The sequence below is a fragment of the Mycobacteriales bacterium genome, assembly GCA_040902655.1.
Classification (GTDB): domain Bacteria; phylum Actinomycetota; class Actinomycetes; order Mycobacteriales; family SCTD01; genus SCTD01.
Map to the genome: position 1 here is coordinate 34219 of JBBDWV010000026.1, position 97110 is coordinate 131328.

The window sequence follows — 97110 nt, forward strand, 5'->3', positions numbered from 1 at the left end:
GTGCGGACCGCCGAGTCGGGGCTGTGAGCCGGCGGTCGGGGCTGTGAGCCGGCGGCTCGTCGTCGAGGCGGACGGCGGCTCCCGGGGCAACCCCGGTCCGGCCGGCTACGGCGCCGTGGTGCGCGACGCGGTCACCGGTGAGGTGCTCGCCGAGCGGGCCGCCGGCCTCGGCACGGCCACCAACAACGTCGCGGAGTACGGCGGGCTGATCGCGGGGCTGACCGCTGCCCTCGAGCTCGACCCTGCCGAGGTCGAGGTGCGGATGGACTCCAAGCTCGTCGTGGAGCAGATGAGCGGTCGCTGGCAGGTCAAGCACCCGTCGATGAAGCCCCTTGCCCGCGAGGCGGCTTCGCTCGTGCAGCGGCTGCCGCGGGTCCGCTTCTCCTGGATCCCGCGGGCGCAGAACTCCCACGCAGACCGGCTCGCGAACGAGGCGATGGACGCCGCCGCCCGCGGCGAGGTGTGGCGGGTCGGCGGCGACAGCGGCCCGGCCGATGCCGCCGACGCGTGGCTGGCCGAGCACGAGCCGACCGCCTCCCTCGCCGCGACCGGCCCGGCGCCGAACCGGCTGCACGGCTGGATGGATCCCGCGGCGCCCCCCACCACGACGCTGCTGCTGCGGCACGGCGAGACAGCCCTGTCGGTCGACAAGCGCTTCTCCGGCATTGGTGATGCGCCGTTGACCGGGACCGGCCGGGCGCAGGCCGCGGCGGCCGCCGCGCGGCTGGCCGGCAGTGGAGCCGTCGCGGTCGTGAGCAGCCCGCTGCAGCGGGCCCGCTCGACCGCCGAGCTGGTCGCCGCGGCGCTCGGTGTCGAGGTCGCCGTGGAGCCGGGCCTGCGGGAGACCGACTTCGGCGACTGGGAGGGCCACACCTTCGCCGAGGTCCAGGCGAAGTGGCCGCGGGAGCTGGCCGCCTGGCTGGCCGACACCGCGGTCCCGCCGCCGTTCGGGGAGAGTTTCGACCAGACCGCGACGCGTGTCCGGCAGGCCCGCGACCGGGTGCTGGCGGCGTACGGCGGGCGGACGGTCGTGCTGGTCAGTCACGTCACACCGATCAAGACGCTGCTCCGCCTCGCGCTGGACGCACCGCCGGCCGCGCTCTACCGGATGCACCTGGACCTGGCGAGCGTGTCGCAGGTGCAGTGGTTCGCCGACGGGCCGGCCGTGGTGCGCTCGATGAACGACACGGGTCACCTGGCGCAGTGACCTGCCCCTGACCGCTCCCTCGTTCGCGGCTTCTCGTTCTCGGTGCTCTCGTTCTCGGTGCTCTCGTTTTCGGTGCCGCCAGCGGCGCCGTTCGGCGCGCCGGTTGCACCGAGAACCGCGGAAGGATCAGGCACTGGCCTATCCTCGAGGAGGGGCGAGTCGGCCGGACGGTCGCGGCAGGGAGACCTGTCGAGGAAAGTCCGGGCTCCACAGGGCAGGGTGATCGGTAACACCGACCCGGGGTGACCCGCGGGACAGTGCCACAGAAAACAGACCGCCAGTGTCCGCACTGGTAAGGGTGAAACGGTGGGGTAAGAGCCCACCAGCGCCCGGGGTGACCCGGGCGGCTCGGCAAACCCCACCCGGAGCAAGGTCAAGAGGGAGTCCTCCGGGACTCCTGCGCAGGCGCTCGAGGGCGGCCCGCCCGATGCCTGCGGGTAGACCGCACGAGGCCACCGGCAACGGTGGTCCCAGATGGATGACCGTCGGCGTCACTTCGGTGGCGACCACAGAACCCGGCTTACAGGTCGACTCGTCCCGCCTACTTATCCACAGGTCGCCGTACGTGCCCGACACGCCTGCTGACCTGCAGTAATCACGTTTTGTAGTTGACCGGCAACATCTCCTGTTGACCCCCTGTGGCCGGACTCTCACGGCCCAGAGACGGCCCAGGCGATCTTGAACCGGGCTCCGCTGGGGGCCTCTCGTGGACTCGCCGAGACGGGCCGGGACCGGATGCGCGGGCCGACGTCGGACAGGAGTGCGAGACTGGCGCGGCGATGACGGACGTGGCGCTGCTCGAGCGCGAGATGTACGCCGAGGCCGAGGCGGCCCGGCTGCTCAACGTTGCCCAGAGCACGCTGCACTACTGGCTCGAGGGCAAGACCGGGCGAGGCGGCAAGGTGCACCGCCCCGTGATCCGTCAGGAGCCCAAGGGCACCGGCGCCGCGGTCACCTGGGCGGAGTTCGTGGAGGCCGGCTTGCTGCGTCAGTACCGCCGCGAGCTCAAGGTTCCGCTGCCCGAGCTCCGTGCCTTCATCGGCCTGCTTCGCGAGCGGTTCGACGTTCCCTACCCACTGGCCGACCGGCGCCCGTACGCCAGCGGCAAAGCGCTGGTGCTGGAAGCGCAGGAGCAGGCCGGCTTGCCTGGCGAGCTGTGGCTTGTCACGGTGGCCGGCGGACAACTGCTGCTCACACCACCGTCGGAGTCGTTCCTGCGGCGCGTCCGCTGGGAGGGCGAGGTCGCCACCGGGTGGCGGCCGCACGAGGACCAGGACTCTGTCGTTCTCATCGACCCGGCCGTCCGGTTCGGCCGACCTGCCGTCGGGGGCATCAGCACCGAGGTGATCTGGGAGCACTCAGAGGACGGCGAGGATGACGACGAGATTGCCGAGGTCTACGGCCTGACGCCGCGCGATGTCGCCTGGGCGCTGGCATACGAGAAGCCACGACGGGCTGAGGCGAGGCAGCGCATCGCGTGAGCGCCGCCAAGCCGGCGGTCGTGCGCTTCTACCTCGACGCCGACGTCCTCGGCCTGCCATGTCGTCGCCGCGCTCCGCAACGACGTGACGTACCCAGGAGACCCAGGCGCGATCATCAAGAGGCGACAGCGCCCTCCTTGCCCCGTCACGGACCCGGCCACAAGGGACGACGTCTGGATCCCGGAGGTCGCCTCACGCGGCTGGCTCATCCTCACGCGGGACAGCCGCATTCAGCAGCACCCCGCCGAGATCGCCGCAGTGAAGTCCAACAACGCCCGGATGGTCGCCCTGTCCGGGGACGAGGCGCGAGGGACGTGGCAGCAGCTCGAAGTCCTCATGCGCCACTGGCGCGCGATCGAAGCGCTGGCGACGCGACCCGGCCCCTTCGTCTACACCGCCAAACGGGGCTCGCTCAAGTCAGTTGATCTTGGCTGAACCGACAATGTCTCCCCAGTCAAGGAGGCCGACGAAGCGTCGCCGGTTCAGGACGGGGACGCGGTCAGGCTCGGTGTTGTACCCAGCGACGCTGGCCGCTGCGCTGCGTCGTAGCTCAGACCTACCCCGGCTACGCCCCGCGATAGGCCGGCCGCAGCAGCCTCGCCAAGTGCTTGCACCCTGGCGAGTGCGATCACATCAGTCGGCGCCGCCGACGGCGCCCGAACGGCTGGCTTCTCGCGGCGCACGTCTCATGGAACGGCGCCTACCCGCGGCGGGTGGCGTGGGCGTGGCGTGCACGCTCAAGCCGTCTCCGCCGCTGCATGGGCACGCAGAAGTTCGTCGCGGGCGCGGGCTACGCGGGAACGGATCGTGCCGACGGGGACACCGCACGCCTCGGCGGCTTCGGCGTAGGTGAGCCCGAGGAGCTGGGTGAGCACGAACGCGGCGCGCCGGTCAGGATCAAGCGCGGCGCGGGGCGAGCGCCGCTCGCGCCGGTTGACGTACCGAGCACTACTCGACCAGTTGGTCAACCGGCGGACCCTCGCCGTATGACGCAGGTCAACGTGGCCGAGGCCAAGGCGAAGCTGTCCGACCTCCTGGAGCGGGCCGCGGCTGGCGAGGACATGGTCGTCGCTGCTCGGCACGACGTCGTGCTGTGGTGGCTGGCGCAGGAACCGCTGGCGGAGGCCGGTGACGTCGCTCCTGACGGACGGCTCGTGCGAGGCACACGTCAGTCAGAACAGCGACTCCTGGTCGGTCCGCCGGCCGACGCGGTCCCGAACGGACTGGTCAGCATCGTCGGCGGCCAGCCGTGCGGCGCGCTCGGGATCCCCACGCTCGATCAGCCGGTCCAGGGCAGCCACCCGGACGGCCTTCGCGGGCCAGCCGAGCGCCGTCTCGAGCAGCTGCTCGCCCTCGTCCGCAGGCAGGGTCTCCAGCTCGTCGACCATCCCCCGGACGGTCTCGCCAGCGGCGCGAGCCGGCAGCTCGTTCAGCAGCGCGAACAGGTCGGGGGCCGAGAGCAGCGAGCGCCGGACGGCCCGCGCTGCGGCCCACCGGCGCAGCGGGGGAGGGATGTACCGGAGCGCGACGAGCTGCCCGTCGGCGGCCGGCGTGTCGTCGTCGGGGCCGTCGTCCAGCCTGTCCGGACCAGGCAGCTCCACACTGATCCCGCCGGTGAACACGTCCTCGGCCCGGTAGACCAGCCACTCATCTGCGAGCAGCTCGAGAGCCAGTGCGTCGAGGTCCTCGTCCGTCAACAATCCCGTACGGACCAGGCCGTGCACCAGTTTGCCGGACAGCCGCTCCCAGCGTCGGTCGGTGAGCAGCAGCCGGGCGGTGTCCAGCGCACCTGGAGCTGTGCCGTGGTGGGTGCGCAGCAGCAGCTCGGCGTCCACGCAGCTGCTGCGGCGCGGTCCGGCCGACAGCAGCAGGCGCCGCAGCTCGTCGACCGAGCCGGCGGACAACAGGCCGACACCGTCTTCGCCCAGGTCGCCGGCCAGCTCGGCCAGGTCGCGCGGTCCGCTGTCACCGGTCACGTGTCGATCCTCCTGTGCTCGTCACCAGTCGGTGTGCGCCAGCTGCCGGGCGAGGTCGCCACCTGCCGCAGCTGCAGCCGGCTCAGCGTACGGGTGCGCACCACCTCCTCCGTCAGGGCGGAATCGGCGCATCGCAGGTAGCAGCCGGCGGCGCCGATCCGCACCCGGCCGTGCTGTCGCTCCACGTCGCGGATGAGGTAGTCGAGCGTCTGTGGCACGCCGTGCCGGGCCGTCGTCGACGACCGGTCCAGCAGGTCGGTTCGGCGCAGCAGCGGTGAGGCGGCCACGAGGTTGGACCGTCGCCTCGCCATGTGCTACCACTAGCACATGACGACGGTCGGTGTCCGAGAGCTCCGGCAGCGGGCCAGCGAGTTGCTGCGCCAGGTCGCGCAGGGCGAGACGATCGAGATCACCGACCGCGGACGCCCGGTGGCGCTGCTCGGCCCGTTGGCGGCCGGGGACGAGCTGACGCGGCTGCGCGCGGCGGGCCAGGTCAGCGCGGCCGAGGGGGACCTGACCGACCTGCCTGAGCCCCTCGAGTTGGAGCCCGGCCAGGAGACGCCCTCACAGGTGCTGGCCGGGCTGCGCCGAGATGACCGCTGAACGCGCGGTCTACCTGGACCCCTCTGCGCTCGTGAAGCTGGCGGTGGCCGAGCCGGAGTCCGCCGCGCTGCGGGCGTATTTGCGTCGGCGCCGGCCGCTGGTGTCCAGCGCGCTGTCGCGAACGGAGGTCGGCCGGGCGCTGCTGCCGCTCGGCCCGCGCGCCGTGCAGCGCGGTGCGCAGGTGCTGCGTCGCCTCGAGCTCGTCCGGATGAGCGACCGGACCCTCGAGCTGGCTGGCACGCTGCTGCCGCCGGAGCTGCGGTCGCTGGACGCCGTTCACCTCGCGACGGCACACCAGCTCGGCGCGTCCCTCAGTCGCCTGGTCACCTACGACGAGCGCATGGCCGGGGCAGCCGGCGCCCTGGGCTGGACCGTGCACGCTCCGGGCCGCTGACCCGACACGTTCCGCGTACGCGGGCAGGCACCCACGTCCACTGACTGCAGCGTGCGGCGGACGCGGTGGATAGCGCTTGTCGGGAACCCGCCCTGTGGACGAACGCTGAAACTGTCGGACCCGTTTAGCAGCGTGCGTGGCCCGTGACGAGGAGGCCCCGATGTGCCAATTGTGCGACCTGCCCGACCTGACCCCCGAGGAGTACGACGACCGCATCCGCGCGCTGGTCGACCAGCATCGGTTCGCCGTCCAATCCGTGGGCGGTTCGCGCTGCCGCGCGGAGTTCAGCTACACCGTCGGCCTGACGGCGCACGGGCTGCCCGAGCTGGTCGTGATCGGCGTGCGCGTGGCCGACGCCGCCCGGTTGCTCCAGCACTGGGGCGACTACCTGCTCGACAAAAGCCTGGTGCTTCCCGGCGAGACCCTCGAGTGCGGGCCGTGGTTGATGGAGGCGGTTGAGGTCGAGCGGCGCTGTGCCCGACGCGTGGTCGTGCTGCTCCTTGTGAGACGGGTGGTATACGAGTCGCGCGCCGTCCGCCGCTGAGCGCGGCGGAGCTATTTCGCTGATGCGACGCCATCCGCGTCAGGCGGTGAACGCCTCCCACCGCGCTGCCAGCGCATCGCGATCCGGCCGGTCCTGCCGCCGGGCCGGCAGGTGCAGGTGCCGCCCGTGCATCTCCTGCAAGCCGTACCGCAGCATCGGGCCATCTACCTCGGACAGCACGTCGTCACGCAACTGCACCGTGTAGTCCGGCTTGACGCCGAGGATCTTCCGGTCGTACGCCGCGTGGTGGATCTTGCACAGTGACAGGCCATTCGAGACCACCGGCTGGCCGGACTCCGCATCGCCGAGGATGTGCGCCGCGTCGAGCAGATCCGCATGCCGCAGCCGGCATACCGCACACGCAGTGTCATACGCCCGGATGACGCGGGCACGGAAGACCGGCTGGTGCAGGCGTAGGTTCACAAGGCCGCTCGGCATACCGCCGCTGGTCCTCGGTGACGGCGTCCGGGGTGAGGAAGCGCAGGGACTCGTCGACCGCGAGTTTCACGAAGCGACCAACTGGGTCGTCGTCCACGACGTAGACCGGGCAGCGCGGAACGAAGACGCCCGTGGCGATCCCCTGTAGCAGGATGACGGGCAGTTGGAGCCGCGCTGCCTCACGCAGCTTCCTGTTGTCGCCTGCGTCGGGTGCCTGGTCCCGGTAGGCGTAGCGCAGCAGCCCGTCAGCCGGGTCCAGGTCGTCGTCGTAGCGACCCTGCGGCTGGCTGAGGATCGACAGGGTGGCGGCCAATTCGCGCGGGTTTCGGATGCCGCGGCTCTGGTCGATCAGCTTGAGCGGCTGACCGCCATAGCGGAATCCCTCCAGCTCGGCACGCGTGATTACGCCACCCGACGCCTCGCTGCGCTCCACGACGTACGACATCGCGGTTCGGCGGACATCGAGCTCGTCGAGCGGCACGCTGCTGTGTAGCAGCTCGCGCCGGCTCAAGTCAGGGGTGCGGCGGTGCCGAGGGGGAGCGGATGGACGAAGGCCTGACGGTCAAGCCGTGGAAGCGCTACGGGAAGAACCGCGACTACGTCGTGGACGGGGGCGGCCGGAGCCTGGGCTTCCGCGACAACGCCAACGACTCCGTGCACGTGGTGGTCGAGGAAGACCGGCCTGCGGTCCTACGTGCCCTCGGCATTGCGTTGCCGGGGCAGCGGCCAGCGCAGGAAGACTACGCCGTCACGATCGATCGATTCGCCGTCGACCTCGGTGACAATGCGGCCGGGGCCGGGGCCAAGGCCCTTGCGCAGGAACACCGCGAGCAGGCACCGGTACGAACCCTGCTAGCACGCGTGCTCGGCGTGCACACCGACGAGCGGGCTTGGCGGGTCGGTGCCAAGGGAGAGGAGACGGTCGGCCGCGAGCTCGAGCGGCTCGGGGAGGCCTGGACGGTCGTGCACGACGTGCCCGTAGGAGAGCGTGGCGCCAACATCGATCACGTGGTCGTCGGTCCGGCCGGCGTCTTCACCGTCAACAGCAAGTGGCACGCCGGCAAGGGCATTTGGGTCGGCGGCGACGTGGTCATGGTCGACGGCCACCGGCAGCCCTACGTCCGCAACGCGCGGCACGAGGCGCGGCGGGCGAGCCGGTTGCTGTCCGCGGCCTACGGTGCGCCGGTGCCCGTGCTGGGGATCGTCGCCATCCTCGCGCAGGGGTGGACCGTCCGGGAGCAGCCCCGCGACGGCGAGGTCCTCGTGACGACGCCGCGGACGGCGCGGAAGCACCTGCAGAAGCTACCGGCGCGATACGCGGTGCACGAGGTGGACCGGCTGGCCCTGTGGGCGCGGCGCAGCACGACCTGGCAGCCCTGAGCTCGGACGCAGAAGGCGGCAGCGGAAGCCGAATCATGCGGCGGCGGTGGACAAGCTCGCCACCTTCTGATCGGTCAGGCGGGCTCGGTTCGCACGAGGAATAGCCCCTCGTCGAAGCCGCCGTGACGCTCGCGCTTCTCGTCGGCCAGGTGCGCGATCTCCGCCATCGGCAGGCCCAGGTCGCGCGCGAGCGCGCGCACCACCTCGAGCACGTCCGCCAGCTCCTTCGGCAGCTCCTGCTCTGACGCCGCAGCTGCCTCCGACGCCTCCTCCACAAGCTTTGCCAGCAGGGCCGGCCGCAGCTGCTCGCGGGTGAGCACCTCGACGATCGGTGTCTTGCCGTCCGCGGTGATCACGTGCGGGATCTTGTCCCTGACCAACTTGCGGAACTCCGTCACGTCGCCTCCAGCATCGGCAGCACGTCGAGCAGCCGCGCGCGGTCGAGCACGGTGTAGACGCCGGGCTCCTGCCACAGGGCACTGCCTTCGGGCAGATGCGCGTACAGACCGCGGGCGACCTGCCTCGACCGGCTCAGCTGCAGCGGCCACGCTGCGGCGTGTGCCACCTGGGTCAGAACCTTCTCCGGCCGACCGGCCCAGCGGGCCAGCAGCTCCAAATCGGCGTAGTGGTCACGCTTGCCGTTGTTGCAGCGTCGGTCGGCCAGTACCAGGTTGCCGAGCGCGTCGTTCGGTAGCCGCGACCACGGCACGAAGTGGTCGACCTTCACCTCGCCGGCGGGAAGCTGACGGCGGCAGTAGAAGCACAAGCCCGCCTGTGCTTGCCGCAGCCCAGGTTCCACAGCACGGAGCGCGATCCGGTCGGTGCCGAACAGGAAATTGCGCAGGTGCTCCGCCGGCAGCTGCTCATTGCTGAAGGTCGCCACCGCACGTGTCCAGTGCAGCTCCACCAGCGGGCGCAGCAGGCCGCCGAGGCTGACCAGCCAGTCGCCGACGTTCGGCTTCAGCACCACGTCCAGCGGCCGCGTACGCAGCTGCCGCGTAGTGACGCTCTCGTGGAAGGGCGCGTCGTCGTACAGGAAGCGCGGGTAGTCGGCGGCGCCGCTGGCGGAGTACCCGGACGGCCGCTGGAGCTTCCCGAGCGGCATCTGCACGAGGTTGAGCTCGATGACCGAGATCGTCTGGGCATAGGCCGCGGGGAGCGCTCGCTCTGCTGCCGCTGGGCTGTGCGCGCCGGCTGCTGCGGCCATCTCGCGCAGCGCACGCACTGCATCGACGGTGACCGCCTTCGGCCGGCTGGACTGCTTGAGCAGCGGTGCTCCGTCACGACGGGCGTACGGGCGGACCTGCGGCCAGTAGAACTCCAGCACCCGCACGGCCAGGTCGCGGCCGGGAACACTGGCGGGAGCCTGACCTTGATCGTCGGCGGTCATCGCGCAGCAGTCGATCAGGGCGAGGAGAACGCGAGCTTGTACGTCGCCGTGCGCCGGCCCTCGTCGAGGATCGCCAGGAGGAGCTGGGCCCAGGCCGCGGCGTTTCCCGCACTCGAGTCGCCGTCCAAGCCGCTCCCTTCATGCCGTCCTCAGTCCGACGTCGGGCTGCAACTGCCGCGGGGATGTTGGGATCATCCCACGCGCGGCACCTCGGCGAACCGCCCGTATTGGTCCTACAGGTGCACGACGATGCGGGTCACGGTCTTGCGCGGCTCCGCGTCGCGACGAGGCCGCACATTCAGGCGCAGCGGTCAGCACGCGACGAGGTCGGCGCTTGCCTGGCGCGGCTACCGGATGTGGTGGGTGAGCCGATTGACATCTTCCGCAGTCGCCACCGCGGATGAGATGCCGGTTGAGGCGCCTTCAACGTTATCCGTATTGCCCATTCCGGCAGCTCGGGAGATGTCGGTCGACCAGCGGGAGCAGGCGTAGGTAGAACACGCACGCGACCGCAGCCGCTCCACGCCGCTATCCCGGTAAGCGGCCGAGCAGCGCCCTCAGAAACCCCTGGCGCGCTGGTCGCGGATGATGCGGACGACGTTGAGCGGGTTCGCCTTGCGCCAGGCCCCGAGAGCGGCGTGCTGCTCGGCGGCGGTCGCCGGCTCGACGCCGGTGCGCTGCTGGTGCCAGCTGAGGGCGTCGGCGGCGTACCAGACGTTGGCGCACGGCCGGGCGGCGCGGATGGCGGCGATCGCCTCGACCGGGTCCCAGCCCTGGGCGAGCAGGATTGCGAAACCGAGCGACGGGCCGCGGTTGATGCCCATGTGGCAGTGGGCGAGCACGACGGCCTCGGGTCCGGCCGACTCGATCCAGCTGACCGCCTGCTCGAACCAGTCGTACGGGACGGTCTGGCCGGCGTCGTCCATGCCGTGGTGCAGGTAGCCGATGTCCGGCGCCGACTGGGCGAAGACGTCCAGGTCCGACCACTCCAGGCGGACGTCCACAATGTGGGTGATGCCGAGCGAGCAGATCTCCGCGAACTGCATCGCGGCGAGCTCGTCGTCGTAGGCGCTGATGTCGCCGCCGATGGCGAGCGCGGCGGTGACGAAGTGGAGGTTGGCGAACTCGGCTGCCGGAAGGGTGTGCAAGGGGTGCTCCGATCTGTATGCTCACAGCAGAGTCGCACACACTGCAGATTTATGTAAAAGGAAGATTCCATGGGTCGAGAGCTGGGGCGGTTCCTGGAGCACCGGCGGCGGGAGCTCGGGCTGTCGCGGCGTGACCTGGCGGAGCAGTCGGGGCTGTCCTACCCGTACGTCTCGCAGCTCGAGACCGGGGACCGCGAGCCGGCGCTGAAGGCGATGCGGGCGCTGGCGCCGGTGCTGGAGGTGCGACCCGAGGAGCTGGCGGCGCTGGTTGCCGGCGGGGACTGGGCGACGACGGGCACGAGCTCGTACGCCTCGGCGCCGGAGCTGATGAGCGTCGGCTCCATGTCGGACTCGCCGTCGTACAACAGGGACAAGGTGCTGCTGTCGCTGGAGCGGCGGTTGCGGGACGTGCCGCCGCTGGAGCGGATCGCGCTGCTGAACCAGATGATTGCGGCGGCGGTGGAGGAGCTGGCGGGGGAGCGAGAAGGGTCGTAGGGACGGCAGCCTCCGCGAGCGTCTCGAGCTGGCTGAAAGGAGCAGCCGCCTCCGGGCGGCTGTGGACACCAGGCCGTGCTCCACACCTCAGGCAGGGCTGAGTCCCTTGGAGTGGTGTAACTCCGGCTCTTGATCTTGACCTCGTTCGTGTCGGTCACGGACGTTGAGGGGCCACCGCGTGAGGCTGTGTGAGTAACCGACCAAAGTTGCTCACAGACAAGGACTTCACGCGATGGCCCTAGACGATTCTGCCCTGCTCGAGATGATCGAGATGCTCCGCACCGCCGACGGCGGCGAACTCATGCGCCGGCTGCTCGGCGGGATGCTCCAAGCCGTTGTTGACGCCGAGGCGACCGCGCACATCGGTGCCGGCGTGCATGAGCGCAGCGACGCTCGCACGACCCAACGCAACGGCACCCGCGACAAGCTCGTCACGACCGCCGCGGGCGACCTGACGGTCAAGATCCCGAAGGTCCGGACCGGGTCGTTCTTCCCGGCGCTGCTGGCTCCTCGCCGGCGCATCGACGTCGCGCTGCACGCGGTGGTGATGCAGGCCTACGTCGAGGGCGTCAGCACCCGCCGCGTCGATGACCTGGTGATCGCGATGGGCGGCACCGGGATCAGCAAGAGCGAGGTGAGCCGGATCTGCGCGCAACTCGACAGCGAGGTCGCGATCTGGCGCACCCGCCCGTTGGACCACATCGCGTTCCCCTACGTGTTCCTGGACGCCACCTACTGCAAGGTCCGCCTGAGCGGCCGGGTCGTGTCCCAGGCCGTCGTGATCGCAACCGGCGTAAGTGCCGACGGCCGAAGGGAAGTGCTGGGTTGCGCGACCGGCGACAGCGAGACCGAAGCGTTCTGGACGGAGTTCCTGCGCGACCTGCGTGACCGCGGCCTGACCGGCGTCCAGCTCGTGATCAGCGACGCCCACAGCGGCCTGGTCAAGGCCATCGGGACGGCCCTGCAGGGCGTGAGCTGGCAGCGCTGCCGTGTGCACTTCATGCGCAACGTGCTGGCCAAGGTCAGCAAGGGCCACGACGAGATGGTCGCCGCGACGATCCGCACGATCTTCGCCCAGCCCGGCCAGGCCGAGGTCCGCGCGCACGTGGACCGCGTCGCCGACATGCTCACCAGCCAGTTCCCCGCCGTCGCCCAGATGCTCCTGGACGCCAAAGCCGACCTGACCGCCTTCGCGGACTTCCCGCACGCCCACTGGCGCAAGATCTGGAGCACCAACCCCATATCGAGCGCCTCAACCGAGAGGTCAAGCGCCGCACCGACGTCGTCGGGATCTTCCCCAACCCCGACGCACGGCTCTCCGCCTGTCCAGCTGCGTGCTCATCGAGGCCCACGACGAGTGGCAAGACAACGACCGCCGCTACCTGTCCGAGGAGTCCATGGCCCTGCTCAACCCACCCGCACCCACCATCCTGGAGCCCAAGACGACCACCCCGGACACGACCCCCCGCAAGGAGATCGCCGCTACGGCATAGTTGCTCTCACTCGCACAGCACCAACGCGACGAGCTACACCACTCCCAGGGACGCGACCTCAGGCAGGCTGGCCGCAGCGGCCGCTCGGCTCTGTCGCACCGCGTGCGGATGCCTCCTACCCTTGCCGTCGTCGCCGCAGCCATCGATGCAGAACGAGATCCCGCTCGCCGCGCCGAGCTCGACGAGCTCGCCGTCCGCCTCCTCCTGCTCGGCATCCTGGACCGGCAGGTCGCCCTGCTGCGAGCGCGCTTGTGCCGGCTGACGCTGGACGAGCGCAGTCTCGGAGGTGACGATGACCGTCGTGACGCTGCTGCAGCATGACGGGGACTGGACCGTGGAGGACCTGCGCGGGCTCCCGGACGACGGCTTGCAGTACGAGCTGGCCGACGGGGTGCTCCTCGTGAGCCCCTCGCCGCGGCCGGCGCACCAGCGCGCGCTGGGACAGCTGTTCCTCCAGCTCAGTGCGGCGTGTCCACCCGAGCTCGAGGTTTTCGTCGCGCCCCTGGACTTCCAGCCGATGCCTCGACGCAGCCTTCAGCCGGACCTGCTGGTCGTGCGTAAGGAAGATGTGGGGCCGCTCGTGATCGAGCGACCACTGCAGCTGGCAGTAGAGATCCTGTCGCCCCCGACCCGCGCGAAGGACCTGCTGGTCAAACGCGTCCTCTACGAGGACAGCGAAGTCGCGTCGATGTGGGTGGTGGATCTGGACGTGCCGTCCATCACTGGGTGGGTCCTGCGCGACGGGAGGTGGAGCGAGGAACGCCATGCGCGCGGTGAGGAGGTCTTCTACGCCGACCTGCCGTTCCCGGTTGCGGTGCGACCCGTGGACCTGTTGTAGCGCTGACTCCGCGAGACCGGACGGTTCACCTCGAACTCGAGACACCTCGGCCGGCACCGAGTTCGCGCGAGCCGATCGTGCTCGCCCGTTTCGCCCCTCGTGCGTTCAGATCGGCCGGACCCGCACCCGTGCAGCGTTCTCCACCTGCCCGACAAGCCGGGTGAGGTCTGCGACGTCAGAGGTGTAGACGCTGACCCGGCGTGTACACGCTTGGCTCTCAGCTGCTTCAGCAACGGTCGCAGCCACGGCTGTCGCCGTCGCAGCGGCAGCGAGGGCGACGCAGCGGTCCGCTCTGGTCCCGTCGAGCGCAACGTCCTGGACGTTGAAGCGGCCGAGCGTGGCCGTCGGAGCTGCCTGGCGAGCGACCAGCGCCTCGACCCGCACCGCGGTCGGTGTCACGACTCGCACGCTGGCGCCGCGCCGGCTCTCGTACTTCACCGCCGCGACCTTCTCGAGCATCACGCGGTGCTTGGCGTGGTGTCGATCCGCCAGCGCCTGCAGTGCCTCGTTGTCCAGCACCAGAGTCGCGGGCCAGCCCCCGCCTGCCACCGCGGCTACGCCTGAACGCGCCGGCGCCGCGGCCCTGTCGCCTTCGGGTCGACGCGGTGCGTCTGCATGCTCAAGGCCCACACCAGCACGTCATCAGCGGTGGCATCAGGCTTGACCGTGATGATGTCGTCCGCGGCCGCGCGAATCAGATCCGGTGAATCGGCCAGCGCGTCATGCCGCAGCTCGGCGACGGCCACGGACACGCCGCCGAGGTCCGGCGTCAGCTGAGGGTGCTCGGAGAGGTGAGCGTCCAGCGCGGCGCCGAGCGCGAACGCCTCCAGGTCGTCGCGGAGGGCACGGTTGGCCCCCTCGTTGGCGTTCGGAGCCCATCCCATCGCCACGGCGGCCTGCACCGCCGCGTCAAGGGATCGAGGTCGCCGCACGGATGTCACCTTGGATCCCTCCTCCTCGGCGCGCAGCGCCTGAAGAAGATCATCGAGCTGTTTCACGGGGACCTCCTGGGCCGTAGTACTCAATGTACTACGACATGTCGGCCTGCGGTCGCCGGGCGAACCGGCCGTCGATCAGCTGGCAGCGCGACAGCGGCACGGTGTTGTAGCGGTGAGCTGGCCGAGCAGGACGGCCCGCTCGGCGAGGGTCCTCCCTGAGACGCCGAGGGAGCGGGCGACGCGTTGCAGCCGCTCGGCGACCGCGAGCATCACCTCCGACTCGCGGCAGTGCACGCAGACAGCCGCGGGTGCGGACGTGCCCAGGGCATCGGCCTCGCGGCGCAGGATCTCGGCCTGGCTGCGTAGCAGTGCGCGTCGCACGCTGCCGCCGGCCGAGTGCGGGAGGGCGAGCGACAGCGACAGCGGGGGAGGCACCCGCGTCGTAGGACCAGGACACAGCCACCTGCAGACCTGGCTCCTGCCGGCGCCGGGCAGTCGGACGTGAGCGACGATCATCCCAACCGACATCCGGGCGCTGGTTCGGCAGCTGACCGAACAGCTCGCGCCGTCCACCGCTGCGCATGTGTACGGGCTACTTTCGACGACCCTGGGCCGCGGTCGAGGACGGCTACTAGCGAGGAATGATCGCTACCATCGAGACTGGCGTCCACAGCTTGTAGCAGCACCGCGAGTGTCGAGAGCTGCGAGCTGATCCCCGATCGGGATCACAAGGCGACTCAGCCGAGTCGAACGACCAGCTCCGGTTCGGTAGCGGAGCGGACGTCGTCGACGCTGACGCCCGTGGCCGTCTCGCGCAGCACGAGCCCGCCCCGCTCGACGTCGATCACGGCGAGGTCGGTGATGATCCGTTGCACGCAGTGCAGTCCGGTCAGCGGCAGCGAGCACTCGCGCACGATCTTGCGGGCGCCGTCCTTGGCTGTGTGCTCCATCATCACCAGCACCCGCTTGGCGCCGTGCACCAGATCCATCGCCCCGCCCATCCCCTTGACCATCTTCCCAGGGACCATCCAGTTCGCCAGGTCGCCGGCCTGCGAGACCTGCATCGCGCCCAGGACGGCGACGTCGACGTGTCCGCCGCGGATCATCGAGAAAGAGCTCGCGCTGTCAAAGTACGACGCCCCGGGCAGGACCGTGACGGTCTCCTTCCCGGCGTTGATCAGGTCCGGGTCGACCCGCTTTTCGGCTGGGTAGGGCCCGACGCCCAACACGCCGTTCTCGGACTGCAGAACCACGTGCACCCCGACCGGGACGTAGTTCGGGACCAGCGTCGGCAACCCGATCCCGAGGTTGACGTAGGCCCCGTCCGGCAGTTCCTGGGCGACCCGCGCCGCCAGCTCCTCACGCGTCAGCACGCGCCACCGTCCTCTTCTCGATCCGCTTCTCGACACCGGGCACGTGCACGACCCGCTGGACGAAAATCCCCGGCGTGTGCACCAGCGCCGGATCCAGCTCGTCCGGGTCGACCAGCTCCTCCACCTCGGCGATCGTCACCCGACCGGCCGCGGCGCAAAGCGGGTTGAAGTTCTGCGCCGACTTCTCATAGACCAGGTTGCCGTGCCGGTCACCGTACCGGGCGTGCACCAGGGCGAAGTCGGTCCGGATCGCCCGCTCCAGCACGAACTCCAGCCCGTCGAACTCGCGCACCTCCTTGGGCTCGGAGGCCTGCGCGATTCCACCCGAGCCGTCGTAGCGCAGCGGCAGACCGCCGTCGGCGACCTGCGTGCCGACCCCGGCCGGGGTGAAGAACGCCGGAATGCCGGCGCCGCCAGCGCGCAATCGCTCCGCCAGCGTCCCCTGCGGCACCAGCTCGACCTCCAGCTCGCCGGCCAGGAACTGCCGCTCGAACTCCTTGTTCTCCCCAACGTAGGACCCGGTCGTGCGCCGGATCCGGCCGGCCGACAGCAGCATCCCTAGACCCCACTGGTCGACTCCACAGTTGTTACTCACCGTCTCCAGCTGATCGGCACCGGACTCCAGCAACGCCTCGATCAACACTGACGGGATCCCGCACAACCCGAAGCCGCCCACGGCCAAGGACGACCCGCTCCCGACGTCCGCCACAGCCTCAGCTGCATTCGGCACGACCTTGTCCACTACCTGCTCCTCTTCATCGGGGTGCTGCGCTCAGGACTTCCTGGGGAACAGGCTCTTGCCCACGATGTGCTTCATCACTTCGATGGAGCCGCCGCCGATCCGGGTCATGCGCGCGTCCACGAAGGCGCGGGCGATCGGGTATTCCGTCACGTAGCCGTAGCCGCCGAACAGCTGGACGCACTCGTCCATGACCCGTCCCTGCAGCTGCGTGGTCGTCATCTTGGCCATGGCCGCATCGAGCGAGTCCAGTCCTCCGGCGACGTGCAGCTCGAGGCAGCGGTCCACCAGGACGCGCTGCGCCAGCACGTCGGCGTGCAGCTGCGCGAGGGTGAACTGGGTGTTCTGGAAATCGGCCAGCGTCTGCCCGAACATCTCCCGCTCGCGTACATAGGTGACCGTCCAGGCCAGCGCGGCCTCGCACGAGGACACCGCGCGCACGGCCTGCACAAGTCGCTCCTGCGCGAGCTCCTCCATCAGGTGGTAGAAGCCGCGACCCGCACCGCCTAGCAGGTTGGTCGTCGGGACGCGGACGTCGGAGAAGAAGAGTTCTGCCGTGTCCTGCGCCTTGCAGCCGATCTTGTCCAGGCTGCGCCCGCGGGTGAAGCCCGGCCGATCGGTCTCGACGAGCAGCAGACTGACGCCCTTGGCGCCGGGCACCTCCTCGGTGCGGCAGGCGAGCACGAGCAGGTCTGCGGTGTGCCCGTTCGTGATCCATGTCTTCTGGCCGTTGACGACATAGTCGTCCCCGTCGCGGACGGCGGAGGTGCGCAGGTTCTGCAGGTCGCTGCCTCCCGAGGGCTCCGACATGCAGACCGCCGCGACGACCTCTCCGGACACCATCCCGGGCAGCCAGTGCTGCTTCTGCTCCTCGCTGCCGAAGTGCACGAGGTACGGCGCCACGATGTCGGACTGCAGGTAGAAGGTGGGAGCTACGGCGCCGACCCGGGCCATCTCCTCGGTCACGACCGCGCTGTACAGGAAGTCGCTGCTGCCGCCGCCGTACTCCTCGGGCACCATCGGGCACAGGATCCCGACTGCTCCGGCCTTGAGCCACACGTCCCGCGGGACCATTCCAGCCTTCTCCCACTCCGCGTAGTGCGGGGAGATCTCGGCCGCGATGAAGCGTCGGACGGTGTCGCGGAACATCTCGTGCTCGGCGGAGAACAGGCTCCTAGGGATCACATCGTCCTTCCGGGCCAGCGCGAAATTGGTAGAACTCTTCCGTTACTCGAATCTCGCATTGCCATCGGCTGGCTGTCAACTCGCGCCTGCTTGGGCTCAGCCACGTCAAGGGGACCTTGACGTGACTGCCGCGCCCATGTCACTGTTCGACTATTGGAAGATTTGTTCAGTACCTTGGAAGGCACGTGACGCCGGTACTCCTGCGGAGGACCGCGCTCAGCAGGCGTCCCAGACGCCGGGAAGGCACGCCCTTGAGCACAGCAGCAGTGGCACTGGTCGGGGTCGGACAGACCCGCCTGCAACGGGACGTCGCGCATCAGAGCCTGGAAGAGATGGTCTTCGACGCCTCTCGCGCCGCCCTCGCCGACGCGGGCCTCACGATCGCCGACATCGATGCGGTGATGCTCTCCACGACGGATCAGGTCGAGGGCCGGGTGATCGAGAGCATGGTCACCAACGGCGCGGCCGGCGGTGTCGGACGAGACGTCACCACCATCACGTCCGCCGGCGAGCACGCCCTCATCTACGGCTACCTGCGATTGCGGGCGGGGCAGTCGCGACGCGTGCTGGTCGTGGTCTGGAGCAAGGAGTCCGAGAGCATGGACTCCGCCCACGCAGATCTGCTGGGCGCCGAGCCCTTCCTGCTGCGGCCGCTCGGGATGACGTCCGTCGTGGCAGCCGGGCTGCAGGCAAGTGCCTACGCCGCGCGCCACGGGCTGGAGGAGGCGGTCGTGCAGGGCGTGCGTGAGGCCAGCGCACGCCAGACCGCTCGTGTGCACCCGGACCTGGGCTCCACGACGGACGGGCATGTCGCGGCGTGGCCGCTCACCGACGCCGATCTGCCGCAGGGCTGCGACGCGGCGTGTGCCGCCGTGCTCGTGGTCGCCGACGAGGTTACCGCCGAGCACGTGCCGGCCTGGATCTCCGGCGTCGGCTGGGTGACCGAGCGCTACGACCTGGGCGGGCGGGACCTGACCCGCTTCGAGGCGCTCGAGGCGGCGACCGAAATGGCCCTGGGAGCTGGCGGTTCCGCTGCCTCGGCCGATGTCGTCGAGGTGCAGCAGATCAGCTCGGTGGGGCTGCTTGCCGCGCTCGAGGCGCTCGGCCTGGCCCCGGACGGCAAGGGCGCCGATGTGGTGACGCGCAGCGCCCCGGTCGTGAACCCCTCGGGCGGCAACCTGTTCGCGAACCCCGGCAACGCCGCAGGTGTGCTCAGGCTGCTCGCGGCGGCCCAGCAGGTGCGGGGCCGGGCGGGTGAGGTGCAGGTCACCCCCCAGCCGACCAGCGCCGTCGGTGCGGCCCTCCACGGGCTGGCCGGCCAGGGCGCCGCAGTCGTGGCGTTCACCTCCGAGCAGGGAGCGGCAGCCTGATGGGCAACGTCGGGATCGTGGGAGTCGGGCAGACCGCCTTCCAGAAGACGCGCACGGACGTCACCTACCCCGAGCTCGTCCGCGAGGGCGCGATGCTCGCCCTCGACGACGCGGGTCTGACGATGGACGACGTCGAGGCGGTCGTGGTCCCGCTCGCGCCCGATGCGCTCATCGGCATCGGCAACGGCGAGCGCTGGTGCATCGATGCGCTCGGGGCGCAGGGCAAGCCCTTCATGCGGGTGAACACCGGTGGCGCCACCGGCCTCACCGCCGTCCAGGCCGGCTACATGCAGGTCGCCTCGGGCATGTTCGACGTCGTGCTGGTGACCGGCGCCGACCGGGTTTCGGAGTCCAACTCCGCGCAATCGGTGCTCAACAAGATGTGGGACGTCGCCTACGAGCGGCCGTTCCCGCTGAACACGATCACCATGCTGGCCCTGTCCGCTCAGCGCTACAACGCGATGTACGGCGCGGACGAGCGGGACATGGCGCGCGTCACGGTGAAGAACCGCCGGCATGCATCACTGAACCCCAAGGCCCATCTGCGCAAGACCATCACTGAGGACGAGGTGCTCGGCACCCGGATGATCTCGTGGCCGCTGAAGCTCGCCGACCTGTGCCCGTCCTCGACAGGCGCCGCCGCTGTGGTCCTGGTCAGCGAGCGATATGCCCGCCGGCTGGACAAGCCGGTCGCCTGGGTGCGGGGTATCGGCCAGAGTAGCGAGACGTTCTGGATGGGTGACCGGGTGGGACCAGCGAACGTCGGCGACCACGCCGATGCCGACGCGCTCGGCGACGCGATCCAGAGCGCTTACGACCAGGCGGGCATCAACGACCCTTGCTCGCAGATCGACGTCGCCGAGTTGTACGCGCCGTTCTCGAGCGTTGAGCTTCATGCCATCGAGGCCGCCGGCCTCTGCGGCAAGGGCGAGTCCTTCGGCCGCATCGCCGCGGGGGAGTTCGCACTCGGCGCAGAGGGGCCCGTCGTGAACCCTTCCGGCGGCACGCTGGCGACCAACCCGATCGCCGTCACCGGACTTGTCAGGGCGGCTGAGGTCGCTTTGCAGGTGACCGGACGGGCAGATGCCCACCAGGTGCCCGGCGCCTCGGTGGGTCTGGCCACCGCCATCGGTGGCGACCACCAGTTCTACGCATCCCTGGTCCTGGCCAACCACCTCGAGGAGATCGCCCGATGACCGTCACTACGCCGCAGACCACGTCCGAGCCGGTGTTCTTCGAGCAGACCTGGGACCTGTCCTACCGGCACGCCCTGGGCGAGACCGTCGGTAGCTTCCTGCAGGGCGTCAAGGACAAGAAGCTCCTCGGGCGTCGGTGCCCGGTGTGCACGCGAGTGTTGTTCCCGGCCCGGTCCTTCTGCGACCGCGATCACGTCGCCACCGAGGAGTACGTGGAGGTCGGCCACACCGGTGTACTGGAGATGTTCACCATCGTGTACGAGGCCTTCCCCGGCATGCGGGTGGCACCGCCGTACGTGCTGGCGTACGCGCTGCTCGACGGGGCGGACACCGCCGTCGTGGGCTACGTGAAGGGTATGGACCTCTCGGACGTCAAAGCTGCCTCCGGCCGGCTGACCGTCGGGACCCCGCTGGTCGTGCGCTTCCAGGAAAAGCCGGAGGGCGCGGTCACAGACTTCTGGTTCGAGCTGGCCGATTCGGGCGAGGAGACTGCCGGCGCCGCGCCCGACCTCGGATGAGCTGCAGCGCACGCGTCGCGGTCATCGGCGCCGGGGCAGCCGGTCTCAGCTCTGCGCGGCACCTGCTGGAGGCCGGGCACGAGGTGACCGTGTTCGAGTTGGGCTCCTACGTCGGCGGCCTTTGGGTCTACGACAACGACAACGGGCTCAGCGCGGCGTACGCCTCGCTGCACATCAACTCCGAGCCTCGGGTCACCCACTTCCGCGGCCTGCCGTTCGAGGACACGTCGTCGCTGTTTCCCTCGCACCGGGAGGTCAGCGACTACCTCGACCGGGTGGCGGACGTGTGCGGGATCCGCCCGCACATCCGCTTCAACTGCCGCGTCGTCGACGTGTCACCGCTCGGTGGAGCGCCCGAGGCGGGCTGGGCGGTGCGCCTCCAGGACGGGAGGACGGAGGAGTTCGACGCCGTCGTCGTCAGCTCCGGTCATCAGGGCGTGCCGGCGCACCCGGAGTGGGCCGCGCAGTTCGCGGGCGAATACCTGCACTCGCACGACTACCGCGAGCCCGAGCCGTTCCGCGGCAAAACCGTGCTGGTCGTCGGCGTCGGCAACAGCGGGCTCGACATCGCAGCGGACCTGGCGCCGGTGGCGGCCCGCACGTACAGCGCCGCTCGCTCACCGGTCCTCATCATGCCGAGGATGATGTTCGGCGTGCCGACGGCGCGCGTGCTGGCCAAGGTCATGAAGCCCTGGATGCCGTGGGTCGTGCAGCGCCAGGTCCTGCGGACGATCAGCCGCATCTTCAACGGCCCCATGGAGAAATGGGGCTTTCGCACCCCGGTGACGCGCACCCACCCGGCGAGTAGCGCCACCTACATGTCCTACGTCGCCTACCGCAAGATCCTGGTCAAGCCGGGCGTCATGGGGGTCTCGGGACGGACGGTGACCTTCAGCGACGGCGACAGCATCGACGTCGACGTGGTGATCGGTGCGACGGGCTACGAGGTGGACCTGCCGTTCCTGTCGCCAGAGATCTCACCCGTCGTGGGTCGACGGCTGGAGGCCTACCGGCGCATCGTGCACCCGGACTGGCCGGGCCTATACTTCGTCGGCTTCTTCAACGTCAGTGGAGGGGCGAACATCTCCATGATGGACGTGCAGACGCAGTGGCTGGCCCGGCTCGTGAGCGGGGAGGCCGAGCTGCCCTCGCGCGATGAGATGCTGGCCGACATCGCTGCTGAGCAGGCCTTCCTGTCCAGCCACTACCCAGGGGCGGCGCGGTACGGACTGGAGCTGGATCCCGTGCGCTACCGCAAGCAGATGGCCCGCGAGCTCGAGTCCTCTGCACGGGCGGGTGTCTGAAGTGTCCTTGCGCGCAGCCGCGGCCGTCGTCGGGATCGGCGAGACCGAATACACGCGCCGGAGCGCGAAGACCTCGATGGAACTGCAGTTCGAGGCGTCGCTCACGGCTGTGGCCGACGCCGGACTGACGCCCCGGGACATCGACGGCGTCATCCCCGTCGGGATCACCGGAGCGCCGGCCGAGCAGTATGTCGCCAACTTCGGGATCGAGGACCTGCGCTTCTCGGCGCTCATCCCGCACGGTGGGGCCAGCGGCATCGGAGCACTGCAGGCCGCAGCCGCCGCGATCGCGACCGGCGTGTGCGAGACCGTGCTCGTCGCGGCCGGGCGCAATGTCAGCTCCGGCGCCAGGGCAGGCGTCCGCATCCACTCGATGCCGCAGTTCCACCTCGTCACCGAGTTCGAGCGGCCCATCGGCGCCACAGCACCGGCGCAGCTCTACGCGCCGATGGCCCGCCGCCACATGGAGCTGTACGGCACGACCAGCGCGCAGTTCGGCGAGATCGCCGTGACCATGCGCGAACACGCGCTGCTGCACGGCAACGCGGTGATGACAAAGCCGATCACGCTGGAGGACCACCAGCAGTCACGGATGATCGCCGATCCGTTCCGCCTGCTCGACTGCAGCCTGGAGAGCGACGGTGGAGCCGCCTTCGTGGTCACCTCGGCCGAGCGCGCGAGGGACCTCCGCCAGCCCAGCGTCGAGCTGCAGGGGGTAGCCATGGGGCACCCGCACTCGCCGAGCTCCATCACGCAGCGCGACGACATGACGAGGATCGGCATCGCCAAGGCGGCGCCGGTTGCCTTCGGGATGGCCGGGCTCGGTCCCGAAGACATGGACGTCGCCGAGATCTACGACTGCTTCACCTACGTGGTGCTTTGCCAGCTGGAGGACCTGGGGTTCTGCGCCAAGGGCGAGGGCGGCCGCTTCGTCGAGGGCGGTCGGCTGCGGCTGGACGGCGCGCTGCCCACCAATACCCACGGGGGGCTGCTGTCGCAGGGGCACATGCTGGGGATGAACCACATCGTGGAACTCGTCCGACAGCTGCGTGGGCAGGCCGGGCGAGCGCAGGTGGCGGGTGCCGAAGTGGGTCTGGCCACCGGCTACGGCGACATGGGCGACGGCGGACTGGCCGTCATGGCACGGGGACGCGGATGAGCGACGGAGGGCCGGTGGCCGGACTGGCAGCGGACTACTGGAGGGGCGCCGAGCGGGGGGAGCTCGTGCTCCAGCAGTGCTTGCACTGCGGGCTGGTGCGGCACTACCCGCAGGTGCTGTGCCCGCGGTGCACGTCCTTCGAGGTCGGGCCGCTGGTCGCGACTGGACGCGGGACGGTGCACAGCTGGACCGTCGCGCACCATCCCTACGACCCGGTATTCGCAGACGAGGTGCCGTACGTCCTGCTCACGGTCGACATGGAGGAGGGCGTGCGCGTGCTGGGGCGCTTCCCGGAGGCTGACGGGCTGTGTCTGGGCCTGCCCGTGCAGCTGGGCTTCACGCGCGACGGCACCGCTCAGCCGCGCCCGGTCTTCTCCCGCCGCGTCGCTGACGCCGGCGCAGCAGCGGGAGACTGAGCACCATGCCGACACCCAAGGTCCTGGTGGACGTCCACGACGGGTTGATGGTGATCACTCTCAACCGGCCCGAGGTGAAGAACGCCATCGACCGCGATGTGTCGTACGGCGTCTGCGCCGCCGTGGACGAGCTCGACGCGCGGGATGACCTGCGCGTCGGGATCCTCACCGGCGCCGGCGGGACCTTCTGCTCGGGAATGGACCTGGTGGCTTTCCTGCGCGGAGAGTCCCCGCGGGTGAAGGGCCGGGGGATCCTGGGCATCGCGCGCACGCCACCGGACAAGCCGCTCATCGCCGCGGTCGAGGGGTACGCGCTGGCCGGGGGGTTCGAGGCCGTCCTGGCCTGCGACCTGGTGGTCGCCTCGAGCGAGGCGCAGTTCGGCCTGCCAGAGGCCCGTCGCGGCCTGGCGGCCGCGGCGGGCGGGCTGATCCGGCTGCCCCGCCTGGTCCCGCAGCGCGTGGCGATGGAGCTCGCCCTGACGGGCGCCCCGGTCGATGCTGGGCGGCTGCACCACTTCGGCCTGGTGAACCGGATCGTCGCGCCGGGGCAGGCGCTGGCCGAGAGCAGACTGCTGGCCGAGCAGATCATCGCGAACGCGCCGCTGTCGGTCGCGGCCAGCAAGCGCGTGATCCTGGCTCAGCGCGACTGGTCAGCGCAGGACAGCTTCGACCGCCAGGACGAGATCACCGCTGAGGTCCTGGCGTCCGAGGACGCGCGCGAAGGGGCCGCCGCCTTCGCCGAGAAGCGGCCGGCCCGCTGGACCGGTCGCTGACCGCTCGCCCGAGCCTCCGGGCCCGGCTCAGGCGGCGACCGCTTGCAGCGCGTCGGCGCGGGCGACCAACTCGGCGCGGTGGGGGAGCAGACTTTTGACCGCCCCCAGTCCGGCGACGCCGACGAGGGTGCCGTCGAGGTGGTAGCCGACGACGAGCTCGTGGTCCGGCCCCTCGTGCAGCACCCGCGTGTCGTGCAGCCCTGAGGCGGGGTTCCCGAAGGCCTGCAGCCGAAGGTCGTACTGGTCGGTCCAGAACGAGGGGATCGGCACGAAGGGCTTGTCGGGCGCAGAGCCGTAGCCCATTTCGGCGACGAGCGAGTGGGCGGCCCGCTTGGCCGTCTCGGGGACCATGTTCCAGTGCTCGATCCGACGGGGCCGGTCGCCGTAGAGGGGATGGGGGAAGCGGGCGACGTCGCCGACGGCCACCACCCGGTCCCCCCCTACAGCCCGCAGGGAATTGTCACACAGGACCCCGTCCTCGAGGTCGAGCCCGTTCCCCGCGAGCCAGTCAACGTTGGGTTTCGACCCGACGGCCTCGACGACCACGTCGGCGGCGAGCACGTCGCCCGACCCGAGCACGACGCCCTCGACGCGATCCTCGCCCCGGAGGCCAACGACGGCCTGCTCGGTACGGATCTGCACGCCGTGCCGGGCGTGGCGCCGCGCGACAACGTCGGCCAACTCGCCGCCGAGGTGCTGCTCGAGCGGGCGCCGCTGAGGGATGACCAGCGTGACGTCGGACCCTCGGACTGAAGCGGACGCAGCCACCTCGCAGCCAAGGAAGCCGCCGCCGACGACCACGACTCGGGCCCCCGGCGATAGGACACGGCGCAGGGCGCGCGAGTCACCCGCGGTGCGCAGGACATACCGGCCGGCGGCGGGCCCCGGAGCGGCCAGCCGGCGGGGACGCAGACCGGTGGCCACGACCAGGCCGTCGAACGGAATTTGCTCGCCGTCGGCGAGGTCGAGCTGGCCGTCGCCGATCGCTGCGCCAACGACCGCGCGACCCAGCCGCCACTGGATCCGGTCCCAACTGGGCTTGCGCCGGAAGAGCTCGAGTTCGTAGGCCTCCGCCTGCGTGAGCGCCTGCTTGGACAGGGCGGGCCGGTTGTACGGCTGCTCCGGCTCCTCACCGATGACGGTGACGGTGCCCGGGAAGCCTGCCGCCAGCAGCGACTCCGCCGCCCGGAGCCCCGAGAGAGACCCGCCGACGACGACGAGCTGGTCGACCACGGCTACTCCTCGAGGGAAATGGCCTGGACGGGGCAGGCATCGATGGACGCCTCGACGTCGTCGAGCAGGTCAGGACCCGGGTCGGCGTCGTACTCCAGGCCCTCCTCGGCCAGCGTGAAGACCTTCGGGGCCGCCAGGGTGCACTGGCCGTGCTCCTTGCAGAGCTCTCGATCGACAACGACTCTCATGTGTCCTGGTCCTCCGTCATCGTGCGGATCGGCGTGTACAGCGGAACACCCGGTGTCACGACGCGAGATCGGTCAGGACCTCGAGCACCGCCTCCACGTGCTGGTGCACCACGTCGCGGCCCTCCAGGACGAGCCCGTGGGCCGGGGCGATGCGGCCGACGTCGTACTCGTCGAATAGCGCCCGCACCCCGTCGAGCAAGGTTGTCGTTTTGGCGTGGCGCAGCCATTCGAACTTCGAGGTGAGGTGACCGGCGACCTGCGTCGGGTCCTGTTGCGCAGGCATCGCCGCGGTCAGCCGGCGTGGGCCGTCCGCCAGCTCGTTCAGGGTGTGCGTGAAGGAGTCCGACGTGAACAGGGTCGCGGTGGCGGCGTCGTAAGCCCACCAGGTCGCCAGCAGCCGGAGGCTGGGCGGGATCACCTGGAGGTCCCGGGCCGGACCAACCGGCATCCGGAAACCGGCTGGCATGCGCTCGAGCTGGATGCGCTCCCGCCGGTCGCCGAACTGCACCTCCCCGGCTGCCTCGAAGGAGTCGAACGGGTTCGGGCCGCCCCCGGCATAAAGGCGGTCCACCGGGAATGCACGGGCGATGGCGCCGATGCCGCCGGTCGTGTCCGGCTCCGCTCGCGTGACGAAGATGCTTACCGGTGAGCCGGCAGGGAGCAGCTGCTGCAGCTGCTCGACCACGACGTCGCCGAGCACCGCCGGTCCGGGGTCTACGACCAGGCAGTGACCGTCGTCGAGCAGCACGTAGCAGTTCGACGGCTGCCACCCGCGGGCCTCCGGAGGTACCCAGCTGATCCGTCCGTCCAGCGCGATGCTGCTGCCCAGGAGGTAGAGCGCGTCGGGCACCAGCTCCACCAGCGCCGCCGCGGTCTCGGTCGAGGCCTCCGTCTGGGTAGGGCTCATCGGAGCCGTCCTCTCTTCCAGCTGCCGGGGCTCGTTGTCACGGGTCGTCGGGTGGTGGTCACAGCTCGACGACGAAGCGCACGGGGGACCCGTCCGAGCCGTCGATCCTCAGCGGGAAGGCGAAGGCCCGGCCGCGGCGTCCGACGACGAGTTCAAGGTCCTTGAGGTGTTCGGCGATCAGGACGCCGGCGCCGAGAAGCGTGTGATGGACGGGGAAGTCGAACCCCTCCGGCCGCAGGTGCTCAGGCCGGTCGGGGGACGGGACGTCGATAGCCACCATCTTCAGCTGCTGGTCCACCAGCCAATGGGCGGCGTCGTGGCTCAGCCAGGGGTGCCGGCGGTAGGTCTCGCGATCGGTCGAGAAGTACTGCGACCAGCCGGTGCGCAGCAAGAGGATGTCGCCGGGCTGCAGACCTGGATCGGCAGTCCGGAGCTCGTCGGCGGTGATCTCGTGATCAGGGCCGCACGCCACGGCCATGCCGATCGCCGGTCCGCTGACGCGGTCGAGGGACAGCTCCTCGATGCTCTCGGCTCCCGGGATGAAGTGCGCGGGCGCGTCGAGGTGAGTGCCGGAGTGGACGGCGCAGTCCAGGTGCGTGACGTTCACGCCGTGGCTGTCCAGAGACTTCAGCCGGGTCACCCGGATCGGGGGGAGGGTCGTGAGCCCGAACATGCCGTCGGTGAAGTGGTGCGTCAGGTCCACGAGCTGCACGCGGGTCTCCTTCCTCGGGTCGTTGCGCCGGCTCAGCCGACGAACGCCTTGCGATGGGCGGCCTTGAGGACCGGCATGATCACGTTGAGGTCGTCTACGACGCTGCCGTGCGCCGGGGCGAGCAGCCGCGTGGGGTACTTCTCGAGCAGCGCGTCGAACCGGTCGAAGTACTGGTCGATCCGCACGAACCGGCTCCAGAACAGCGACGACTTCGTCAGGTGGGTGGCCAGGTCCAGGTCCGGCGGGTGGTCGAGCTCACTGGCAAGTAGCGCGCACTCCCCGACCCGGTGCAGCGGCTCGTCGACGTCGCGCGACGGCTGCGGCAGGTGCCCGTAACCGAGCGCGTCGACCGGGAAGAGCACCTGCTGCTTCTTCTCGTAGCCCCAGACGGTGGAGGGCAGGTCGCGGATCACGGCCTCGAGGACGACGAACACGAAGCCGCCGCCCAGGTCGATCTCCGTGCCGTGGGGGACCGCCGTCATGCGGTCAGCGAAGTTCGGGAAGTAGAGGTGGTAGTCGCGCAGGTCGCCCAGCACCTGCGCCTCCGGGTAGGTCGTGAGGACCCGGTCGAGGCTGCCGGCGTGCGGGATTTCGGGGTGGGAGGGGACGATGTAGTCCAGCGCCCGGCCCTGCAGGACATGCGCCAGGTCGGCCTCGATCTTGTCCCACGCACCGGCCGGGCCGGTGTCGAACAGCAGGGTCCGGTCCTCGCCCAGGACGAGGTAGGCGGAGGTGTGAAAGTGCACCGGCTCATCGAAGGCCGAGCTCTCGAGGCAGGAGCCGAGCCACCAGACGCCGCTGGCCAGCTCGCGGGGCAAGCCCGCGCCGCCGGTGGACGGAACCGCTTCTGTCTGGGTCGCGCTCATGCCGGATCTCCAGGTGGATTGGACGTCGGTGCCGGACTGTCCATTGGTCCCGTGCTCACTGCGGGACGGGCGGTTGAAACTGGGTGGGTGCGTCGAGGCCACCGGGTCCGGTCGCGCCGGGGAACTCGCTCCAGTGCCGGGAGCTGCGGGTGCTGGACAGTCGCAGCTTCTCGATCGCGTTGAGGCCGAGGATCTGGGCGCGGACCTCGCGCGAGACGCCTTGGAAGCCCATTGCCGTGCTGTAGTCGCCGTCCCAGTGCGGGTAGTCGGTCGCGAACTCGAGCGTCGTGGGCCCGAGCCACTCGATGACGCGCGCCATGTACTTCATGTCGCGCGGCTCCTCGTAGGGCTGGCGCGTGAACGAGACGTGCTCGCGGACGTAGTCCGACGGCTTCCGCTCGAGCGCCGGCACCTCGGAGCGCAGGGACTGCCAGTGCTTGTCCAGCCGCCACAGCAGCGGCAGGCACCAGGCGTAGCCTCCCTCGACGAAGGTGAAGCGAAGGTCGGGGAAGCGACCGAAGACGCCCTCCTCCAGCAGGCTGACCAGGTGAGCGGCGTAGAGCATGGAGAACTGCGCGTGGTTCTCCAGGAAAGTCCGCGGCGCGCCCGACGACGTGAGCAGCGCCGGGCCTGGGCGCTGGAGCGTGACGTGCGTGCACACGACCAGCCCGGCCCGCGACGCCGCCTCGTAGACCGGCCAGAAGGTCCGGTGCCCGAGCGGGATACCGAGGTAGGGGTTGAGCATGACCTGCACGAAGTGCGGGTGGCCGGCCCACTTCTCGATCTCGCGCACCGCGAGGTCGGGGTCCGAGCTGACGCGGATCGTGCCCTTGTAGCGCTCGTGGCCGTTGTACTCGCCGAGCCACGAGCTGGCCAGCCAGGTGTTGTTGGCGGCAGACATCGCCGCCTCGTGCTCAGGGTTGGCGGCGGACTTGTCGGTGAGCGGGATGATGACCGCCAGGTCCACACCTGCCTCGTCGAACAGCTGCCGGCCGGTCAGCCCTGGATCGGAGCCGGCGGGGCCGCCGTCGCTGCCGAAGGCGTCCAGCCGCCGTCCCTCGTTGGGAGGCGCGAAGATGACCGACGCCCCGAGGATGCCGCCACCGTAGAGAAGGTCCTTGAAGTGGGCCCACTCGGACGGGAGGCTGTCGGCTAGCTCCACGGCGCTGCGCGGGTTCACGTGGATGTCGCTGTCGACGACCTTGACAGGAACCGTCTCCGACGCGCTGGTGCCGGAGGGGGCGGCCGCTGGCGCGTGCGTGGTCGAGGACAGGCTCGTCATCGGTCTCCTCCGGTGGGCAGGCCGCGGTAGAGGTCGTGAGCATTTTCGAGCAGGACCCGGCGGCGCAGGTGCTCGTCAGCGGACGGAAGCAAACCGTCGACCGGCAGGAAGTCCCAGGCGGGGTAGCCACTTCCGTAAAGGAGAACCCTCTCTGCGTCGGACATGACGGCCCACTCGTCGACCAGCGCGTCGTCGGTCGGTCCCTCGTTGAGGCGGGACACGAAGCGCACGTTGTCCAGCAGGTACTCGGACGGGAGCCGCGACATCCAGGGCATGTCCGGCCGCATCGGCCGGTAGTCCTTGTCCATCCGCCACATCATCGTGGCGGCGAAGTCCCAGCCGCCGTCGCCGAAGACCACGCGGAACTCGGGCAGGTCGTCGAAGACGCCCTCGACCATGAGGCTGGCAAGGTGATTGACCAGCGTCAGCGGCTGGTAGGAGGCGAAGCCCAGGAAGGTGCGGAAGTAGCCGCTGGCGGAAGGGGCGAACTCGACACCGGTCTCGGCATCGGCCCGGATCATGACGGGCAGTCCGCGCTCGGCGGCAGCCCGCCAGATCGGCCAGAAGCTGCGCTTGCCGTACGGCTGGAGCGACTGCAGCGGGACGCTGACCTGGACGAACCGCGGATCGTCGGCCCAGCGCTCGATCTCGCGGACCGCTGCCTCCGCGTCGCCCGGTGCCACCCGGATGGAACCGCGGTAGCGCTGATCCGCACCGGGACGGTCGAGCCAGGTGCTGGCCAGCCACTCGTTGGTCGCCGAGCAGATGGCCGTGAGCAGGTCGATGTCGGGGAGCAGCCCCAGGGTCAGCGGGTTGAGCACCGCCATGGTGACCGGGGAGTCCACGAACAGGTGCCGCTCGAGCAGCTCGGGGTCCGACCCGGGCGGGCCGTCACCGTCGTAGGCCTCGCGCAGGTAGTCGCCCAGCACGTTTGGGTAGTAGTAGCGCTCGCCGGAGGGCAGCCGCCGGTCACCCCAGACCCGAGGGAGGTACGCGCGCAGGTCGGCCTGCTCGCGCGGCCGGACCTGGACCGAGGCGTCGACGACGTCGTGGCGGACGGTGCGACCGGAGCCGGCCCGGTCGTGCAGCGAGGTCCGGGCGAGGTCGGCCAACCGTCCGCCGGTGAGCTCGGTGGCGCCGCGCGGCGGTGTTCCGGTGGGGGCGCTCATCGGGCGACCTCCGCGGCCGCCCGAGCGGCAGGCCGGACCGGCAGGCTCACGACGATCTTCCCGTCCTGTTCGTGCGCCGGGTAGGTGAGGACCTTGATGGCGGGCTGCGCCACCGTCTCGCCCTCCGGCAGCCGGAACTCCCACCCGTGCCACGGGCAGCGCAGGATCTTGCCGTCGGCCTCCCAGCGGCGCTGCCCGGGACCGTCCGAGACGACCATGCCCGTGAGCACGCCGCGGCACAGCGGCGCACCTGCGTGCGGACACAGGTTGCGCACCGCGACGTACTCGCCGTCGATGTTGTAGATCCCGAACTCGAGCTTGCCGATCGTCACGATCGAACTGCCGCCGGGGGGAACCTCCTGCGCGTCACACACCACGTGCTCGGTCATGCGGTCATCCCGTCCGTCGTGTCGGCCGGCAACGCGCGAGCCCGCGTCCTCTGCAGACAGGTTCTCTCATGCGCGTCAGGCGCTCTTCGGGAACTGGAAACTTATTCCTAGTTCCAGGATACTCGGTCACCCGGCACGGTCAAGAGCCGGCAACGGCGCGATGACGGTCACCGACCAGCCACGTGGCCGGACAGGAACCCGGCCACGACGTCCGGGCTGACCTTGCAGTCGAGCACGAGCGGGCCCACGCGCCCGGTGGCCAGCAGCGGAGCCAGGGCCTCGAGGTCGGCCACGGTCCGCACCGTGGCCGCCTCGAGCGCGAACGCCTCGGCCAAGGCGGCAAAGTCGGTGTCGGGGAACATGGCCTGCTTGCCCGAGAACCCGCGCAGCTCGAGGAAGTGGCGCTCGGCCCCGTAGGCAGCATCATTCATGATCACCACGATGAGCGGCAGGTCCAGGCGCGCCAGGGTCTCCAGCTCACCGAGCGACATCAGCATTGCCCCGTCGCCGATGAACAGGACGGTGCAGGTGTCCGGTCGCGCGATCGTCGCGCCCATGGCCGTTCCGAACCCCAGGCCGATCGTAGAGAAGTCGGAACTGAGCTTGAAGCGGTCCGGCGACGGCACCCTCATGTGTGGCGGGATGAAGCCGAAGAAGTTGCCGTTGTCGGTTACGACGGCCCGGTCGTCGGGCAGCAGCCGGTCGAGCTCCAGGATCAGGGTCCGCGGATCGATCGCCCACCGGGTGCTCGCCGCCTCGAAGTCGGCGGCCGGATCGAAGCGGGCGAGCAGCTCAATGTTCTCGGCGCTGTGCAACGGCTTGTCCTCCGGGCTGCGCTCCGGCAGCGCGGCGAGGAGCTGCTCGCAGACCACGCGCGCGTCGCCCACCACCGCCACGTCGGCCCAGTAGAAGCGCCCGATACTTGCGCGGTCGCTGTCCACGTGCACCACCGGTGCGGTGGGCAGCCCGCTGCCGTCGCTGGTGCTCTTGAGGTTCAGGCTCGCACCGAAGGTCAGGACGCAGTCCGCCTCGTCCATCAGGCGTCGTCCAGCCGTATGCGACCACGATCCGATCAGGCCGGCGTTGAGCGGGTGCCCCGCGAACATGCCGATGCCGCGCAGGGAGGTCGACAGGACGGCGCCGATCCTGTCGGCCAGCTCGACCAGCGCCGACGTGGCGCCCGCAGACCAGGCCCCTGCCCCGGCGACAATCATCGGCCGACGGCTCCGGGAGATCATGGCGACAGCCGCGTCGATGGACTGCTGGCGCGCCGGGAGCGGTGCGGGGGACGGACCAGGTCCGGTGGCCGTGCTGGCTGGCAGCTCCACGGGAGCCTCGAACAGGTCGCGCGGGATCGTCAGCAGGACCGTGTGCCCGCGCATCGCCGCACCTGCCGCGTCCAGCACGGCGTGCGGGAGCGACCGGGCGGTCTGCGGCGTGAACGTCGGGAAGCCGCAGCCCGCACCTACGACGGCGATGTCGAGCGCCTTGCCGTCTGGCAGCAGGACGCTGTTCGCCGGCGGGTGCACCCACTCGTCCCCCGTGATGGCGAGGACAGGAGTGGCGTCGCCCCGGGCCGCGTTGGCCAGGGCGGTGAGCGCGTTCGTGGTGCCGGGCCCCCGGCTGATGACGCACACGCCGAGAGCACCGGTTGTGCTCGCGTAGCCGGCCGCCATGGCCACGGCGGCGTTCTCGTGCCGGGCGTCGTGGTACCGGACGCCGCGGTCCACGAGCGCCGACACGAGCCGCACCGTGTCGTCGCCCATGAGCCCGAAGACGTCGTGGACACCCAGGTCGACCAGCAGCGCGGCCGTGGCCTCGTACGCGGGCTGGAACCCGGTCGGCGCAGCGGCCGACTTGGTGTGGGGCACGGGCATGTCCTTCATCTAATCGAATCGTGCTTCGAAATTTGTATCGTCATGTCATCACGCGCAGCGGCACCAGTCAACCCGCGTCACGGCGCGGGGGTGCGCAGAGCCGGCCGGGGTCAGGGGCCTTGACTTTCGTGCAGGCCACTGTGACCCTGCTCACCGCATGGCTTCGCAGTTTGGGATACGAATTCGAAAGTAGGCCGCTCCGGAAGCGACCGCCGCGTCTCAGGATCCCGGTCTCGGACTCATGAGCCCGCAGCTGCGACACCCTCGTACACGGCAACTACGCCGTCGACCGAAAGAGAGCGTTTCTGATGAGATCGACTATCACGTCGCGCGGAGCTCGTGCTGCTGCCGGCGCCTGCGCCCTCACCCTCACGCTGGTCGCCTGCGGCAGCGAGTCCGACACCGCCGGCGGCGACGGGAAGACGATCGCGGGGGGCGAGGAGACCACCAGCCTGTCGTTCGGCGTGACCAACCCGGACCTGCCCGGCTCCGCCTACTACGCCGCTGTGCCGACCTACCTCGAGTACTGGACCGACGAGGGGCTGGACGTCACGTTCGACGCCTACAACGGCACCGGCGAGGTCATGACCGCGGTCGCCACGGGCAAGACGGACGTCGGCTCCGGCGGCACGATGGGCGCCATGGCCGCCGTCGTCAACGGCGGCGCCGACCTGAAGGTCTTCTACAGCTACATCCCCAACAACCCGTACTGGCCAGTCGTGATGCCCGACAGCGACATCGACTCGCTCGACGACCTGGTGGGAAAGACGGTCGGCACGTTCAGCCTGGCCGGTGATGGCGCCGGACTGCTCAAGGGCGTCATGGAAGCCGAGGGCCTCGACCCGAACTCGGTCGACATCGTCGCCGTGGGAGTCGGGGCGGAGGCATACGAGACGCTCAAGTCGGGTCGCATCGCGGCCTACATCGGCTATGACTCGGTCTACGGCCAGATCGAGGCCCTTGGTCACGAGATCCGGAGGATCGACTCCCCCATCGACGACTTCGGCTGGCTGGGCGGCATCGCCGCACCGGCGACAATGATCAAGGGGCAGCGGGAGACCCTGGTGACGTTCGGCCGTGGGCTTGCGAAGGCCGCGGTCTTCACCAAGGCCAACCCAGAGTGCGCGCTCAAGATCCAGTGGGAGGTCTACCCCGAGTCCAAGCCGGCCGGCGTGGCCGACGACCAGGCCGTGAAGGACGGCGTGGAGTCGTTGATGTCGCGGCTCAAGAGCCAGTTCCCCGTCGACGAACAGTGGGGCCGTGTCGCGGAGCGGACGGTGCAGGAACGCATCGACATCGCGGTGGAGAGCGGCGAGCTCGCCAAGCCCCTGCCGGTAGAGGAGATCTGGGACCCCTCGCTGCTCGACGACATGAACGACTTCGACGTCGCAGAGATCGAGAAGGCTGCCGCAGACTGCAGAATGGTAGAGGGCTGATGGTCGGGGGCGTTCTGCAGATCAGGAGACCCATGACTGCCAAGAGGAATCCTCTCGGCGACGGCGGACATCCCCTGCCCACCGACTCCGCGGTGCGCCTGCGGGTCACGGACGTGGATAAGTCCTACGGCGACGACGAGAGCTCCAAGCTCGCCGTGAAGGGTGTCTCCTTCGACGTCCGCGCCGGTGAGTTCGTGTCCCTCGTCGGCCCCAGCGGCTGCGGCAAGAGCACGATGCTCAAGGCGTGCGCCGGCCTCCTGCCCATCACGTCCGGGACGATCGACTACGACGGGACGGGCGGCCCTGCGCTGCCCGGCAGGTACGGGATGGTCTTCCAGACCTCCACCCTGCTGCCGTGGTGGACCGTGCTGCAGAACGTCCTCCTGCCAGCCCGGGTCCTGCACCTGGAGATGAAGCCCGCGACGAGGCGGGCCCGCGAGTTGCTCGAGCTCGTGGGGCTCGGCGGCACGGAGGACAAGTACCCGGGGGAGCTCTCGGGCGGCATGCAGCAGCGCGCCTCGCTGGCCCGCGCGTTGCTGCACGAGCCGGACCTCGTCTTCATGGACGAGCCCTTCGGCGCCCTCGACGCGATCACCCGCGACAGCATGAACACGCTGCTGCAACAGATCGCCCGGGAACTCAGGCAGACGATCCTGTTCGTTACGCACTCCATCCAGGAGGCTGTGTGGCTCTCGGACCGCGTCCTGGTCATGTCGAGCGGTCCCGGCCGGATCATCGAGGATGTCGAGGTCGACTTTCCGAGGCCGCGCAACCTCGCGCTGCTCGCCAACGAGCGCTTCCGGACGTTGGAGGTCCAGCTCAAGGAGGAGCTCAACGCGACACTGATGAGCGACTCCGGGAGGGGCCGACCATGACCCAGTCGCAGTTGATGAGTCAGCGGTCCGAGGAGACTGCGGTGGGCGCGGCTCCGCCAGCCCGGCGCGCGCGCCGGATGCGCCCGGAGGTGGTCAAGCAGCGCCTCGGCACCGTGGTGCTCGCACTGGCGATCCTGATCGCGGCGCAGATCGCCTCACGGAACGGCTGGGTATCGGACCTGATCATCCCGGCTCCCACCGACGTCTACGCCGCCTTCGTCGACCAGTGGCAGACACCGGGCTTCCGCGAGGACGTTCGCTCGACGGTCAGTGCCACGGTGATCGGCTTTCTGCTGGCCGCGGCGGCGTCGTTCCTCGTGGCCGCCGTTCTGGTGCTGATCAAGGGGCTCGAGGGGGTGGTGATGCCGCTGATCATCGCCGTCGAGACGATGCCGAAGATCGCAATCGCGCCGATCATCATCCTGTGGTTGGGCTTCGGTCAGCTCGGCAAGACGGTCATCGTCGCGCTCGTCACCTTCTTTCCCATCCTGATCAACACGCTCCAGGGTCTGAAGGTTACTAACCGGGACGAGTACGATCTGCTGCGGTCCCTCGGGGCCAGTCGCATGCAGCTGTTCCGGTACGTCCGGCTGCCCCGCTCTTTGCCCTACGTCTTCGCGGGGCTGCGGGTGGGCTCGGTGTTCGCGCTCATCGGGGCGATCGTGGCCGAGTTCGTGGGGTCGCGGAACGGTCTGGGCGCCCTGATCATCCTGGCCCGTTCGCAGTTCAACGTACCGGCGGTCTGGGCGCTGCTGTTCAACCTCATGGTGATGGGCGTGATCATCTACGCCGCGACGTCGTGGATGGAGCGCAAGCTGTTGTTCTGGTCCAAGGACGTCTCGCTGACCGGGTGAGCGCCTGGCTGGAGCAGGAGTGACATGAGCAACTCGAAGCAGTACCGGCACCGCGTCATGGTGCCGCCGCGTCAGGGCACACGACCCGCGGGGCTGGACCCGGGACTGCTCATGCCGTTCCGTTCGACAACGGTGGCCGAGATCTCCGACCTGGTCGGCCGGCCGTACACGATGGACGGCGGAGTCCGGCCGCTGGTCCGCACGCAGGGCGTCACTGTCGGGTTCGCCCTGACGGCCAAGGCCTGGCCAGGGGACAACCTCGCCATCCACGGCGGACTGTCGCTGGCCGAGCGGGACGACGTGCTGGTCGTCGACTGGCACGGCTACCGGGGTGGCGGCGGGTCGGGCTCCCAGGCGCTCGTCCTGCCGGGCGCCCGCGGGCTGGCCGGCGTCGTCGTCGATGGGTGCTGGCGCGACCTGGTCGAGGTAGAGGCAGTCGGGATCCCCGTGTTCGGCCGCGGGGAGGCCTCCTTCGCGCCGGCGAAGCGCGAGCCGGGTGAGATCAACGTTCCGGTCAGCTGCGGCGGCGTGGTCGTCGAGCCGGGTGACGTCGTCGTCGCCGGGGCCGGCGGCGTCGTCGTGGTGCCGCACCGGCACGTGCAGGAGGTCGGTGCGGCGCTCCAGGAACACGCGGCCGCCGTCCCGCCGCCGGGAGCGGTGCCGCTGACGGACAAGCAGAAGTCGTCAGCCCTGCGTGCTGCCTACCTCGAGGCCTTCGACGCCCGAGCCGGCATCCGCGTGTGACGGCGCTCGCCACGTTCGAGTACAGGTGGCGCACGCCGGAGACGCTCCTGAGCGTCGAGGACTACCGGGCCGCGGCGCGGCGGCGGCTGCCACACATGGTCTGGGAGTACGTGGACGGCGGTGCCGACGACCTGGTCACCCTGCAGGAAAACCGGGCCGCGTTCGCGCGGTGGTCGCTCGTGCCGCGCGTGCTGCGTGCGGTGGGCCAGCCCGACCTGCGGACCACGGTTGCCGGCGTCGACCTGGAGCTGCCGGTGCTGCTCGCCCCCACCGGCTTCTCCGGCCTGGCGCACTGGCGCGGGGACGTCGCCGCGGCCCGCGCAGCGGAGCGGCACGGGACCCGGCACGTGCTCAGCACGTCGGCGTCGTGGTCAATCGAGGAGCTGGCCCGGGCGACCTCGGCGCGGCACTTCTTCCAGCTCTACCCGAAGAGCGGCGTGCTCACGAGGGACCTGCTGCGCCGGGCCTGGGACGCCGGCACGCGGGTGATGCTCGTGACCGTCGACGTCCCCGTCATCGGCAACCGCGAGGGCGAGCGCCGGCGAGGCATGGGTCAGCCGCCGGTGTTCACACCGGTGCGCGGTCTGGACGCGCTGCGGCACCCGATCTGGCTCTACGGGCTGCTTCGGCACGGCCGGGTCGGCGCTCGCAACCTGGTCGAGGACCGCGGGATGCGAGCTGCCGCGGAGTCGGTCGCGATGCAGTCCCGTGAGCTCATGCAGTCCACGCTCACCTGGGACGACTTGTTCTGGCTGCGGCAGCAGTGGAAGGGCGCGCTGCTCGTGAAGGGCGTCCTGGCGCCGGAGGACGCAGTGCACGCCGCGGATCTGGGCGTCGACGGAGTCGTGGTGTCCAACCACGGCGGCCGTCAGCTGGACGTGGCCCAGGCGTCGCTCGACGCACTGCCCGGAGTGGTCGCCGCGGTCGGTGACCGGCTGGAGGTGCTGCTGGACGGCGGCGTTCGCCGCGGCACCGACGTGGTGACGGCCCTGGCGCTGGGGGCACGCGCCGTACTCGTCGGTCGGCCCTACCTGTACGGCCTGGCCGTCGGGGGAGAGGCGGGGGTGTCGGGCGTGCTGGACGTCCTGAAGACGGAGCTGGAGCGGGCGCTCGCGCTGCTCGGCGTGCACAGCGCTGCAGGTCTCGACCGGACCGTGCTGACCCGCCGCAACGCCCGCTGAGCCGGGGCGCCCCGTTCAGAGCCGGGTGGCCCCTGCCTCGACCAGCCGTGCCACCTCGGCCGCATCCATCCCGAGCCCGGCCAGCACGTCGGCGGTGTGCTCGCCGAGCCGGGGGGGCAGCGCGCGCACGCTCGGTGGGGTCTGCGACATGATGGTGGCCGGGGACGGCACCCGCAGTAGTTGGTGGTCCACGGGGTCCTCACGGATCTGCCAGAACCCGGTGCTGACCAGGTGCTCGTCGCGGGTCAGGTCTTCGAGCGAGTTGACCACCGCGAACGGGATGTCCTCGCCGCCCAGCAGGGCGGTCCACTCGGCGTTGGTCCGCAGCGCCAGCTGTGCAGCGATCTCAGCCCAGACCACCGACACCGCCTGCTGCCGGGCTGCGAAGGTCGCGAAGCGCTCGTCCTTCATCACGTCGTCGCGGCCGATGAGGTGGAAGAAGCGCGACCACTGGGCGTCGGAGTACGGCAGGAACGACAGGTAGCCGTCCAGGGTCGAGAAGGGACGCCGGGAGGCCGTGCTGACCGACTCGTACCCCATGGGCGCCAGCGGGGGCTCGAAGGCGTGGCCCCATAAGTGCTCGTGCATGTTGAAGGCAGCCATGCTCTCGAACATCGGCACCACCACGGACTGGCCGTCACCGGTGCGCGCGCGGTGCAGGAGGGCCGAGGAGACGGCGAAGGCGGCCTGCACCGCCGTGACCTTGTCGGCGAAGATCGCCGGCATGTAGCGCGGGACGCCGGTCACGACCGACTGCAGCACGGCCAGCCCGGAGAGGGCCTGGACGATGTCGTCGTACGCAGGCTTGCCGCCGTACGGACCCGCGTCGGCAAACCCGGTCAGGTGGCAGTGGACAAGATCCGGTCGGCGGGCGGTCAGCTGCTCGTACAGGAGGCCCAGCCGCTCGGCGGCGCTGGTGCGCACCGAGTGCAGGAAGACGTCGCTACGCTCCACGAGGCGGCCGAGGACCTCGCGCCCCTCCGGGACCTTGAGGTCGAGCACGATGCTGCGCTTGTTGCGGTTGTTGCTGAGGAAGAACGAGCCCATCCCCTCCTCCCGGCACGGGCCGATGGCTCGGGTCAGGTCGCCCTCCGGAGGTTCGACCTTGATCACGTCGGCTCCCATGTCACCGAGCAGCTGAGCGGTCAGCGGCCCGAGGACGATGGAGGCGCACTCGAGGACCGTGATGCCCTGAAGCGGACCTGGACGGTCGGTGGCGGGACCTGCGGCTGGCACGTGACTCTCCATTCCTGGATGTGCGGCCGGCCGGACACCGCAGCCTTCGAGAATCCGATAGACATTACCGATTCTCGGACTGTAGTGAGGCGGAGACGGCCCGGCAAGGAACGTGGTGCGGCTGCCGACAGGACTGCGGACTCAGCGGACTTCGTCGTGCCCGAGCCTGCCGAGGTTCTTCTCGACGGACGCGGCCGTGGCGGTGGTCTGCAGGAGCCAGGCCTCCTCCGTCGTGGGCTCCCAATGCGCGGCCAGCGCGGAGAGGTGGATCGCCGCCACCACCTTGTCCTGGGTATCCCGCACCGGCACGGCGACGCCGATGATCCCGGTCACCGCCTCCTGGCGGCTGACCGAGTAGCCCTGGACCCGGATCTCCTGCAGCTCCTGCTCGAGCTCCTCGACCTCGACGAGCGTGGTGGGTGTCAGCCGCTGCCGGTCGCGGCTCATCATCTTCTCGCGGAGCTCGTCGTGGTGGGCGGCAAACAGCTTGCCCACGGAAGTCGCATGCAACAGCAGCGACTGCCCCAGCTGGATGTCCAGCTTGATCGGGCGGTGGCCGGCAACCCGGTCGGTGTAGACGATCCGATCGCCGAAGCGCTCGGCGAGATAGACGTCCTCGCCCAGCAGCTGGGCCAGATCCTGGAGGTGACGGCGGGCGACGGCCCTGAGGTTCAGGCCCTCCATGATCCGGATGCCGTAACGCACGGCCCGCCCGCCGATGGAGTAGCGCAGATCGGACGTGACCAGCACGGCTTCGACCTTGACCAGCCGCTGCAGCAGGTTGTGCGTGCTGCTCAGGGGCAGCCCGAGCTGCTGGCTGATCTCAGTGACCGTCAACCCGGCGGGGTGTGGGGCGAGCAGCTCCAACACGCCGAAAATCCGGGAGAAGCGGTCCTTCGCGTCGTCGTCCGTCGAGGTGAACATGGTCTCGGGCCTTCCGGTGGTGCGGTGCCGGTGGTGCGGTGCCGGTGGCACGCCCGGCCACGGGCGGCGATCCTAGTGAGCGCCGCCGTAGCCGCGGGCGGGGTGCGACCGGCCTCGCTCTACTCCTTGACGGACGAACCGTAGTGCGGAACATTTCGTCTATCCGAAGTAACCTACAAGTTCCAGAAGACGGCGGCAAGAGGGCCGCCCTTCCGCACGTCCCCGGCGGCCCGTCGGGTGCGGGAGGCATGCTCCCCGAAGGAGGCGACAGGTGACAGCGCTGCAGGACGAGCGTCCCACCAGTACGACGCTGCACGCGCTGCTGCAGGAAAAGGCGGCGCGCGCGCCGCAGCAGGAAGCCCTGCGGACGACGAGTTCGTCGAGGACCTATGCGCAGTGGCTCGAGGGCTGCGAGCGAGTGGCTGGGGGCTTGGCCGCTGCGGGTGCGCGTGCCGGTGGCGTCGTGGCTCTGCTCGCCGACAATCGCTCCGAGTGGCTCGAGACCGCGTTCGGCGCAGCGGCGCTGGGCGCGACGCTGGCCCCGATGAACACGTGGGTGAGGGCGTGGGACCTTGACTACCTGCTCGGCCACGCCCGGCCGGACGTCCTCGTCATGGTCGACCGCCTCGGCAAGCAGGACTTCCTGGCTGCGCTCCGCGAGCTGGTACCGGAGCTGTGGGAGGCCGCGCCCGGGACGTGGCGCAGCTCGCGCTACCCCTTTCTGCGGGCCGTCGTCGTCGTGGGCGACCAGGTACCGCCGGGTGCCCTTCCGTACGCCGAGTTGCTCGCGCACGAGCCGCTGACGACCAGGTCACCCGCGGGTCCGGACGACGTGGCGATGGTGCTTTACACCTCCGGCTCCACCGCGCGACCCAAGGCCGTTCCGCTGGTGCACCGGGACCTGATCGAGAACGGCTTCGAGATCGGCGAGCGGCAGGGACTCACGCCGCGGGACCGCGTCTTCCTGGCTTCCCCGCTGTTCTGGGCCTACGGCGGAGCGAATGCGCTGATGGCCACCCTCACGCACGGCGCCGCGCTGATCCTCCAGTCGACGTTCGAGGCGACCGAAGCATTGGCGCTGCTGCAGGAGCAGCGGTGCACCGCTCTGTACACGCTGCCGGCCGTGACGCACGCGCTGCTGGACGAGCCGTCCTTCGCGGCCGACCGGCTCCCTGCGCTGCGACGCGGTCTGACCCTGGGACCGCCGAGTGAAATCACTCTCGTGGCAGACGCTCTCGGAGCCGACCTCATCTGCAACATCTACGGATCGACGGAGGTCTACGGCAACTGCTGTGTCACGCCGTACGACGCACCCCTGGAGCAGCGTAGGACGTCGCAGGGACCTCCGTTGCCGGGCGTAGAGGTCCGCGTGGTCGATCCTGACAGCGGGGCCGTGCTCCCGCCAGACGAGCTGGGGGAGATCCTCGTAAGGGGGCGCCTGAGCCCAGGCTACCTCGACGCCGAGGGCAGGGCGGAACCGCTCACCGACGCCGACGGCTTCTTCCACACCGGAGACCTGGGGGTGCTGTCGGCAGCCGGCTGGCTCTCCTTCGCCTCGCGCAGCACCGAGATGATCAAGAGTTCCGGCATCAACGTCTCGCCCAGTGAGGTGGAGGACTTCCTGATGTCGCATCCAGACGTCGTGGAGGCCGCGGTCGTGGGGGCCGAGGACCCGGTGCGCGGCCAACAAGTCGTCGCGTTCGTCCGGTTGTGGCCGAACAGCGACACGACCGCCGCGTCGATCCAGACCTGGTGCCGCGAGACGATCGCTGGGTACAAGGCACCGCGCGTCGTGCTCGCGGTGGACGAGCTCCCCACGACGAGCACCGGCAAGCTCGCCCGCCGGGACCTGGTGGCCCTCGCCAACCGGGCGCTCCAGCCGGGCCCGGAGCAGGAGGCGGTGCGATGACCGGCAGCAACTGGGGACGTTGGGGGCCGGAGGACGAAGCCGGGGCCCTCAATCTCATCGGCAGCGAGCAAGTGCTCCGCGCGACCGCGCTCGTCCGGGAGGGGCGGGTCGTGCGACTCGGGCAGCCGCTCGACCCGCTGGTGCCCGGCGCACCGCACCGCAAGCGGGTCGAGCGGTTCATGACGCGCGACGGCGGTGATTACGCCGCGGGGGCGCGGCGGCCGCACGGCTTCCAATTCGCCGAGGAGGTCTGGTCCTTCGCCGCGCACAGCGGGACGCACATGGACGCCCTGGCCCACGTCTGGTGTGAGGACCGCCTGTACAACGGCTACCCCTCGTCCGGCGTGCGCAGCACGACCGGCGCCCAGCGCTGCGGCGCCGCCGAGCTGCGACCGGTGGTCACCCGCGGGCTGCTGCTGGACGTGGCCGCCGGCCGAGGCCACGCCCTCGTGGCAGGTGAGGCGGTGACGGCCAGCGAGCTACAGGCCGCGGCCGACTGCGCGCAGGTGCAGCCGGAGCCGGGTGATGCCATCCTCGTCCGCACCGGCTGGCTCGCGGCCTGCGGCGACGACCTCACTACCTACTTCGCGGCTGAGCCCGGCATCGACAGGGGAGCGGCCCAGTGGCTGGCCGACGCGGACGTAGCCGTCGTCGGGAGCGACAACTACGCGGTAGAGGTGCAGCCCTCGGCTCCAGGCACCTCTTTCCCAGCGCACCAGCTGCTCCTGCGCGACCACGGCGTGCCGCTCATCGAGAACCTTCTGCTCGACGAGTTGGCCCGCGCAGGCGCGACCGCCTTCCTGCTCGTCGCGGCACCGCTGCAGCTGGTGGGCGGCACCGCTGGCCCGCTGAGTCCCGTCGCGGTGCTGTGACGGTCCAGCGTTCCCGGGAGGAGGTGGTGATCGGACCACTCGAGGGGCTGCGAGTGTTGGAGATGGCCGGTGCGGGGCCTGCGCCCTTTTGCGGGATGCTGCTCAGCGACCTCGGCGCCGATGTCGTCCGTATAGACCGGCCAGCGTCGTTGATTCCACACCCCCCGGATCCCATGGAGCAGGCGGCCGGCGGTGTCCTGGCGCGCGGCCGGCGGTCGGTGGCACTCGACCTCAAGGCCCCGGCCGGCGTGGCGACCGCCCTCGAGCTGGTGGGGCGTGCCGACGTCCTGGTGGAGGGCTTCCGCCCGGGCGTGATGGAGCGACTCGGGCTGGGGCCCGACGTCTGCCTCACCCGCCGGCCGCAGCTCGTCTACGGACGGATGACGGGGTGGGGCCAGCAGGGCCCTCTCTCGCGGGCCGCCGGACACGACCTGAACTACATCGCCCTTTCCGGCGCGCTGGCGCCCGTAGGTCGTCGCGGACAGGCGCCCCTGCCGCCGCTGAACCTCGTGGGTGACTTCGGCGGAGGGGGGCTGCTGCTGGCCTTCGGAGTGCTGGCCGCTGTGCACAACGTTGGCCGTTCCGGCCGCGGACAGGTGGTTGACGCGGCGATGGTGGATGGATCCGCGCTGCTGATGACGATGATGTACGAACTGCTCGGGCGGGGCGCCTGGGTGGAGCAGCGCGAGTCCAACCTGAACGACGGCGGTGCGCCCTTCTACCGCGTGTACGAGGCCGCCGACGGGCGGCACGTCGGCGTCGGTGCGATGGAAGCGAAGTTCTACCGAGAGCTGCTGCGCGGGCTGGGCCTGCACGAGGCGGACCTGCCGGACCAGTGGGACAGGGTCCAGTGGCCGGTGCTGACGCAGGTCTTCGCGGACGCCTTCCGCAGGCGGACCCGGGACGCATGGGTCGAGGTGTTCGACGGGGTTGACGCCTGCGTCACGCCGGTCCTGACGATGAGCGAGGCCTCGGCACATCCCCACAACCGGTCCCGCGGGACCTTTACGAAGGTCGCGGGGGTCACCCAGCCAGCGCCGGCTCCGCGCTTCAGCCGGACGCCCGCTTCGGACGCTCCGACCGGCCCGGCCTCCCCGGGCCAGCACACGGCCGAAGTGCTCCGGGAGTGGGGAGTAGACGTCCCGGCTCCCGAGGTCCGGTGACCGGGCCGAGCGGCATGCCGCCGGGGGTGGCGCCGGCACCGGCCGCTGACCGGTCCACCTGGGCGCCGCTGCGGATGCGCACCTACCGCTTAGTCTGGTTTGCCCAGATGGCTGCACTGACGGGCACGTGGATGCACATGGTCGGTGCGCAGTGGCTGCTGGTGCAGCAGTCCGACAGCGCCTTCCTGGTGGCCTTGGTGCAGGCGGCGACTGCCCTGCCCATGGTCGTCCTGGCCCTGCCTGCGGGCGTCCTGGCGGACGTCGTTGACCGCCGACGGCTCCTCGTGTGCGCGCTCGCCGGGCAGGCGACCGTCGCGGTGACCCTGACGCTCGTGACGTGGGCAGATCAGGCCACTGCGGTCCTGCTGCTGTCACTGACCTTCCTGCTCGCCGCGGGAGCCGCGCTGGCGCTGCCGGCGTGGCAGTCCCTGCTTTTCGACCTGGTCCCCAGGGACGCGATTCCGGCCGTCGCCGCCCTGAACGGGGTCAACGCCAACATCGCCCGGGCGGTGGGACCTGCTGTTGCGGGGCTGCTCATCTCCGCCTCGGGGGCCGAGTGGGTGTTCGCCGCCAACGCGCTCTCCTTCTCTTTGGTGGTCGCGGTGCTCGTCCGTCTGCGGCCCGGGCCGATCCCGGAAACCTCGCAGGTGCCCGAGGCACTGCTCTCGGCCCTGTGGGCAGGCACGCGCTACCTGCGTCACTCTGCCGTCGTGCGTCGAGCACTGCTGCGCACGGGGCTCTTCATCTTCCCAGCCGTGGGCCTGTGGGCGCTGCTGCCGGTGCTCGCGACAGGCGCGCTGCAGCTGGGGGCAACTGGGTACGGCGTGCTGCTGAGCGTCTTGGGCGCCGGCGCGATCGCCGGCGCGTTCCTGCGCCGCCCGCTCGAGGAGCGGTTGGCGCAGGAGACGCTGCTCGGATGTGCGACGGCTACCTACACCGGTTTCTCGATGGTGGTCGCCCTGACCGACCAGCCGCTGCTCGCCGGGTCCGCGCTGTTCGTCACCGGTGGCGCTTGGCTCGTAGCGTTCGCTGTCCTCTCCGGCGTCATCCAGCTGGCGCTGCCTAGCTGGGTGCGCGCTCGCGGGGTCTCGGGCTACCTGCTGGTCGTGATGCTCGGCCAGGCAGCGGGATCGGCCGTGTGGGGCGGCGTGGCGGACAAGACCGGCGTGCAGGCGGCGCTGATGGCCGCAGCGGGGACGCTGGCGCTCGTCGGCGTACTCGCGCTACGACTCCCGCTCATCGCCGACGCACCGGACACCAGTCCCTCCCAGCACTGGCCCGAGCCGCAGCTGTCCTTCGTACCTGCGCCGGACGATGGGCCGGTCCTCGTGACATCCGTCTACTCGGTGGCGCCGGAGCAAGCCGCGGCGTTCATCGCCGCGATGCGTGACGTTGAGAGGTCACGTCGGCGCACCGGGGCGACGTGGTGGGTCCTGTCGCAGGACGGCGCTGACCGGGAGCGCTTCGTCGAGATCTACAGCGTGGCGTCGTGGGGAGAGCACCTCCGCCAGCACTCCGGGCGGGCCACGATGGCCGACCGGGCAGCCGAAGACAGGGCAAAGAGCTTCACAGACGGGCGCGGCGTGGTCGCGACGCACTTGTTCAGTTGTGGGATGCAGCCGGTGCCACGAGGTATCCAGGAGCCTTCGTTCTGAACGACGGAAGCAGGCTGCTGCGGTTGCCCTGTGCGCCCTGTGCGCGTCGCTACGGCGACACCCATGTGCGCTGAGTACTCCGGAGTGACCGCGCAGGCGGAGGGCTTCTGCCTGCTTTGCTCTGGACGCGACCCCATCGACGTTGACCCCGTTCAGGCGCTGCGCGAAGTTGGGCGGACGGACCCATGGCCGCGGCTCGGGCGGCCCGGCTGCAAAATCAGGGTCAGAGGTGTAGACGCTGACCCGGCGTGTACACGCTTGGCTCTCAGCTGCTTCAGCAACGGTCGCAGCCACGGCTGTCGCCGTCGCAGCGGCAGCGAGGGCGACGCAGCGGTCCGCTCTGGTCCCGTCGAGCGCAACGTCCTGGACGTTGAAGCGGCCGAGCGTGGCCGTCGGAGCTGCCTGGCGAGCGACCAGCGCCTCGACCCGCACCGCGGTCGGTGTCACGACTCGCACGCTGGCGCCGCGCCGGCTCTCGTACTTCACCGCCGCGACCTTCTCGAGCATCACGCGGTGCTTGGCGTGGTGTCGATCCGCCAGCGCCTGCAGTGCCTCGTTGTCCAGCACCAGAGTCGCGGGCCAGCCCCCGCCTGCCACCGCGGCTACGCCTGAACGCGCCGGCGCCGCGGCCCTGTCGCCTTCGGGTCGACGCGGTGCGTCTGCATGCTCAAGGCCCACACCAGCACGTCATCAGCGGTGGCATCAGGCTTGACCGTGATGATGTCGTCCGCGGCCGCGCGAATCAGATCCGGTGAATCGGCCAGCGCGTCATGCCGCAGCTCGGCGACGGCCACGGACACGCCGCCGAGGTCCGGCGTCAGCTGAGGGTGCTCGGAGAGGTGAGCGTCCAGCGCGGCGCCGAGCGCGAACGCCTCCAGGTCGTCGCGGAGGGCACGGTTGGCCCCCTCGTTGGCGTTCGGAGCCCATCCCATCGCCACGGCGGCCTGCACCGCCGCGTCAAGGGATCGAGGTCGCCGCACGGATGTCACCTTGGATCCCTCCTCCTCGGCGCGCAGCGCCTGAAGAAGATCATCGAGCTGTTTCACGGGGACCTCCTGGGGCGTAGTACGCACTGTACTACCCTGGTGCAGACCAGCGGCCGCTGTCCGGGGGAGCCGGCCGTCGATCAGCTGGCAGCGCGACAGCGGCACGGTGTTGTAGCGGCGAGCTGACCCGTGTCCATCACGAGATGGCGCGCTCGTCTGCTGGGCACCCTTCCATCGTGGCACCAGCGCCGGCACCTGCGGCGGAGCCGACGAGGCCGAGCTTCCGCGCGGTGGTGAAGACGTTCGCAGCCAGGAGTATCAGCGCGACCGAGCGGCGCTCGTCCACCGACCGGTCGAGTGCCGGGAACCTGTCGGCGTCCTTGCGCAGCAGGGTCGCCTCGGACCGCATCAGTGCGCGCACGAGTGCGTCGCGCTGCTCGGGTGACAACAGCGGCGGAGAAGCCGTCTCCTCCGCGTCTTCTGCACCAACACGGTCAAGCGCGTTCAGCGCGTCGAGGAGCACCTCGACCGGCTCGCCGTGCACTGTCCTGCGTCGTCGGCGTGCCACGTCAGCGACCCCACCGATCGAGCTGGACGACGTCGCTGTCGTACGGCCGCTCGTACGGCACGTACCTGTCGTACCTCGGTGCCGGCAGCTGCACGCGGTCGGCGGCGGCCGTCAGCAGCAGGCAGAGGTAGTCCGGCAGCTGCTCGCCCAGCAGGTCCGCCCGCCGGGCCAGCTCCTCGTGCACGCACGTGGACACGGGCACCTCGACGATGCTCGCAGTCCGTCGGGGATCCCGCTCGCCGGCGTCCTGCGGGCGCAGGTCCTCCGGCAGGGGGAGCAGCTCGCGCAGCGGAGGCAGCGGCGTCAGGAACAGCGCCGGCTCCTCGACGAGGGCGCTCAGAACCGTCTGGGTGAGGGACGGCCGGTGCTCGTACGACCAGGGGTCGCGGCGCCGGGCCCGCGCGTGCCGGCCGAGCACCTCGCGGACGTCGCGTACCCGCTCGGATGCCCCGTCGACCACGTCGTGCACTGCCTCGATGTGCAGCGCCGCGCCGTCCCATCGCAACCCCAGCAGCTCGCCGGCCGACACGTCGGGCAACCATCCAGGCGGCCCGGTCCAGCTCTCGACCGCACTGGAGCCAGGCCTCATCTCACCTCCCGTGGCCAGCGGCAGGCCGGACAGGGCAGCGAGCGGGTCGAGGTCTCGGTAGGTCCAGAGCACGCCGTCGCTCATCGACCGGCGCCGCGTCGTGAAGACTTGGCCGCGCAGGAGCCGGGCAGCGGCGTCGTAGCGACCGTCCGGGCGGATGACGTACTGGGAGGAGGACGACAGCGAGGCGCTGAGCGAAGAGGGGCTCTTGGCCCGGCTGAGACCCTGCTGGACGGCGAGCGCGTGGAGCTCGGCGAGCGTCAGTGGTCCCTGCTCGAGCAGGAAGTCGGCGGCGGCGGAGGCGAAGGCGCGTGTCATGCGGGCAGGTTCACAGCCAACCCGGACGCGCTGCTCACGCTGTCCACAATCCACAGGTTCCTCGAGCCACCTGCTGGGGTGGCAGTGCTGAGTGGGAGCCCTGCACATGCGCTGTTTCCGTGAGCGCGGGCATGCTTCCGGAGCGGGGTGACATCGGCAGCTACGACGCCGGCCGAACAGATATCCCGGCGGCGGTGGAGGAGCTGTGGATCGCTGACCGCGTTCCACAGATCGTGCACTGAGGCTGGGAGGCTGGCCCTGCTGCGGTGACGGTGTCACCATGGCCAGATGGGAGACCCCATGTCCGTCGCACCTCTGCGCCGCGCAGGTCCGTGGAGCTTCGACGACCTCGACCAGCTCCCCGATGACGGCTGGCGCTACGAAGTCGTGGATGGCGCCCTGCTCATGACGCCGCCACCGACGGACCACCACCAGGCCGTCAGCCGGCGGCTGTTCCGCCAGCTCGATCGGCAAGCGACGCCGGAGTGGGAGCCGGTCTACGAGGTCGCCTTCCGGGTACGCACCGACGGCCGCGTGCCAGACCTCGCTGTCGTACGGGCCGGGCTCGCGGTCCGCCCGCGACAGGTGGCCTATGCGGCCTCGGACTTCGGGCTGCTGATCGAGATCGTCAGCCCGACCAGTACGGGCATGGACCGGGTGCTCAAGCCCGCGGAGTACGCCGCGGCCGGCGTGCCCTACTACTGGCGGGTCGAGACGGAACCGACCCTCGAGATCGTGGCGTACGAGCTGGTGGACGGCGCCTACCGCGAGACCGGTCGGCTGAGCGCCGGCTCCGGCGGCCTGTCGGCTCCCTACCCGGTCGTCATCGACGTCGCGGAGCTCTCGGGCCCGTAGCGGTCACGTCTCAGGACGTCTTGCTAGGCGTTCCGTCACGTGCGCCCCGCAGTGAACCCGCCGTGCCGCCGTCAGCAACGCGCTCACCTCAGGGATCAACTCGAAGGACGCGATCTGTCTCGAACTCACCCGGCGCACCGGCAAGGCCGACGACCACCGATCGGATGGTCGGGTACGGCGCGTTGACCGTCAGCGCGCCGTCTCCATGAGCCGGAGCAGCTCCATCGGCACCGGGAACACGATCGTCGAGTTCTGCTCGGCGCCGAGCTCGAGCATCGACGCCAGCGTGCGCAGCTGCATCGCCGCGGGGTGCTCCTCGAACACCTGCGCCGCGACACCCAGGTTGGCGGCCGCCTCCTTCTCGCCGAGGGCGTGGATGACCTTGGCCCGGCGGTCGCGCTCCGCCTCCGCCTGCCGCGCCATCGCCCGACGCATGCCCTCCGGGAGGATGACGTCCTTGACCTCCACGATCGTCACCTTGACGCCCCAGGGGTTCGTCACGTCGTCGATGATCTGCTGCAGCCGCTGGTTGATCTCGTCGCGCTTGGTGAGCAGGTCGTCGAGGCTGGTCTGGCCCAGGATGCTGCGCAGCGTCGTCTGGGCGACCTGTTGCGTGCCGAAGCGGTAGTCGTCGATGGCCATCACCGACCGGATCGCGTCCACGACGTTGAAGTAGGCCACCGCGTTCACGTGGACCGTGACGTTGTCCTGCGTGATGACGTCCTGCGGGGGGATGTCGTAGGTCTGCGTCCGGAGGTTGACCCGCACCAGCTGGTCGACGATCGGAATGATCATGATGAAGCCGGGCCCCTTGAGCGGCTGGATCCGCCCGAGCCGGAAGATGACCCCGCGCTCGTACTCCGGCAGGATCTTGATGGCGGCCGAGAGCACGACCGCGACCAGGAGCACGACCAGCCCGATGCCGATGAGTGTGCTGTCGTTCATGTCTGCTGCTCCTTTGCCTGCAGGGGATCCACCACGAGCACGAGCTCGTCCAGCTCCCGCACCCGCACGTCGTCGCCGACCGCGAGTGGGGGCCCGGTACTGCGGACCGTCCACCACGCGCCCTCCGCGAACGCGCGCCCGGTTCCGCCGTCTGGGTCCACCGAGCGCACCGTCAGGGTCTGGCCGGTGAGCAGGTCCGCGCTGCTGCTCGCCGCGGGCTGCCGCCGCGTGCGCACCACCAGCCGACCGGCCAGGACTGCCGCCGCGGCGGCGAGCACGGCGGTCGGCAGAACGGCCATCAGGTCGACCGAGACCCCCTCGGCGTCGTCGAACAGGAACATCGCCGCCAGGACGAGCACCACCGCCCCGCCGAACGCGAAGCCGCCCACCCCCGGCGCGAAGAGCTCGGCCACGAGCAGGGCGGCCGCCACCGCGAGCAGCAGGAGCCCGACGACATTCACCGGAAGCACCGACAGGCTGAACAGCGCGAGCAGCAAGGCGATCGCGCCGGTGGCGCCGGCCACGCCAACTCCTGGGGACGCCAGCTCGTAGATCAGGCCCAGCGTGCCGAGGGTCAACAGCAGGAAGGCGATGTTCGGGTCGGCCAGCGCCTGCAGGATCCGGCGGATCGTTCCCATGTCGTGCCGGACCACCTCCGCGCCGGCGGTGCGCACCGTCACCTCCTGCTGCGGAGCGACCGTGGTCCGCAGCCCGTCCGCCGTCGCCAGTGCGACCTCGAGCGACGGCGCGACCGCATCCACGATCTCCAGCTCGACGGCCTGCTCGACGGCCAGGGAGCGTCCGTCGCGGACCATGTCGACGGCGGCGTCCGCGTTCCGTCCACGCAGCTGGGCCAGTGCCTCGGCCTGCGCCGCGATGTCGTTGACGATCTTGTCGGAGACCTCCTCGCCCTCCATGCCGACGGGCGTCGCCGCACCGATCGAGGTCCCGGGCGCCATCACGGCGACGTGCGCCGACAGCGTGATGATCGCCCCCGCCGAGGCGGCCCGAGCACCCTGCGGGCTGACATAGACGACGACGGGGATCGGGCTGGCCAGCACGTCCTCCACGATGTTCCGCGTCGAGGTGACCAGCCCTCCTGGGGTGTCGAGCTCGAGAACGTAGGCGTCGAAGCCGTCGCTGCTCGCCCGCGCGAGGCCGCTGTGGACCTGGTCAGCCACCACCGGGGTGATCGCCGTCCGCACCTCGGTCACGAGCACGCGCGGTCCGGGGGAGGGCTCCTCGCCGCCGGCCACCGCGGGCGTGCCGAGCAACGCGCACAGGGCGGTGAGCAGGGCACTGACCACGAGTGCGCGGCGGGCTCCGGGGGCGTCCCGGCAGGATCGGGCGGAGGTCGACGTCATCCACCTGGGCCGGACACCACGGTATCGGCATACCTCTGGCCGCTGCTCCGGGTCGGTCCAGGCAGTCATCGCGCACCTCGTGAGGTTCCCCTGATTCACGGTACGGGAAGAGGGACCGCCGAACCAGGCCGTGGCGGCATCGGCGTGGACATCGACGCGCCCCGTCGTCCACGCCGGGCGCGGCGAGTCGACGACGGGCTCCGGCTGGTGCTGAGCCTGGGTCGAGGTGTCGCTTGCGGCCTACACCGTCAGGTCACACGCGGTCGCGCAGCTCGGTCGTCGCCTCGAACGCCATGTCGTAGTCGTTGTCGCACGTCGCACACCGCCATGCCGTTCTCCTCTCGGCTGTGCCTTGCTGGAGTCGATCGTGTCGCGCACGCCGCTTCAGATCCGCTCGGGGACGCGCAGATGTGCCAGCGCCAACTCCATCTCCGCGACGTCGTGGATCTCGGCCGCGATTCTCCGCGTCGCCTCCTCCCGCAGCCGCCTGGCTTCCGATCGGCTGCGCTCCATCGCCTCGCGGCTCTCGTAGGTCACGGCGGAGGTGGCGCGGCCGGTCTCGCGGTTGATCAGCAGGCTGGCGCTGCAGAAGCCCGGGATCATCTCGAGCTGCGGGAACAGCGTCGAGCGGAAGACATCCACCTGGTGGTCGATCTCGTGGCGGTGGACCTTCAACCAGGTGACCCGTGAGCACGCTCCGGCTCCGGAGATGCTCTCGCGGTGGAGCAGCGCGATCTCCCACTCCTCCACCTCCGCCGCCCCGCCGAGCTGCTCGGCCGCCCGATCCCTGAGATCCGTGACCTGGTCCCGCGAGCGGATCAGTGCCCGCTCGCTGTCCCAGGCGCTGGTGACGATGGACGTTCCGTATGCGCGGTCGACCAGCATCGACAGCCCGACCCCGCCCTCCATCTCCTGCAGGACAGGCATCACCGCGTCCCGCACCATGGCGATCGCGTCGTCCAATGCCTCGGCATCGCCGCGAACTGTGGTGGACCTGGCGTACACGGCCCCCACTCCCTCCGGTCCGGGGCGGCACTCCGGTGGCGCCGCCAACGGGTACAGACTGCTCCTCGGCGGCGGGACGGGCAATCCCCATGGGTTGCGGCGACCGCCCGGGTCACCGGGTGGCAGGGGGCTTGCGCGGCGGCACGATCGACGTCGACGTCGGCGGCGGCTGGTGCGCTGCGTGCTTCAGAGCCCGCTTCTGCTTCATCGTCTTGCCGGGCTTCTTGCTCTCGTGACCAGGGCGCGACTTGGCGTGCATGACCCGCTCCTTCCCCTGCTCACCGGCCGGCGTGCCGGTCCGACGTCCTCACCCTTTACCTTCCTCCTCGGTCACAGCCGGCGCAACGGCCAGCGCGCGTGACAGCTCCGCCAGCACTCGCACGAACGCCTCCCGCGGCGCTGCTTCTGCTGGAGCTCGACGGGTGCCTCGTGCTGGTCTGAGCTGTCCACAGCCTGCTGGCAGACCTTCCGCGGCTGACGTCGCCACGCTGACAGTGGCAGCATGGGCTGCGGCCGAGGAGGCGCGCGATGGACACGACCCAACTCGAGCACGCTGGCGCCTGGCGCTTCGACCAGCTCGACGGGCTGCCCGACGACGGCCGCCGTTACGAGGTGGTCGACGGGCTGCTCGTCGTGAGCCCGCCGCCCACCGGCTGGCACCAGCTCGTCGTCGGCGAGCTGCTGGTGCAGCTGGCGAGGCAGTGCCCGCCGCAGTGGCGCGTGCTGCACGAGCTGGGGCTGCAGCTCGGTACCGATGGACGGGTGCCCGACCTTGCGGTTCTCGACGCCGCCGCGCCGTTGCACACGCCCTTCTTCGCGCCGCAGCACTTCGGGCTGGTCGTGGAGGTCGTCAGCCCGTCCAGTTGCAAGACCGACCGCTTCGCCAAGCCGGGGGAGTACGCCGAAGCCGGGATCCCGCTGTTCTGGCGCGTGGAGACCGACCCCCGCGTCGTGCTGGTGGCCTACGCCCTGTCGGCTGCGTCGTACGAGCAGGTGGCCGTCATCACCGACGCCGGACAGGTGCCCACCCCCTGGGGCGACGCGCACATCGACCTGAGCGGCCTGCGCCCTGGCTCTTCCTCGTAGGTGGCGTGAACGCCCGCCGTTACTGGACGTGCGGCCGGAGGAGCTGGCGGCGCTGGTCGCCAGTGGCTGGGTGAAGACGGGCACGAGCTCGCACGCTGGCCCCGCCTCTCTGGTGGTCGCGGACGCTCGACTGGGTCATGGGTGACGTCCTACATCGGAGATGCCCCTGCGCGTACCGGCGAATGCGGGTCGGCTCCTGGAGAGCCTCGAGCAGGCCCACCGCAGCACGGCGTGAGGAGCACGAGCTGTCGGAGTCGTGAGAGTCGTCTTCTGCGGGCCAGGCGAAACCCAGGCGACCGACGGCGCAAGGCCCCGTACGGTCGGGGCCGCCATGACCCTCCTCGAGCGCGACGCCGCCGCACCGACGGCGCAGCGGGAGCTCCCGCCGGCGCGCCAGGTGGGGCTCGCCCGCCTGCGCAGCGTGCCGACGGCGTGGGCGCTCGGCGCCGCCGGCGTCGCCGCGCTCGGCCAGACCGGCGGAACCGTCATCGCCGGACGGCTGGCCGAGTCGCCGACGGCGATGCTCGTCGCCGTGCTCGCGCTCGCGGTGGTGGGCGCTGCGCTGCTGGACACCGCGGCACGCGCGGTCTGGTGGTCGGCCGTCGACCGGGCGGAGGGCCGGCTGCGGGGCGACCTGCTGGAGGCGGCGCTGCAGCAGCCGCTGTCTGTGCTGTCCGAGCAGGCCGTCGGCGAGGTGCTCGACCGGGTGGACGACGACACCCACGAGCTCGGCAACCTGCTGCGCCGCATCGGCTGGGACCTCGTGCGCACGCTGCTGCGCGCCGGGCCGATGTGGGTGATCGCCGGTGTGACGTGGTGGCCGGCCTGGCTGCTCTTCCCGCTCGCCGGCGGCGTGACGGTCCTCGTCGTCCGGCCGCTGACGGCCGAGGTGGCCGAGCGCAAGCTCGCCGAGGAGATCGCCTGGACCGAGCAGGCCGCTGCGATGGAGGAGGGGGTGGCGGCCCGCGACGACGTCCGCTCCTCGCTGGGGCAGCCGTTCGTGCTCCGCCGCTGTGCGGAGCTGTCCGCCGAGGTGCATCGGCGGGTCGCCGCGACCACCCGCACGGCCAGCCGCATCGCCCGCCGGGCCGGGCTGCTGCTGCACGGGCTGCTCGCCCTCACCGCCTGCGCCGGCGTCCTGCTCGTGATCGGCGGCCGCCTCACGACGGCCGAGCTGGTCACGCTGTTCCTGGTCACCACGATGTTCGTCGGCAACCTCGACCAGATCAGCCGGCACCTGCCCGAGCTGCAGGCGGGGCTCGGGGCGCTCACCCGCATCCGCATGCTGCTGGCCGCCGAGCCGGAGCCGACCGGCGGCGAGCCGGTCCCCGCCGGCGCGCTGGACGTCGTGATCGACGGACTCCGGTTCTCCTACGCCGAGGGCGCCTTCGCGCTGCGCGACGTCGACCTGCAGCTGCCGGCTGGGCAGACCCTGGCGCTGGTCGGCCGTACCGGCTCCGGCAAGTCGACACTGGCCGCGCTCGTCTCGCGCGCGGTCGAGCCGCCGTGCGGCGCGATCCGGATCGGCGGAGTCGACGTCCGCGACCTCGACCTGCAGTCTCTGCGAGCAGCCGTCGGCGTCGTCGCCCAGCGCACCGACGTGCTGGCCGGGACACTGCTGGACAACCTCACGCTGTTCGCCGACGTGCCGCGCGCCGACGTCGTCGCGGCCGTCGCGGAGCTCGGGCTGGACGAGTGGGTCGCCGGCCTTCCGGACGGGCTGGACACCCTGCTGGGGCCGGGCGGCGCGACGCTTTCGGCGGGGGAGGAGCAGCTGGTCGCGTTCGCCCGGCTGCTGGTCCGCGACGTGCAGCTGGTGGTGCTCGACGAGGCGACGGCGCGGATGGACCCGGTGACCGAGTCGCGGGTCGTATGCGCCTCCGACCGGCTGCTCGCCGGCCGCACCGGAATCGTCATCGCGCACCGGCTGAGCACGACGGCGCGCGCCGACCGGGTCGCCGTGCTCGACGGCGGCCGGGTGGTGCAGAGCGGCCCGCGGGCACGGCTCGCCGGGGAGCCGGGTGCCTTCCGCGACCTGCTGACCGCTGCCGGCCAGGGGGTGGAGCTCGAGACGCCGGCCGGTCCGCCGACCGTCGGCACCGCCCGACGGGCCGGCACCGCGCGCGCCGCGCAGCAGGTGGCCAGCGGGCCGAGCCTGACCCGGCACACGCTGGCCATGCTGCGGATGCACCCGCAGTGGGGACTCGCCGGTGGCCTGCTCTTCCTGCTCGGTTCGGTGGTCGGCGCCTACGGCGCCGTCACCGGCTACGTCTGGGGAAGCGTCGTCGAGCAGCTTCAGCGGGGTGAGCGGCCGTTCCTGCAGACGGCCATTCTGACCCTCTCGCTGCTGGCCGCGCCGGTCCTGCTGGCACTCGCGTTCCGCGTCTACCCGCAGTGGTGGATCGCCGTGCTGCTCAGGGTGCGGCTCGCGGTGCTGCGCGGCCAGACGATGCAGCACCGGCTGCCGCGGACGCCGCCGGGGGAGGTCGTCGGCCGCGCGCTCGACGCCGACCGCTTCGTCCGTTACGCCGACCGCTGGGTCGACCTGCTCAACGGCCTCGCGGTCGTCGTCTTCACCGGGCTGATCGCCCGGAGCGTCCTCGCCGGCGCCGTGCGGCTGGCCGTGATGGTGCTGGCCGCGGCGTCGCCGGCCGCCGGGTCGCCGGCGGCCGGGCGCTCCGCCATGGCGTCCTCCACCGCGCGGGCACGGTTCGGCCGGTCGCTGGTGTCCGCGCTCGAGTCCGCGCGGACCGTCAAGCTCGCGGCCGCCACGCCGTACGTGCACCGGCACCTGAGCCGCGTCGACCGGGGCCGCGTGGACGCCGCGGTGAAGGAGCACCGGGTGCAGGCGCTGCTGGACGGGCTGCCGATCGTGCTCGTGCAGTGCGGTGTCGTCGCCGGCTGGCTGGTGTTCCTGCTCGGCAGCTGGGGCCTGTCGACGGCGCTGCTGGTCACCACCGCCGTCAGCGGCTTCGACTGGTTCGGCCGGGTCGCCGGCGCGGTCATCACCGAGGCGCCCGGCACCCGGGCGTGGGCCGCGGAGACGTCCCGCCTGGCCGGCGGTGTCAACCTCGTGGCGCTGCCACCTGCCGTCGACCTGGTGCGCGGGACTGCTCCGCTGCCGGAGGCGCCGCCGTACGAGCCGCTCGAGCGGCTGGAGCTGCAGGACCTGACCGCGGTCCACGACGACGGCACCCTCGGCGTGCAGGCGGTCTCGCTGGCCGTGGAGCGCGGCGAGCTGGTGCTGCTGCTCGGTCGGACCGGGTCGGGCAAGTCGAGCCTGCTGGCGGCGCTCGCGGGGCTGGTCGACCACACCGGCAGCCTGCGGTGGAACGGCCGAGAGGTCGGCGACCCGCAGCGCTTCCTGCGCCCGGGACAGGTGGCGTACGTCGCGCAGGTGCCGCGGGTGCTGTCCGGCTCGTTCGCCGGCAACCTGGCGCTCGACCACGCGCGCGACCCGCGGCTGGCGGTCGAGGACGCGCGGCTGGGTCGCGACGTCGCCGAGGCCGGCGGGCTGGAGGCGATCGTCGGGCACCGCGGCGTGCGGCTGTCCGGTGGGCAGGTGCAGCGCCTGGCGCTGGCCCGCGCCCTCGCCACCGGCGCGGAGCTGGTGCTCGCCGACGACGTGTCGAGCGCGCTGGACGCACGCACCGAGGTCGAGCTGTGGCAGGCGCTGCGCGCACGCGGCACCACGGTGCTCGGCTCGACCTCCAAGCGGGCGGCCCTGCGTGCCGCGGACCGGGTGGTCGTGTTGGAGGCCGGGCACGTCGTGGCGGCGGGGCCGTGGTCGGAGTTGGCTCCGAACTGGGACCACCTGGCCGGTTAGGAAAATCCTGAAGAAGGGGTTGATCTCGGGCCGCCTGGAGGCGGTCATGTCGCTTGGTGAAGGTCAGACGGAATTTCTCTGCTTCGACGCCGAACTGCGGCAGTCCGCGGCCCGAGACGGGTTCCTGCGGGCGGCTCGAGTCTCGCGGCGTCCACAGAATCCGGCCGACGGTACCTGCACGTGGCGAGACGGAGCGACCCTTTGCGTCTGCTGGACCGCGCGACCTCGAACGGGGAAGATGTGACTCATGCGTGTTCTGCCACGTGACCACCCGTGGACCGTGGCCGACCTCGAGCTGCTGCCCGACGACGGGCTGCGCTACGAGCTCGTCGACGGCACGCTGCTCGTGAGCGCGGCCCCGAGCAAGCAGCACCAGCGCGTGATCGGGAACCTGCACCTGCTGCTGCGTGCAGCCTGTCCCGCGGAGCTGGAGGTCTTCCTCGCGCCGACCGATTACCAGCCGACCTCGACGCGCTCACTGCAGCCGGATCTGCTGGTGGTCCGGCGCGATGACCCGGGAGCCAAGGCGGTGACCGGCCCGTTGGCGCTGGCCATCGAGGTGCTGTCGCCCTCCAGCCGCAGCGTCGACCTGGTCCTGAAGCGCGAGCTCTACGAGCAGGCCGGCGTGGGCTGCTACTGGGCGGTGGACCCGGACGAGCTCACGCTGCGCGCCTGGAGGCTCCAGCAGGGGCGCCTGGTCGAGCAGCCGGTCCAGCTGGACGGCGCCACCGATGTACCAGGGCCGTTCTTGGTCCGCTTCGTCGGCGGCGATCTCGCACGTTGACGTTCCCGCTGGGAACGTCACGTCCGGCGCACGAGTGTTCACCCGCCTGTTCGCCCGCGAGCCCGGCACCGACCTGATCGACAGACCCGTCCGGGTCAGGGGTGGGCGGCCGGGAGCAGCTGCTCGCACATCGTGGTGCCGAGCCACTGCCGGTACCGCTGGTGCGACCAACGGCGCCCGTGGACGAGCCGGCGGTAGTGCTGACTGGAGGCCAACAGCCAGAGCAGGTCGCGGCTGGTGTCCCGGTCGTGCCGCAGCGGTCCCTTGCCGAGGAGGTCGTCGACGACGACGGTCACCCCGGCATGGCGCTGTGTCTCGTTCGCCTGCCACAGGTCCCGCAGGTCCCGGTGGGCTCCGGCGGTTTGGTGCAGCACCTCCTCCAGCTGGGCGTACCGCTTCGCGATCTGCGCGACGCCGTCGGCGTACCTGCCAAGGACGCCGGCCGGCTCCGGGTCGGCCAGCAGTGCGACGAACCAGGCGCGCTCCCGGACCGGCACGGGCTCGTCGTCCCCGGCCAGAGCGCGGTCGCGTAGCTGTGCGAGCAGCGCGGTCTTGGTGCCGAGGGAGAACACGGTGGGACGGGACACCCCCGCCTGCGTGGCGATCTGGTCGACCGAGGTCAGGGCGAAGCCCTGCGCGACGAACAGCTCTTCGGCCGCTGCCAGCACGGCCTCCCGGGTGGCCCGCGCGGAGGCTTCGCGGACCGGCGACCGGTACGCGCGTCGGCTGTTGACAGCATCCATGAGATGAGCATACTCACCGTACATCGAACGTACTAGCAGTATGACGAAAGGGATGAGCATGACGGAACTGAGCGGCTATCACCTCGGCGATGGCGAAGGGGCGGCGTGGTGGTTCCTGGACACCTTGATGACGGTGAAGGCGGGATCGGCCGAGACGGGCGGCGCCTTCACGCTCATCGACTGCCGGGCCCCGGCCGGGTTCGGGCCACCGCTGCACGTGCACCACGGCGAGGACGAGGGTTTCTACATCCTGGACGGGCAGCTGGACGTGCAGTGCGGCAAGCAGAGGTGGACCGCGGGCGAGGGCGCGTTCGTCCTGCTGCCGCGTGGAGTGCCGCACGCCTTCGCCGTCACGGGTGGTCGAGACTGCCGACTGCTGCAGATCACCTCCCCGGCACAGTTCGACAATTTCGTGGCCGAGGCGGGTCGACCAGCGACGTCGCTGACGCTGCCCGAGCCGTCGGCACCCGACGTGCCGACCTTCGCGGCCGTCGCGGCCAGGTACGGCAACGAGCTGGTCGGCCCGCCGCTGACGGTGACCTCATGACGTGCGCTGCTCAGGTCACCGCTTGCCGCACACGCCCCTGAGCTTCTGCTGCTGTCCGCGCTCGACCGTCACGAGCGAGCGGCTCCGCTCGACGCCACCGACCTCACAGATCAGCGTCCACTGCTCGACGAGGCCGGTCGTGACCTCGGTCTTCGCGGCGCCGAACTGGGCGACGTCGACCTGGTAGGTCGGCGTGGCGGAGGCGAAGTTGATCACCCGGGCGACGTAGCTGCCGGGGCTGACGTCCTCGAGGAACACCTGCTCCTTGGCGAAGACGAAGCCGCCGGAGCTGCCGACCTTGTGCAGCTCGCCGTCCTTCTTGCGGTAGACCTCGAGGTCCATGTCGTCCGGCGTCGGCCAGGTCAGGTCCACCTGGACCGCCTGCACCCCGGAGTCGGTGACCTCGAACTCGTGGTCCACGTGCCCGACGATCGGCACGGTCGGGCCGCCCGCGAAGCTCTCGGTGTGGAGGGGATCGTCCAGCACCTGCAGGCGCCTGGCCATCACCGCGGGACGGGTCGAGGGGTTGACGTGCCACTCGAACCGCCCGTCCCGACCGACCTTCAGCATGGTCTCCAGCCGGTCGAGCAGGGCCTGCCGGGGACCGGTGGATCCTGTCGGGCTCACCACCGGCGAGGTCAGGGTGGGGAACTCCTTGACCAGGCGCAGCGTGGCACCTGCCGGGGCCTTGCCCGCGAGCACGCTGTGCAGAGCGGGATCGGCGGTGGCCGCCAGTGCCTCGAAGTACGCCTCGCGGTTGCCCATGTCGACGAAGTCACCGGCCCCGCGGTCCTCGCCCTCGGTCCCGCCCACGTAGTGCTGCACGACGCGTTCGTACGGCGGGTGGAACTCCTCGCCGATCTCGAACGTGAAGCCGAGGCCGCCGGTGGCGTAGTAGCTCCAGTCCTCGGTCGTGCCGGTGGTGTCGTAGAGCGCGTACGAGGGCTGGTTGACGTAGCCGTTGTGCCGTGACATCCGCGCGCCGAGCGCTTCGTAGACCTTCTCATCCGGCGGCGCGCCCTGTGCGCGCACCCCCGGCGGGCGCAGCACCAGGTTGCTGAAGGTGTGGTTGGTGATCATCGTGGTCACCTGGCGGGTCGACATCAGGTGCTGGATGTTGCGGGTCTCGGGCTCGGAGAACGGGCCCTCTCCGCGGTAGGTCGCGCCCGCCGGCTGCGCGTCGGCGCCCGGGCCGCCCCACAGTCCGCCGTAGTTGCGGTTGAGGTCGACGCCGTTGCCGAAGCCGCCCTGCGAGACCGACAGCGGGCAGGTGCCCTGCGGGATGCTCGTCACGCCGTCCGCCGGCCGGCAGTTCTTGCGCTTGTACGCCGCGCCGGGGGTGCCGAGGATCGACACGGTGCCGCCGTCGTCCACGGCCCGCAGGTCGATCACGCTGCCCCCGGTGAAGGAGTCGTGGAAGCCGTCGGCGTTGACGACCGGTACGACGACGACGCGGGTCCGCCGCAGCAGGTCCGTCGTCCGCTTGTCGCTGCCGTAGCCCTGCACCAGGTCGTAGGCGAACTCGAGGGCGTGCTCACCCGACGGCCATTCCCGCGCGTGGTGCAGGCCCATCAGCAGGAAGACCGGCTTGCCGTCCTGCGCCGCGACCTGCTCGGTGATCTCGATGCCGTGAACGGTGCGGCCCTCGATGGTCTCGTGTGGCAGCTCGAGCGGCTTGACCAGAGTCGGGTAGGTCTTCGCCAGGTCGGCCATCTCCTGCTCGTAGTCCGCGAGTGAGCGGTATCCGGTGCGGCCGCTCGGCAGCTCCGAGGTGGCGACGCGGGCGGCGTAGGCGGCGTCGAGGCGGGCGCGCTCGCGGCCGCGGTCGGCCAGGTCGGCGATCTCGACGGCGAAGTCGAGCCCGGCCTCGCGCAGCACCTGTGCGTCGGCGGCGCCGTGCAGCACCACCTCCACGAAGTCCTCGCCGGCGTGTTCGGTGAGGTCGAGCCCGAGGGTGAGCAGCCGGTCCTTGTCGGCGCGGCTCGGGGTGTCGACGCGGACGAGGCTGACCGTGTCGACGGCCGATGCGGTCGGGGCCGCTCCGGTGGCGGCGTGGGTGGCGGGGACGGCGAGCGCGCCGGCGGCGAGCGCGAACCCCAGCAGCAGTGCCCTGCGGCGCGTGGCCCTGGTGGGTGACATGGCAGTCCTTCCGGCGGCGGGTAGACAGAGATTCGTCGCCGAACGGCAGAGTCCTGCTGCTCGTTGCCGACTTCCAGGTCTGTTCCCCACCGGCGGTTCGCGCGCCGCGCCGGAGGGGCAGGCACGTCCTGACCCCGCGTCCGAGGGGCCTTCGCGCAAGGAGAGCTGCTGCATGAGCGTGCTGGACATGTTCCGACTCGACGGCAAGGTGGCGATCGTCACCGGCGCCTCGTCCGGCCTGGGCGGCGCCTTCGCGCGGGCCCTCGCCGTCTGGGGCGCCGACGTCGCGCTCGGCGCCCGCCGGGTCGATCGGCTGCAGGAGACCCGCGCCATGGTCGAGTCACTGGGTCGCCGCGCCCTCGCCGTGCAGACCGACGTGGCCGACCCGCAGGACTGCCGGCGGCTGGTCGACGAGACGGTCCGGGAGCTCGGCCGTGTCGACGTGCTGGTCAACAACGCCGGCGTCGGCACGGCGGTGCCGGCGACTCGCGAGAGCGTCGAGCAGTTCCGCTCGGTGATCGACGTCAACCTCAACGGCTGCTACTGGATGGCGCAGGCGTGCGGCCGCGTGATGCAGCCGGGCAGCAGCATCGTCAACATCAGCAGCATCCTCGGGCTGACCACGGCAGGGCTGCCGCAGGCGGCCTACGCGGCGAGCAAGGCCGGACTGATCGGCCTCACCCGCGACCTGGCCCAGCAGTGGACCGGTCGCAGGGGGATCCGGGTCAACGCGCTCGCTCCCGGGTTCTTCACCTCGGAGATGACCGACCAGTACGCGGAGGGCTACCTGGAGGCCATGTCCAGCCGGATGGTCGCGGGGCGTACCGGTGACGAGCGTGAGTTGGCGGCGGCGCTGGTCTTCCTCGCCAGCTCCGCCGGCGGCTACGTGACCGGGCAGACGCTGGCGGTCGACGGCGGCGTCACCATCACCTGACCCGGCGGGCCGGGCGCCCCTGTGACGCAGGTCACAGCAGCGTCTGATAGTCCTCTGGTGTGTCCGGATCCGACCACGTCGGGAGAGAGCATGGCAGTGACGTCCTTCGAGCCGCTCGACCCGGTGTCCTTCCTCCGGCGCTCGGAACACGTGTACGGCGACCGGCTGGCCGTGGTGGACGGCGACCGCCGCCTGACCTACGCGGAGTTCGGCGACCGCTGCTGGCGGTTCGCCGGCGCCCTGGACCGGCTCGGGGTCGTGCCGGGCGACCGTGTCGCGGTGCTCGCGCCGAACGTCGGCGTCATGCTCGAGGCCCACTACGGCGTACCGGCCTCGCGTGCGGTGCTCGTCGCGATGAACACCCGGCTGGCAGACCGCGAGCTCGCGTACGTCATCGAGCACGCGGAGGCGAAGGTTCTCGTCTACGACCACGACTTCGCCGAGACCGCGCACAAGATCGCTGCCGCAGTGCCTTTCGACGTCCGGCTCGTGCAGGCCGGCGGCGCCGACGACGAGTACGAGCAGCTGCTGGCCGAGGCGACGCCGCTCTGCCGGCCGCTCGAGGACGAGACCTCGCTGCTGTCCCTGAACTACACCAGCGGGACGACCGGGCGGCCGAAAGGCGTGATGTATCACCCGCGCGGCGCCTACCTGCAGGCCCTCGCGATGGCCTACCACCTGCAGCTCACCGCGGACACGGTGTCGCTGTGGACGCTGCCGATGTTCCACTGCAACGGCTGGTGCTTCCCCTGGGCGGTCACCGCCGCGGGTGGGGTGCACGTCTGCCTGCGCAAGGTGGAGCCCGGCGAGATCTGGCGGCTGATCCGCGAGGAGGGCGTCAACCACTTCAACGGTGCGCCCACCGTCCTGCTGTCGGTCGCCTACGACCCGGCTGCGGAGGGCGGCGCCCCGCACCGGCTCATCGTCGGCACGGGCGGAGCCCCGCCCTCGCCGGCCATCCTGGGCCGGTTGGCCGATCTGCAGATCGACGTCACGCACCTCTACGGGCTCACCGAGACCTTCGGCCCCGCCGTGATCTGCGACTGGCGTCCCGAGTGGCGCACCCTCCCGCTCGAGGAGCAGGCCCGGATCAAGTCCCGCCAGGGGGTGGGGAACGCCGTCGGCCAGCAGTTGCGCGTCCTGGTCGACGGCGTCGACGTCCCCCGCGACGGGACGACCCTCGGCGAGCTGGCCCTGCGCGGCAACAACGTGATGCTCGGCTACTACCGGGACGAGGAGGGCACCGCCCGGGCGACACCGGACGGCTGGTTCCGGACGGGCGACCTCGGCGTGCTGCACCCGGACGGCTACGTCGAGATCCGCGACCGCAGCAAGGACGTCATCGTCTCGGGCGGGGAGAACATCACCTCGATCGAGGTGGAGCAGGCGCTCGCCGAGCACCCGGCGGTCCTGGACGCCGCGGTCGTGGCCATGCCCGACGAGAAATGGGGCGAGCGACCGGCCGCGTTCGTCACCCTCAAGCCGGGTGCGCAGGCCACCGCGGAGGAGCTCGTCCACCATCTCCGTGAGCGGCTGGCCCGCTTCAAGGCACCGGCCCCGGAGGCCATCTTCTTCGGTCCGCTGCCCAAGAACTCCACCGGCAAGACGCAGAAGTTCGTGCTGCGCGAGCGGTTGTGGGCCGGGGAGGACAAGCGCGTGAAGTAAGGCCGCACGGCACGACCGCTGTCCCGGTCGCGCACTGGAATCCCGTCCTGGAGGTCATCCCGATGCTCCGCACGATCACCCGTCCCCTGGTGACGCTCGTCGAGCGCTACATGCCCAGCTCGCTGGTCTTCGCTGCGGTGCTGACCTTCGTCGTCGCCGGCCTCGCCCTCGGTCTCACCGACGCGGGACCCGTCGAGGTCGTCCGGGCCTGGGGGGACGGCCTGTCCGGCCTGCTGGCCTTCATGACCCAGATCGCGCTGGTGCTCATCTTCGGCTACACGCTGGCGCACACCCCTCCGGTGCACCGGGTGCTGGTCCGGGTCGCGTCGCTGCCGCGCACGCCCCGGGCGGCGTACGCCTTCGTCACCGTGGTCACCGGTATCGCCTCGCTGATCAGCTGGGGCCTCGGACTGATCGTCGGCGGAATTCTCGCCCTCGAGGTCGGCCGGAGCGCCCGGCGGCGGGGCATCCGATTGCACTACCCGCTGCTCGTCGCCGCGGCCTACTCCGGCTTCGTCGTCTGGCACATGGGCTACTCCGGCTCAGGACCGCTGGCCGCCGCGACAGAGGGCAGCTTCTTCGCCGAGGAGTTCGGTGTCGTGCCGGTCACCGAGACGACCTTCGCGAGCTGGAACATCCTCGCGACGATCGTGACGCTGCTGGCGGTCGCCGGTGCCATGGTGCTGCTGGTCCCACGGGCAGGCGATCCGGTCACCGAGCTGCCGCCGGACGCGGACGACGAGGCCGAGGCGGCGGCACCCGCCCCCGAGGCGACGACGGGGGCCGCCGCCGGCGCGGTCGCCACAGCGGACCCGACCACCGGGACGGCGCCGGCCCGCACCGTCGCGGACCGGATCGACGGTGCCCGCAGCGTCACGCTGATCGTCGGGCTCGCCCTCTGCGGCTACCTCGTGGTGTATTTCGCCCAGGAGGGGTTCAACCTCACGCTGGACATCGTCAACTGGACGTTCCTCGCTGCCATCCTGCTCATCGTCCGCTCGCCCCGTGAGCTCGGTGTCCTGGTCACCGACGCCGGGCGCACCGTCGGCGAGGTCCTCATCCAGTACCCGCTCTACGCCGGCATCCTGGGCATGACCACCACCACCGGGCTGGCCGCGGTGATGAGCGAGTTCTTCGCCGCCATCGCCACCCCCGCGACGCTCGGCTTCTTCGCCTTTCTGGCGGCGGGGCTGCTCAACATGTTCGTCCCCTCCGGCGGCGGCCAGTTCGCCGTGCAGGCGCCCATCTTCATGGGCAGCGCCGAGTCGCTCGGCGTGGACGCGGCGCCGATCATCATGGCCATCTCGTACGGCGACCAGTGGACCAACATGATCCAGCCGTTCTGGACGCTGCCCCTGCTCGCGGTCGCCCGGCTCGGGGTCCGCGACATCCTCGGCTACACCTTCGTCACGCTGGTGGTCAGCGGCATCGTCTTCGGCGGCACGCTGCTCCTCGTCGGCGCCGGCTGAGCGACCCGGGTCGGGGCGGCCGCCCGCCGCCCCAGCGACCGGTGGCATCCTGACGCGCCGCCCGTACGCACGACCCCAGGAGCCCCCGTGATCGACGCCACCCTCGCCGAGCTGCGCCCGCTGGACCGGCAGGCGATGGCCGACGCCGAGCAGCACCAGGCGCGGTTGACCAAGCCACGCGGCTCGCTCGGCGTCCTCGAGGACGTCGCGATCCAGCTCGCCGGCCTGGCCGGTCTGGACCCGCCGCCGCTGCCGGCGCCCGCGGCCGTCGCCGTCTTCGCCGCCGACCACGGCGTGCATGCCCAGGGGGTGACGCCGTGGCCGCAGGAGGTCACCGCCCAGATGGTCGGCAACTTCCTGGCCGGCGGCGCGGTGGTGAACGCGCTGGCCGCGCAGACCGGCGCGCAGGTGTGCGTCGTCGACGTCGGCGTCGCGGGCGACCTCCCGGCGCACCCGGCCCTACGTGCCCGCAAGGTGGCCGCCGGCACCGCCGACCTGACCACCGGGCCCGCCATGACGCGCGCGCAGGCCGTCGCGGCGGTCGAGGTGGGCATCACCGTCGCCCGCGAGCTGGTCGCGGAAGGAGCCCGCTGCCTGCTCACCGGCGACATGGGCATCGCCAACACCACCGCCTCCGCCGCGCTGATCGCCGCGATGCTGGATCTGGACCCGGCCGAGGTGACCGGTCGCGGGACCGGCGTCGACGACGCGACGCTCGCCGTCAAGATCGACGTCGTACGGCGCGCGCTCGCGCTGCACGCCCCGGACCCGGCCGACCCGCTCGGCGTCCTCGCCGCCGTCGGCGGGCTGGAGCACGCCGCGCTCGTGGGTTTCCTGCTCGGCGCGTCGGCACTGCGGGTGCCGGTCGTCCTGGACGGTGTCATCGCCGGGTCCGCCGCCCTCGTCGCCGCCGCGCTGCACCCCGACGCGCTGGTCGCCGCGCTGGCCGGCCACCGCTCCGCCGAGCCCGGCCACGCCCGGGCACTGGAGGCGCTGCGGCTACGACCGCTGATCGACCTCGACCTGCGGCTCGGTGAGGGCTCCGGCGCCGTGCTGGCGCTCCCGCTGGTGCAGGCGGCGGCCCGGGTGCTGCGCGACGTCGCCACCTTCGACAGCGCCGGGGTGGCGGACAAGGCCAGCTGACCGTCGCCGGCCCCGGACCTCCGGTGGGCCAGACTGTCCCGGTGACGCTCCTGCTCCTGTCCACCGCCGACACCGACCTGCTCGCCGCCCGGGCGGTAGCCGACCCGGCGCTCGAGCTGCGGCTGGCCAACCCGTCCCGGGTCGAGGACCCGGTCGCCCTGCTCGACGGCGTGCACGTGGTCGTCGTGCGGCTGCTCGGCGGGCGCCGGGCGTGGGAATCCTTCGACGCGCTGCGCAGCGCCTGCGTCGAGCGGCGGATCCCGCTAATCGCCGTCGGCGGCGAGGGCGCCCTGGACGCCGAGCTGGCCGACGCCTCGACGGTGCCGGCCGGTGTCGTCGCGGATGCCGCGGCCTACCTGCGCGAGGGCGGCAGCGCCAACCTGCGGGAGCTGGCGGCGTTCCTGTCCGACACCGTGCTGCTCACCGGTGTCGGGTTCGCCCCGCCGATGGCTCTGCCGGCGTACGGCCTGCGGGGCGGGCGCGACGTCGACGCCTCGCGCCCGACGATCGGTGTCGTCTTCTACCGCGCACACGAGCTGTCCGGCAACACCTCCTTCGTCGACGTGCTGTGCGACGCGATCGAGTCGGCCGGTGCCAACGCCCGGCCGGTCTACGTCGGGTCGCTGCGGCCGGACGGCGAGGGGCGGCTGCCCGTGGTCGACGAGCTGCTGTCCGACGTCGACGCGCTCGTGGTGACCGTGCTGGCCAGTGGCGGCTCCGACGCCAGCGACAGCGAGGGCTGGGATGCCACCGCGCTCGGCCGGCTGGACGTACCGGTGCTGCAGGCGCTGTGCCTGACCAGCAGCCGGGCCGACTGGGACGCCTCCGACGCCGGCGCCGCCCCGATCGACGCGGCGATGCAGGTCGCGATCCCCGAGTTCGACGGCCGGCTGATCACGGTGCCGTTCTCCTTCAAGGAGACGGGGGAGGACGGCGTGCCCGCCTACGTCGCCGACCCGGAGCGGGCGTCGCGCGTGGCGGGCATCGCGGTCGCGCACGCCCGGCTGCGGCACCTGCCGAACGCCGAGAAGAAGATCGCGCTGGTGCTGTCGTCCTACCCGACCAAGCACTCACGCGTGGGCAACGCCGTCGGGCTCGACACGCCGGCCAGCGCGGTCCGGCTACTGCAGGAGATGCGCGAGGCCGGCTACGACGTCGGCGGTCCTGCCGGCGGCGGACCAGGTTGTCTTCCCGAGGACGGCGACACGCTGGTCCACACGCTGATCGCCGCCGGCGGCCACGACGTGGAGTGGCTGACCGAGGAGCAGCTGCAGGCGGCCGTCGCGCGGGTGCCGCTGGCCGACTACCAGCGGTGGTTCGCCACCCTTCCGGCGGAGCTGCAGGAGTCGATGGTCGAGCACTGGGGGAGCCCGCCCGGGTCGCTCTACGTCGACGGCGACGAGATCGTCCTCGCCGCGCTGCAGTACGGCAACGTCGTGCTGGCGATCCAGCCGCCGCGGGGCTTCGGCGAGAACCCGATCGCGATCTACCACGACCCGGACCTGCCGCCGTCGCACCACTACCTGGCCGCCTACCGCTGGCTGGCACAGCCCGAGTCCGCGGGTGGCTTCGGTGCGCACGCCGTGGTCCACCTCGGCAAGCACGGCACGCTCGAGTGGCTGCCCGGCAAGGGCCTCGGGCTGTCCGCCGGCTGCGCCCCGGACGCGGTGCTCGGCGACCTGCCGCTGCTCTACCCGTTCATCGTCAACGACCCCGGCGAGGGCACCCAGGCCAAGCGCCGCGCGCACGCCACCGTCGTCGACCACCTCGTGCCGCCGATGGCGCGGGCCGAGTCCTACGACGAGATGGCCCAGCTCGAGCAGCTGCTCGACGAGTACGCGCAGGTGCAGGCGATGGACCCGGCCAAGCTGCCGACCATCCGCGGGCAGATCTGGGACCTCGTCACCGCCGCGCAGCTGCACCACGACCTGCACGTGTCGGAGACGCCGAGCGAGGAGGAGTTCGACGACTTCCTGCTGCACGTCGACGGCTACCTCTGCGAGGTCAAGGACGTCCTGATCCGCGACGGGCTGCACATCCTCGGGCAGGCGCCGGTGGAGCTGCCGCGGGTCGACCTGGTGCTGGGGATCCTGCGCGCTCAGCAGACCTGGGGCGGCCAGGCCGGCTCGCTGCCCGGGCTGCGCCGCGCGCTGGGCGCGGCCTACGACCTGTCGGAGGACGACCGGGTGCAGGCCGACCGGCTGGAGTCGATGGCGCGCGAGCTGGTCCTCGCGGTGGACGAGGCGCAGTGGTCGGCCGAGGCCGTGGACGGCGTGGTCGAGGGCGTGCTCGACCGGGCGGTTCCTGACGTCAACGCCGTGCTGCGCTTCGCCTGCCAGGAGGTCGTCCCGCGGCTGGCCCGCACGACCGACGAGCTGGGCAACCTGCTGCACGGCCTGTCCGGGGGCTTCGTGCCGGCCGGCCCTTCGGGCTCGCCGACCCGGGGGCTGGTGGGCGTACTCCCGACAGGTCGCAACTTCTACTCCGTCGACCCCAAGGCGATCCCGTCTCAGAACGCCTGGGCCGTCGGCGTGGCGCTCGGTGACTCGCTGCTGAGTCGCTATCTCGCCGACCACGGCGAGTACCCCGCCTCCGTCGGGCTCGTCGTCTGGGGCACCAGCGCGATGCGCACGGCCGGCGACGACATCGCCGAGGTCCTGTGGCTGCTCGGCGTCACACCGGTGTGGGACAGGGCCTCCCGCCGGGTCACGGACCTGGAGGTGGTCCCGCTCGAGGAGCTGGGCCGGCCGCGGGTCGACGTCACGCTGCGGATCAGCGGCTTCTTCCGCGACGCCTTCCCGCACGTCGTCGAGATGCTCGACGACGCGGTGCGGATGGTGGCCGCGCTCGACGAGCCGGCGGAGTCCAACTTCCTGCGCGCGCACGTCCAGGCCGACCTGGCCGAGGGCACCGACGAGCGCCGCGCGACCGCGCGCATCTTCGGCAGCAAGCCCGGGGCGTACGGCGCGGGTCTCCTCCCGCTCATCGACAGCCGCGACTGGAAGACCGACGCCGACCTGGCCGAGGTCTACGCCGTCTGGGGCGGCTACGCCTACGGCAAGGGGCTGGACGGCGCGCCGGCCCGCCGGGACATGGAGCGCGTCTACACCCGGATGCGCGTGGCGGCCAAGAACCAGGACACCCGCGAGCACGACATCGTCGACAGCGACGACTACTTCCAGTACCACGGCGGCATGGTCGCGGCGGTCCGCGCGCTGACGGGCGAGTCGCCGGAGGCCTACGTCGGCGACAGCGCGGTGCCGGACACGGTGAAGACCCGCACCCTGCAGGAGGAGACGCACCGCGCCTTCCGCGCCCGGGTCGTGAACCCCAAGTGGATCTCGGCGATGCAGCGGCACGGCTACAAGGGCGCCTTCGAGCTCGCGGCCACCGTCGACTACCTGTTCGGCTACGACGCCACCGCCGGCGTCGTCGACGACTGGATGTACGAGAAGCTCGCCTCGGCCTACGTCTTCGACGAGACCAACCGGGCGTTCATGCAGAAGTCGAACCCGTGGGCCCTGCGCGGCATCAGCGAGCGGCTGCTCGAGGCGGCCGACCGCGGGCTGTGGGAGCAGCCGTCGCAGGAGACGCTGGACGGGCTGAGGCGTGTCTACCTCGAGCTCGAGGGGGACCTCGAGGGGGGATAGCCACCGGCTTCCCGGTACGGGTGGTTCAGCGGCCGTTCGCGCTGAAGTGCATGTAGTCCTTGCTGCTGCGCCAGTCGCCGCCCCAGGACCAGCCGGCGGCGGCGAACGCGCGTACGGCCGGCCCCCCGGCCACGTGCATGCCGGGCCGGACGTCGGCGCGGTCGGCGTAGGCGCCGGCCAGCTCGGGGACCACCAGGTCCCGCTTGACGAGCGGGTTGTGGAACGGGTTGATGTCGACCGCCAGCCCGTAGGCGTGCTGCGACCAGGTCTTCTGTCCGCGCGCGGCCCGGCAGACGTAGGACGCGCTGTTGTTGCCGTCACCGGTCGGGGCGGCGGTGAAGTCGGCCGTCGTCGGCAGCCGCATCTCCTCGATCGGGAAGTTCTGCGTGAACAGCGAGCGGAACACCTCGACCACGTCGCCGGCCGCCGAGGCGTTGACCACGAGCTCGCCGGTGTGCGCGGCGCCGTCGAAGCCGCGGAACGACACCGTCAGGTAGCGCAGGTCCTTCAGCCCCACCGGGCAGGCGGGCGACCAGCTCTCGCCCATGCGCGTGCGCACCTCCGGACCGATCGCCGCGACGGTCGCCGTGAAGCGGCCGCCAGGAGGCGGCGGAAGCGTGCTGGCCGCGGTCATCCGGCGGTCACGCAGCACCTTCGGTGTCGGCAGCACCTGGCCGAAGCCGTCCGGCCGCAGCGGCAGCGGCGACGCGCCGACGACCCACACCGGCCGGGCGACCGCCGACGGCAACGCCGATGCTGCGGGTGGCGTCGGCGCAGCGGCCGGGGACGACGGGGCGGCGGCGGTCGGCGACGGGGACGCGGTCGCACCGGCGGTCGGGCCAGTGGTCGGGGCGGTCGCACCGCAGGCGGTCGACAGGGCCACGGCGACGGCGAGCAGGAGGGGACGGGACACGGCTCCAGAATCGCATCCGCTCGGGTGTCCGGGTGCCGCTTCCGCCCGATCCGCGCCTCTCGGGCCGCGGGGGTCGCGGAGACCCCGGCTAGGCTCGCCGGCGTGCCTGGAGCTGCCTGGCCGGTCGCGGCGGGGCTGGCTGCCGGGCTGGCCGCCGACGCGCTGCTGGGCGACCCGCAGCGGGGCCATCCCGTCGCCGGCTTCGGGCTGCTGGCCGCGGCACTGGAGCGCCGGGTCCACCACGACTCGCGCGCGGCCGGCGCCGGCTACACGCTGGTGCTGACCGGCGGCGCGGCCGCTGCCGGCGCGGGCCTGCAGCGGGCGCTGCCCGGCCCGGCGGGGCGCGCCGCCGTGACCGCCCTCGCGACCTGGGCCGTCGTCGGCGGGACCAGCCTGCGGCGCGAGGCGGCGACCATGGCCGGGCACCTCGACGCCGGGGACCTGCCTGCCGCGCGCGCCCGGTTGGTGCATCTGTGCGGCCGGGACCCGGCCGCGCTGGACGGCGCGGGACTGGCGCGCGCCACGGTCGAGTCGGTCGCCGAGAACACCTCCGACGCCGTCGTCGGGCCACTGGTCTGGGGCGCCGTCGCAGGGGTTCCGGGGCTGCTGGCCTACCGCGCGGTGAACACCCTCGACGCGATGGTCGGCCACCGCTCCCCGCGCTACGAGCGGTTCGGCTGGGCGGCCGCGCGCGCCGACGACGTCGCCAACCTGCTGCCGGCCCGGCTGACTGCCGCCCTGGCCGTCGCGTTCGCTCCTGTCGTCGGTGGCAGCCGCGCGCAGGCGCTGCGGGTCCGCCGGCGGGACGGGCACCGGCACCCGAGCCCCAACGCCGGCCCGGTCGAGGCGGCGTTCGCCGGCGCGCTCGGCCGCACTCTGGGCGGCCGGCTGTGTTACGCCGGCCGGGTCGAGCAGCGCCCCCTGCTCGGCAACGGACCCGCACCCGAGGTGGCCGACATCACGCGGGCCGCGAGGCTCTCGCTTGCCGTGACCGTCGGCGCCGGGGTGCTGGTCGCGGGCGCCCGGCTGCTGCTCGACCGGGGGCGGCGATGACCCGCGGCGCCCTGCTGGTCGCCGGCACCACCTCCGACGCGGGCAAGTCGGTGCTGACCGCAGGGCTGTGCCGCTGGCTGGCCCGGCAGGGCGTGCGGGTGGCGCCGTTCAAGGCGCAGAACATGTCGCTCAACTCCGCCGTGACGCTGGACGGTGCCGAGATCGGACGGGCCCAGGCGATGCAGGCCGCGGCCGCCGGCATCGAGCCGGAGGCCGCCATGAACCCGGTGCTGCTCAAGCCGGGCAGCGATCAGAGCTCGCAGGTCGTGGTCCTCGGGCGGCCGTGGGCGGAGGTCTCCGCACTGTCCTACCGCGAGCACAAGGCCGCGCTGCTGGAGATCTCGCTGGACTGCCTGGCCGACCTGCGCCGGCGCTACGACGTGGTGGTCTGCGAGGGCGCCGGCTCACCGGCAGAGATCAACCTGCGGACCACCGACATCGCCAACCTCGGCCTGGCCCGCGCCGCGCAACTACCGGTCCTGGTGGTCGGCGACATCAACCCCGGCGGCGTGTTCGCGGCGTTGTTCGGCACCCTCGCGCTGCTCTCGCCGCAGGACCAGGCGCTGGTCTGCGGCTTCGTGGTGAACAAGTTCCGCGGCGACGTGCGGCTGCTCGAACCGGGGCTGGAGATGCTGCAGCGGCTGACCGGCCGGCGGACGTTCGGCGTGCTGCCGTGGACCGAGGGCCTGGAGCTCGACGTCGAGGACTCCCTGGGGCTGAGCGTGCCGGTCGCCCCGCTCCCGCCGGCCGGCCGGGACGTCCTGCGGGTCTCGGTGGTGCGCTTCCCGAGGCTGTCCAACTGGACCGATGTCGACGCGCTGCGCAGCGAGCCCGGGGTGCTGGTCCGCTTCGCGACCACGGCCGAGGAGTTGGCGGACGCCGATCTGGTGGTGCTGCCCGGCAGCCGGGCCACCGTCGCCGACCTGGCCTGGCTGCGGGGGCGCGGCCTGGACCGGGTGCTGATGGACCGGGCGGCCAAGGAGCTCCCTGTCCTGGGCATCTGCGGCGGCTACCAGATGCTCGGCCGCACCGTCGAGGACGACGTGGAGTCCCGCGCCGGGACGGTCGACGGCCTCGGGCTGCTGCCGGTGCGCACCGTCTTCGGCTCCGGGAAGGTCCTGGCCCGCCCCACCGGTTCCTACGCCGGGCACCCGGTGACGACGGCGTACGAGATCCACCACGGCGTGCTGACGGCCGACGGCGGGGAGGACTTCCCCGGCGGCTGCCGCGTCGGCGGCGTCGCCGGCACCGTCTGGCACGGCGCGCTGGAGAGCGACGGCCTGCGCCGGGCACTGCTGGCGGAGGTCGCCGCCGCGACCGGCCGCGACTGGAGCCCGGGGACCGGGTCGTTCGCGGCGGTCCGCCAGGCGCGGCTGGACGCGCTCGGCGACCTGGTCGCCGACCACCTCGACACCGCCGCCGTCCTGCGGCTGCTCGAGCACGGTGCGCCCGCCGGTCTGCCCTTCGTGCCGCCCGGTGCCCCTGCTGTTCAGCCGAAGACGACGGTCCGGTTGCCGTAGACGAGCACCTTCGCAGCCAGGTGCAGCCGCACCGCACGGGCCAGCACCAGCGCCTCCAGGTCGCGGCCTCGGGCGACCAGGTCCTCCACCGAGTCGCGGTGGGTGACCCGCGCCACGTCCTGCGCGAGGATCGGACCCTGGTCGAGCTCGGCCGTCGCGTAGTGCGCCGTCGCGCCGATCACCTTGACCCCCCGCTCGTACGCCTGCCGGTAGGGCTGGGCGCCGACGAAGGCCGGCAGCAGCGAGTGGTGGATGTTGATGATCGCGTGCGGGTAGCGCGCCACCAGGTCCTCGCTGAGCACCTGCATGTAGCGCGCCAGCACGATCAGCTCGACGTCCGCCTGCTCCAGCAGCTCGAGCAGCCGGCCCTCCTGCGCGGCCTTGCCGCCGGGACCGACCGGCAGGTGGTGGAAGGGGACCCCGAAGAACGCGCAGGCCTCGGCGTGGTCGGGGTGGTTGCTGGCGACGAAGGCGAGCTCCGCGTGCAGCTCTCCGGTCCACCAGCGGGCGAGCAGGTCGAGCAGGCAGTGCGGCTGCCGGGAGGCCAGTACCGCGATGCGCGTCACGTGCTCGGGCAGCTGCAACTCGCACTCCATCGAGAACCGCTCGCTGACCTCCCGGAACGCCGGCAGCACCTCCTCCGGTTGCAGGTCGAATCCCTCGAGCTCGAATTCCACCCGCTGGAAGAAGACGTCGTCATGGTGGTCGGTGTGCTGGTCCACCTCCACGATGTTCGCGCCGTGCCGGGCCAGGAAGTCGGCGACGGCAGCCACGATGCCGCGGGTGTCGGGGCAGGTCAGGAGAAGCACCGCGGTCCGGCGGCCCGGCGGGGTGTGCCGCGGCACGAACGTCGTCGGGAGCGGGTCGGCGGTCGTCATGTCTGGGGCTCCTTGCTACCGGGTGTCCCGCGCACCGTACGTGGAGGTGCAGGGGACTACCCTCGCTGCTGAAGCGACGGACGAGGAGGAAGCCGGTGCGACCCCGGCGCGGTCCCGCCACTGTGACCGAGCCGCTCAGCGGATCGGGAGCCAGACACTCCTTTCGTCGATCCGACCACCCGGGGCGCGGACCCCGAGGAAGGCACCATCCCTCGTGAGCGCGCCCCCGTACCCCTTCACCGCCGTCGTCGGCCTCGACGACCTGCGGCTCGCGCTCGTCGTCAACGCCGTCTCTCCCGCCGTCGGGGGGGTGCTCGTGCGCGGTGAGAAGGGAACCGCGAAGTCCACCGTGGTGCGCGCGCTGGCGGCGCTGCTGCCGGCCGTCGCGGTGGCCGAGGGCTGCCGCTTCTCCTGCGACCCGGCGCTGCCGGACCCGGCCTGCCCGGACCTGGAGCGGCACGCCTGCGCGGTCACCCGCCCGGCCCGCCTCGTCGAGCTGCCGGTGGGTGCGTCGGAGGACCGTCTGGTCGGGTCGCTGGACCTCGAGAAGGTTCTGACCACAGGGATCTCGGCGTACGAGCCGGGGCTGCTCGCCTCGGCGCACCGCGGGGTGCTCTACGTCGACGAGGTCAACCTGCTGCACGACCACCTGGTCGACCTGCTGCTCGACGCCGCGGCGCTGGGCACCTCCTACGTCGAGCGGGAGGGCGTGTCGGTGCGGCACGCCGCACGCTTCCTGCTGGTCGGCACGATGAATCCCGAGGAGGGTGAGCTGCGTCCGCAGCTGCTCGACCGCTTCGGGCTCACCGTCGAGGTCGCCGCCACGCGGGACCCGGTCGAGCGCGCCGACGTCGTCCGGCGCCGCCTGGCCTACGAGGCCGATCCCGCGGCCTTCGCGGCGGCGTACGCCGACTCGGACGCGACGCTGGCCGCGCAGATCGCCGCCGCCCGCGAGCGGCTGCCGCGGGTGGTGCTGGGCGACCAGGCGTTGCGGGAGGTCACCACCGTCTGCGCCGCCTTCGACGTCGACGGCCTGCGCGCCGACCTGGTGACGGCCAAGGCCGCAGTGGCGCTGGCCGCGTGGGCCGGCCGCGACGAGGTGACGACCGAGGACGTGCGGACCGCGGCCCGGCTCGCGCTGCCGCACCGGCGACGGCGCACCCCCTTCGAGGCGCCCGGTCTGGACGAGCAGCAGCTCGACGACGCGCTGTCCTCGGTCGAGCCCGAGGACGAGGGCAGCGGCACGTCCGGCGACGGCCCGTCGGACGGCGGCCCGTCCGACGGCGGCCCGTCCGGTGGCGGCGCGCCACCCCCGGTCGACCCCGCCGCCGACTCCGCCACCGACCCGGCCGCTGCGTCCGACCGACCCGAGGCTGGGGCGCCCGGTTCGTCGGACGCACCGCGGCCGGGGGAGCAGGAGCAGCCGGCCGCCGCGGCCGGCCCCGCCTTCGACCCGGTGCTGCTGTCGGTGCCCGGGGTCAACCGGCGCGCCGGCGCCTCCGGCCGCCGGTCCCGCACACAGGGGGGCAGCGGCCGGCTCACCGGCGCCCGGCTGCCCGCCGGCCGGCTGGAGTCGCTGCACCTGACCGCCACGCTGCGCGCCGCCGCTCCGCACCAGCGGCCCCGGGGCCGCTCCGGCGACGGCGTGCTGCTACGGGCGAGCGACCTGCGCGAGGCGGTCCGCGAGGGCCGCGAGGGCAACCTGGTGCTGTTCGTCGTGGACGCCTCCGGCTCGATGGCGGCGCGTTCGCGGATGAGTGCCGTGAAAGGGGCGGTGCTGAGCCTGCTCACCGATGCCTACCAGCGCCGCGACAAGGTCGCGCTGGTCAGCTTCCGTGGCGCCACGGCCGACCTCGTGCTCCCGCCGACCAGCAGCGTGGACGCCGCCGCCGCATGCCTGCAGTCCCTGCCGACCGGTGGCCGCACGCCGGTGTCCCAGGGGCTGCTGCGTGCGGCGGAGGTGCTCCGGGTGGAGCAGGTGCGCGATCGCGCGCGCCGGGCGCTGGTGGTGGTCGTCACCGACGGCCGGCACACCAGCGGGCCGTCGCCCGAGCTCGCCGCCGCGCACCTGGCCCGCAGCGGGGCGGCCTGCGTCGTCGTCGACTGCGAGAGCGGTCCGGTCCGGCTCGGCCTGGCCGCCACCCTCGGCGAGCAGCTCGGCGGCGTCGCGCTGCGGCTCGAGGAGCTGAGCGCCGACAGCCTCACCCGGGTCGTGAAGGCAGTGGCGTAGATGCCGCAGGGCGTGCCGGAGAACGTGCCGGACGACGGGCTGACCACCCGCCAGCGGCGTAACCGCGCGCTGCTCGTCGTGCACACCGGCGAGATGAAGGGCAAGTCCACCGCCGCCTTCGGTCTGGCGCTGCGCGCCTGGAACCAGGGCTGGCCGATCGGGGTCTTCCAGTTCGTCAAGAGCGCGAAGTGGAAGGTGGGCGAGGAGACCGCACTGCGCGTCCTCGGCGAGAGCGGCCAGGGCGGCACGGTGGCCTGGCACAAGATGGGCGAGGGCTGGTCCTGGACCCGCAAGTCCGGCACCGACTCCGACCACGCCGCGAACGCGCTCGAGGGCTGGCGGCAGGTGCAGCGCGACCTGACGGCCGAGACCTACCGCTTCTACGTACTCGACGAGTTCACCTACCCGATGACGTGGGGCTGGGTCGACGTGGACGAGGTCGTACGGACGCTGCGCGACCGCCCAGGCAACCAGCACGTCGTCGTCACCGGCCGCGACGCGCACCCGGCGCTGGTCGAGGCCGCCGACCTCGTCATGTCGACCACGAAGGTCAAGCACCCGATGGACGCCGGCCAGAAGGGCCAGCGGGGGATCGAGTGGTGAGCCTGCCGCGGCTGGTCGTCGCGGCGCCGTCCTCCGGCGCCGGCAAGACCACCGTGGCCACCGGGCTGATGGCGGCACTCGCGTCGCGTGGCCTGCGGGTCTCGCCGCACAAAATCGGCCCAGACTACATCGACCCCGGCTACCACGCCCTCGCGACCGGCCGGCCGGGCCGCAACCTGGACCCGGTGCTCGTCGGCGAGCAGCGGATCCGGCCGCTGCTGCTGCACGGCGCGGCCGGCTGCGACGTGGCGGTCGTCGAGGGCGTCATGGGGCTGTTCGACGGCCGCGCCGCCACGACGACCGGCTCCACCGCCCACGTGGCCGGCCTGATCGGCTCGCCCGTGGTGCTGGTCGTGGACGCCGCCTCGATGTCGCGCTCGATCGCCGCCCTCGTGCACGGATTCCGGACCTACGACCCGGCGGTCCGGCTCACCGGCGTCGTTCTCAACCGGGTCGGCAGCGACCGGCACGAGGCCCTGCTGCGCGAGGCGCTCGAGGGCGTCGTGCCGGTGCTCGGCGTGCTGCGTCGCGACGACGCGGTGGCCACGCCCAGCCGCCACCTCGGGCTGGTGCCGGCCGCCGAGCGTGCCCCCGAGGCGGTGGCCAGTGTGCGGCGGCTCGGCGAGCTGTGCGCCCGCAGCCTCGACCTGGACGCGCTGCTCGCCCTCGCGCGCTCCGCTCCGGACCTGGCCGACGAGCCGTGGTCGCCGCCGGCCGCGGCGCCCGCCCGCCGACCGGTCCTCGCCGTGGCCGGCGGACCGGCGTTCACCTTCTCCTACGCCGAGACGCCGGAGCTGCTGACGGCCGCAGGCGCGGACGTCGTGGTGGTCGACCCGTTGCGCGACGAGCAGCTGCCCGAGGGCGCGGCCGGCCTGGTCATCGGCGGGGGTTTCCCCGAGATCTACGCCGAGCAGCTGTCCGCCAATGCTCCTCTGCGGCAGGCTGTTTCCGATCTGGCACGACGGGGGGCGCCGATCGCCGCGGAGTGCGCCGGCCTGCTCTACCTGTGTGCGGAGCTCGACGGACGGCCGATGTGCGGCGTCCTGCCGGCCTCCGGGGCGATGACGCCGCGGCTGACCCTGGGCTACCAGGAGACCAAGGCCGCGGGCGCGAGTTGGATGCCGGCCGGCCCGGTGACCGGCCATGAGTTCCACCGCACGACCGTGCAGGGCAGCGGCACCCCCGCGTGGGAGAACGGCGAGGGGTTCGTGCAGGACGGCGTGCACGCCTCCTACCTGCACCTGCACTGGGCCGGTGTGCCCGAGGCGGCGGCCGGCTTCGTCGCGGCGGCGGAGGGGGCAGCGGCATGCGCCTGATCGGTGTCGGTGTCGGACCGGGCGACCCGGAGCTGGTCACGGTGAAGGGCGTCCGGGTCCTGCAGGAGGCCGACCTGGTCGTCGTGCCGGTGATGGACTCCGGCGAGCAGGGTCGCGCCGAGGCGACGGTGCGCGCGCACGTGTCGCACGACCGGTTGCGCCGGCTGGTCTTTGCCCTGGACGACCGCGGCGGCGCCAGCGCGGACCGGCTGTCGGCCTGGGAGGCCGCGGCCGACGCCGTCGCCGCGCAGCTGCGTGGGACAGGCGGCACGGTCGCCTTCGCGACGATCGGTGACCCGAACGTCTACAGCACCTTCACCTACCTGGCCGACGCGGTGCGCGAGCGGGTGCCGGCGGTGCAGGTGTCGACGGTGCCCGGCATCACCGCGATGCAGGACCTGGCGGCCCGGTCGGGCACCGTCCTGTGCGAGGGCGCCGAGTCGCTCGCCCTGCTGCCCCTGACCGCCGGCATCGAGCAGTTCGAGCAGGCGCTGACCCACTTCGACTCGGTCGTGGCCTACAAGGGCGGCCGGCACATGCCGGCGCTGCTCGAGGTGCTGCGGCGGCACGACCGACTCGACGGTGCGGTGTACGGCGCCTCGCTCGGGCTGGCCGACCAGGTCGTGGCTCCGGCCGTCGAGGCACCGGCGGGCGCGCCGTACCTCTCGACGGTGATCGTGCCGGCCCGCCGCACGACCCGGGGAGGCAAGCTGTGATCGGCCGGGTGTGCTTCGTCGGCGCCGGCCCGGGCGCCGCCGACCTGCTGACCCTGCGCGCCGCCCAGCGCATCGGCGAGGCCGACATCGTCATCTGGGCAGCATCTCTCGTGCACGAGGACGTGCTGCAGCACGCCCGGCCCGACGCCCTCGTCGTCAACAGCGCGGAGCACTCGCTGGAGGGCATCCGCGGGCACTACGAGCGCGCCGCGCGGGACGGGCTGCTGGTCGCCCGGATCCACTCCGGCGACCCGGCGCTGTGGGGCGGGACGCAGGAGCAGCACGAGCTGTGCACCGCGCTCGGGCTGGAGACCGAGGTGATCCCGGGCGTGAGCAGCTTCAGCGCCGTGGCGGCCGTCGTGCAGCGCGAGCTGACCATCCCCGAGGTCGCCCAGTCGGTCGTACTGACCCGGCTCGAGGGCGGCAAGACGCCGATGCCGTCGGGGGAGTCGGTTCGCGCCTTCGCCGAGCACGGCACGACGATGGCGCTGTTCCTGTCGGCGGCTCGGACCAGGCAGCTGCAGGACGAGCTGCTGGCGGCGGGCAGCTACGACGAGGACACCCCCTGCGTGGTGGGCTACGCGGTCACCTGGCCGGACGAGCTCGTCTTCGAGTGCCGGCTGGGCGAGCTGGCGGCGAAAGTGCGGGAGCACAAGCTCTACAAGCACACCCTGGTGCTGGTCGGGCCGGCGCTGGCCTCGGGGGGCACCCGGTCGCACCTCTACCACCCGGGGCACTTCCACGAGCACCGCAAGGTCGAGGACCAGGCTCGGCGGGCCCAGCTCCGGGCGCGGGACGAGGGGCTCCGGGCCGCCGTGCCGGCCACCAGAACGCCGTGACCGACCCGGAGCTGCGCGAGCCGGACCTGCCGCGGACGGCGAAGGTGCGCACCGGCCCGCTGCGCAGCGGCTGGACGACCGGGACCTGCAGCGCGGCCGCCGCCAAGGCCGCGGCCACCGCGCTGCTGACGCAGCAGGTCCAGCGCTCGGTGGAGGTGGACCTACCGGACGCGCGGGTCATCCCGTTCGCCGTGGAGCGCTGCGACGTCTCCGCCGACGGCGCCGAGGCGGTCGTCGTCAAGGATGCCGGCGACGACCCGGACGTCACCCACGGTGCGCACCTGACCGCCACCGTGCGGTGGGCGGCAGCGCCCGGGCTGCAGCTCGACGGTGGCGTGGGTGTCGGCGTCGTCACCAAGCCCGGGTTGGGCCTCGAGGTCGGTGGACCGGCCATCAACCCGGTCCCGCGCCAGATGATCCGCCACAACGTGGGTGCGGTCGTGGATCTGGAGGTACGCGGGGTGCACGTCGTGATCAGCGTGCCCGACGGGGAGAAGCGCGCGAAGAAGACGACCAACGCCCGGCTCGGGATCCTCGGCGGCATCAGCATCCTCGGGACCACCGGCGTCGTACGCCCCTTCTCCACCGAGTCGTGGCGCGCCTCGGTGGTGCAGGCGGTCTCGGTGATGGCAGCACAGGGCGAGCCGACGCTGGTGCTGGCGACCGGCGGGCGCACCGAGAAGGCGGCGATGCGGATGCTGCCGGACCTGCCGGAGGTCTGCTTCGTCGAGGTCGGCGACTTTACCGGCGCCGCGCTGCGCCAGGCCGTCGAGCACGGCCTGTCCGAAGTGGTGTTCGTCGGGATGGCCGGCAAGCTGACCAAGCTGGCGAGCGGGGTGCTGATGACCCACTACACCAAGAGCCGGGTCGACACCTCGGTGCTCGTCGAGGTGACCCGCGAGGCCGGCGGCGACGACGCGCTGGCCGACGGGGTGCGCGGTGCGAACACCGCGCGGCACGCCTACGAGCAGTGGGAGGCGGCCGGGCTGCTGCGGCCGGCGGGCGATCTGCTCTGCGCCCGGGTGGCGGCCGTGCTCACCCGCTTCAGCGGCCTGCCGGCGCGCGTCGCGATGGTCGACCCGGCCGGAGCCGGCATCGTTGCCGCGACCGAGAATGCTTGGGTGACAGGGTGATCACGGTGATCGGGTACGACGGCGGCCCGTTGCCGTCCGCCGCACAGCAGCGGCTGGACGGTGCGGCGCTGGTGGTCGGCGGGCGCCGGCACCTGCAGGAGGTCCGGCTGCCTGAGGGGGTGCCGACGGTCGTTCTGCGCGACGACCCGGTCGGCGCGCTGCAGGCGGCGGCCGCCGAACCGGGTGACGTCGTGGTCCTCGCCTCCGGCGATCCCGGGTTCTTCGGCGTCGTGCGCGCAGTGCGCCGGGCGGTGCAGGCGCGGGCGGTGGAGGCGCGGGCGGTCGAGGCGCTGGCGGTCGAGGTGGCGCCGGTCGAGGCGCGGGCGGTGGAGGCGCGGGCGGTCGAGGCGCTGCCGGTCGAGGTGGCGCCGGTGGAGGTGCTGCCGGCGCTGAGCAGCGTCGCCGTCGCCTTCGGCCGGGCCGGCGTCGAGTGGGACGACGCGGTCGTGGTGTCCGCCCACGGGCGCGACCCGCGCGAGGCGCTCGCGGTGGCGCGGTCTCAGCCGAAGGTCGCCGTGCTCACCGACCGGTCCTGTGGCCCGGCGCAGGTCGGTGCGGCGCTGGCCGGTCGTACCGACCGGGTGCTCGTCGTCGGGGAGCGTCTCGGGCTGCCCGGGGAGCGGGTGGTGCGGCTGACACCCGAGCAGGCCGCCGCGATGGCCTGGGAGGACCCGAACATCGTGCTCGTCCTGCCCGCGGAGGACCTGGGTCCCGGGTCGCGGGTGACCGTCGCCGGCCACCGCGGGCCGCAGGGCTGGGCGCTGCCGGTGGAGGCGTTCGCGCACCGGAACTCGATGATCAGCAAGCCGGAGGTGCGGGCGCTCGCTCTCGCCCGGCTGGGCCCGCGGCTGGGCGACGTGGTGTGGGACGTCGGCGCCGGCAGCGGAGCAGTCGGGATCGAGTGCGCCCGCTTCGGCGCCGACGTGCACGCCGTCGAGCCGCAGGCGGAGGACGCGCAGCGGGTCCGCGACAACGCCGCGGCGCACGGCGTGCACGTGCACGTGGTGCACGGCGCCGCCCCGCAGGCCCTCGACCGGCTGCCCGACCCTGACGCGGTGCTCGTCGGCGGCGGCGGCCCGGCGGTGGTCGCGGCGTGCGCCGCCCGCCGGCCCGCGCGGCTGGTGGTGCTGCTGGCCACCCTGGAGCTGGTGGCGCCCTCGGTCGCCGCGCTGGAGGCGTACGACGTGGACACTGTGCTGCTGCAGACCTGCCGGCTCACGCCCCTGGCGGTCGGCTCGAGGCTGGCGCCGGCCAACCCGGTCTTCGTCCTGTCCGGGGTGCGGCGGTCCGGGAGCCACGACGTGCACCTCGACGTGCAGACGGCCCGCTCCCCGCTCGAGAGCCCGCTCGGGCCCGAGGTGCATGTCCTGGCTCCCACCACGCCGCGGCAGGAGGCACCGTCGCGGGAGCCGCGGCAGGAGGCGCCGTCGCGGGAGGCGCGGCAGGAGGCACCGCGGCAGGAGGCACCGCGGCAGGGGACGCCATGATCGGGCTGGTCACGACCACGGCCGCGGGCCGGGCGACCGCCGAGCGGCTGGCGGCTGCGCTGCCCGGCACCCGGACCTATCCGGTGAGCGAGATCGGGACCGCCTGGCGTGACTGCGACGCGCTGGTCTGCTTCCTGGCCACCGGCGCGACGGTGCGGCTGGTCGCGCCGTTGCTGGGCGACAAGGCGACCGATCCGGGTGTGGTCGTCGTGGACGAGGCCGCCCGCTTCGCGGTCGCACTGCTCGGTGGCCACCGGGGCGGCGCGAACGCGCTCGCGCAGCAGGTGGCCGACGTCCTCGCCGCGACCGCCGTCGTGACCACCGCCACCGACGCGGTGGGGCTGCCAGGCCTGGACTCCCTCGGCTGGCCGGTCGAGGGGGCCGTGGCCGCCGTCAGCCGGGCGATGCTCGACGGCGAGCCGGTGCGGCTCGAGGCGGACGCCACCTGGCCACTGCCCCCGCTGCCGGCCGGTGACGAGGGTGCGCACGTCGTGCGGGTCACCGACCGGCGGGTCGCACCCGACGACCGGACCGTGCTGCTGCGCCCGCCGTCGCTGGTGCTCGGCGTCGGCGCCTCCACCGGGGTGAGCGCCGAGGAGGTGCTCGACCTGGTCGACCGCACCCTCGAGGGGGCCGGCCTGTCCGGCGCGAGCGTCGCGGCCGTCGGCACCGCCGACGCCAAGGCCGAGGAGGCGGGCATCGTGAAAGCGTGCGCCGCCCGCGGCTGGCCGCTCACGACATTCCCCGCGGCGCAGCTGGCCGGCGTGGCCGTACCGAATCCGAGTGCGGAGCCGCAGCAGGCGATCGGCACTCCGAGCGTGGCGGAGGCAGCGGCGCTGCTGCTCGGCGAGGAGCTGGTCGTCGAGAAGACCAAGAGCGCCCGGGCCACCGTCGCCGTCGCCCGCCGCCGGCCCCGGGGCCGGCTGGCGCTGGTCGGCCTCGGCCCGGGCGCCCGCGACCTGCTCACGCCGCGGGCGGTGACCGAGCTGCGCCGGGCTGCGGTGTGGGTGGGACTCGACCAGTACGTCGAGCAGGTCCGCGACCTGGCCCGGCCCGGCACCCGGATGCTCGTGACCGGCCTGGGCAGGGAGGAGGAGCGTGCCCACAGCGCCGTGGCCGAGGCTCAGAAAGGCTACGCGGTAGCACTGCTGGGCTCCGGCGATGCCGGCGTCTACGCGATGGCCAGCCCGGCGCTCGAGGTGGCCGGCGACGACATCGACGTGGTCGGCGTGCCCGGTGTCACCGCCGCGCTGGCCGCGGGCAGCCTGCTCGGGGCGCCGCTCGGGCACGACCACGCGAGCGTCAGCCTGTCCGACCTGCACACCCCGTGGCCGGCGATCGAACGCCGCATCCGGGCGGTGGCCGAGGCCGACCTGGTGGTCACCTTCTACAACCCGCGCAGCCGGGGCCGCGACTGGCAGATGCCCAAGGCCGTGTCGATGCTGCTGGAGCACCGGCCGGCCGGCACTCCGGTAGGCGTCGTCACCGACGCGTCGCGGCCGACCGAGCGGGTCGTGCTCACGACCCTCGGCGAGCTCGACTGCACGCAGGTGACGATGTACGCATGCGTCGTGGTCGGTTCCTCCCAGAGCAGCGTCGTGGCCGGCCGCATGGTCACGCCCCGCGGCTACCGGTGGTCACCGTGACGTACGTGTTCACCGACGCCTGCACCGCCTGCGGGGCCTGCCTGCTCACCTGCCCGGAGCACGCCATCGTCGCGACGCTCCCGCTGCAGGTCCGCGCCGACCGGTGCACCTCCTGCGGCGAGTGCGTCGAGGTCTGCCCGGCCGACGCCGTCCGGCAGGTCACCGACCTGGAGCCCGCGTGAGACCCGGGACCGTCGCCCTGGTCGGCGCCGGCCCGGGCGACCCGGGCCTGCTGACGCTGCGCGGCGCGGAGCTGCTGGCCCAGGCCGACGTCGTGCTCGTCGACCGGCTCGTGCACCCCGACGTCCTGACGCACTGCCGGGCCGACGCCGAGGTGGTCGACGTCGGCAAGACCAGCTGGACGGGGACGGCGCCGCGCCAGGAGGAGATCAACGCCCAGCTGGTCGCGCACGCCCGCGCCGGCCGGCGGGTGGTGCGGCTCAAGGGCGGCGACCCCTTCGTCTTCGGCCGCGGCTCGGAGGAGGCCGCGGCGCTGGTGGAGCAGGGCATCGACGTCCAGGTCGTTCCCGGGATCTCCTCGGCGCTGGCGGCGCCGGCCTACGCCGGCATCCCGGTCACCGCCCGCGGCTACACCCAGGACGTCTGCGTGGTCACCGGCCACCTCGACCCCGAGGACCCGGCCAGCCGGGTGCGCTGGCAGGCGCTGGCGCAGGGGCCGGGAACCCTGGTGATCCTCATGGGCCACGACCGGCTCCCGCTGCTCACCCGGAGCCTGATCCGCTTCGGCCGGGACGCCGCGACCCCCGCCGCCTGCATCCAGTCCGGCACCACGGACCAGCAGCGGGTCGTCGTCAGCACGCTGGAGCGGCTGGCCGACGAGGTGGCCGCCGCCGGGCTGCGCGCTCCCGTCGCCACCGTGATCGGCGAGGTCGTCCGGCTGCGCGAGACGTTGAGGTGGTTCGACCGATGAGCCGCGCCACGGTGCACCCGATCGAGCAGGAGTCCTTCGCGATCCTGCGTCGCAGGATCGATCTGTCGCACCTGCCGCCGCTGACCCGGGCGGTCGTCGAACGGGTCGTGCACGCGAGCGCCGACCTGGGCTACGCCGACGACCTCGTCACCAGCGAGCCGGTGCTGCGCCGAGGACACCAGGCGCTGCGGGACGGGGCGCCCGTCGTGGCCGACGTGCAGATGGTGGCGGCCGGCATCACCACCCGCGCCGCGCTGTGCCGGGTCCGGGAGGCCCGCGCCCACGACGGTCTGACCCGCAGTGCCGCCGCGATCCGGCTGGCCTTCGCCGAGGTCGGCCCCGGCGCCGTCTGGGTGATCGGCTGCGCCCCCACCGCCCTGTTCGAGCTGATCGACCTCGGGGTCGAGCCGGCGCTGGTGGTCGGTCTGCCCGTCGGCTTCGTCGGCGCCGCGGAGTCCAAGCAGGCGCTGCGCGACAGCGGCCTGCCGGCGGTCTCCAATGTCAGTGAGAAGGGCGGCTCCGCCGTCGCGTCCGCGGCCCTGAACGCCCTGCTGTACGAAGGACCGGCATGAGCCGTCCCGCGCTGCTGGTGGTCGGGCACGGCACCCGGAGCACCGCCGGGTGCGCCGACTTCGCCGGGCTGATCGACCTCGTGCAGCTGCGGGCGCCGCACGCCGACGTCACCGGCGGCTTCCTGGAGCTGGCGCCGCCCCCGATCCAGCAGGCGGTCGGGCGGCTGGTGCAGGCCGGTCACACGCACATCGACGTGGTCCCGCTCGTGCTGGTCGCCGCTGGGCACAGCAAGGGCGACATCCCGGCCGCCCTCGAGCGGGAGAAGCTGCGCCACCCCGGCCTGGTCTTCCGGTACGGCCGGCCGCTCGGGCCGCACCCGGACCTGCTGCGGCTGGCCGAGCGGCGGCTCGAGGCGGTGGTTCCGCGCGAGCAGTGGCCGGAGACCGCCGTCGTGCTGGTCGGCCGCGGCGCCACCGACCCGGACGCGAACGCCGAGGTCGCCAAGACCGCGCGGTTGCTGCAGGAGGGCCGTGGCATCGGGACGGTCGAGACGGCCTTCGTGTCGCTGGCCGAGCCCTCGGTCGCCGGCGGGCTGGACCGCGTACACCGGCTCGGCTACCGCCGGGCCGTCGTGCTGCCGTGGTTTCTGTTCGCCGGCGTGCTGCCCGACCGCATCGTCACGCAGACGGCGGACTGGGCCCGCGCGCACCCGGACGTCGAGGTGCACGCCGCGGAGCTGCTCGGATCGGGGGAGGAGCTGGCCGCGGTCGTGCTCGAGCGGTGGGCCGAGATCGACGCGGGTGACCTCCGGATGAACTGTGACACCTGCGCCTACCGCGTCGCGCTGCCCGGCTTCGAGGACAAGCTCGGTGCCCCCCAGCGGCCGCACGACCATCCCGACGACCCGGCGCACCCGCACGACCGTCCCGACGACCCGGCGCACCCGCACGACCGTCCCGACGACCCGGCGCACCCGCACGCCCACTCGCACTGAGGTGGAGCCCGACCTGCACCACCACGGCGACGTCGAGGCCACTCCCGGCCTGCTCGACCTGGCGGTCAACGTCCGCGGGACGGCGCCGCCGGCCTGGCTGCGGGGGCGGCTCGAGCGTGCGCTGGACCGGCTCGGCAGCTACCCGGACCAGCACGCCGCCCGGACCGCCGTCGCCCGGCGGCACGACCGCGAGCCGGCCGACGTGCTGCTGACCGCCGGCGCGGCCGAGGCCTTCGTGCTGCTCGCCCGCGCGCTCACCCCCCGGCGCCCGCTCGTGGTCCATCCCGGCTTCACCGAGCCCGAGGCCGCACTGGCGGCGGCCGGTCACGAGGTCGACCGGCTGCTGCTCGCGCCGCCGTACGTCCTGGATCCGGCGCAGGTGCCGGACGACGCCGACCTGGTGGTGATCGGCAACCCGACCAACCCGACCGGTGTGGTGCACGAGCGGCTGGCCGAGCTGTGCCGGCCGGGGCGGACGGTCGTGGTCGATGAGGCCTTCGCCGACGCGGTGCCGGGGGAGCCGCACTCGCTGGCGGGACGGGCCGACCTGCCCGGGCTGATCGTGGTCCGCAGCCTCACCAAGACCTGGGCGCTGCCCGGGCTGCGGGTGGGCTACCTGCTCGCCGCGCCGGCCCTCGTCGACACGCTGCAGCGGGCGCAACCGCTGTGGCCGGTGTCCACGCTGGGGCTCACCGCACTCGAGACCTGCCTGGCGAGGGGGCCGGTGAGCAGCGCCGCGAAGGAGGCGGCGGTGCTGGCGCAGGAGCGTGTACGCCTGCAACAGGCCCTGGACCAGCTCGGCGTCGAGGTGGCCCCCGGTTCGCAGGCACCCTTCTTGCTGTGCCGCGTCCCAGGCCGCCGGGACGTGCGGGAAGCATTGCGCGACAGGGGTATCGCGGTCCGGCGCGGCGACACCTTCCCGGGGCTGACCGCCGAGCACTGGCGTACGGCCGTGCGCGGGCCCGAGGAGTCCGACCAGCTCCTCAACGCCCTCGCCGACCTGCTGCAGCAGTGAACGCCCGAGGTTGACAGCCCCCTCCATCGCGTGAATGCGTGGGTGAAGCTCGCGGTCTCGGCGTAGCCCAGCCGACCGGCGACCTGCTCGACGGTGAGTCCGCCGGTCGTGAGCGGTTCCGGCGCCAGCGTTGTGGCGCCAAGCGTCCGCGGGGTCCGCCTTGAGGTCGGGCGCGTCCCCGAGCTCAAACGCCGTGCCCGTTGAGCGTTTCGCGCTGTGTCTTAGCCATGTGCCCGATCACGTCGCGAGCGTCCATGGCTTGCTGCGGTGTTTGCGGGCGGTCGACAGGTACGTGGGACTCTTCGCCGGAGGTTTGTGCGTCGACCGCATCTTCCTGCTGCCGTGCGGTTTTTGTCCGACCTCGGCGATAGCAACCACGTCTCACGCCCGGCGGCTCGTCGGGCCCAGCGAAGGAGTTGCGATGACGAGCACGACCAAGCTGTACGACCGACTCGTGCGCGGGGTCAACCTCGACGACGACAGCACGGATGCGGCGATCCGGATCACCGCCGACTACGAGCCGATCGGGGGGTGGGAGGGCAAACTAAACCCGCCGACCTACCCGACGGACCGCGAACACCCGGTGCCCTACCTGATAGAGAAGCGCTTCCATGCTGGCGAGGTCGAGGACATCGTCCTGCTGGACTCGCGTCAGTCGCAGGCCAACCGCAGCGAGGAGGCGCTCCAAGCCGCGATCGACGGTGGCAGGTTCTTCCTCCCGCACCTGGCCCTCGAGGTCGAGAGCTTCGGCCGCGCCCACCGCATCACCTCGCTCACCGCTCCGCATCGTAGCCGTGACGCCTACTTCCGGGATGCCGTGACCCCAGCCGGCACTGCTTTCGACAAGACGGAGGTCGGTGCGGCGCTGGCCACCGTCAGCACTGGCGACGCGACGGCGATGCTGCGTCACTCCCCTGTTGACCTGACCCTGGGTGTGTGGGACAGCCATCGAGAGTTGCGCTTGGCAACCAAGTTCCCCCGCAGTTACACCTCCGAGATCGTCGGACACGGCGTGGCGCAGGGACATCGGGCCGCCGGCCGCGCCGACTTGATCGTGTCTGGCGCGGCGAGGGTCAAGGTGGGCGAGGGCAAGACTTGGTCGTTGGCAGAGGACAAGGACACCAAGGGGACCAAAAAGCTCAGCGAGCTAGGCCACGGCTCGATCCCGCCGAGCTTCACGGCGACCGGTGGGGTGTCCGTTCAGCGAGTGTCACGAGTGGCCACTATCGGCTTCGCCGGGATAGCGCGCCTAGGCTTCGCCAGCCTCGACAGCGCTGGCGCGCGGGCGGCTCGGGCCGTGATTGCCTGTATCGCCCTCGCCGGTGACCGGCTCGCCTTCGCCCGGCCGGGGCTGTTCCTACGGTCAGGGTGCGAGCTGGCGCTGACGTCGGAGTCGCTGAGCTGGGTCGGGACCGAACAGGAGTCCTTTGTCCTTGACCGTGGTGTGGCGGTCGACCTGCTCGTCCACGCGATCGAGCGTCTGTCCGCTGCCGGCGTCGGTTGGGACGGCGAGCCGGTACGCCTCATCCCAGGTGCGGAGCTCCAGAAGGCCATCGACCGGGCCTTCTTCAGCCAGCCGGCTGACGAGGAGTGACTGGCTGTGCTGACGGTGAGCGTCATCTTCATAGGCGGGACCTACGAGGCGGCCCTGGACGGCCAGCCCGAGTGGCCGCCGCACCCGGGCCGGGTGTTCAACGCATTGGTGGCTCAGGCTGAGCCGGAGTCTAACGACCAGGACGCCCTCCTCTGGCTCGAGAACCAACCACCCCCAGTCGTGCTGGCCACCGAAGCCAAGGGGTCCAGCCTGGAGGCCTACGTGCCGACCAACGCCGTCGACGCTGCCAAGGACACCCACCAGAGCTACCTGGGGCGCAGGGCCTTGCCTCGTGCATGGCACCGATCCCACCCGGAGCGGGCCGAGATCATGCTTGCATGGGAGGCGGCCGATCCGGCACCGGAGGTTGTATCCGGGCTCGCCCGCCTCTGCCGTCGAGTGCCTTACCTCGGGCGGGTCAGCTCCCCAGTGGTGATGACGGTCGGTGTCAATCCTCCCGACTCGGAAGGTTTCCTGCGATGGGAGCACCCAGGCGACCGGAGCATCCGACTGCGAGTACCGCAACCCAATACGCTGGCTGCGCTGCGGCAGGCCTACGACACCGGTCAGCCCGCCAGGTCGGTTGATCGGTGGGTCGCGTACGGGCAGCCCGTCGTCGTCACGCCTGAGGATCCAGCGGTCAGCGACGGTCCCTGGCCGGAGCTGTTGACCTTCGGTTTCCCTCCCGGCCACTACCTGGATGGACGGCAGGCTGCCCGCGTGGCGATCGCCTGGCGCAAGGCTGTCCTCTCCACGCTGGGCCCGCTGCACTCGCCGGAGGAGTTGGCGCTGTTGCATGGACACCACGACGGTGCGGCACGTCAATGTGCGTTCTTTGCGCTACCCGACGTCGGCCATCCGCACGCCGACGGTCAGCTGCGCGGCCTGGCGCTGGCACTCAGCGTCGACCTGCCCGCGACCGTGCGCCGTTCGCTGTTGACCGTGCTCGGGATGGATCTGGACGCGCCGAGGCTTGACGGCTTCTTCGTACCGGGCTTGTCGGGTGCCACGCTGCCCCTGGCTCATGGGCTGCTCGACGGCCGTCAGGTGGTCGACCCCGACAGGTGGACGGGTGGGGCGGGGCAGACCCGGTGGTCGTCGGTGCTCCCCGTCGTCCTTGACCGTTACCCGCACCGCCGCGAGACCGCGGAGGAACACCTGATCGCGGCATGCCGACTGGCCGGCTTCCCGGAACCCCTCGAGGTGGACGTCCAGTCAGGTTCGGCTGTGGAAGGCGCCTTGCGACTTCGACAGGGGGACCTCCGCCGTCGTCCCAGCGAACCGGCACGGCCAGCGTTGCACTGCAGGCTCGCCTTCGCTGAGCCGGTGCGGGGCCCGATGCTGCTGGGGCACCTACGGCACGTCGGGCTTGGTCTTATGCTCCCCTCCGGCGCATCGTGACCCTCCAGGCCGGGGGCTTCCCGGACTTCTTCTTCGCGGTCCACGGCCTCGCTCCGTTCGCCTGGCAGGTCGAGCTCGCGAGTCTGGTGATCAAGACCGGACGGTGGCCGGCGGCGCTCGACGTGCCCACCGGTATGGGCAAGACCGCTGTCCTGGACATCGCGGTGTTTGCCCTTGCCTGCCAAGCGCGTGATCCGGAGCGAACGGCCCCGACGCGCACCTTCCTGGTCGTGGACCGGCGCGTCATCGTGGACCAAGCGCACGAGCGTGCCCAGCGCATCGCCGACGCCATCGCCGGGTCGTCCACAGGCGTGCTGGCTGAGGTTGGCGCTGCGCTGAGGAACCTCGCCGGCGAGCAGGGGCCGCCCCTGGCGACGGTGCGGATGCGCGGTGGCAGCACCTGGGCTTCGCGCTGGCTGTCCTCTGCCTGCACCCCGGCGATCGTGACTGGCACCGTCGACCAGCTCGGCAGCCGCCTGCTGTTCCGGGGATATGGCGTCAGCGACGGGATGAAGCCGATCAACGCGGCGCTGTGCGGCAAGGACAGCCTGCTGCTGCTGGATGAGGCTCACCTATCGCAGCCATTCCTACGCACGGTGACCGCCGTACGCAGCTATGAGGCGTTGGCGGTCGAGCCTGTCCTGGGCGCCCGGCGCCCTCGCGCGGTCCTGCTGTCGGCCACCCTGTCCAAGCCGAGTGACGGATCGCTTGACGACGTCTTCGCGTGCGACCCGGAAGCGGAAACCTCACCGGTGGCGCAGGCACGGCTGCACGCCGTCAAGCGGACCCGGTTGCTCGATGTCAAGGCCAGGGGAGACCTCGCCCCTGTGCTGGACGATCTCGCCCGCCATGCTCTCGCCACCGGTGCCGAGAGGGTCGCGGTCATCTGCAACACAGTGGCTCTGGCTAGGTCGGTCTTCGAAGGCTTGAAGACGGTCACTGACAAGGTCGACCGGGCACTTCTTATCGGTCGCTGCCGCGGGGTGGAGCGCGACGCCAACGCCGACATGTGGGTGCGTGGTCGGCTCGCAGCGACACAACTCCGCGACCCGGCACGACCGCTCGTGGTCGTGGCCACCCAGACTGTCGAGGTCGGCGCCGACATGGATGTTGACGCGCTTATCACCGAGGCGTGTCCGCTGGATGCGCTCACCCAGCGCCTGGGCAGGCTGAACCGACTTGGCCGGGCCATCAGCGCCGACGCGGTCATCGTGTGGGATGCCAGCGTGCACGGTCAGCAGGAACAGACCCTGGTCTATGGCTCGGCGACGGGCCGAACCTGGGATTGGCTTGTCGAGCGGGCGGGACCGGTGACGCAGACGACCCCGGCGAAGGTGCTCGCCACCCTCCCTAGAGCGCCCATCCTCGACCTGGGCGTCCGAGGTGAGCTGGCGCGCCTGACGCCTGGCGAGCGAGCCAACTTGGCGACCGCGAGTCCGCTGGCTCCAGTGGTGCTGTCGCCGATCCTCGACATCTGGTCTCGGACCAGCCCGATACCGGTTCCTGACCAACCCGTCGCACCGTTCCTTCATGGACTCACACCGCCGCGAGCGGAGGTCTCGGTGTGCTGGCGGGCCGGCTTGTCCGGACGCGAAGCATGGGAGGAGGAGCTCGCCTTGGTGCCGCCCGGGGCTCACGAGCTGGTCACCGTCTCCTACGTCGAGGCGCGGCGGGTCCTGTTGCGCCTGTCGGGTTCCAGCACGCAGAGTGATTCCGAGGGTGGGCTGGAGGAGGAGGATCCCTTCGACGAGGCGCCAACCGTACAGGGCTGGGTGCTGCGCGGCGACGGCAAGATCGTGCCGTTGACCCAGCCTGCCCTGCGTCCGGGCGCCATCGTGGTGTTGGACAGCGAGTCGGGCGGGCACGATGCGTGGGGTTGGACCGGACGCCTGGAGGACGGCAAGGTTGCCGACGTCGCCGATCCAGGAGAGCGCGGTCCCTGGCGGTTGCGCCTGCGGCCCGGGCTCTGGAACCACGTCCTGGCCTCGAGCCACGACGCGTGGCAGGTGCTTGGGGACCCCGACCATGATCGGCGCGAGCTCCAGGACCTGGTCCGGACGCTGCACGGTCACGCCGAGCCCGGCCCGCTGCGCACCTTGCTCGGCCACTTCGCCGGTCCCGAGCGCTGGGGACCGGAGGTCAGACAGCGCTGGGTGTCAGGCGGGATCATCCTGACCCGTCCCCGGAGCGGACCCGACGACGTGCACGGCGGTCTCACCGACGGTGCCGATGACCGAGCTGGCCTGGTCCCTGGTTCCTCTTCGGTCGCCCGGACACCGATTGGGCTACATCGACACCTGCGGGACGTCGGTGGCCGGGCGCGGATGGAGGCGCTGGGCCTCGGACTGCCTGCGGACCTGGTCCACGCGCTTACGGTGGCCGGACTCGCCCACGACCTCGGCAAGGCTGATCCGCGCTTCCAGTTGGTGTTGCACGGAGGTGACCGATACCGGCGCGAGCTGGCGCCCGAGCTTTTGGCCAAATCGCCGGTTGCTACCTCCAGCCAGGCCGAGCGGTCGAGCATCGCTCGCCTCTCAGGGCGGCCCCGAGGGATGCGTCACGAGAGCATCTCCGCTACGGCGCTCCTGCGCCTGCAGATCCTGCACCCTGAGCTACTCGCAGGGATTGACGCCGAACTCGTGCTCCACCTGGTTGCCTCCCACCACGGTCATGCCAGGCCGCTGCTGCCGGCTGTGGTGGACACCGAGCCGGTGGACGTGGAGGCCGGCCTCCCGGCACTCGACCCAGACGTGGCGCCCCTGCTCGCGTCGGTGCGCAGCGACGAGGGCGTCGTCGACTGGGACCATCCGGGCCGCTACGCCCGCCTCTGCGCGCGCTATGGACGCTGGGGTCTGGCCCTACTGGAGACCGTCCTGCGGCTGGCCGACATGGCCGAGTCCGAGGCGTACGACCGGGAGGTCCCGTCATGACCGTGCTCAGGCTGCCTGCGCTGCGCAGTGATGACACGCTCGGTTTCCTGGCTGCAATCGGAACCGTGGAGCTCTGCTCCACGGCGCTGGGCTGGAACGTCCGGCTGGGCTGGGAGCGGCTTGGCGGTGCCGCCCTCCTGGACGCGCCGGTCGGCACGGTGCACGATCTGGCAGCTTCGCTGCTCGGGGTGGCCGTGAAGCTCAATGGCGAGGGGCGCCTTGTGCCCGGAGTCGAGGCCGGGCTCATCCCCAAAGCGCTGAGCACGCTCGAGCGCAGGAAGCAGAGCCTCGCCCTGGACCCGCTCAAGATGACGCCGGAGATCGCCGTCCGCCGCTTCGCCGGCCTGCAGGAGGGTGACCTGCCAGGAGCGGGAACGGACGCGCGTTGGCTCGCGGCGCTGGTGGCGCAGTGCGCACCGGCTCCGACGGCTACGGCGGGGGAGCGCCGGCTGACCCCGCTCTATGCACCGAGAGGCATGATGACGCTGTTCCAGTTGTTTCGCGATTCCCTCTCGGAGGTGACGAACCGACCGGAACTCCTTGAACAGGCGTTGTTGAACTGGCGGCGAGATGAAGGCACGGGTGCCGATCTCGACGCCCGCTGGCTGAGGGATGGAGCTGCTGCGAGCCGCGAGCGAAAGAGTGGGACGGACAACCAAGCGGTGTTGGGCGCCACCTGGCTCGCCCTACAGTCCCTGCCCTGGTTCACCCAGACTGGGGACGGCCGTCTCGCGGAGGCGACCGGGTGGGTACGCGGGCGGGGTGGCTCGGCTCTGCGCTGGCCGGTCTGGACCGCCCTACTCGACGTGCCGGCGATCCAGGTTGTGCTGTCTCATCCCGAAATCGGTCCAACGCCGGCATCGCCGTCACTCGGCGTCGTCGGTGTGTGCGAGGCGAGGCGACGCGCACTCAGTAAGTCTGCTGGGCCGCTCCAGCCCCCTGTAGTCCTGTGGTCAGCATGACTGCGGTCCCCGATTTGGTGCCCGCTCGGATGGTCAACGAGTTCGCGTATTGTCCACGGCTGTTCTTCCTCGAGTGGGTGCAGTCCCAGTTCGAGGACAGCGCGGACACGGTCGACGGCCGCTACCAGCACCGGGTGGTGGACGAGGAGACCGGAAGGGTGCCCCCTCCCGAGTCGGCGGACCAGCTTCGAGGTGCCCGTTCGGTCTTGGTCTCGGCACCGCGGCTCGGCTTGATCGGCAGGATGATTTACTGGAAGGAGATGCCGGTTCGGTCGTTCCGGTGGATTATAAGCGTGGGGCGCCGGCTGACCGCCCCGGTCGTGTTTGGGAGCCCGAGCGTCGACAAGTCGCCGTGCACGCGCTGATGCTGCGGGACGCCGGCTACCAAGTCGATCATGCCGCGCTCTACTTCGCCGAGACCCGTCAGCGCGTCCGGGTGGAGTTAACCGACGGCTTGCTCGACGCCACTGAGGCGTCGATCGCCGAGCTGCGCACCGTCGCCGCCAGCGAGGTCGCGCCCCTCCCGCTTATCGACTCGCCGAAGTGTCCGCGCTGCTCGCTCGTCGGCATCTGTCTGCCCGACGAGCACAATCTTCTACAGGCCCGAGCCGCACGTGCCCCGCGCCGGCTGACGCCGACAGACGGATCAGCCCGGCCTCTCTACGTCACTGAGGCCGGTGCGTCGGTCTCGGTGCGCTCAGGCCGGATGATCGTGAACGGGCGGCCGTCTCGTGAGGTCGGCGTCAAAACTGACGTACGCGCGTCCGTACGTATGCTGGATATCTCGCACGTCGCCGTCTTCGGCAACGTCCAGGTGAGTACCCAAGCGTTGCGGGAGCTGTTTGCCCGCGACGTGCCGGTTCTCTACTTCTCGGGTGGAGGCTGGCTCGAAGGAGTGGCTCAGGGCTTGCCGTCAAAGCATGTCCAATTGCGGACCAGACAGGTCGCGCTCGCCACCGCTGGAGGGCTGGATGCCGCCCGCCTGATGGTACGCGCCAAGATCCGAAACAGCCGGGTCCTGTTGCGACGGAACACCCGCACTGACAACACGATCGCCGTCCAGCGTCTCGCCGCGCTCGCTGACGCCGCAGAGATGGTGGACTCTCCGGCGTCGCTCCTGGGCATCGAGGGAGCAGCAGCCCGGACCTACTTCGGCGCGTTCGCCTCCATGCTGCGCCCCGAACTCACTCTTCCCGGTGCATCCTTCGCATTCGAGGGGAGAAACCGCCGACCACCCAAGGACGCGGTCAACTGCCTGCTCTCCTTCAACTACGCCCTGCTCGTCAAGGATCTCGTGGCCGTCTGCATCGGCGTCGGGCTTGACCCCTACCTCGGCGTCTTCCACCGACCACGCTTCGGCAGGCCAGCGCTCGCCCTCGACCTCGCGGAGGAGTTCCGGCCGCTGATCGCGGAATCGACGGTGCTGAATATGATCAACAACGGAGAGATCGCCGCGTCTGACTTTGTCGTGCGGGCGGAAGGTGTCGCGTTGACCAAGGACGGCCGGCGGTCTGCTATCGCCGCGTACGAGCGTCGGCTGGACATCGAGATAACACATCCGGTCTACGGCTACCGCATCACCTACCGCAGGGTCCTCGAGGTCCAGGCACGCATCCTCGCAGCGTGGATGCTCGGCGAGATTCCTGCCTATGCCGCCTTCACTACGAGATGACCCGCATCGAGCACCGCTCAGCGCGGCGGCGCTACCTCATCGCCTACGACATCCGGGAACCTGGCCGGCTCCGTTCGATCCACAAGGTGGTTAAGGCCCACGGCGAGCCGCTTCAGTACTCGGTGTTCCTCTGCGACCTCAATCCCAGTGAGCTCACCGGCTTGCGCTGGAAGCTTGAGGACATCATGGCGCACGAGGTCGACAGTATTCTCATACTGGACCTTGGGAACCCACGAGACCTATCGGCCTTCACCTTCCTGGGTGAGCGCGCCGAACTTCCCATCTCGGGGCCGCGCATTCTATAGGACGAGCACTGAG

The 97110-nt window shown here is 71.6% G+C and carries 93 protein-coding genes, 1 other RNA gene, 2 pseudogenes and 1 riboswitch; of the genes and pseudogenes, 60 read left to right on the forward strand and 36 right to left on the reverse strand.

Going from position 1 to position 97110, the window contains the following annotated elements; genetic code table 11:
- Positions 1-43 precede the first annotated feature (43 nt).
- The 4 genes from WD794_08055 to WD794_08070 all read left to right on the forward strand — a co-directional run bounded on the left by WD794_08055 (position 44) and on the right by WD794_08070 (position 3123).
- Complete coding sequence (locus tag WD794_08055; GenBank protein ID MEX2290263.1) at positions 44-1207, forward strand: bifunctional RNase H/acid phosphatase; 1164 nt, start codon at positions 44-46, stop codon at positions 1205-1207.
- 155 nt (positions 1208-1362) lie between these two features.
- Positions 1363-1746: RNase P RNA component class A (rnpB, locus tag WD794_08060), an RNA gene on the forward strand.
- Positions 1747-1986: 240 nt separating this feature from the next.
- Complete coding sequence (locus WD794_08065) at positions 1987-2688, forward strand: DUF433 domain-containing protein (GenBank protein ID MEX2290264.1); 702 nt, start codon at positions 1987-1989, stop codon at positions 2686-2688.
- 84 nt (positions 2689-2772) lie between these two features.
- Positions 2773-3123, forward strand: a complete 351-nt coding sequence (locus WD794_08070; GenBank protein ID MEX2290265.1) for a hypothetical protein — start codon at positions 2773-2775, stop codon at positions 3121-3123.
- A 302-nt stretch (positions 3124-3425) separates the two neighbouring features.
- On the opposite strand, the pseudogene WD794_08075 reads toward WD794_08070, so the two are convergent.
- The 3 genes and pseudogenes from WD794_08075 to WD794_08085 form a co-directional block, all read right to left on the reverse strand.
- Positions 3426-3614: pseudogene (locus WD794_08075) on the reverse strand (sigma factor-like helix-turn-helix DNA-binding protein).
- Between the two features lie 246 nt (positions 3615-3860).
- The gene (locus WD794_08080) at positions 3861-4664 is read right to left on the reverse strand and encodes a hypothetical protein (protein MEX2290266.1); all 804 of its coding nucleotides are present in this window, start codon (positions 4662-4664) and stop codon (positions 3861-3863) included.
- Complete coding sequence (locus tag WD794_08085; protein MEX2290267.1) at positions 4661-4975, reverse strand: helicase-associated domain-containing protein; 315 nt, start codon at positions 4973-4975, stop codon at positions 4661-4663. The genes WD794_08080 and WD794_08085 overlap by 4 nt, the downstream gene beginning before the upstream one ends.
- A 16-nt stretch (positions 4976-4991) precedes the next feature.
- Here WD794_08085 and WD794_08090 point away from each other — a divergent pair, with 16 nt between their 5' ends.
- The 3 genes from WD794_08090 to WD794_08100 all read left to right on the forward strand — a co-directional run bounded on the left by WD794_08090 (position 4992) and on the right by WD794_08100 (position 6205).
- Entirely contained in the window at positions 4992-5267 is a 276-nt protein-coding gene (locus WD794_08090; GenBank protein MEX2290268.1) for a type II toxin-antitoxin system prevent-host-death family antitoxin, read from the forward strand.
- A complete protein-coding gene (locus tag WD794_08095) occupies positions 5257-5661 on the forward strand; it encodes a type II toxin-antitoxin system VapC family toxin (protein ID MEX2290269.1) in 405 nt (134 codons plus the stop codon). The genes WD794_08090 and WD794_08095 overlap by 11 nt, the downstream gene beginning before the upstream one ends.
- A gap of 136 nt (positions 5662-5797) precedes the next feature.
- A complete protein-coding gene (locus WD794_08100) occupies positions 5798-6205 on the forward strand; it encodes a DUF4262 domain-containing protein (protein ID MEX2290270.1) in 408 nt (135 codons plus the stop codon).
- Between the two features lie 39 nt (positions 6206-6244).
- On the opposite strand, the gene WD794_08105 is transcribed toward WD794_08100, so the two are convergent.
- Entirely contained in the window at positions 6245-6643 is a 399-nt protein-coding gene (locus WD794_08105; protein ID MEX2290271.1) for an HNH endonuclease, read from the reverse strand.
- On the reverse strand, positions 6573-7124 hold the full coding sequence (locus WD794_08110) for a hypothetical protein (GenBank protein ID MEX2290272.1): 552 nt from the start codon (positions 7122-7124) through the stop codon (positions 6573-6575). The genes WD794_08105 and WD794_08110 overlap by 71 nt, the downstream gene beginning before the upstream one ends.
- A 62-nt stretch (positions 7125-7186) precedes the next feature.
- Here WD794_08110 and WD794_08115 point away from each other — a divergent pair, with 62 nt between their 5' ends.
- Positions 7187-8023 (forward strand): nuclease-related domain-containing protein, encoded by an 837-nt coding sequence (locus tag WD794_08115; GenBank protein MEX2290273.1) that lies wholly within the window; start codon positions 7187-7189, stop codon positions 8021-8023.
- Between the two features lie 74 nt (positions 8024-8097).
- On the opposite strand, the gene WD794_08120 is transcribed toward WD794_08115, so the two are convergent.
- The 3 genes from WD794_08120 to WD794_08130 form a co-directional block, all read right to left on the reverse strand.
- Positions 8098-8421 (reverse strand): nucleoside triphosphate pyrophosphohydrolase, encoded by a 324-nt coding sequence (locus WD794_08120; GenBank protein ID MEX2290274.1) that lies wholly within the window; start codon positions 8419-8421, stop codon positions 8098-8100.
- The gene (locus WD794_08125) at positions 8418-9413 is read right to left on the reverse strand and encodes an HNH endonuclease domain-containing protein (GenBank protein MEX2290275.1); all 996 of its coding nucleotides are present in this window, start codon (positions 9411-9413) and stop codon (positions 8418-8420) included. Before WD794_08125 ends, WD794_08120 begins: the two co-directional genes overlap by 4 nt.
- 557 nt (positions 9414-9970) lie before the next feature.
- Complete coding sequence (locus WD794_08130) at positions 9971-10561, reverse strand: dual specificity protein phosphatase family protein (protein ID MEX2290276.1); 591 nt, start codon at positions 10559-10561, stop codon at positions 9971-9973.
- Between the two features lie 69 nt (positions 10562-10630).
- On the opposite strand from WD794_08130, the gene WD794_08135 reads away from it, so the two are divergent.
- The 3 genes and pseudogenes from WD794_08135 (at position 10631) to WD794_08145 (ending at position 13387) form a co-directional block, all read left to right on the forward strand.
- Positions 10631-11056 carry a helix-turn-helix transcriptional regulator gene (locus WD794_08135; GenBank protein MEX2290277.1) on the forward strand — a complete coding sequence of 142 codons (426 nt, stop codon included), beginning with the start codon at positions 10631-10633 and terminating at the stop codon, positions 11054-11056.
- A gap of 232 nt (positions 11057-11288) precedes the next feature.
- Positions 11289-12549: pseudogene (locus tag WD794_08140) on the forward strand (IS256 family transposase).
- A gap of 292 nt (positions 12550-12841) precedes the next feature.
- Complete coding sequence (locus WD794_08145; protein ID MEX2290278.1) at positions 12842-13387, forward strand: Uma2 family endonuclease; 546 nt, start codon at positions 12842-12844, stop codon at positions 13385-13387.
- A gap of 105 nt (positions 13388-13492) precedes the next feature.
- Here the strand turns inward: WD794_08145 and WD794_08150 are convergent, their stop codons facing one another.
- From WD794_08150 to WD794_08175, 6 genes are all read right to left on the reverse strand, one after another.
- A complete protein-coding gene (locus WD794_08150) occupies positions 13493-13936 on the reverse strand; it encodes a hypothetical protein (protein MEX2290279.1) in 444 nt (147 codons plus the stop codon).
- A 5-nt stretch (positions 13937-13941) separates the two neighbouring features.
- Positions 13942-14385 carry a hypothetical protein gene (locus WD794_08155; GenBank protein MEX2290280.1) on the reverse strand — a complete coding sequence of 148 codons (444 nt, stop codon included), beginning with the start codon at positions 14383-14385 and terminating at the stop codon, positions 13942-13944.
- 75 nt (positions 14386-14460) lie between these two features.
- The gene (locus WD794_08160; protein ID MEX2290281.1) at positions 14461-14760 is read right to left on the reverse strand and encodes a hypothetical protein; all 300 of its coding nucleotides are present in this window, start codon (positions 14758-14760) and stop codon (positions 14461-14463) included.
- Between the two features lie 302 nt (positions 14761-15062).
- A complete protein-coding gene (locus WD794_08165; GenBank protein MEX2290282.1) occupies positions 15063-15698 on the reverse strand; it encodes a CoA transferase subunit B in 636 nt (211 codons plus the stop codon).
- Positions 15685-16440 carry a CoA transferase subunit A gene (locus WD794_08170; protein ID MEX2290283.1) on the reverse strand — a complete coding sequence of 252 codons (756 nt, stop codon included), beginning with the start codon at positions 16438-16440 and terminating at the stop codon, positions 15685-15687. The genes WD794_08165 and WD794_08170 overlap by 14 nt, the downstream gene beginning before the upstream one ends.
- 30 nt (positions 16441-16470) lie before the next feature.
- Positions 16471-17619 carry an acyl-CoA dehydrogenase family protein gene (locus WD794_08175; GenBank protein MEX2290284.1) on the reverse strand — a complete coding sequence of 383 codons (1149 nt, stop codon included), beginning with the start codon at positions 17617-17619 and terminating at the stop codon, positions 16471-16473.
- 335 nt (positions 17620-17954) lie between these two features.
- Between WD794_08175 and WD794_08180 the strand changes: the two genes are divergently transcribed.
- Genes WD794_08180 through WD794_08210 form a run of 7 tightly spaced genes read left to right on the forward strand, consistent with a single transcriptional unit; the run spans position 17955 to position 24358 of the window.
- The gene (locus WD794_08180; GenBank protein MEX2290285.1) at positions 17955-18992 is read left to right on the forward strand and encodes a hypothetical protein; all 1038 of its coding nucleotides are present in this window, start codon (positions 17955-17957) and stop codon (positions 18990-18992) included.
- A complete protein-coding gene (locus WD794_08185) occupies positions 18992-20188 on the forward strand; it encodes a thiolase family protein (GenBank protein ID MEX2290286.1) in 1197 nt (398 codons plus the stop codon). Before WD794_08180 ends, WD794_08185 begins: the two co-directional genes overlap by 1 nt.
- The gene (locus tag WD794_08190) at positions 20185-20706 is read left to right on the forward strand and encodes an OB-fold domain-containing protein (GenBank protein ID MEX2290287.1); all 522 of its coding nucleotides are present in this window, start codon (positions 20185-20187) and stop codon (positions 20704-20706) included. The genes WD794_08185 and WD794_08190 overlap by 4 nt, the downstream gene beginning before the upstream one ends.
- Positions 20703-22010, forward strand: a complete 1308-nt coding sequence (locus tag WD794_08195) for an FAD-dependent oxidoreductase (protein MEX2290288.1) — start codon at positions 20703-20705, stop codon at positions 22008-22010. The genes WD794_08190 and WD794_08195 overlap by 4 nt, the downstream gene beginning before the upstream one ends.
- A 1-nt stretch (position 22011) precedes the next feature.
- Positions 22012-23169 carry a transporter gene (locus tag WD794_08200; protein MEX2290289.1) on the forward strand — a complete coding sequence of 386 codons (1158 nt, stop codon included), beginning with the start codon at positions 22012-22014 and terminating at the stop codon, positions 23167-23169.
- Entirely contained in the window at positions 23166-23585 is a 420-nt protein-coding gene (locus WD794_08205) for an OB-fold domain-containing protein (GenBank protein MEX2290290.1), read from the forward strand. Before WD794_08200 ends, WD794_08205 begins: the two co-directional genes overlap by 4 nt.
- Before the next feature lie 5 nt (positions 23586-23590).
- Entirely contained in the window at positions 23591-24358 is a 768-nt protein-coding gene (locus tag WD794_08210; GenBank protein ID MEX2290291.1) for a crotonase/enoyl-CoA hydratase family protein, read from the forward strand.
- A gap of 27 nt (positions 24359-24385) precedes the next feature.
- On the opposite strand, the gene WD794_08215 is transcribed toward WD794_08210, so the two are convergent.
- The 9 genes from WD794_08215 to WD794_08255 form a co-directional block, all read right to left on the reverse strand.
- Positions 24386-25591 (reverse strand): FAD-dependent oxidoreductase, encoded by a 1206-nt coding sequence (locus WD794_08215; protein MEX2290292.1) that lies wholly within the window; start codon positions 25589-25591, stop codon positions 24386-24388.
- Positions 25592-25593: 2 nt separating this feature from the next.
- Positions 25594-25779, reverse strand: coding sequence for a ferredoxin (locus WD794_08220; GenBank protein ID MEX2290293.1), 186 nt, complete (start codon positions 25777-25779; stop codon positions 25594-25596).
- Positions 25780-25834: 55 nt separating this feature from the next.
- The gene (locus WD794_08225; protein ID MEX2290294.1) at positions 25835-26686 is read right to left on the reverse strand and encodes a hypothetical protein; all 852 of its coding nucleotides are present in this window, start codon (positions 26684-26686) and stop codon (positions 25835-25837) included.
- 58 nt (positions 26687-26744) lie between these two features.
- Positions 26745-27398 carry a cyclase family protein gene (locus tag WD794_08230; protein MEX2290295.1) on the reverse strand — a complete coding sequence of 218 codons (654 nt, stop codon included), beginning with the start codon at positions 27396-27398 and terminating at the stop codon, positions 26745-26747.
- Between the two features lie 32 nt (positions 27399-27430).
- On the reverse strand, positions 27431-28264 hold the full coding sequence (locus WD794_08235; GenBank protein ID MEX2290296.1) for an MBL fold metallo-hydrolase: 834 nt from the start codon (positions 28262-28264) through the stop codon (positions 27431-27433).
- A gap of 55 nt (positions 28265-28319) precedes the next feature.
- Positions 28320-29546, reverse strand: a complete 1227-nt coding sequence (locus tag WD794_08240) for an amidohydrolase family protein (protein ID MEX2290297.1) — start codon at positions 29544-29546, stop codon at positions 28320-28322.
- Positions 29543-30715, reverse strand: a complete 1173-nt coding sequence (locus WD794_08245; GenBank protein MEX2290298.1) for an amidohydrolase family protein — start codon at positions 30713-30715, stop codon at positions 29543-29545. Before WD794_08245 ends, WD794_08240 begins: the two co-directional genes overlap by 4 nt.
- The gene (locus tag WD794_08250; protein ID MEX2290299.1) at positions 30712-31104 is read right to left on the reverse strand and encodes a Rieske (2Fe-2S) protein; all 393 of its coding nucleotides are present in this window, start codon (positions 31102-31104) and stop codon (positions 30712-30714) included. The genes WD794_08245 and WD794_08250 overlap by 4 nt, the downstream gene beginning before the upstream one ends.
- A gap of 167 nt (positions 31105-31271) precedes the next feature.
- Positions 31272-32990 (reverse strand): thiamine pyrophosphate-binding protein, encoded by a 1719-nt coding sequence (locus tag WD794_08255; GenBank protein ID MEX2290300.1) that lies wholly within the window; start codon positions 32988-32990, stop codon positions 31272-31274.
- A 299-nt stretch (positions 32991-33289) separates the two neighbouring features.
- Here WD794_08255 and WD794_08260 point away from each other — a divergent pair, with 299 nt between their 5' ends.
- The 5 genes from WD794_08260 to WD794_08280 are packed head-to-tail and all read left to right on the forward strand — an operon-like array spanning position 33290 to position 38071.
- Positions 33290-34417 (forward strand): ABC transporter substrate-binding protein, encoded by a 1128-nt coding sequence (locus tag WD794_08260; GenBank protein ID MEX2290301.1) that lies wholly within the window; start codon positions 33290-33292, stop codon positions 34415-34417.
- A gap of 32 nt (positions 34418-34449) precedes the next feature.
- Positions 34450-35292, forward strand: coding sequence for an ABC transporter ATP-binding protein (locus tag WD794_08265; GenBank protein MEX2290302.1), 843 nt, complete (start codon positions 34450-34452; stop codon positions 35290-35292).
- Positions 35289-36146 carry an ABC transporter permease gene (locus WD794_08270; GenBank protein MEX2290303.1) on the forward strand — a complete coding sequence of 286 codons (858 nt, stop codon included), beginning with the start codon at positions 35289-35291 and terminating at the stop codon, positions 36144-36146. Before WD794_08265 ends, WD794_08270 begins: the two co-directional genes overlap by 4 nt.
- A 24-nt stretch (positions 36147-36170) precedes the next feature.
- Positions 36171-36890 (forward strand): hypothetical protein, encoded by a 720-nt coding sequence (locus WD794_08275; GenBank protein ID MEX2290304.1) that lies wholly within the window; start codon positions 36171-36173, stop codon positions 36888-36890.
- Positions 36887-38071, forward strand: a complete 1185-nt coding sequence (locus tag WD794_08280) for an alpha-hydroxy acid oxidase (protein ID MEX2290305.1) — start codon at positions 36887-36889, stop codon at positions 38069-38071. Before WD794_08275 ends, WD794_08280 begins: the two co-directional genes overlap by 4 nt.
- Before the next feature lie 15 nt (positions 38072-38086).
- Here the strand turns inward: WD794_08280 and WD794_08285 are convergent, their stop codons facing one another.
- Complete coding sequence (locus WD794_08285; GenBank protein MEX2290306.1) at positions 38087-39307, reverse strand: CoA transferase; 1221 nt, start codon at positions 39305-39307, stop codon at positions 38087-38089.
- A gap of 141 nt (positions 39308-39448) precedes the next feature.
- Complete coding sequence (locus WD794_08290; protein ID MEX2290307.1) at positions 39449-40231, reverse strand: IclR family transcriptional regulator; 783 nt, start codon at positions 40229-40231, stop codon at positions 39449-39451.
- Positions 40232-40502: 271 nt separating this feature from the next.
- Here WD794_08290 and WD794_08295 point away from each other — a divergent pair, with 271 nt between their 5' ends.
- The 4 genes from WD794_08295 to WD794_08310 are packed head-to-tail and all read left to right on the forward strand — an operon-like array spanning position 40503 to position 45830.
- Positions 40503-42140: a class I adenylate-forming enzyme family protein gene (locus tag WD794_08295; protein ID MEX2290308.1), complete on the forward strand. Its 1638-nt coding sequence runs from the start codon at positions 40503-40505 to the stop codon at positions 42138-42140.
- Complete coding sequence (locus WD794_08300; GenBank protein MEX2290309.1) at positions 42137-43012, forward strand: cyclase family protein; 876 nt, start codon at positions 42137-42139, stop codon at positions 43010-43012. Before WD794_08295 ends, WD794_08300 begins: the two co-directional genes overlap by 4 nt.
- Before the next feature lie 26 nt (positions 43013-43038).
- Positions 43039-44175: a CaiB/BaiF CoA-transferase family protein gene (locus WD794_08305; GenBank protein MEX2290310.1), complete on the forward strand. Its 1137-nt coding sequence runs from the start codon at positions 43039-43041 to the stop codon at positions 44173-44175.
- Positions 44176-44189: 14 nt separating this feature from the next.
- Positions 44190-45830, forward strand: coding sequence for an MFS transporter (locus WD794_08310; GenBank protein ID MEX2290311.1), 1641 nt, complete (start codon positions 44190-44192; stop codon positions 45828-45830).
- A gap of 602 nt (positions 45831-46432) precedes the next feature.
- On the opposite strand, the gene WD794_08315 is transcribed toward WD794_08310, so the two are convergent.
- From WD794_08315 to WD794_08325, 3 genes are all read right to left on the reverse strand, one after another.
- Positions 46433-46876 (reverse strand): hypothetical protein, encoded by a 444-nt coding sequence (locus WD794_08315; GenBank protein MEX2290312.1) that lies wholly within the window; start codon positions 46874-46876, stop codon positions 46433-46435.
- 136 nt (positions 46877-47012) lie between these two features.
- Entirely contained in the window at positions 47013-47360 is a 348-nt protein-coding gene (locus tag WD794_08320) for a hypothetical protein (protein MEX2290313.1), read from the reverse strand.
- A gap of 25 nt (positions 47361-47385) precedes the next feature.
- A complete protein-coding gene (locus tag WD794_08325) occupies positions 47386-48291 on the reverse strand; it encodes a hypothetical protein (GenBank protein ID MEX2290314.1) in 906 nt (301 codons plus the stop codon).
- 119 nt (positions 48292-48410) lie between these two features.
- On the opposite strand from WD794_08325, the gene WD794_08330 reads away from it, so the two are divergent.
- Together WD794_08330 and WD794_08335 are read left to right on the forward strand one after the other, a co-directional pair.
- A complete protein-coding gene (locus WD794_08330) occupies positions 48411-48533 on the forward strand; it encodes a hypothetical protein (protein ID MEX2290315.1) in 123 nt (40 codons plus the stop codon).
- A 58-nt stretch (positions 48534-48591) separates the two neighbouring features.
- Complete coding sequence (locus WD794_08335) at positions 48592-49146, forward strand: Uma2 family endonuclease (protein ID MEX2290316.1); 555 nt, start codon at positions 48592-48594, stop codon at positions 49144-49146.
- 189 nt (positions 49147-49335) lie between these two features.
- On the opposite strand, the gene WD794_08340 is transcribed toward WD794_08335, so the two are convergent.
- The 4 genes from WD794_08340 to WD794_08355 form a co-directional block, all read right to left on the reverse strand.
- The gene (locus WD794_08340; protein MEX2290317.1) at positions 49336-50091 is read right to left on the reverse strand and encodes a slipin family protein; all 756 of its coding nucleotides are present in this window, start codon (positions 50089-50091) and stop codon (positions 49336-49338) included.
- A complete protein-coding gene (locus WD794_08345) occupies positions 50088-51455 on the reverse strand; it encodes an NfeD family protein (GenBank protein ID MEX2290318.1) in 1368 nt (455 codons plus the stop codon). Before WD794_08345 ends, WD794_08340 begins: the two co-directional genes overlap by 4 nt.
- A gap of 384 nt (positions 51456-51839) precedes the next feature.
- Complete coding sequence (locus WD794_08350; protein ID MEX2290319.1) at positions 51840-52460, reverse strand: hypothetical protein; 621 nt, start codon at positions 52458-52460, stop codon at positions 51840-51842.
- Between the two features lie 112 nt (positions 52461-52572).
- The gene (locus WD794_08355; protein MEX2290320.1) at positions 52573-52719 is read right to left on the reverse strand and encodes a hypothetical protein; all 147 of its coding nucleotides are present in this window, start codon (positions 52717-52719) and stop codon (positions 52573-52575) included.
- A gap of 269 nt (positions 52720-52988) precedes the next feature.
- Between WD794_08355 and WD794_08360 the strand changes: the two genes are divergently transcribed.
- From WD794_08360 to WD794_08370, 3 genes are all read left to right on the forward strand, one after another.
- Entirely contained in the window at positions 52989-53546 is a 558-nt protein-coding gene (locus WD794_08360) for a Uma2 family endonuclease (protein MEX2290321.1), read from the forward strand.
- Positions 53547-53877: 331 nt separating this feature from the next.
- Positions 53878-57372: an ABC transporter ATP-binding protein gene (locus WD794_08365; GenBank protein MEX2290322.1), complete on the forward strand. Its 3495-nt coding sequence runs from the start codon at positions 53878-53880 to the stop codon at positions 57370-57372.
- A gap of 247 nt (positions 57373-57619) precedes the next feature.
- Positions 57620-58156, forward strand: coding sequence for a Uma2 family endonuclease (locus WD794_08370; GenBank protein ID MEX2290323.1), 537 nt, complete (start codon positions 57620-57622; stop codon positions 58154-58156).
- 95 nt (positions 58157-58251) lie between these two features.
- Here WD794_08370 and WD794_08375 read toward each other — a convergent pair whose 3' ends face one another.
- Positions 58252-58899, reverse strand: coding sequence for a helix-turn-helix domain-containing protein (locus WD794_08375; GenBank protein ID MEX2290324.1), 648 nt, complete (start codon positions 58897-58899; stop codon positions 58252-58254).
- 58 nt (positions 58900-58957) lie between these two features.
- Here WD794_08375 and WD794_08380 point away from each other — a divergent pair, with 58 nt between their 5' ends.
- Positions 58958-59446 carry a quercetin 2,3-dioxygenase gene (locus WD794_08380; GenBank protein ID MEX2290325.1) on the forward strand — a complete coding sequence of 163 codons (489 nt, stop codon included), beginning with the start codon at positions 58958-58960 and terminating at the stop codon, positions 59444-59446.
- A gap of 15 nt (positions 59447-59461) precedes the next feature.
- Here WD794_08380 and WD794_08385 read toward each other — a convergent pair whose 3' ends face one another.
- A complete protein-coding gene (locus WD794_08385) occupies positions 59462-61585 on the reverse strand; it encodes a M14 family metallopeptidase (GenBank protein MEX2290326.1) in 2124 nt (707 codons plus the stop codon).
- A gap of 172 nt (positions 61586-61757) precedes the next feature.
- Here WD794_08385 and WD794_08390 point away from each other — a divergent pair, with 172 nt between their 5' ends.
- From WD794_08390 to cobN, 5 genes are all read left to right on the forward strand, one after another.
- Positions 61758-62519 (forward strand): SDR family oxidoreductase, encoded by a 762-nt coding sequence (locus WD794_08390; protein ID MEX2290327.1) that lies wholly within the window; start codon positions 61758-61760, stop codon positions 62517-62519.
- A 90-nt stretch (positions 62520-62609) separates the two neighbouring features.
- Complete coding sequence (locus WD794_08395; protein ID MEX2290328.1) at positions 62610-64184, forward strand: acyl--CoA ligase family protein; 1575 nt, start codon at positions 62610-62612, stop codon at positions 64182-64184.
- A 62-nt stretch (positions 64185-64246) separates the two neighbouring features.
- Positions 64247-65653: a TIGR00366 family protein gene (locus tag WD794_08400; protein MEX2290329.1), complete on the forward strand. Its 1407-nt coding sequence runs from the start codon at positions 64247-64249 to the stop codon at positions 65651-65653.
- A gap of 87 nt (positions 65654-65740) precedes the next feature.
- A complete protein-coding gene (cobT, locus tag WD794_08405) occupies positions 65741-66796 on the forward strand; it encodes a nicotinate-nucleotide--dimethylbenzimidazole phosphoribosyltransferase (GenBank protein ID MEX2290330.1) in 1056 nt (351 codons plus the stop codon).
- A 41-nt stretch (positions 66797-66837) separates the two neighbouring features.
- A complete protein-coding gene (gene cobN / locus WD794_08410; protein ID MEX2290331.1) occupies positions 66838-70446 on the forward strand; it encodes a cobaltochelatase subunit CobN in 3609 nt (1202 codons plus the stop codon).
- Positions 70447-70471: 25 nt separating this feature from the next.
- Here the strand turns inward: cobN and WD794_08415 are convergent, their stop codons facing one another.
- Positions 70472-71359 carry a M15 family metallopeptidase gene (locus WD794_08415; protein MEX2290332.1) on the reverse strand — a complete coding sequence of 296 codons (888 nt, stop codon included), beginning with the start codon at positions 71357-71359 and terminating at the stop codon, positions 70472-70474.
- Between the two features lie 102 nt (positions 71360-71461).
- On the opposite strand from WD794_08415, the gene WD794_08420 reads away from it, so the two are divergent.
- Both WD794_08420 and WD794_08425 read left to right on the forward strand, forming a co-directional pair.
- Positions 71462-72412 carry a cobalamin biosynthesis protein gene (locus WD794_08420; protein MEX2290333.1) on the forward strand — a complete coding sequence of 317 codons (951 nt, stop codon included), beginning with the start codon at positions 71462-71464 and terminating at the stop codon, positions 72410-72412.
- Complete coding sequence (locus tag WD794_08425) at positions 72409-73932, forward strand: cobyric acid synthase (GenBank protein MEX2290334.1); 1524 nt, start codon at positions 72409-72411, stop codon at positions 73930-73932. Before WD794_08420 ends, WD794_08425 begins: the two co-directional genes overlap by 4 nt.
- On the opposite strand, the gene purU is transcribed toward WD794_08425, so the two are convergent.
- The gene (gene purU, locus WD794_08430; GenBank protein ID MEX2290335.1) at positions 73902-74810 is read right to left on the reverse strand and encodes a formyltetrahydrofolate deformylase; all 909 of its coding nucleotides are present in this window, start codon (positions 74808-74810) and stop codon (positions 73902-73904) included. The genes WD794_08425 and purU overlap by 31 nt on opposite strands.
- A gap of 83 nt (positions 74811-74893) precedes the next feature.
- Positions 74894-74970, forward strand: a riboswitch (cobalamin riboswitch).
- A 54-nt stretch (positions 74971-75024) separates the two neighbouring features.
- On the opposite strand from purU, the gene WD794_08435 reads away from it, so the two are divergent.
- The 20 genes from WD794_08435 (at position 75025) to cas2 (ending at position 97097) form a co-directional block, all read left to right on the forward strand.
- Entirely contained in the window at positions 75025-77040 is a 2016-nt protein-coding gene (locus tag WD794_08435; protein ID MEX2290336.1) for a putative cobaltochelatase, read from the forward strand.
- Positions 77041-77643, forward strand: coding sequence for a cob(I)yrinic acid a,c-diamide adenosyltransferase (gene cobO / locus WD794_08440; GenBank protein ID MEX2290337.1), 603 nt, complete (start codon positions 77041-77043; stop codon positions 77641-77643).
- Positions 77640-78959 (forward strand): cobyrinate a,c-diamide synthase, encoded by a 1320-nt coding sequence (locus WD794_08445; protein ID MEX2290338.1) that lies wholly within the window; start codon positions 77640-77642, stop codon positions 78957-78959. Before cobO ends, WD794_08445 begins: the two co-directional genes overlap by 4 nt.
- Complete coding sequence (cobI, locus tag WD794_08450; GenBank protein MEX2290339.1) at positions 78950-79675, forward strand: precorrin-2 C(20)-methyltransferase; 726 nt, start codon at positions 78950-78952, stop codon at positions 79673-79675. The genes WD794_08445 and cobI overlap by 10 nt, the downstream gene beginning before the upstream one ends.
- The gene (gene cobM / locus WD794_08455; GenBank protein MEX2290340.1) at positions 79672-80514 is read left to right on the forward strand and encodes a precorrin-4 C(11)-methyltransferase; all 843 of its coding nucleotides are present in this window, start codon (positions 79672-79674) and stop codon (positions 80512-80514) included. The genes cobI and cobM overlap by 4 nt, the downstream gene beginning before the upstream one ends.
- Entirely contained in the window at positions 80511-81647 is a 1137-nt protein-coding gene (locus WD794_08460; GenBank protein ID MEX2290341.1) for a cobalt-precorrin-5B (C(1))-methyltransferase, read from the forward strand. The genes cobM and WD794_08460 overlap by 4 nt, the downstream gene beginning before the upstream one ends.
- A 5-nt stretch (positions 81648-81652) precedes the next feature.
- Positions 81653-83134: an SAM-dependent methyltransferase gene (locus WD794_08465; protein MEX2290342.1), complete on the forward strand. Its 1482-nt coding sequence runs from the start codon at positions 81653-81655 to the stop codon at positions 83132-83134.
- Complete coding sequence (gene cobJ, locus WD794_08470) at positions 83131-84780, forward strand: precorrin-3B C(17)-methyltransferase (protein MEX2290343.1); 1650 nt, start codon at positions 83131-83133, stop codon at positions 84778-84780. Before WD794_08465 ends, cobJ begins: the two co-directional genes overlap by 4 nt.
- Entirely contained in the window at positions 84777-84962 is a 186-nt protein-coding gene (locus WD794_08475) for a 4Fe-4S binding protein (protein ID MEX2290344.1), read from the forward strand. Before cobJ ends, WD794_08475 begins: the two co-directional genes overlap by 4 nt.
- Positions 84959-85711 carry a uroporphyrinogen-III C-methyltransferase gene (cobA, locus tag WD794_08480; GenBank protein MEX2290345.1) on the forward strand — a complete coding sequence of 251 codons (753 nt, stop codon included), beginning with the start codon at positions 84959-84961 and terminating at the stop codon, positions 85709-85711. The genes WD794_08475 and cobA overlap by 4 nt, the downstream gene beginning before the upstream one ends.
- Positions 85708-86283, forward strand: coding sequence for a precorrin-8X methylmutase (locus tag WD794_08485; protein ID MEX2290346.1), 576 nt, complete (start codon positions 85708-85710; stop codon positions 86281-86283). Before cobA ends, WD794_08485 begins: the two co-directional genes overlap by 4 nt.
- The gene (locus WD794_08490) at positions 86280-87218 is read left to right on the forward strand and encodes a sirohydrochlorin chelatase (protein MEX2290347.1); all 939 of its coding nucleotides are present in this window, start codon (positions 86280-86282) and stop codon (positions 87216-87218) included. The genes WD794_08485 and WD794_08490 overlap by 4 nt, the downstream gene beginning before the upstream one ends.
- A gap of 1 nt (position 87219) precedes the next feature.
- Positions 87220-88233 carry an Rv2231c family pyridoxal phosphate-dependent protein CobC gene (gene cobC, locus WD794_08495; protein ID MEX2290348.1) on the forward strand — a complete coding sequence of 338 codons (1014 nt, stop codon included), beginning with the start codon at positions 87220-87222 and terminating at the stop codon, positions 88231-88233.
- Positions 88234-88426: 193 nt separating this feature from the next.
- Positions 88427-89827 (forward strand): type I-U CRISPR-associated RAMP protein Csb1/Cas7u, encoded by a 1401-nt coding sequence (cas7u, locus tag WD794_08500; protein ID MEX2290349.1) that lies wholly within the window; start codon positions 88427-88429, stop codon positions 89825-89827.
- Positions 89828-89833: 6 nt separating this feature from the next.
- Entirely contained in the window at positions 89834-91228 is a 1395-nt protein-coding gene (csb2, locus tag WD794_08505) for a type I-U CRISPR-associated protein Csb2 (GenBank protein MEX2290350.1), read from the forward strand.
- Complete coding sequence (gene cas3u / locus WD794_08510) at positions 91225-94158, forward strand: type I-U CRISPR-associated helicase/endonuclease Cas3 (GenBank protein MEX2290351.1); 2934 nt, start codon at positions 91225-91227, stop codon at positions 94156-94158. Before csb2 ends, cas3u begins: the two co-directional genes overlap by 4 nt.
- Positions 94155-95120, forward strand: a complete 966-nt coding sequence (locus WD794_08515) for a hypothetical protein (GenBank protein MEX2290352.1) — start codon at positions 94155-94157, stop codon at positions 95118-95120. The genes cas3u and WD794_08515 overlap by 4 nt, the downstream gene beginning before the upstream one ends.
- Complete coding sequence (locus WD794_08520) at positions 95117-95485, forward strand: hypothetical protein (GenBank protein MEX2290353.1); 369 nt, start codon at positions 95117-95119, stop codon at positions 95483-95485. Before WD794_08515 ends, WD794_08520 begins: the two co-directional genes overlap by 4 nt.
- Positions 95401-96792, forward strand: a complete 1392-nt coding sequence (gene cas1, locus WD794_08525; GenBank protein MEX2290354.1) for a CRISPR-associated endonuclease Cas1 — start codon at positions 95401-95403, stop codon at positions 96790-96792. Before WD794_08520 ends, cas1 begins: the two co-directional genes overlap by 85 nt.
- Positions 96789-97097, forward strand: a complete 309-nt coding sequence (gene cas2 / locus WD794_08530) for a CRISPR-associated endonuclease Cas2 (protein MEX2290355.1) — start codon at positions 96789-96791, stop codon at positions 97095-97097. Before cas1 ends, cas2 begins: the two co-directional genes overlap by 4 nt.
- Positions 97098-97110: the final 13 nt, after the last annotated feature.

What these genes read in the sequence shown, in the direction of transcription:
- WD794_08325 (MEX2290314.1), bottom strand. Translation starts at nt 48,291, where the DNA reads ATGACACGCGCCTTCGCCTCCGCCGCCGCCGACTTCCTGCTCGAGCAG.
- WD794_08190 (MEX2290287.1), top strand. Translation starts at nt 20,185, where the DNA reads ATGACCGTCACTACGCCGCAGACCACGTCCGAGCCGGTGTTCTTCGAG.
- WD794_08385 (MEX2290326.1), bottom strand. Translation starts at nt 61,585, where the DNA reads ATGTCACCCACCAGGGCCACGCGCCGCAGGGCACTGCTGCTGGGGTTC.
- WD794_08210 (MEX2290291.1), top strand. Translation starts at nt 23,591, where the DNA reads ATGCCGACACCCAAGGTCCTGGTGGACGTCCACGACGGGTTGATGGTG.
- WD794_08390 (MEX2290327.1), top strand. Translation starts at nt 61,758, where the DNA reads ATGAGCGTGCTGGACATGTTCCGACTCGACGGCAAGGTGGCGATCGTC.
- WD794_08125 (MEX2290275.1), bottom strand. Translation starts at nt 9,413, where the DNA reads ATGACCGCCGACGATCAAGGTCAGGCTCCCGCCAGTGTTCCCGGCCGC.
- WD794_08235 (MEX2290296.1), bottom strand. Translation starts at nt 28,264, where the DNA reads ATGAGCGCGACCCAGACAGAAGCGGTTCCGTCCACCGGCGGCGCGGGC.
- WD794_08065 (MEX2290264.1), top strand. Translation starts at nt 1,987, where the DNA reads ATGACGGACGTGGCGCTGCTCGAGCGCGAGATGTACGCCGAGGCCGAG.
- WD794_08290 (MEX2290307.1), bottom strand. Translation starts at nt 40,231, where the DNA reads ATGTTCACCTCGACGGACGACGACGCGAAGGACCGCTTCTCCCGGATT.
- WD794_08265 (MEX2290302.1), top strand. Translation starts at nt 34,450, where the DNA reads ATGACTGCCAAGAGGAATCCTCTCGGCGACGGCGGACATCCCCTGCCC.
- cobJ (MEX2290343.1), top strand. Translation starts at nt 83,131, where the DNA reads ATGATCGGGCTGGTCACGACCACGGCCGCGGGCCGGGCGACCGCCGAG.
- WD794_08370 (MEX2290323.1), top strand. Translation starts at nt 57,620, where the DNA reads ATGCGTGTTCTGCCACGTGACCACCCGTGGACCGTGGCCGACCTCGAG.
- WD794_08195 (MEX2290288.1), top strand. Translation starts at nt 20,703, where the DNA reads ATGAGCTGCAGCGCACGCGTCGCGGTCATCGGCGCCGGGGCAGCCGGT.
- WD794_08145 (MEX2290278.1), top strand. Translation starts at nt 12,842, where the DNA reads ATGACCGTCGTGACGCTGCTGCAGCATGACGGGGACTGGACCGTGGAG.
- WD794_08180 (MEX2290285.1), top strand. Translation starts at nt 17,955, where the DNA reads ATGGTCTTCGACGCCTCTCGCGCCGCCCTCGCCGACGCGGGCCTCACG.
- purU (MEX2290335.1), bottom strand. Translation starts at nt 74,810, where the DNA reads ATGACGACCGCCGACCCGCTCCCGACGACGTTCGTGCCGCGGCACACC.
- WD794_08365 (MEX2290322.1), top strand. Translation starts at nt 53,878, where the DNA reads ATGACCCTCCTCGAGCGCGACGCCGCCGCACCGACGGCGCAGCGGGAG.
- WD794_08355 (MEX2290320.1), bottom strand. Translation starts at nt 52,719, where the DNA reads ATGCACGCCAAGTCGCGCCCTGGTCACGAGAGCAAGAAGCCCGGCAAG.
- WD794_08250 (MEX2290299.1), bottom strand. Translation starts at nt 31,104, where the DNA reads ATGACCGAGCACGTGGTGTGTGACGCGCAGGAGGTTCCCCCCGGCGGC.
- WD794_08490 (MEX2290347.1), top strand. Translation starts at nt 86,280, where the DNA reads ATGAGCCGTCCCGCGCTGCTGGTGGTCGGGCACGGCACCCGGAGCACC.
- WD794_08275 (MEX2290304.1), top strand. Translation starts at nt 36,171, where the DNA reads ATGAGCAACTCGAAGCAGTACCGGCACCGCGTCATGGTGCCGCCGCGT.
- WD794_08225 (MEX2290294.1), bottom strand. Translation starts at nt 26,686, where the DNA reads ATGAGCCCTACCCAGACGGAGGCCTCGACCGAGACCGCGGCGGCGCTG.
- WD794_08245 (MEX2290298.1), bottom strand. Translation starts at nt 30,715, where the DNA reads ATGAGCGCCCCCACCGGAACACCGCCGCGCGGCGCCACCGAGCTCACC.
- WD794_08270 (MEX2290303.1), top strand. Translation starts at nt 35,289, where the DNA reads ATGACCCAGTCGCAGTTGATGAGTCAGCGGTCCGAGGAGACTGCGGTG.
- WD794_08520 (MEX2290353.1), top strand. Translation starts at nt 95,117, where the DNA reads ATGACTGCGGTCCCCGATTTGGTGCCCGCTCGGATGGTCAACGAGTTC.
- WD794_08340 (MEX2290317.1), bottom strand. Translation starts at nt 50,091, where the DNA reads ATGAACGACAGCACACTCATCGGCATCGGGCTGGTCGTGCTCCTGGTC.
- WD794_08105 (MEX2290271.1), bottom strand. Translation starts at nt 6,643, where the DNA reads ATGCCGAGCGGCCTTGTGAACCTACGCCTGCACCAGCCGGTCTTCCGT.
- WD794_08380 (MEX2290325.1), top strand. Translation starts at nt 58,958, where the DNA reads ATGACGGAACTGAGCGGCTATCACCTCGGCGATGGCGAAGGGGCGGCG.
- WD794_08205 (MEX2290290.1), top strand. Translation starts at nt 23,166, where the DNA reads ATGAGCGACGGAGGGCCGGTGGCCGGACTGGCAGCGGACTACTGGAGG.
- WD794_08345 (MEX2290318.1), bottom strand. Translation starts at nt 51,455, where the DNA reads ATGACGTCGACCTCCGCCCGATCCTGCCGGGACGCCCCCGGAGCCCGC.
- WD794_08085 (MEX2290267.1), bottom strand. Translation starts at nt 4,975, where the DNA reads ATGGCGAGGCGACGGTCCAACCTCGTGGCCGCCTCACCGCTGCTGCGC.
- WD794_08240 (MEX2290297.1), bottom strand. Translation starts at nt 29,546, where the DNA reads ATGACGAGCCTGTCCTCGACCACGCACGCGCCAGCGGCCGCCCCCTCC.
- WD794_08515 (MEX2290352.1), top strand. Translation starts at nt 94,155, where the DNA reads ATGACCGTGCTCAGGCTGCCTGCGCTGCGCAGTGATGACACGCTCGGT.
- WD794_08220 (MEX2290293.1), bottom strand. Translation starts at nt 25,779, where the DNA reads ATGAGAGTCGTTGTCGATCGAGAGCTCTGCAAGGAGCACGGCCAGTGC.
- WD794_08300 (MEX2290309.1), top strand. Translation starts at nt 42,137, where the DNA reads ATGACCGGCAGCAACTGGGGACGTTGGGGGCCGGAGGACGAAGCCGGG.
- WD794_08260 (MEX2290301.1), top strand. Translation starts at nt 33,290, where the DNA reads ATGAGATCGACTATCACGTCGCGCGGAGCTCGTGCTGCTGCCGGCGCC.
- WD794_08375 (MEX2290324.1), bottom strand. Translation starts at nt 58,899, where the DNA reads ATGGATGCTGTCAACAGCCGACGCGCGTACCGGTCGCCGGTCCGCGAA.
- WD794_08400 (MEX2290329.1), top strand. Translation starts at nt 64,247, where the DNA reads ATGCTCCGCACGATCACCCGTCCCCTGGTGACGCTCGTCGAGCGCTAC.
- WD794_08095 (MEX2290269.1), top strand. Translation starts at nt 5,257, where the DNA reads ATGACCGCTGAACGCGCGGTCTACCTGGACCCCTCTGCGCTCGTGAAG.
- cobO (MEX2290337.1), top strand. Translation starts at nt 77,041, where the DNA reads ATGCCGCAGGGCGTGCCGGAGAACGTGCCGGACGACGGGCTGACCACC.
- WD794_08485 (MEX2290346.1), top strand. Translation starts at nt 85,708, where the DNA reads ATGAGCCGCGCCACGGTGCACCCGATCGAGCAGGAGTCCTTCGCGATC.
- WD794_08115 (MEX2290273.1), top strand. Translation starts at nt 7,187, where the DNA reads ATGGACGAAGGCCTGACGGTCAAGCCGTGGAAGCGCTACGGGAAGAAC.
- cas2 (MEX2290355.1), top strand. Translation starts at nt 96,789, where the DNA reads ATGACCCGCATCGAGCACCGCTCAGCGCGGCGGCGCTACCTCATCGCC.
- WD794_08090 (MEX2290268.1), top strand. Translation starts at nt 4,992, where the DNA reads ATGACGACGGTCGGTGTCCGAGAGCTCCGGCAGCGGGCCAGCGAGTTG.
- WD794_08255 (MEX2290300.1), bottom strand. Translation starts at nt 32,990, where the DNA reads ATGAAGGACATGCCCGTGCCCCACACCAAGTCGGCCGCTGCGCCGACC.
- WD794_08425 (MEX2290334.1), top strand. Translation starts at nt 72,409, where the DNA reads ATGACCCGCGGCGCCCTGCTGGTCGCCGGCACCACCTCCGACGCGGGC.
- WD794_08135 (MEX2290277.1), top strand. Translation starts at nt 10,631, where the DNA reads ATGGGTCGAGAGCTGGGGCGGTTCCTGGAGCACCGGCGGCGGGAGCTC.
- WD794_08395 (MEX2290328.1), top strand. Translation starts at nt 62,610, where the DNA reads ATGGCAGTGACGTCCTTCGAGCCGCTCGACCCGGTGTCCTTCCTCCGG.
- WD794_08360 (MEX2290321.1), top strand. Translation starts at nt 52,989, where the DNA reads ATGGACACGACCCAACTCGAGCACGCTGGCGCCTGGCGCTTCGACCAG.
- WD794_08185 (MEX2290286.1), top strand. Translation starts at nt 18,992, where the DNA reads ATGGGCAACGTCGGGATCGTGGGAGTCGGGCAGACCGCCTTCCAGAAG.
- WD794_08335 (MEX2290316.1), top strand. Translation starts at nt 48,592, where the DNA reads ATGTCCGTCGCACCTCTGCGCCGCGCAGGTCCGTGGAGCTTCGACGAC.
- WD794_08310 (MEX2290311.1), top strand. Translation starts at nt 44,190, where the DNA reads ATGCCGCCGGGGGTGGCGCCGGCACCGGCCGCTGACCGGTCCACCTGG.
- cobI (MEX2290339.1), top strand. Translation starts at nt 78,950, where the DNA reads ATGCGCCTGATCGGTGTCGGTGTCGGACCGGGCGACCCGGAGCTGGTC.